This is a genomic window from Pusillimonas sp. ANT_WB101, assembly GCF_008369125.1.
In the GTDB taxonomy this organism is placed as follows: Bacteria; Pseudomonadota; Gammaproteobacteria; order Burkholderiales; family Burkholderiaceae_B; genus Allopusillimonas.
In genome coordinates, this window is sequence record NZ_VOAY01000001.1 from 1319185 (window position 1) to 1434527 (window position 115343).

General features: G+C 54.0%; 94 protein-coding genes, 1 tRNA gene and 3 pseudogenes. 46 read left to right on the forward strand and 52 right to left on the reverse strand.

Annotation, left to right across the window (positions count from 1 at the left end; genetic code table 11):
- Positions 1 to 580: 580 nt before the first annotated feature.
- From FQ179_RS06010 to uvrB, 10 genes are all read right to left on the reverse strand, one after another.
- The gene (locus tag FQ179_RS06010; protein WP_149396319.1) at positions 581 to 2437 is read right to left on the reverse strand and encodes an LTA synthase family protein; all 1857 of its coding nucleotides are present in this window, start codon (positions 2435 to 2437) and stop codon (positions 581 to 583) included.
- Complete coding sequence (locus FQ179_RS06015; RefSeq protein WP_149396320.1) at positions 2430 to 3200, reverse strand: SDR family oxidoreductase; 771 nt, start codon at positions 3198 to 3200, stop codon at positions 2430 to 2432. Before FQ179_RS06015 ends, FQ179_RS06010 begins: the two co-directional genes overlap by 8 nt.
- Complete coding sequence (locus tag FQ179_RS06020) at positions 3197 to 4423, reverse strand: capsule biosynthesis protein (protein ID WP_149396321.1); 1227 nt, start codon at positions 4421 to 4423, stop codon at positions 3197 to 3199. The genes FQ179_RS06015 and FQ179_RS06020 overlap by 4 nt, the downstream gene beginning before the upstream one ends.
- Before the next feature lie 113 nt (positions 4424 to 4536).
- Positions 4537 to 5433: a methylglyoxal synthase gene (locus FQ179_RS06025; protein WP_149396322.1), complete on the reverse strand. Its 897-nt coding sequence runs from the start codon at positions 5431 to 5433 to the stop codon at positions 4537 to 4539.
- 101 nt (positions 5434 to 5534) lie between these two features.
- Positions 5535 to 5858, reverse strand: a complete 324-nt coding sequence (iscA, locus tag FQ179_RS06030; protein WP_149396323.1) for an iron-sulfur cluster assembly protein IscA — start codon at positions 5856 to 5858, stop codon at positions 5535 to 5537.
- 2 nt (positions 5859 to 5860) lie between these two features.
- Positions 5861 to 6247 carry an iron-sulfur cluster assembly scaffold protein gene (locus tag FQ179_RS06035; protein WP_149396324.1) on the reverse strand — a complete coding sequence of 129 codons (387 nt, stop codon included), beginning with the start codon at positions 6245 to 6247 and terminating at the stop codon, positions 5861 to 5863.
- A 4-nt stretch (positions 6248 to 6251) separates the two neighbouring features.
- The gene (locus tag FQ179_RS06040) at positions 6252 to 7460 is read right to left on the reverse strand and encodes an IscS subfamily cysteine desulfurase (protein WP_149396325.1); all 1209 of its coding nucleotides are present in this window, start codon (positions 7458 to 7460) and stop codon (positions 6252 to 6254) included.
- Between the two features lie 147 nt (positions 7461 to 7607).
- A complete protein-coding gene (locus FQ179_RS06045) occupies positions 7608 to 8120 on the reverse strand; it encodes an Rrf2 family transcriptional regulator (protein ID WP_149396326.1) in 513 nt (170 codons plus the stop codon).
- A 378-nt stretch (positions 8121 to 8498) separates the two neighbouring features.
- Entirely contained in the window at positions 8499 to 8990 is a 492-nt protein-coding gene (locus tag FQ179_RS06050; RefSeq protein WP_149396929.1) for a low molecular weight protein-tyrosine-phosphatase, read from the reverse strand.
- A 710-nt stretch (positions 8991 to 9700) separates the two neighbouring features.
- Positions 9701 to 11734 (reverse strand): excinuclease ABC subunit UvrB, encoded by a 2034-nt coding sequence (gene uvrB / locus FQ179_RS06055; protein ID WP_149396327.1) that lies wholly within the window; start codon positions 11732 to 11734, stop codon positions 9701 to 9703.
- 83 nt (positions 11735 to 11817) lie between these two features.
- Between uvrB and FQ179_RS06060 the strand changes: the two genes are divergently transcribed.
- Together FQ179_RS06060 and lexA are read left to right on the forward strand one after the other, a co-directional pair.
- Positions 11818 to 13020 (forward strand): amino acid aminotransferase, encoded by a 1203-nt coding sequence (locus tag FQ179_RS06060; RefSeq protein WP_149396328.1) that lies wholly within the window; start codon positions 11818 to 11820, stop codon positions 13018 to 13020.
- 521 nt (positions 13021 to 13541) lie between these two features.
- Positions 13542 to 14207 (forward strand): transcriptional repressor LexA, encoded by a 666-nt coding sequence (lexA, locus tag FQ179_RS06065; RefSeq protein WP_149396329.1) that lies wholly within the window; start codon positions 13542 to 13544, stop codon positions 14205 to 14207.
- 179 nt (positions 14208 to 14386) lie between these two features.
- Here the strand turns inward: lexA and FQ179_RS06070 are convergent, their stop codons facing one another.
- The 5 genes from FQ179_RS06070 to tig all read right to left on the reverse strand — a co-directional run bounded on the left by FQ179_RS06070 (position 14387) and on the right by tig (position 21653).
- Positions 14387 to 15418: a hypothetical protein gene (locus tag FQ179_RS06070; protein WP_149396330.1), complete on the reverse strand. Its 1032-nt coding sequence runs from the start codon at positions 15416 to 15418 to the stop codon at positions 14387 to 14389.
- Between the two features lie 226 nt (positions 15419 to 15644).
- Entirely contained in the window at positions 15645 to 18125 is a 2481-nt protein-coding gene (gene lon / locus FQ179_RS06075; RefSeq protein ID WP_149396331.1) for an endopeptidase La, read from the reverse strand.
- A gap of 157 nt (positions 18126 to 18282) precedes the next feature.
- Positions 18283 to 19593: an ATP-dependent Clp protease ATP-binding subunit ClpX gene (gene clpX, locus FQ179_RS06080; protein ID WP_149396332.1), complete on the reverse strand. Its 1311-nt coding sequence runs from the start codon at positions 19591 to 19593 to the stop codon at positions 18283 to 18285.
- Positions 19594 to 19682: 89 nt separating this feature from the next.
- A complete protein-coding gene (gene clpP / locus FQ179_RS06085) occupies positions 19683 to 20339 on the reverse strand; it encodes an ATP-dependent Clp endopeptidase proteolytic subunit ClpP (protein WP_149396930.1) in 657 nt (218 codons plus the stop codon).
- Positions 20340 to 20345: 6 nt separating this feature from the next.
- Positions 20346 to 21653, reverse strand: a complete 1308-nt coding sequence (gene tig / locus FQ179_RS06090) for a trigger factor (protein ID WP_149396333.1) — start codon at positions 21651 to 21653, stop codon at positions 20346 to 20348.
- A 176-nt stretch (positions 21654 to 21829) separates the two neighbouring features.
- On the opposite strand from tig, the gene FQ179_RS06095 reads away from it, so the two are divergent.
- Positions 21830 to 21914, forward strand: a tRNA-Leu gene (locus FQ179_RS06095).
- Positions 21915 to 22294: 380 nt separating this feature from the next.
- On the opposite strand, the gene FQ179_RS22235 is transcribed toward FQ179_RS06095, so the two are convergent.
- A complete protein-coding gene (locus tag FQ179_RS22235) occupies positions 22295 to 22435 on the reverse strand; it encodes a hypothetical protein (RefSeq protein WP_188074513.1) in 141 nt (46 codons plus the stop codon).
- A 652-nt stretch (positions 22436 to 23087) separates the two neighbouring features.
- Here FQ179_RS22235 and FQ179_RS06100 point away from each other — a divergent pair.
- Entirely contained in the window at positions 23088 to 23912 is an 825-nt protein-coding gene (locus FQ179_RS06100) for an oxaloacetate decarboxylase (RefSeq protein ID WP_149396334.1), read from the forward strand.
- A gap of 330 nt (positions 23913 to 24242) precedes the next feature.
- Here the strand turns inward: FQ179_RS06100 and FQ179_RS06105 are convergent, their stop codons facing one another.
- The 8 genes from FQ179_RS06105 to FQ179_RS06140 form a co-directional block, all read right to left on the reverse strand.
- Positions 24243 to 25073: an IclR family transcriptional regulator gene (locus FQ179_RS06105; protein ID WP_149396335.1), complete on the reverse strand. Its 831-nt coding sequence runs from the start codon at positions 25071 to 25073 to the stop codon at positions 24243 to 24245.
- A gap of 104 nt (positions 25074 to 25177) precedes the next feature.
- Positions 25178 to 26485, reverse strand: a complete 1308-nt coding sequence (locus FQ179_RS06110) for a TRAP transporter large permease subunit (RefSeq protein WP_149396336.1) — start codon at positions 26483 to 26485, stop codon at positions 25178 to 25180.
- Positions 26486 to 26575: 90 nt separating this feature from the next.
- Positions 26576 to 27625 carry a TRAP transporter substrate-binding protein gene (locus tag FQ179_RS06115; RefSeq protein ID WP_149396337.1) on the reverse strand — a complete coding sequence of 350 codons (1050 nt, stop codon included), beginning with the start codon at positions 27623 to 27625 and terminating at the stop codon, positions 26576 to 26578.
- 76 nt (positions 27626 to 27701) lie between these two features.
- Complete coding sequence (locus FQ179_RS06120; RefSeq protein ID WP_149396338.1) at positions 27702 to 28442, reverse strand: TRAP transporter small permease subunit; 741 nt, start codon at positions 28440 to 28442, stop codon at positions 27702 to 27704.
- Positions 28443 to 28563: 121 nt separating this feature from the next.
- Complete coding sequence (locus tag FQ179_RS06125) at positions 28564 to 29409, reverse strand: proline/glycine betaine ABC transporter permease (protein WP_149396339.1); 846 nt, start codon at positions 29407 to 29409, stop codon at positions 28564 to 28566.
- Positions 29409 to 30626, reverse strand: coding sequence for a glycine betaine/L-proline ABC transporter ATP-binding protein (locus FQ179_RS06130; RefSeq protein ID WP_149396340.1), 1218 nt, complete (start codon positions 30624 to 30626; stop codon positions 29409 to 29411). The genes FQ179_RS06125 and FQ179_RS06130 overlap by 1 nt, the downstream gene beginning before the upstream one ends.
- 87 nt (positions 30627 to 30713) lie before the next feature.
- Positions 30714 to 31586, reverse strand: a complete 873-nt coding sequence (locus FQ179_RS06135; RefSeq protein ID WP_149396341.1) for a glycine betaine ABC transporter substrate-binding protein — start codon at positions 31584 to 31586, stop codon at positions 30714 to 30716.
- 204 nt (positions 31587 to 31790) lie between these two features.
- Positions 31791 to 32492, reverse strand: coding sequence for an IclR family transcriptional regulator (locus FQ179_RS06140; protein ID WP_370459854.1), 702 nt, complete (start codon positions 32490 to 32492; stop codon positions 31791 to 31793).
- Between FQ179_RS06140 and FQ179_RS22625 the strand changes: the two genes are divergently transcribed.
- From FQ179_RS22625 to FQ179_RS06160, 5 genes are all read left to right on the forward strand, one after another.
- Entirely contained in the window at positions 32401 to 32658 is a 258-nt protein-coding gene (locus FQ179_RS22625) for a hypothetical protein (RefSeq protein ID WP_255474849.1), read from the forward strand. The two genes, FQ179_RS06140 and FQ179_RS22625, sit on opposite strands and share 92 nt — an antisense overlap.
- 272 nt (positions 32659 to 32930) lie before the next feature.
- Positions 32931 to 33482: a TRAP transporter small permease gene (locus FQ179_RS06145; protein WP_188074515.1), complete on the forward strand. Its 552-nt coding sequence runs from the start codon at positions 32931 to 32933 to the stop codon at positions 33480 to 33482.
- A 2-nt stretch (positions 33483 to 33484) separates the two neighbouring features.
- On the forward strand, positions 33485 to 34777 hold the full coding sequence (locus FQ179_RS06150; protein ID WP_149396344.1) for a TRAP transporter large permease: 1293 nt from the start codon (positions 33485 to 33487) through the stop codon (positions 34775 to 34777).
- Positions 34778 to 34789: 12 nt separating this feature from the next.
- Entirely contained in the window at positions 34790 to 36046 is a 1257-nt protein-coding gene (locus FQ179_RS06155) for a CaiB/BaiF CoA-transferase family protein (protein WP_149396345.1), read from the forward strand.
- A 7-nt stretch (positions 36047 to 36053) separates the two neighbouring features.
- Entirely contained in the window at positions 36054 to 36842 is a 789-nt protein-coding gene (locus FQ179_RS06160; protein ID WP_149396346.1) for an enoyl-CoA hydratase/isomerase family protein, read from the forward strand.
- Between the two features lie 43 nt (positions 36843 to 36885).
- Here the strand turns inward: FQ179_RS06160 and FQ179_RS06165 are convergent, their stop codons facing one another.
- From FQ179_RS06165 to FQ179_RS22890, 3 genes and pseudogenes are all read right to left on the reverse strand, one after another.
- Positions 36886 to 37683 carry a crotonase/enoyl-CoA hydratase family protein gene (locus tag FQ179_RS06165; RefSeq protein WP_149396347.1) on the reverse strand — a complete coding sequence of 266 codons (798 nt, stop codon included), beginning with the start codon at positions 37681 to 37683 and terminating at the stop codon, positions 36886 to 36888.
- Positions 37684 to 37808: 125 nt separating this feature from the next.
- A complete protein-coding gene (gene dctP, locus FQ179_RS06170) occupies positions 37809 to 38885 on the reverse strand; it encodes a TRAP transporter substrate-binding protein DctP (RefSeq protein WP_149396348.1) in 1077 nt (358 codons plus the stop codon).
- 16 nt (positions 38886 to 38901) lie between these two features.
- Positions 38902 to 39012, reverse strand: a pseudogene (locus FQ179_RS22890) (DUF3304 domain-containing protein); the annotation flags it as partial.
- Positions 39013 to 39272: 260 nt separating this feature from the next.
- On the opposite strand from FQ179_RS22890, the gene dapC reads away from it, so the two are divergent.
- The 5 genes from dapC (at position 39273) to FQ179_RS06195 (ending at position 45398) form a co-directional block, all read left to right on the forward strand.
- On the forward strand, positions 39273 to 40472 hold the full coding sequence (dapC, locus tag FQ179_RS06175; protein WP_149396349.1) for a succinyldiaminopimelate transaminase: 1200 nt from the start codon (positions 39273 to 39275) through the stop codon (positions 40470 to 40472).
- A gap of 108 nt (positions 40473 to 40580) precedes the next feature.
- Entirely contained in the window at positions 40581 to 41402 is an 822-nt protein-coding gene (dapD, locus tag FQ179_RS06180; protein ID WP_149396350.1) for a 2,3,4,5-tetrahydropyridine-2,6-dicarboxylate N-succinyltransferase, read from the forward strand.
- On the forward strand, positions 41402 to 42541 hold the full coding sequence (gene dapE, locus FQ179_RS06185; protein ID WP_149396351.1) for a succinyl-diaminopimelate desuccinylase: 1140 nt from the start codon (positions 41402 to 41404) through the stop codon (positions 42539 to 42541). Before dapD ends, dapE begins: the two co-directional genes overlap by 1 nt.
- A 14-nt stretch (positions 42542 to 42555) precedes the next feature.
- Positions 42556 to 43452 (forward strand): 50S ribosomal protein L3 N(5)-glutamine methyltransferase, encoded by an 897-nt coding sequence (gene prmB, locus FQ179_RS06190; RefSeq protein WP_149396352.1) that lies wholly within the window; start codon positions 42556 to 42558, stop codon positions 43450 to 43452.
- Positions 43449 to 45398 carry an ABC-F family ATP-binding cassette domain-containing protein gene (locus tag FQ179_RS06195; RefSeq protein ID WP_149396353.1) on the forward strand — a complete coding sequence of 650 codons (1950 nt, stop codon included), beginning with the start codon at positions 43449 to 43451 and terminating at the stop codon, positions 45396 to 45398. The genes prmB and FQ179_RS06195 overlap by 4 nt, the downstream gene beginning before the upstream one ends.
- Positions 45399 to 45646: 248 nt before the next feature.
- Here FQ179_RS06195 and FQ179_RS06200 read toward each other — a convergent pair whose 3' ends face one another.
- The 5 genes from FQ179_RS06200 to maiA form a co-directional block, all read right to left on the reverse strand.
- Complete coding sequence (locus FQ179_RS06200; RefSeq protein WP_149396354.1) at positions 45647 to 46972, reverse strand: TRAP transporter large permease; 1326 nt, start codon at positions 46970 to 46972, stop codon at positions 45647 to 45649.
- Positions 46969 to 47508, reverse strand: coding sequence for a TRAP transporter small permease (locus FQ179_RS06205; RefSeq protein ID WP_149396355.1), 540 nt, complete (start codon positions 47506 to 47508; stop codon positions 46969 to 46971). Before FQ179_RS06205 ends, FQ179_RS06200 begins: the two co-directional genes overlap by 4 nt.
- Positions 47509 to 47528: 20 nt before the next feature.
- Positions 47529 to 48560 (reverse strand): TRAP transporter substrate-binding protein, encoded by a 1032-nt coding sequence (locus FQ179_RS06210; protein ID WP_149396356.1) that lies wholly within the window; start codon positions 48558 to 48560, stop codon positions 47529 to 47531.
- 19 nt (positions 48561 to 48579) lie between these two features.
- Positions 48580 to 50871, reverse strand: coding sequence for a cytochrome P450/oxidoreductase (locus tag FQ179_RS06215; RefSeq protein WP_223146200.1), 2292 nt, complete (start codon positions 50869 to 50871; stop codon positions 48580 to 48582).
- A 323-nt stretch (positions 50872 to 51194) separates the two neighbouring features.
- Positions 51195 to 51836, reverse strand: a complete 642-nt coding sequence (maiA, locus tag FQ179_RS06220) for a maleylacetoacetate isomerase (RefSeq protein WP_149396932.1) — start codon at positions 51834 to 51836, stop codon at positions 51195 to 51197.
- 1350 nt (positions 51837 to 53186) lie between these two features.
- Here maiA and FQ179_RS06225 point away from each other — a divergent pair.
- From FQ179_RS06225 to FQ179_RS06255, 8 genes are all read left to right on the forward strand, one after another.
- Positions 53187 to 54515 carry a lysine N(6)-hydroxylase/L-ornithine N(5)-oxygenase family protein gene (locus FQ179_RS06225; protein ID WP_255474850.1) on the forward strand — a complete coding sequence of 443 codons (1329 nt, stop codon included), beginning with the start codon at positions 53187 to 53189 and terminating at the stop codon, positions 54513 to 54515.
- Positions 54512 to 55759: an MFS transporter gene (locus FQ179_RS06230; RefSeq protein ID WP_149396357.1), complete on the forward strand. Its 1248-nt coding sequence runs from the start codon at positions 54512 to 54514 to the stop codon at positions 55757 to 55759. The genes FQ179_RS06225 and FQ179_RS06230 overlap by 4 nt, the downstream gene beginning before the upstream one ends.
- Positions 55749 to 56345, forward strand: a complete 597-nt coding sequence (locus FQ179_RS06235) for a GNAT family N-acetyltransferase (protein ID WP_255474851.1) — start codon at positions 55749 to 55751, stop codon at positions 56343 to 56345. Before FQ179_RS06230 ends, FQ179_RS06235 begins: the two co-directional genes overlap by 11 nt.
- Before the next feature lie 14 nt (positions 56346 to 56359).
- A complete protein-coding gene (locus FQ179_RS06240) occupies positions 56360 to 58234 on the forward strand; it encodes an IucA/IucC family siderophore biosynthesis protein (RefSeq protein ID WP_149396359.1) in 1875 nt (624 codons plus the stop codon).
- A gap of 35 nt (positions 58235 to 58269) precedes the next feature.
- Positions 58270 to 58551, forward strand: coding sequence for a hypothetical protein (locus FQ179_RS22245; RefSeq protein WP_188074517.1), 282 nt, complete (start codon positions 58270 to 58272; stop codon positions 58549 to 58551).
- Positions 58544 to 59044, forward strand: a complete 501-nt coding sequence (locus FQ179_RS06245) for a (2Fe-2S)-binding protein (RefSeq protein ID WP_188074518.1) — start codon at positions 58544 to 58546, stop codon at positions 59042 to 59044. The genes FQ179_RS22245 and FQ179_RS06245 overlap by 8 nt, the downstream gene beginning before the upstream one ends.
- 134 nt (positions 59045 to 59178) lie before the next feature.
- Positions 59179 to 61353, forward strand: coding sequence for a TonB-dependent siderophore receptor (locus FQ179_RS06250; protein ID WP_149396361.1), 2175 nt, complete (start codon positions 59179 to 59181; stop codon positions 61351 to 61353).
- A 14-nt stretch (positions 61354 to 61367) separates the two neighbouring features.
- On the forward strand, positions 61368 to 62603 hold the full coding sequence (locus tag FQ179_RS06255) for an MFS transporter (RefSeq protein ID WP_223146201.1): 1236 nt from the start codon (positions 61368 to 61370) through the stop codon (positions 62601 to 62603).
- Positions 62604 to 62942: 339 nt separating this feature from the next.
- On the opposite strand, the gene FQ179_RS06260 is transcribed toward FQ179_RS06255, so the two are convergent.
- From FQ179_RS06260 to purN, 4 genes are all read right to left on the reverse strand, one after another.
- Positions 62943 to 65489, reverse strand: coding sequence for a UvrD-helicase domain-containing protein (locus tag FQ179_RS06260; protein WP_149396362.1), 2547 nt, complete (start codon positions 65487 to 65489; stop codon positions 62943 to 62945).
- Positions 65486 to 66697 (reverse strand): fatty acid desaturase, encoded by a 1212-nt coding sequence (locus FQ179_RS06265; protein ID WP_149396363.1) that lies wholly within the window; start codon positions 66695 to 66697, stop codon positions 65486 to 65488. Before FQ179_RS06265 ends, FQ179_RS06260 begins: the two co-directional genes overlap by 4 nt.
- Positions 66698 to 66803: 106 nt before the next feature.
- A complete protein-coding gene (locus FQ179_RS06270; protein ID WP_370459855.1) occupies positions 66804 to 68138 on the reverse strand; it encodes an RsmB/NOP family class I SAM-dependent RNA methyltransferase in 1335 nt (444 codons plus the stop codon).
- A 177-nt stretch (positions 68139 to 68315) separates the two neighbouring features.
- Positions 68316 to 69047, reverse strand: coding sequence for a phosphoribosylglycinamide formyltransferase (gene purN, locus FQ179_RS06275; RefSeq protein ID WP_149396365.1), 732 nt, complete (start codon positions 69045 to 69047; stop codon positions 68316 to 68318).
- A 2-nt stretch (positions 69048 to 69049) separates the two neighbouring features.
- Here purN and FQ179_RS06280 point away from each other — a divergent pair, with 2 nt between their 5' ends.
- The 5 genes from FQ179_RS06280 to dut all read left to right on the forward strand — a co-directional run bounded on the left by FQ179_RS06280 (position 69050) and on the right by dut (position 75683).
- Positions 69050 to 70018 carry a bifunctional riboflavin kinase/FAD synthetase gene (locus FQ179_RS06280; RefSeq protein WP_149396366.1) on the forward strand — a complete coding sequence of 323 codons (969 nt, stop codon included), beginning with the start codon at positions 69050 to 69052 and terminating at the stop codon, positions 70016 to 70018.
- A complete protein-coding gene (gene ileS, locus FQ179_RS06285) occupies positions 70008 to 72866 on the forward strand; it encodes an isoleucine--tRNA ligase (RefSeq protein ID WP_149396367.1) in 2859 nt (952 codons plus the stop codon). Before FQ179_RS06280 ends, ileS begins: the two co-directional genes overlap by 11 nt.
- Before the next feature lie 256 nt (positions 72867 to 73122).
- Positions 73123 to 73659, forward strand: a complete 537-nt coding sequence (gene lspA, locus FQ179_RS06290; protein WP_255474912.1) for a signal peptidase II — start codon at positions 73123 to 73125, stop codon at positions 73657 to 73659.
- Between the two features lie 111 nt (positions 73660 to 73770).
- Complete coding sequence (gene coaBC / locus FQ179_RS06295) at positions 73771 to 74982, forward strand: bifunctional phosphopantothenoylcysteine decarboxylase/phosphopantothenate--cysteine ligase CoaBC (protein WP_149396369.1); 1212 nt, start codon at positions 73771 to 73773, stop codon at positions 74980 to 74982.
- Positions 74983 to 75233: 251 nt separating this feature from the next.
- Positions 75234 to 75683 carry a dUTP diphosphatase gene (dut, locus tag FQ179_RS06300; RefSeq protein ID WP_149396370.1) on the forward strand — a complete coding sequence of 150 codons (450 nt, stop codon included), beginning with the start codon at positions 75234 to 75236 and terminating at the stop codon, positions 75681 to 75683.
- Between the two features lie 301 nt (positions 75684 to 75984).
- On the opposite strand, the gene FQ179_RS06305 is transcribed toward dut, so the two are convergent.
- The 11 genes and pseudogenes from FQ179_RS06305 to clpS form a co-directional block, all read right to left on the reverse strand.
- Complete coding sequence (locus FQ179_RS06305) at positions 75985 to 76719, reverse strand: ABC transporter ATP-binding protein (RefSeq protein ID WP_149396371.1); 735 nt, start codon at positions 76717 to 76719, stop codon at positions 75985 to 75987.
- A gap of 311 nt (positions 76720 to 77030) precedes the next feature.
- Positions 77031 to 77804, reverse strand: a pseudogene (locus FQ179_RS06310) (ABC transporter ATP-binding protein); the annotation flags it as partial.
- Between the two features lie 173 nt (positions 77805 to 77977).
- Entirely contained in the window at positions 77978 to 79066 is a 1089-nt protein-coding gene (locus FQ179_RS06315; protein ID WP_149396372.1) for an ABC transporter ATP-binding protein, read from the reverse strand.
- On the reverse strand, positions 79063 to 79995 hold the full coding sequence (locus FQ179_RS06320) for a branched-chain amino acid ABC transporter permease (protein ID WP_149396373.1): 933 nt from the start codon (positions 79993 to 79995) through the stop codon (positions 79063 to 79065). Before FQ179_RS06320 ends, FQ179_RS06315 begins: the two co-directional genes overlap by 4 nt.
- 62 nt (positions 79996 to 80057) lie before the next feature.
- Positions 80058 to 81221 carry a branched-chain amino acid ABC transporter substrate-binding protein gene (locus FQ179_RS06325; RefSeq protein ID WP_149396374.1) on the reverse strand — a complete coding sequence of 388 codons (1164 nt, stop codon included), beginning with the start codon at positions 81219 to 81221 and terminating at the stop codon, positions 80058 to 80060.
- A gap of 162 nt (positions 81222 to 81383) precedes the next feature.
- The gene (putA, locus tag FQ179_RS06330; RefSeq protein WP_149396375.1) at positions 81384 to 85190 is read right to left on the reverse strand and encodes a trifunctional transcriptional regulator/proline dehydrogenase/L-glutamate gamma-semialdehyde dehydrogenase; all 3807 of its coding nucleotides are present in this window, start codon (positions 85188 to 85190) and stop codon (positions 81384 to 81386) included.
- 161 nt (positions 85191 to 85351) lie between these two features.
- The gene (locus FQ179_RS06335) at positions 85352 to 85975 is read right to left on the reverse strand and encodes a membrane integrity-associated transporter subunit PqiC (RefSeq protein WP_188074519.1); all 624 of its coding nucleotides are present in this window, start codon (positions 85973 to 85975) and stop codon (positions 85352 to 85354) included.
- Between the two features lie 15 nt (positions 85976 to 85990).
- On the reverse strand, positions 85991 to 87646 hold the full coding sequence (locus tag FQ179_RS06340) for an intermembrane transport protein PqiB (protein WP_149396377.1): 1656 nt from the start codon (positions 87644 to 87646) through the stop codon (positions 85991 to 85993).
- A complete protein-coding gene (locus tag FQ179_RS06345; RefSeq protein ID WP_255474853.1) occupies positions 87643 to 88905 on the reverse strand; it encodes a paraquat-inducible protein A in 1263 nt (420 codons plus the stop codon). The genes FQ179_RS06340 and FQ179_RS06345 overlap by 4 nt, the downstream gene beginning before the upstream one ends.
- Before the next feature lie 53 nt (positions 88906 to 88958).
- Positions 88959 to 91274: an ATP-dependent Clp protease ATP-binding subunit ClpA gene (clpA, locus tag FQ179_RS06350; protein ID WP_149396379.1), complete on the reverse strand. Its 2316-nt coding sequence runs from the start codon at positions 91272 to 91274 to the stop codon at positions 88959 to 88961.
- 277 nt (positions 91275 to 91551) lie between these two features.
- Complete coding sequence (clpS, locus tag FQ179_RS06355) at positions 91552 to 91875, reverse strand: ATP-dependent Clp protease adapter ClpS (RefSeq protein ID WP_149396935.1); 324 nt, start codon at positions 91873 to 91875, stop codon at positions 91552 to 91554.
- Positions 91876 to 92039: 164 nt separating this feature from the next.
- Between clpS and FQ179_RS06360 the strand changes: the two genes are divergently transcribed.
- Together FQ179_RS06360 and FQ179_RS06365 are read left to right on the forward strand one after the other, a co-directional pair.
- Complete coding sequence (locus tag FQ179_RS06360) at positions 92040 to 92285, forward strand: cold-shock protein (protein ID WP_149396380.1); 246 nt, start codon at positions 92040 to 92042, stop codon at positions 92283 to 92285.
- Positions 92286 to 92699: 414 nt separating this feature from the next.
- A complete protein-coding gene (locus FQ179_RS06365; RefSeq protein WP_149396381.1) occupies positions 92700 to 93107 on the forward strand; it encodes a DUF192 domain-containing protein in 408 nt (135 codons plus the stop codon).
- Positions 93108 to 93151: 44 nt separating this feature from the next.
- Here FQ179_RS06365 and pcaF read toward each other — a convergent pair whose 3' ends face one another.
- The 3 genes from pcaF to xseA all read right to left on the reverse strand — a co-directional run bounded on the left by pcaF (position 93152) and on the right by xseA (position 96888).
- Positions 93152 to 94357: a 3-oxoadipyl-CoA thiolase gene (gene pcaF / locus FQ179_RS06370; RefSeq protein ID WP_149396382.1), complete on the reverse strand. Its 1206-nt coding sequence runs from the start codon at positions 94355 to 94357 to the stop codon at positions 93152 to 93154.
- 360 nt (positions 94358 to 94717) lie between these two features.
- Positions 94718 to 95293 carry a superoxide dismutase [Fe] gene (sodB, locus tag FQ179_RS06375; protein ID WP_149396383.1) on the reverse strand — a complete coding sequence of 192 codons (576 nt, stop codon included), beginning with the start codon at positions 95291 to 95293 and terminating at the stop codon, positions 94718 to 94720.
- Between the two features lie 230 nt (positions 95294 to 95523).
- Positions 95524 to 96888 (reverse strand): exodeoxyribonuclease VII large subunit, encoded by a 1365-nt coding sequence (gene xseA, locus FQ179_RS06380; protein ID WP_149396936.1) that lies wholly within the window; start codon positions 96886 to 96888, stop codon positions 95524 to 95526.
- A 388-nt stretch (positions 96889 to 97276) separates the two neighbouring features.
- Here xseA and FQ179_RS06385 point away from each other — a divergent pair, with 388 nt between their 5' ends.
- The 10 genes and pseudogenes from FQ179_RS06385 to FQ179_RS06430 all read left to right on the forward strand — a co-directional run bounded on the left by FQ179_RS06385 (position 97277) and on the right by FQ179_RS06430 (position 105307).
- A complete protein-coding gene (locus FQ179_RS06385) occupies positions 97277 to 97885 on the forward strand; it encodes a MotA/TolQ/ExbB proton channel family protein (protein WP_149396384.1) in 609 nt (202 codons plus the stop codon).
- Positions 97882 to 98292 (forward strand): biopolymer transporter ExbD, encoded by a 411-nt coding sequence (locus tag FQ179_RS06390; RefSeq protein WP_149396385.1) that lies wholly within the window; start codon positions 97882 to 97884, stop codon positions 98290 to 98292. Before FQ179_RS06385 ends, FQ179_RS06390 begins: the two co-directional genes overlap by 4 nt.
- Positions 98289 to 99371 (forward strand): tetraacyldisaccharide 4'-kinase, encoded by a 1083-nt coding sequence (gene lpxK / locus FQ179_RS06395; RefSeq protein ID WP_255474854.1) that lies wholly within the window; start codon positions 98289 to 98291, stop codon positions 99369 to 99371. Before FQ179_RS06390 ends, lpxK begins: the two co-directional genes overlap by 4 nt.
- Positions 99372 to 99408: 37 nt before the next feature.
- Positions 99409 to 99561: pseudogene (locus tag FQ179_RS22630) on the forward strand (Trm112 family protein); the annotation flags it as partial.
- Between the two features lie 278 nt (positions 99562 to 99839).
- Positions 99840 to 100604: a 3-deoxy-manno-octulosonate cytidylyltransferase gene (gene kdsB, locus FQ179_RS06405; protein WP_149396387.1), complete on the forward strand. Its 765-nt coding sequence runs from the start codon at positions 99840 to 99842 to the stop codon at positions 100602 to 100604.
- A gap of 98 nt (positions 100605 to 100702) precedes the next feature.
- The gene (adk, locus tag FQ179_RS06410; RefSeq protein ID WP_149396388.1) at positions 100703 to 101359 is read left to right on the forward strand and encodes an adenylate kinase; all 657 of its coding nucleotides are present in this window, start codon (positions 100703 to 100705) and stop codon (positions 101357 to 101359) included.
- Between the two features lie 192 nt (positions 101360 to 101551).
- Positions 101552 to 102310, forward strand: a complete 759-nt coding sequence (locus FQ179_RS06415; protein WP_149396389.1) for a 3-hydroxyacyl-CoA dehydrogenase — start codon at positions 101552 to 101554, stop codon at positions 102308 to 102310.
- A 12-nt stretch (positions 102311 to 102322) separates the two neighbouring features.
- Entirely contained in the window at positions 102323 to 103879 is a 1557-nt protein-coding gene (murJ, locus tag FQ179_RS06420; protein ID WP_149396390.1) for a murein biosynthesis integral membrane protein MurJ, read from the forward strand.
- A 54-nt stretch (positions 103880 to 103933) separates the two neighbouring features.
- Positions 103934 to 104197: a 30S ribosomal protein S20 gene (gene rpsT, locus FQ179_RS06425; protein ID WP_149396391.1), complete on the forward strand. Its 264-nt coding sequence runs from the start codon at positions 103934 to 103936 to the stop codon at positions 104195 to 104197.
- A gap of 150 nt (positions 104198 to 104347) precedes the next feature.
- Positions 104348 to 105307 carry a 2-hydroxyacid dehydrogenase gene (locus tag FQ179_RS06430; RefSeq protein ID WP_149396392.1) on the forward strand — a complete coding sequence of 320 codons (960 nt, stop codon included), beginning with the start codon at positions 104348 to 104350 and terminating at the stop codon, positions 105305 to 105307.
- Between the two features lie 32 nt (positions 105308 to 105339).
- Here the strand turns inward: FQ179_RS06430 and FQ179_RS06435 are convergent, their stop codons facing one another.
- Positions 105340 to 105651: a DUF3579 domain-containing protein gene (locus FQ179_RS06435; protein WP_149396393.1), complete on the reverse strand. Its 312-nt coding sequence runs from the start codon at positions 105649 to 105651 to the stop codon at positions 105340 to 105342.
- A gap of 190 nt (positions 105652 to 105841) precedes the next feature.
- On the opposite strand from FQ179_RS06435, the gene argF reads away from it, so the two are divergent.
- Entirely contained in the window at positions 105842 to 106786 is a 945-nt protein-coding gene (gene argF / locus FQ179_RS06440) for an ornithine carbamoyltransferase (protein WP_149396394.1), read from the forward strand.
- Positions 106787 to 107173: 387 nt separating this feature from the next.
- Here argF and argG read toward each other — a convergent pair whose 3' ends face one another.
- Entirely contained in the window at positions 107174 to 108511 is a 1338-nt protein-coding gene (gene argG / locus FQ179_RS06445; RefSeq protein WP_149396395.1) for an argininosuccinate synthase, read from the reverse strand.
- 506 nt (positions 108512 to 109017) lie between these two features.
- Between argG and FQ179_RS06450 the strand changes: the two genes are divergently transcribed.
- From FQ179_RS06450 to FQ179_RS06475, 6 genes are all read left to right on the forward strand, one after another.
- A complete protein-coding gene (locus tag FQ179_RS06450; protein WP_149396396.1) occupies positions 109018 to 110070 on the forward strand; it encodes a site-specific integrase in 1053 nt (350 codons plus the stop codon).
- Positions 110067 to 110426, forward strand: coding sequence for an AlpA family transcriptional regulator (locus FQ179_RS22635; protein WP_255474855.1), 360 nt, complete (start codon positions 110067 to 110069; stop codon positions 110424 to 110426). The genes FQ179_RS06450 and FQ179_RS22635 overlap by 4 nt, the downstream gene beginning before the upstream one ends.
- A 755-nt stretch (positions 110427 to 111181) precedes the next feature.
- Entirely contained in the window at positions 111182 to 111679 is a 498-nt protein-coding gene (locus tag FQ179_RS06460) for a hypothetical protein (RefSeq protein ID WP_149396397.1), read from the forward strand.
- 186 nt (positions 111680 to 111865) lie between these two features.
- Positions 111866 to 112093 (forward strand): hypothetical protein, encoded by a 228-nt coding sequence (locus FQ179_RS06465; RefSeq protein WP_149396398.1) that lies wholly within the window; start codon positions 111866 to 111868, stop codon positions 112091 to 112093.
- Positions 112094 to 112236: 143 nt separating this feature from the next.
- Positions 112237 to 114231 carry a hypothetical protein gene (locus FQ179_RS06470; protein ID WP_149396399.1) on the forward strand — a complete coding sequence of 665 codons (1995 nt, stop codon included), beginning with the start codon at positions 112237 to 112239 and terminating at the stop codon, positions 114229 to 114231.
- Positions 114232 to 114501: 270 nt separating this feature from the next.
- On the forward strand, positions 114502 to 114993 hold the full coding sequence (locus tag FQ179_RS06475) for a hypothetical protein (protein WP_149396400.1): 492 nt from the start codon (positions 114502 to 114504) through the stop codon (positions 114991 to 114993).
- Positions 114994 to 115343 lie beyond the last annotated feature (350 nt).

Below are 115343 nucleotides of genomic sequence, written 5' to 3' on the forward strand. Positions count from 1 at the left end.
CGACGAACGTAGTCGTACACACGCAGTGGGGTTCGATTTCGTAGGCGGCGACCCACGCGGCCGCTTTGTACTTCAACGTGCACGAATACTGACACTGGGGACGTGCCATTTGTCTGTATTGCTGCGAGCGCGTCGACATAGCGACGCCCCGATTTGCCACGTCCAGACGAGGCCTGAAATTCTTTATCGAGAAAAACAGGTGGATGCGACTAATCGATTACGGCGTGTAGCGTTGGTGCAAATAAAGCAACGAAACCATCAAAATAATGCGCAAGCGCTTCCTTCCAAGGGCTGTCATAATCGCAGGGAGTGTCGGCCATTTGATCTGCTCTGGGTAGACCAAAGCGAGCACTTTAAGCCTGATCTTCCGTCTCCAACAGACGTAATTTCCGAAGGTAACATCATGGAAGCGCTGAGCCGTTCCAGGCACTTTACCGGCAGTTTCTGGCTGAAAGCTGTTGAGACTAATCCTGTAGCGGCGAGCGGTGCGTGTTCGATTGTGCGCGTCTGAGCTTTGTTTTCATGGATCTTGGAGCTGAATAATATAAGCAGCGCCGTCGAGTACGCGGCGACTATTTGCCTACAACACCCCCATGCCCTTCAGAAACGCGATCGACAATTCATGCGCTGGCAGGTCTCCTACCTGTTCTTGACCTTGACCTTGCCCCAGCCTTTGCCTCACGCTTGACCCCATTCCCAACTCCGCCCCTTGCTCTACCCCTTGCAAACGACCTGACACCGAAGGCCGCAACGATTGGTTGGCCCAGTAGAAATAATCTGTCGTGCCATCAGGCTCTCCCATACTGGCATACACCGCAGGCATGATGGGCACATGGTCGCCAAACACACACATACCACCCGGGCGACCAAGGCTATCCAGCGTGGCTGATACGGACTGCATCATGCGATCGGCATTGACGATATGCCGGGCATAAGCCACGACATCATCACACCCGGATGGTAGCGGCTGAGTGAAGTAGTGTTGCTGTTCGCCATCCGCTACGGTTTCCCAATCAAGTGGGCCGTGGTTTTCCATGGTGATGGCGTAGATGAACAAAGGCTGCCGTCCGTCGTCACCTCTCGCTTCGCCAAGCAGCGCCGCGATTTTATCGGCGACGGCTTCGTCCGAAATATAGGGCCCGAAGCGCTTGGCATCCGGAAACGCCTCTTGCCCAAGAAAAACATCAAACCCCATACCCGGAATCGTCAGAGTACGACGATAAAACTCTGCAACGTAAGGGTGCACGCAAATGGTTTTATATCCCAGGCTGCGCAGATAAGTGGCGATTGTCGGCACCGCATGCCGCGCGTACCGGCGATAAGGGTTGTAGCGGTGTACCCCCAATCGCGCAGGGTCCACGCCCGAGATCACCGCGTACTCGGTACGTACAGTATTGGCACCCCAGGCAGGAACATGTAGCCGCCCCTTGCCCTGCGCTTGCCCGCCCAAGGTGTCAAAGGCAGACAACAGCTCAGGCTTTGCCGTGGAGAATGTTCGACGAAGGTCGAAGAACGATTCGCATTGCAGCATGACGAGGTCTGGTCGGTCGGTTGAACCAAGCGGCATGCGCACGCCGCCGGAAGCGTTCGCGACATGATTTGCTGCGTCTACCACCTGAACCGTGGCCCTCTCCAGATGGCGTGTCGAGGAGCCCTCGCCCACGCCAGTCACCGCTGCCGCAGCAGGGTCACGCCCCGCGCCCTTACTTGCTTTAATCTCTTTCGTCTCTTTCGCGTTGAGAAGCTTTCTGAACGGCGCGCACTCATCAACCGGCGGCCGCACGCTTTCTTCTTGCCTGTAACGCCACAAGAAGTACAGAAAGCCCAGTTTGCGTTGATCTTGCCCGGCATTAAAGCTAACTGGCAACGGGGCCCGACCTGCCGCAGCCAAAAGCGCTGCGCCGACGGCGACAAAACCCACCATCACAACCAGTAATTGCAACACCCGCCCCAACCAGGAAACCTGCCATGCTTCAGGCAATATCCTCGTTACCCAGGCGACAGCGGAAAGGTTAAGCGCTGGCTCAAAATACAGGCCCACCGCAAGCGCCAGCCCATAACTCAGGGTCGCCAGCACGGCATTACGCACACCGAAAAACGGTAAATACAGCCGGGGGTATTTAATGGTGTCAGTAAAGTATTCAAAATCGGGGTAAATAAACGGCTCGCGCAGCATTACCCATTTGATGTTGCCGATTTCTATCAGTAAAAACAGAAAGGCCAGCAGGTTTATCGCACCAAACCAGGGGCGCTGAAACACAAGCAGCATAAGGCCAAAGAATGCCGTCCACAGCCCCACATGAACCAGCAAAGCTTGCCATCCGCGAATTATGGGGTGGACTGGCCGCGGCAAGGCCACCCACTCAAGGGCAAAGCTAAGTGCCAGGCCCAACAGCCATGGGGCCCATAACGACGACAGAAGTGATGTATTACTCACTGTACCCAAGTCGGTTCAGTATCCAGCCCGAGAAGGCGGAGGGGATCACGCCTAACAGCCAGCAGCCAAAATTGAGCGGAAACGGAAAGCTGATGCGCGCCTTGTTGCGCGCCAACCCAGCCTTGATGACGCGGGCAGCTTTTTGTGGTGGCCAAAGAAATGGCTTGGGGCCCGCCATGCCATCACACATGTCAGACTTAACATAGCCAGGCAATATGACATTGACCTTGACGCCATCAGGTTCCAGCCAGGTGCGCATGGCCTCGCCATAGGCACTGATGGCCGCCTTGCTGGCGCTATAGCTTGGGGTAATGGGTAGGCCTCGGTACGCGGCCAGCGAGCTCAGCAGAGCGATTTGCCCGGCGTTGCGGGCACGCATGGAAGGCAGCACACCTTGTACCGTTGCCAACGCTGCCTTGACGTTAACATCAAGCAGTCGCTGGATGTCTTCCCAGGTTTCGCCCCGGCGCTCTGGCCCGGTATCGATATTAACGCCCGCGTTAACAATGACCAGATCGGGTGGCGTGCTTGCCGACACATCGCCCAACCATGCGATCAACGCGTCCGTGTCACGGATATCCAACACTTTGGTAATAACCTGGCTGCCCTTGTGCGTACATATGGCGGCGAGCTCTCGAAGCCGGTCTTGCCGGCGTCCTTGCAGTATCAGAGTAACGCCTGGCGCCGCGTAAGTTTCTGCCAAAGCCCCGCCAATACCGCCGGTTGCACCGGTAATCAGTACGGTTGATGGTGCTGCTGTCATGCGGACAGCGCTTCCAAGGGCGATTTTTCGGCCATGAGCCGCTCTACGGAACGTTCGACTGCCATGCGTATGCTGTCCTCCGAATAAAAGCCGCCGTTAATCTGCGTAGTATGAATAACGACGTTGCGGAAATGATGAAACAACCTCATGTCGGGCATTTGCAGCTCTTGCCAGAACTCATCAAGCTGCCCCTGAAAGGTTAACCCGGCCATATCATAAATAGGCTGGCCCAGCGCAATAAGTGGGCGCGCATGCCACAGGGCCGACCCTCCTACCGTACTGTTAACCGTGATAACGCCTGTTGCATGGCTGAGCAGTGTGGGCAGGTTGCCGCTTTCTAAAAATACCACGCGATGCTGTATGTCTAGCTCTTTTGCGAGCGCCATCGCATTGCGCTCATGATGCACCAGGCCGGGATCCAAGGGATGATTTTTAATCACCAGCCAGGCATCTGCCGGAGCTTTGGCAGCAAAGGAACGCATAACGCGATCCATGAAGTGAGACATGTTTTCAAAGCAGGAGTGCAGGCGAATTTGCGTGTCGCTGTCGAGCTGCAACGGCAGCAGGTAAAACACGCGGTCTTTGCGCACCAGGCTTGCGATGGCATCGGCGTCTCGCCGCTTGCGGCCACCTAAACGCACTGCGCGTTTGACGTAGCCGCTGTATTCAGTCCAGACACTGTGAGGCGCGTGGCTGACATACTCAGGAAACGCCCACCGGTTGCGCAAGCTGCATACGTGGTAAAGCACATCATGCCAGGCACGGGCGCTAAACGACCCGCCAAACGTCTCGCCATTGCGATAGTTTGGCACCTTGCGACCAGCTTCAAGATAAAACTCAGGATTTTTAGGCAACAGCGAATGAGCATTGACGCCACTGCGTTCTAGCGTCAGCCAGAACGGACGAAAATACCCCTCTTCGTAGACATGCGTACGCAGCCCATTTTGCCTGGCCAGCTCAATGGCGGGCTTATGCACGGGGCGCTGATCACCAAACAATACGATGTCGGTAATGCCGTGGGTCTGGTAATAGTCTTGGTAGAAGTCAGCAAGCCCGTCTACCGAGCCCGCCCAAGGCGTGGCCTGGCCAGCGCGCCAGAAGGCTGCGTCACCACCATTGAAATTAATTTTAGAGACGTCTTGCCCTTGGGCTTTCAGCTTTTCGCCGAGCCGTGAAAAAAAAGGGGAACAGACTCCCTGAAGAAACAAAAACGAACGCGTCATTGAATACGTAGTGACTACTGCGGAAATATCCCGGCCAAGTCGGATCAGTCGCACTGACTAATTATTAATGTGCTGAACCGCAGACATAACAGGACGCAAAAGATGCCATTGTATCAAACACTAGATGCTGACCGGGAGCTTATGGCTGTTGCCCACTTATGCGCTACCACTGGAGATGCCACACAACTGGCGTCAGCAGTAACGACACGCACTGCGCGTTCCAGCAACTGGATGTCAGCTTCATGCTGCCGGGCTACATGAGGGTCTTCGAAAAAAATGACGCGCTGGCAGCGGCGATCTAGTACAAGCTCGGCGATTTGGGCATCGCCGCCCAGTGGGCCACTGAGGTAGGGTTGTACCCACGGCGTTTCTCGTGGCCAACCGCGTGACCAGGCCAGTTCATTAAGACGCCCGCTGGTCGTGCCAGTACCTACCCGGTTTGCGAACTGCGACAGCAGGTCAAAATGCTGGTCTGCAAACTCAACCATTTGCCCCTTGAGGGCATCGTGGGCAATGAGTGCGACGGTTTGATGGCCAAGCTCGAAAACGTCATTAAGCTTGGGGTCTGCCGGCAGCCCTCGGCTGATGCGTTCGATTTCTATCCATTCAATGGCACCAAGCAGGGTTGATACAAAGGGCCGCCCGTGTGTGATGCACTGCCGTTTGAGGGCGAGAGCTTCAGGAAAGATGGAAGAAGGATCCACGGGGTCAATAAGGTAGATAGCGCCGTCAAATGGCGTACCACCGTCTTCGCCTTCAGTGACGCGGGCAACCAGCTTCATGAGCCCGCCCTCGCGACCATAGGGGTAGCGAACTAGCCCCGGATACCCCTGCAGAAGATCAGAGCGCTCGATGGCGTCACAGGTACGCCCGACGGTGTACAGCTCAACCCCGAGCTCGCGCAAGCCGCCTGCGGAGCGCTGCAGCCATTTGAACAGGGTTGCGTCTGCACCCTCGTGGTGAAGACGGTTGGCGGCAAGACCGAAACGCAAAATACTGGAAGATGACACGCGTGACCCTGGAGTGCTTCAGATTGGTTGATACGTATTGCATCAGACTGGATGATGCAGAGTAACTGAGACGGATTACGTCGACGTTACTTTAGCCTGACTTATACCGTAAAAGACTCACCGCACCCGCAGGTGGCTTTTTCATTGGGGTTGCTGAAGCGAAAGCCTTCGTTAAGCCCCTCTCGACCGTAATCAAGCTGCGTGCCTTCAAGAAAGGGAAGGCTTTTTGGGCTGACGAACACCTTGACGCCATGCTGCTCGAAAACAATGTCTTCGGCATCAACGTCATCAACATAATCTAGCTTGTAAGCCATGCCCGAGCACCCGGTAAGGCGCACGCCGAGCCGTAGGCCTACGCCCTGCCCGCGTTTTTCTATGTAACGATTGATATGGTCAGCCGCCCGTTCTGTAAGCGTAATAGCCATAATTACCTCTGATGTTTGGTTTGGTAATCCTGGATTGCCGCTTGAATAGCGTCTTCAGCCAGGACGGAACAGTGGATTTTTATCGGTGGCAACGCCAGCGCTTCGGCGATTTGCGTATAGCTGATCTGCCCTGCCTGCTGAGGCGTTTTGCCGATAACCCATTCTGTTGCCAGGGAGCTGGCTGCGATGGCGCAGCCGCACCCGTAGGTTTTGAACCGTGCATCCTTAATGATACCCGACGCGTCAACCATAATCTGCAATTTGATGACATCACCCTGAGACGGCGCACCCACCAGTGCGGTGCCGACGTCTGGGTTAGCCGCATCGAACGAGCCCACGTTGCGCGGGTTTTCGTAATAATCAAGAACTTTAGCGTTATACGATTGCATAGCCCTACACTGCCCACTGTACGGCGTTAACGTCTACACCCGCCTGGGCCATTTCCCAAAGCGGTGACATGGCGCGCAGCCAGGCGACTTTCTCGCTGATAATATCGACAGCGGTGTCGACATCTTGTTCGGTGGTGAAGCGCCCCAACGAAATACGCAGCGAGCTGTGTGCCAGTTCGTCGCTGCGACCAATGGCTCGCAACACGTATGAAGGCTCTAGACTGGCAGACGTGCAGGCCGAGCCGCTTGAAACCGCAAGCCGCTTGAGCGACATCATGAGCGACTCGCCTTCAATGTAATTGAAACTAACATTAAGATTGTGTGGCACGCGCTGGTTAAGCTCGCCATTAAGATACACCTCGGGTATAGCCGACAAGCCCGCCCACAGCCTGGCCTGCAACTGACAAATGCGCTGGCTTTCTTCATGAAGTGATTGCCCTGCCAGTTGAAAGGCTTCGCCCATGCCCACAATTTGGTGGGTAGCCAGGGTACCCGAACGCATGCCGCGCTCGTGCCCGCCACCGTGCATTTGCGCCATAATGCGGGCGCGCGGTTTGCGTCGTACGTATAGAGCACCTATACCTTTAGGGCCATAGGTTTTGTGCGCTGAAAACGACATAAGGTCAACGTTGACGGCCTGCAGGTCTATGGCAACCTTGCCAGTGGCCTGGGCAGCATCAACGTGAAACATAACGCCTTTTTCACGGCAAATTTCACCCAACGCAGCAATATCTTGTATAACGCCGATCTCGTTGTTAACCAGCATGACCGACGCGATGGTGGTGTCGGAGCGCAAGGCGTTGCGGAACACCTCCGCATCGACCAGGCCGTTTTCTTGTACATCTAGAAAACTAACCTCGAAGCCCTGGCGTTCGAGCTCGTGGCAGGTATCTAACACCGCCTTGTGCTCGGTTTTGAGTGTAACAATGTGCTTGCCGCGCCCGACATGAAACTGTGCCGCGCCTTTAATTGCAAGGTTATCAGACTCTGTGGCACCTGAAGTAAAGATGATTTCGCGCGGGTCGGCGTTAACCAGTTGGGCTACCTGGCCACGAGCGCGCTCAACAGCCTCTTCGGCGTCCCAACCATAGGCATGGCTGTTGGACGCAGGGTTACCGAACCGCTCGTAAAGCCACGGCACCATGGCATCAACCACGCGCGGGTCTACCGGCGTGGTTGCTGAATAATCAAGATAGATGGGGTGTGACGTCATTAAAAGTACTCCGGGGCCGTGTCGCTATGCATTGATTATATGAGCCCTATACCGCTGCAAACAATTGGCGTCAGACGGCCCCAGCCATGAAGACGCCAGCAACGACATATTTACTGCGCTGCCCCGCACACGGCATTGGCGACAAGCTTAACTTGTAAAAGCCATCGCCATGGGAGCACCCGGCGCACGATGTACGCGAATTGGTACCTCTTGCCCGTTGTTGGCTTCTTGCAACTGACGCATCCGTTCTTGGTCGGCCAGGTCTTGCAATGAGACAGAATCAAGAAAATCGATCATTTTGCGGTTTAACGAGGCCCATAGCTCATGCGTCATGCATTTGCCGGAACTGCCGTTACGCCCGATATTGCAGTTTTCTTTGCCACCACAGTTGGTGGTATCCATAGGCTCATCGACCGCAAAGATAACGTCAGCCACGGTGATATTGCGCGCCAGCTTGGCCAACGAATACCCGCCGCCAGGGCCTCGCATGCTGTCGACCAGCTCGTGCCGACGCAACTTACCGAATAATTGCTCTAGATAGGAAAGTGAGATGTTCTGACGTTTACTGATGGCGGCCAGAGTGACCGGCCCGCTGTGCTGCCGGAGCGCCAGATCAATCATGGCGGTAACAGCGAAACGGCCTTTGGTGGTTAAACGCATGGTGCGCTCCTTTTAATACCCGACTAATTAGGTCAAGTATATCACAATACCCGACTAATTTTGTAGGGTAATCGGGAAAAAGCACTGTGCAGGACGCCTGCTTTCTCCAAGCAAGTCGCGGATCGGCTTTGCGTTAGCGCAACGGCACGCAAATGATTAAGCGGCTTGGATTCTCGACCCAGGCAATCTAGCGTGAAGCCGGGACGGTTACCGGCGTTTGCAGCTTGAACCCAAGACGCACGAATGCATAACGCAGCAGTGCGATGAAGCATACAGAATCACGCCCATAAAACAAAAGCCGCGCCCGATAATTGGCGCGGCTTTGTTTGCGAGAATGCCCCGCAAAGGGGTACAACAAAAGTTGCGGTAGAATGGTGCTTACGCGGCCTGGTACTGAAGTGCCCGCTTGCGTACAAGCTCGAGCACGCCCTGACAGGCATCTTCGAGATAGTCGAGCACTTTGGCGAAGCCATCTGGGCCACCGTAGTAAGGATCAGGCACCGTCGCTTCTTCGAACTCGTTGGCAAAGCGCATAAGTAGCATGAGCTTGTGCTGGTATATTTTGGGACACTGTTGTTGCAGTGCGGAGAGGTTTTCCCAATCCATTGCCAAAATAAGGTCGAATTCGCGGAAGTCATCGGCGGTTACCTGCCGAGCGACGCATTGCGAAAGATCGTAGCCACGCTTGCGCGCAGCAGCCTGGGCACGGGCGTCTGGCGCCTCGCCAATATGGAAGCCGTGGGTACCGGCGGAATCGACACCAATGGCGCCCGAAAGCCCCGCCTCGTCGACGATATGACGGAATACGCCTTCTGCGCTCGGTGAGCGGCAGATATTACCCATGCAAACGAAAAGTACCTTAGTCATCATAGACGAGAGTGTGAGGGAAAACCCGTTGTAAGGCAAGGCTTTTTGCAGAACCACAACGAGTTCTAAAGCCTTGTTGACAATAATTGAGAAACGGCAAAGTGCTGGGGTTTAATGCTGCTGTGTACAACCTACCCGATACTGATAACAAGCCGTGCGAAATGCTGTGTGGGCCAATATTTACGCACTGCAGCAAAAACTAATGGCTGCAAGAAAGCCCACAAGATCGTTATGGTAAACCCTAGGTAATTGGAAAGCAATAACTGTTTTGAAACGGCGCAGCGGTTACCCGTAATTATCATGAACTTATTACAGATTGTTGGTTGTTTCCAACAATTTACAAAAAATATCCGCTACCTGCGCATCGCATGACCCCGTCACAGTAGAACTCAGGCTTGAGGGCATCAAACGCCCGCTCAGGTTGATCTGGGAGTATTGCAGCCCCAGCTCGCACGAAGGCGTCAAAAAAATCACCTTAAGGACACGCGTCCGACCTGCCACACGAAAAGGTCTGAAGAACCATTCTTAAAATACCTCATTCAAGATGCGTATGCGTAGCAATCATAGGCGTGAACACAAAACTCCAGACACTTCCAGCCGATACCTGATATTGGCGGCCACAGCCCATCGTCTACCCCGTCTACGTCATCGCCTACCCAGCGCATGACTCCCGCGTGCCGTGCCCGGAAGCGCTGGGGCCGGCATGCGTCAAATCAAGACAACAGCGCCCTCTCTTTGAGCCGGTTGAGTGCATCGCGCGCTGCCGCCGCCTGCTCAAACTCCAGGTTTTTGGCATGATCGGTCATTAATGCGCTTAGTCGCCGCATCTCGCGGGCCAGTGCTTTGTCATCACGCAATATTTCGAGTGGAATATCATCATCAGGCCTGGGCTGCACAGGCGCGCCCATGACGCCATCAATCAGTTCACGTACGGCCTTGTTGACGCCGCGTGCGGTAATGCCGTGCTCTTCATTAAATGCCAACTGTTTGAGACGTCGCCTTTCGGTCTCGTCCATGGCCCGCCGCATCGAATCGGTAATACGATCGGCGTACAAAATGGCGTGCCCGTTGATATTACGCGCTGCCCTGCCTATGGTCTGGATCAGGCTGCGCTCTGACCGCAAAAAGCCTTCTTTGTCGGCGTCGAGTATGGCCACCAGTGAAACTTCAGGGATATCAAGCCCCTCACGCAGCAAGTTAATACCTACCAGCACGTCAAATATACCGAGCCTGAGGTCGCGAATAATTTCAACGCGCTCTACCGTATCAATATCAGAATGCAGGTAACGCACTTTAAGGCCGCTTTCCACCAGATAGTCGGTAAGGTCCTCCGACATGCGCTTGGTCAGCGTGGTAACCAGTACACGCTCGCCCGCGGCAATACGTAGTTTGGCTTCACCCAGCAAATCATCAACCTGCGTTACGGCAGGCCGTATTTCTACCAAGGGATCAACCAGGCCTGTGGGTCGCACCACCTGCTCTACGACATTATCGGCGTGCTCGTGTTCGTATACAGATGGAGTTGCCGATACAAACACGCACTGTCGCATGCGCTGCTCAAACTCTTCAAGTTTTAGCGGCCGGTTATCCATGGCGGAAGGTAGGCGAAAGCCGAATTGCACCAGGGTAGATTTGCGTGAACGGTCACCCCTGTACATGGCACTTAACTGCCCCATGGTGACGTGGCTTTCGTCGATAAACATGAGGGCGTCGCGAGGCAGGTAGTCAATAAGTGTTGGCGGAGGGTCACCGGGTGCTGCACCTGAAAGATGCCTGGAGTAGTTTTCAATGCCTTTGCAAAACCCCAGCTCCTGCATCATTTCCAGATCAAAACGGGTACGCTGCTCCAGCCTTTGCGCTTCGACCAGCTTGCCCTCTTGCGTTAGCAAGGCCAAACGCTCGCGCAATTCAACTTTAATGGTTTCGATGGCACGCAATATGGTTTCGCGCGGCGTCACGTAATGCGAGCTTGGAAACACCGTAAAGCGGGGGATTTTCTGGCGTATCTTGCCAGTGAGCGGGTCAAACATCTGCAGCGATTCGATTTCGTCATCGAATAGCGTAATGCGCAAGGCCAGCTCGGCGTGTTCTGCCGGGAACACATCAATGGTTTCGCCACGCGCCCGGAAATTGCCTCGGGTAAATTCGACGTCGTTGCGCTCGTACTGCATGGCGACCAGCCGACCCAGCAGTTGCTGACGCGGAATGCGATCACCACAACGCAGCGTAAGCACCATGGCGTGATAGTCGCCCGGGTTACCTATACCGTAAATACAGGAGACGGTACCCACAATGATGGTGTCGCGGCGCTCAAGCAGGCTTTTGGTGGCCGACAGCCGCATCTGCTCGATGTGCTCATTGATGGATGAGTCTTTCTCGATGAAGAGATCACGCGCCGCCACGTAGGCTTCGGGCTGATAGTAGTCGTAATACGACACAAAGTACTCAACGGCATTACGCGGAAAAAACTCGCGCATTTCAGCATATAGCTGAGCCGCCAGCGTTTTGTTGGGCGCAAGCACGATGGCCGGTCTGCCCGTGCGGGCGATGACGTTGGCCATGGTGTAGGTTTTGCCTGAGCCAGTTACCCCTAGCAGGGTCTGAAACATAAGCCCATCATCAATGCCATCAACCAGGGCATCGATGGCCGCCGGCTGGTCACCGGCCGGGGGATACGGCTGGTAAAGTTGAAACGGGCTGCCTTCAAACTCAAGAAAACCGGGGGCTGCAAGATTAACACTAACCATCGCGTACTAGACTTTTTAAGGGTAAACCCCTTATTATCACATTAATACTCTTTCTTTTCCCCACTACTTTTTGCTTCCCTAACATGACATCTCTCTTTGAAGGCGTCGAACTGGCGCCGCGCGATCCTATTCTTGGTCTTAACGAACAATATAACGCCGATGCGCGCACCAGCAAGGTCAACCTTGGTGTAGGTGTTTATTATGACGACCAAGGGCGCATTCCGCTGCTCGACGCCGTCCGCAAGGCCGAAGACGCCTTGGTACAAGCGCACTCGCCGCGCGGCTATCTGCCTATCGACGGCATCCCCGGCTACAACTCGGGCGCGCAAGCCCTGCTGCTTGGCAAAAACTCTCCTCTGCTGGCCTCGGGCCGTGTGCTAACAGCACAAACCCTGGGTGGTACGGGTGCCCTCAAAATTGGTGCTGACTTCCTCAAGCTATTGCTGCCCAACTCCAAAGTTGTCATCAGCAACCCCAGCTGGGAAAACCACCGTGCACTGTTCCAGGCCGCAGGCTTTACGGTAGACACCTACCCCTACTATGACGCTGCTACGCATGGCCTGGACTTTGCCGGCATGCTCAGCGGTCTGCAGGCGCTGCCCGAAAAAACCATTGTGGTGCTGCACGCTTGCTGTCACAACCCCACGGGTGTTGATCCTACACTTGATCAATGGAAGCAGATCGTTGAAGTGGTCAAGCAAAAAAATCTTGTACCTTTTGTCGACATTGCTTACCAAGGCTTTGGTGACGGGCTCGAAGAAGACGCTGCTGTTGCGCGTCTGTTTGCTGACAGCGACCTCACCATGCTGATCAGCTCGTCTTTCTCCAAGTCGTTCTCACTGTATGGCGAACGCGTGGGTGCGCTCACTTTAGTATGCTCGTCCAAAGAAGAAAGCACACGCGTGCTCAGTCAGCTCAAGCGCGTTATTCGCACCAACTACTCCAACCCACCTACACATGGCGGCAAAATTGTGGCGTCGGTGCTAAACACGCCTGAGCTTAATGATGTCTGGACGGCAGAGCTTGCAAGCATGCGTGATCGCATCCGCACTATGCGAACTCAGTTGGTCGAAAAGCTAAAGGCGAATGGCGTCAGCCAGGACTTTGACTTCGTCCTGAAGCAGCGCGGCATGTTCTCGTATTCCGGCCTGACATCCGAACAGGTTGATCGTCTGCGCGAAGAACACGGTGTATACGCGGTCAGCAGTGGCCGTATTTGCGTTGCTGCACTAAACAGCGGCAATATTGATGCCGTGGCCAAAGCGATTGCGGCGGTTATCGCCTAGTCGTTTAGCCCTGGGGCCAGTACACCGCGAAGTAGCGGCCTGGCCCTCTATGCTTTCCCAAATGCTCCGTCTCATGCAGTGAGCCACACCCCAAAATTGGACACAGATCCAATCCTTGGGGTGGATCAGCTCAAATCAGCTCGAGCCCTGCGAAGTTAAACGTTTTCTCTTAACTTCGTGTCCAGAAGATTAATTTCTCTCCAGGCGTCATAAGCCGTCCAGCTTCTGGGGGTCAGTTCACGCATGCCGTCGGAGCATTTTGTTGGCGTGCGCAAATTGAATCCACTTCGTTCTTAATTAGCACTTTAGCCTGATGAATTCCGGCCAGATTCAAGGCGTATTCACGATATATTTACTTGTTTTAAGTCCACTCTGGCCGCTGTAAAACCCGCTTTAATTGGCCAATGCCAAGAGATACGCGGTCAAAACGGGCCAAAACCGCTTAAAACCCTTATGTCGCTTGATCTTCCGGCAAATATGTTGCAGAATTCAGACTGTATAAAAATACAGTTCGGAAGACTATGGCCGTCAAACTCACCGCTCGTCAGCAACAAATACTCGATTTGATCCGCAGCGAGATCATACGCACGGGTTTTCCACCCACGCGTGCCGAAATCGCCAGCGTACTGGGTTTCCGCTCGCCCAACGCTGCCGAAGATCATCTTAAGGCGCTTGCCCGCAAAGGAGCTATCGAGCTAACTCCTGGCGCGTCACGCGGAATCCGGCTTACCGAAACAGGCCCGGTCGGGGGCCTCGCTGCCGATTTGGGCGGCTCTTCGCTTTCCAGAGCCTTTGCGCCGCTATTGGTGCCGCTCGTCGGGCGTGTGGCCGCGGGTAGCCCCATACTGGCGGCTGAACACGTTGAGCGTGAAGTCGGTATCGAACCTTCTTTGTTTACCCAAACCCCAGACTACCTATTACGGGTGCGCGGCCTAAGTATGCGTGATGCAGGCATACTTGATGGCGACTTGCTGGCGGTACGCAAGTCACCTGAAGCCCGAAACGGCCAGATTGTCGTTGCACGGCTGGGTGATGAGGTTACGGTTAAGCGGTTTTCGCGTCACGGCCGCCATATACAACTGCTGCCTGAAAACCCCGATTTCGAGCCTATTAACGTAAGCTCTGATGACGAATTTTCTCTGGAAGGGATTGCTGTTGGGTTAATTCGCAGCACGCCGCTGCAGTAATTACTTGGCGCTTCAGCAAACTTGCACGCCTTACTTGGCGCTGTAACGGGCAGCTTGCCCGGCCTACAGCGCCCGCTGTATGCACAGATTATTTAGCTACGGCCAATGCAACGCGCGCACGGTAATGATGCCAACATATATTTTTATTATTGTCGGGTGCACATCGTACCTAACTGGCATTAATCAAAAACCGCCTCAAGCCGCTCGGCATCCAACGCCTTAAGTGCCCACCCCTGAAGCGTTGCAGTATCTGCCTGCGCAATGCGGGTAGCTACCCACGCCGGCAACTGACCAAACCGGCGCTCAAGCATTGCTGACAGCAGCCGTGCGGCGCTGTTTCTGCCTTCTTGACGTCCTTCTTCACGACCTTTTTGCAGGCCACGGGCCTCACCCAAACGTTCGATGCTAGTTACATAAGGCATGTTAAGCTCCGTTTCTATTGCTCCTACGGCCTGTTCAAAGGCCGGTTCAAGATCTTTGGGAAGACACATTATCCAGTCGATAATGCGGAATAGCTGCTGGATGCGCCGGCGATCGTAACGATGCTGAAACAGCAAGCGAATAAGCCTGACTTTAGTCAACAAGCGCTCGCTTGCGCCATGATGCGCCTGGGCATCTAGCTGGGCCATTACCACTAAAGCAAACGGATTGAGCGCCGCAAGATCAACCAATGACACTCTGTCATCCTCCCAACGGCGCAAGTGTACGACGGGAAAACGAAAACACATTTGACATTTGCCTAGACGTTGACGGTGCACCAATACGGATGGCCCGCCTGTGCTTGAAGTAAGAATGACCAGGCTATAAAACGAAGTATTCCTGGCCTCAAGCTCGATTCGGTCTGAAGAACCCACGCCCACCATTTTCTGTCGCACGTAGCGGTCCCATATGCGATAAAAATACGTGAACATGCGTTGAGCCAGCTGGGCAAGGCTTGTGCCGCTTGGCGGGCCGCTTTCAACTTCAACATGCACCAGAACCCAGGCCTGGCCATTATCAAGACGATGCAGCTTGACGAGTTTGTCAGCATAGCGACGACCATTTGGCGAGTCGGGGGCAAGGGCTTGCAGCTCTGTATCAAGAAACACCGGTGCGACGGACCAGTCAATAAGCACATGCAATTCGGGCGCCAGTAACGCGACGAAATCTTCAAAAAAGTAATTAAGCGCCTCTTTCCAGGGGCTGTCGTAATCAGTGGCTTGCGTTGACATCGGAAGCTTTAGGCTATTGTTGCAGGAGACACTACTTTAATGTCGCGCCCTACTGCCCCACGCGCTTGAAGCTAGGCAATATCCATCCGTAAATGTCCTGATTGCCCCTGCGGTTTATGACGCAAAAAAACCCCGCCTTGCCCTGAATTTACGCCTGTTTGGACATTGTCCAAACAGGCATGTTGTTCAGTTGCAGGACGAGGTTTCAGGCTTGCAGTGTGATCGATTAGTGCTTGATCAAACCATCAGACCCAACATCGGTAACGGGGTTGGCGCGAGCCGCTGCCGCGGCCTCTGCCGCCAGACGAGCCACTTCTTCGTCAGACAACGGCGTTGGCATGGTTTCGAGTGCCACTTCAAGTACGCGATCGATCCAGCGCACAGGAATGATTTCGAGGTGGTTCTTTACGTTGTCTGGGATCTCGGCGAGATCTTTGACGTTTTCCTCAGGAATCATTACTGTTTTGATGCCACCACGGTGCGCCGCCAGCAGCTTTTCTTTCAGGCCACCGATGGGGAGCACTTCGCCGCGCAAGGTGATCTCACCCGTCATGGCCACATCTGCGCGCACTGGGATGCCAGTAAGCGCCGATACCATGGCAGTGGTGATGGCAATACCTGCAGACGGCCCGTCTTTGGGTGTTGCCCCTTCAGGAAAGTGCACGTGCAGGTCACGCTTTTCGAAGGCCGTGTTGCCGATGCCCCATTTTTGGGCACGCGACCGCACGACGGTACGCGCAGCTTCAACGGACTCTTTCATGACGTCGCCCAATGAACCGGTGCGCTGCACCAGGCCTTTACCCGGCATGTCTGCAACCTCAATAGTGAGCAGATCACCACCGACTTCAGTCCAGGCCAGACCAGTAACTTGACCGACCTTGTTCTCTTTTTCGGCCAGGCCATAGCTAAACCGTCGCACACCAAGAAAGTCTGCCAGGTTTTCGGCCGTGACATCTACATGCTCAACGGGCTGAGCTGTTTGACTTTTGGCTTTCTTTTTGGCAACGACCGGGTTTTTGCTGAGCAAGCGCTTGACCACTTTACGACAGATTTTGCTGATTTCGCGCTCGAGCGCCCGCACACCTGCTTCGCGAGTGTAATAACGCACAATGTCACGAATGGCAGACTCTTCGATGCTGAGCTCGCCTTCTTGCACGCCGTTGTTCTTCATGAGCTTGGGCAGCAGGTGATCGAAGGCGATATGCACTTTTTCGTCTTCGGTGTAACCCGACAAGCGAATGACTTCCATACGGTCGAGCAGCGCCGGCGGTATGTTGAGCGTGTTGCTCGTGGCCACAAACATGGTGTCGGACAGATCGAAGTCGACCTCAATGTAGTGGTCTTGGAACGTATGGTTTTGTTCAGGATCAAGCACCTCGAGCAATGCCGACGATGGGTCGCCCCTGAAATCTGCACCCATCTTGTCGATTTCGTCGAGCAAGAACAACGGGTTGCGCACCCCTACCTTGGACATGTTTTGCAGAATTTTGCCTGGCATGGAACCAATGTAGGTACGACGGTGACCGCGGATCTCTGCCTCATCGCGCACGCCACCCAGGGCCATCCGCGTGAACTTGCGGTTGGTGGCACGTGCAATGGACTGGCCCAGCGAGGTTTTACCCACCCCAGGAGGCCCTACCAGACAGAGAATGGGCGCCTTGAGCTTTTCAACGCGCTGCTGCACGGCCAGGTACTCAATAATGCGTTCTTTGACCTTTTCTAGGCCGTAGTGATCCGCGTCAAGCACCTGCTCGGCGTTGGTAATAGAGTTGTTGACACGGCTTTTCTTGCGCCATGGCAGACTGATGACGGTGTCGATGTAGTTGCGCACCACGGTTGCCTCGGCAGACATGGGCGACATGAGCTTAAGTTTTTTAACCTCAGCGTCTACCTTTTTGCGGGCTTCTTTCGGCAAGTGAGCAGCTTCGATTTTTTTCTCGAGCTCTTCAATGTCAGCACCATCTTCGCCCTCGCCCAGCTCTTTCTGAATGGCTTTTACTTGCTCATTGAGATAGTAGTCGCGCTGGCTTTTTTCCATCTGCTTTTTGACACGGCCACGAATGCGCTTCTCAACCTGCAGTATGTCGATCTCGGATTCGAGTTGCGACAACAGGGTTTCAAGGCGTGGGGCGGTGCCGACGACCTCAAGCATGGATTGTTTTTGCTCGAGCTTAAGCGGCAGGTGGGCAGCGATGGTGTCGGCAAGACGCCCTGCATCGTCAATACCCGCCAAGGACGTAAGAATTTCTTGGGGGATTTTTTTATTGAGTTTGACGTATTGCTCAAACTGGGCAACCACAGCACGTCGCAGCGCTTCGGATTCTGCGCCTTGGTCGGCTTCGACCTCAACAGGTACGACTACCGCCATGAAGTGCGTTTCGGCATCGCTGACGCTTTGAATGCGCGCGCGCTGCACACCTTCTACCAGCACCTTAACCGTGCCGTCAGGCAATTTGAGCATTTGAAGAATGCTTGCTGCACAGCCGATCTCGTAGAGATCTTCTGGGGTGGGGTCATCTTTGCCGGCTGACTTTTGCGCCACCAGCATGATGTTGTTACCGGATTCCATTGCCAGCTCGAGCGCTTTGATGGAGCGTGGTCGACCGACGAACAGGGGAATCACCATATGCGGAAACACCACGACGTCGCGCAATGGCAACAGCGGCAAGTCCGTAGGTTCTGAAGTGAGAATCTGGCTCGCAGACATAGTAATTTCCTTAAAATTTACCTCTAGATGAAAACGGGAGGCCGCGGCCTCCCTATTTCAGTTCTACCTGCAGGTATATATAGTGGCGATCGCCCGAGTTTCAAGCCCACTCGATTTTGAGTTTGCCACAAACAACGGTTTTGGGCGATCTTTCATGCTATGCGGCGGCATCCTTTAGCTTTTTCGCGGGGCTGTCGGCCTGATCGGCTTTTTTACCCTTGGCATCATCTTCGTAAATAAGTATGGGCGTACCTTCACCCTTTACAGATTTTTCATCAAGTACAACTCGTTTGACATCTTTTTGGGATGGGAGTTCATACATGGTGCCCAATAACGACTGTTCTACGATGGAACGCAAACCGCGTGCGCCTGTGCGGCGCTTGATGGCGCGCTGGGCGATGGCGGTGAGCGCCTCGGGGCGAATTTCAAGCTCGACGTCTTCCATTTCAAACAGTTTTTGAAATTGTTTGATGAGCGAATTTCGCGGCTCGGTGAGAATGCGCACCAAGGTAGCCTCGTCGAGCTCTTGCAGCGTAGCGACCACCGGCAACCGACCGACCAGCTCGGGGATAAGACCGAATTTGATAAGGTCTTCGGGCTCGGCTTCTGCGAAGAGCTCGCCTACACCTCGCTCGGTTTTGGCGCGCACAGATGCTGAAAAGCCAATGCCTGAGCGTTCGGTACGGTCACGGATGACTTTTTCGAGGCCATCAAAGGCACCGCCAACAATGAACAGAATGTTGGTGGTATCAACTTGCACGAAGTCTTGATTGGGGTGCTTACGCCCGCCTTGGGGTGGCACCGAGGCAACCGTGCCTTCGATAAGCTTGAGCAGAGCCTGCTGCACACCTTCACCCGACACGTCGCGAGTAATGGATGGGTTGTCAGCTTTGCGCGAAATTTTGTCGATTTCGTCGATATAGATAATGGCCTTTTGGGCTTTTTCTACATCGTAGTTGCAGTTTTGAAGTAGCTTTTGAACGATGTTTTCAACGTCTTCGCCCACATAGCCAGCTTCGGTAAGCGTGGTGGCATCAGCCATGACAAAGGGCACGTCAAGCATGCGTGCAAGGGTTTGCGCCAGCAGCGTCTTGCCTGAGCCCGTAGGCCCGATAAGCAGGATGTTGCTTTTGGACAGCTCTACGTCGTCGCCTTTGACTTCGCCATAACGAATACGTTTGTAGTGGTTGTAGACAGCGACCGCCAGATTACGCTTGGGGGTGTCTTGACCAATAACGTAGCCGTCAAGAAATGACTTGATTTCATGGGGCGTAGGAAGATCGTTACGAATGGCATCGCGAGCGGCCTCCTGGCTTTCTTCGGTGATGATGTCATTGCAGAGATCAATGCATTCATCACAAATAAACACCGACGGGCCGGCAATAAGCTTGCGCACTTCGTGCTGGCTCTTGTTGCAGAATGAACAGCGCAACACTTTTTCGTCCGCCGATCCTTTTTTTTCGGGCATAAAACTCTTCGTTCAGTTCAGTGGACAGGGCCTAAGCCATGTCGGGGAATAAGTGGCGGACAAGTAATTTGCCCGCCCCAACTGGCTCACTATACCGAATCGGTGCGAGAGACCAGAACTTTGTCTACTAAACCATACGATACCGCATCTTGGGCAGACATGAAATTATCGCGCTCGGTGTCAATTTCAATACGCTCGATGGGTTGGCCGGTATTCTCGGCCAAAATTTCATTGAGACGCTGACGCAGACTGAGAATTTCACGTGCCTGGATTTGGATATCGGAGGCCTGGCCTTGGGTTCCGCCTGATGGCTGGTGGATCATGATGCGCGAGTTGGGCAGAGAGTAACGCTTGCCCTTGGCCCCTGCAGCAAGCAGGAATGCGCCCATGCTGGCCGCCAGGCCAGTACACAGCGTGGATACGTCAGGCTTGACGAACCGCATGGTGTCGAAAATGGCCATGCCGGCGTACACCGACCCGCCAGGCGAGTTGATGTACAGCGAGATGTCTTTTTCGGGGTTCTCGGATTCGAGGAACAGCAGCTGCGCCACGACCAGATTGGCGGTATGGTCGTTGACCGGGCCCACGAAAAAAATGACGCGCTCGCGCAGCAGGCGTGAATAGATGTCGTAGGACCGCTCACCGCGGCCGGATTGCTCGATCACGATGGGCACGTAGCCCAACCCCGTTGGGGCTACCGAATGCCCTCCATGCATGGAAGCGTAAAAATCGGTAAATCGTGACATTGACATTTAGTTGGTCCCCATGATTTCGTCGAACGGCACTTCTTCGTCGGTAACCTGCGCCTTGGAAACAATGTGATCAACAACATTGTCTTCAAGAACGATGGCTTCGATTTCGGCGCGACGTTCACGGTCGGAAAGGTAGTAAGCCACGACTTGCGCCGGCTGCTCGTAGTTTTGTGCAAATTCTTCGATACGTTGGCGAACCTGTTCTGGCTTGGCTTTGAGGTCGGCCGCTTGCACCAGCTCGGAGACCAGCAACCCCAGACGTACACGACGCTCGGACTCTGCCGAGAAGGCCTCGAGGGGGATTGGCACGGACTCGGCATTAGGCACACCGCGTTGCTTGAGCTCTTCGCGTGCAGCTTCTACACGGCCTTGCGCATCGCGCTCAACCAGAGACTTGGGCACGTCAAAGGTGCTGGCTTCAGCCATGGCGTCCATGACGCTGGCTTTGGTACGGGCGTGAGTACGAGCCTTGACTTCGCGTTCGATGTTGGCGCGCACGTCGGCAAGCAGTTTTTCAACGTCGCCTTCTTGCTGGCCCAGCGATTTGGCGAACTCAGCATCAAGCTCGGGCAGAATTGGCTCGGCCACTTCAGTGACGGTAATGGCGAATTCAGCCGTTTTACCGGCGACTTCTTTGCTGCCGTACTCTTCAGGGAAGTTTAGCGGAAAGGTTTTGCTTTCGCCGGCTTTCATGCCGCGCACCGCAGTTTCGAACTCGGGCAACATACGGCCCTGGCCCAGTACGAACGGGAATTTTTCAGCGGAACCGCCTTCGAAAGCTATGCCATCGATGGTGCCGGTGAAGTCGAGCGTGATGCGGTCATCGTCTTGCGCTTCGCGGCCTTCGCGGACCTCGTAGTTGGCGCGCTGCTTGCGCAGAATGTCGATGGTGCGCTGCACTTCTTCGTCGCCCACGGCGGTATTTGCACGCTTAATGGTAAGCGTTGAAAGATCAGGTACTTGTACCTCTGGGTACACCTCAAAAGTAGCGGAGAAAGCCATGATGCCTTCTTCTACGCCTTCAGTTTTGGGTTCGAGTGACGGTGAGCCGGCAACGCGCAGATTGGCGTCTTCGACAACTTTGTCGAGCGAACGGCCTACTTCGGCGTTGATGACGTCGTAACGAATGCCCGGCCCGTGGCTGCGCTCGATAAGAGACAGGGGTGCCTTGCCAGGACGAAAGCCCTGAACCTTGGCTGTACGGGCAACGCGCTTCAGTTGCGCCTGGACTTGTTTTTCTACGTCGGCAATCGATACCGTCAGATCAACACGGCGTTCCAGGCCGGACAAAATTTCAACCTCGGGCATTGGGAACCTATTTAAAAAGTAATTGAAGAAATGAACAGAGCATTTTACCGGAAACTTGCACATGACATGCAAAGTGCCCGAAAAGCGACTTTTCGCCGAGTTCTGGGGCGACTAATGGCCTGGATGGACCAAGTTGCAGACAAGGAAAAAAAAGCTATAATGCTTGGCTACCTGCAGCGAACGTGGCGGAATTGGTAGACGCACCAGATTTAGGTTCTGGCGCCGAGAGGTGTGAGAGTTCGAGTCTCTCCGTTCGCACCATAAAATGGCTTAAACAGTGGTTTTGCAGTGATTTTCGGGGCTTTTTTGACGCCATTCAAAAAGGCCTTTGCTATAAAGATTGAAAGCAGCCATCCTTCGGGGTGGCTTTTTTTCGTCTGAACTACGGTACAAAGACTGAAGGTTAATACATTGTTTGATCACACATCCAGCCCTAGCGCGCGATGGCTTGATCGCCATACGAAATGGCAACCAACACAGCAAGAATAGCCGCACGCCGTGGCGCGATCTTGTATCCATACTCAGGCAAGAGCCAGCGCTTTAGTGGCGCTAGGTTACCCGAGCAATGGAAAATGGCCGGTACCAACTGGCGCAGACGAATGAGCCAATACGTTTATAACGGTCAGTGGGCTTTACTCAAGCTATTTGGATGTGGTGGCGACCACTGCTGGCGGAAACTCAGTGGCGCCGAACATGATCACGCCTGTGTATACGCACAACCAAAATACCACCAAAATTGCAACGATCAGGCGATGAGAAGCCATATATTTTTTATCAGTCACAAGAGCTCCGCGGTAAGTTAATTAACTAAACACGCTATTCTGACCAATACGATGCGCCAGGCGCACTACTACTATAGATCAAAGACGTAGCCGCCGTGCGGCTATTACGACCCGCCACAATTTCATTGTGCAGACAACGCGCTCACACTCTTTTCGACCGATCCGCTGGCCGGGCACACCTTTTATATAGCTTGCCCTCCCCTCTTCGATATGGCTTAGCGGGCTAATAGGCGTTACGTTAATCTAGGCATCAGATAGCCACTCGGACGGCTTTGCTGCGATGACGCAATAGCTACTGGGGGCCGTTGCGCCTGCGCTGGCGAGCGCGGGCTCTTGCAAACCACACGAATGCCCGTGCTCCTGATTAATGATGTAGAGTCAGTTTAATGAATATCGGTATCGCCCCTGAGCAAATATAGGGCCTATCATTTTCATTAATTCCTGTACTACGCAAGACCACGCTTAACAAATACCGATGCGCTCCCCCGTGCCTGCCAGTGCACTCTCTTAACTGATGCAAAGCCTGTTTCGCCTGCGGAGTGAGGTCAGCATTGCAAACGTTAAGCGCCTGGCGTAACTTGCTCATCAAGGGTGATGGGGTTCAGGTATTTTTGCGGTGTTAACAGAATTTGGCCATATTTCAGGAGGCCCCATGTCTTTGACCGTTCAACAAAAACGTGCAGCATTTAAGGCGCTTCATAACGAGGGTTGTTTTCTGCTGCCCAACCCGTGGGATATTGGCAGCGCTTTGTATTTGCAGTCTCTAGGGTTTAAAGCGCTGGCTTCGACAAGTTCGGGCTTTGCCTGGTCGCGGGGCCATCCGGATGGCGGGGTTGCGCTGGCCGATGTGCTGACCCACTTACGTGCGCTGGTAGAGGCGACAGATCTCCCCGTCAATGCTGATTTCGAGGGCGGTCACGCCGCAGATGCCGAGGGGGTCGCCCATAACGTGCGCCTGGCCGTAGACACGGGTGTTGCCGGGCTTTCAATCGAAGACTCTACAGGTAACCGTGACGCACCATTACGCGATATTGAAGACGCTGTGGCACGTATGCGCGCAGCGCGTGCGGCAATCGATGCCGCCGGTGGCGACACACTACTGGTGGGGCGGGCAGAAAACTTTATCGTGGGTCGCCCCGATCTGCCCGACACAATTGCGCGCCTGAAAGCCTATGCCGAGGCCGGCGCTGATTGCCTGTATGCACCGGGCATCCACACCCGCGAGCAGATTGCCGCGATCGTGGCAGCTGTTGCCCCCAAACCTGTCAACCTATTGGTCGGGTCGGCCTCTGTTCTAACCATGCAAGACATCGCTGCACTAGGCGTACGCCGCGTCAGTGTTGGAGGCGGCCTAGCCAGAGTCGCCTGGGGCGGGATGCAGAGAGCAGCCCGCCTTTTGATAGAAGAAGGCCGCTTCGATGGGTTTGCCGACGCAGCGCCCTACCCTGAACTGAATGCGGTGTTTAACCACAAGTAGGTGAATACGGTGAGGTTCCCCAAATAAAACGGGTATTGTCGTTGCATACTTGTAAAGAGCGGGGGATTCTACGCGCCAACGCAGATCAAATTAAAAAAAAGACTCAAGCGCGAAGCAGTAAGACTGGCACATCGCACCAGCTCTAGCACTAGCCAAGCCAGGATGGTGCGTGAGCCTGGGATTAACAGTCACCTGCTCACGCGCTGGGTATCGAAGCCACTGCACGCCCGGCGCGCGTGGCAGTGCCTAAAACCTCCAAGACACCACTACCAAAAACTGCAAACTCTCACAAATTAGCGGGCGGCCTAAAAAGGTGCTCGCCGGATTCACTCAGGACGTCTTGCGATTTCTGTCGGTCTTTTCTTGTGGGTAGTTATCTACCTCAATGTCGGCCAGGGCCTGTGCAGCCTGCCGGAGCGCAGGCAGGCAAGTCATGATGCGCTCGCCATGAAAACGTATCGAGGGTGCCTGGATAGCCACAGCGAGATTGGATTTCCCCCGAGCCACAGGGACCAGCACGGCAATGCAGGTCAAGCCTGGCAAGAATTCTTCGACGTCTAGTGCATAGCCTTCTCGGCCAACACGCTGCAGTTCGGCTTCGACAGCTTCGCGGGTGATCAGTGTTTTTTCTGTGTATTTTTCGAGTGCAGATGGCACCAGCAAGCGCTTGCGTTGTGCTGCCGTCATCTGCATGAGAAACAGCTTGCCGCTGGCTGAGCAATGCAGCGGCACGCGCGAACCTGAATGCAGGTAGAAGCGTAGTGGCGCAGGGGTCTCGACCCGGTCTAGGTACAACACCTCGTTACCGGCGCAACTGGTGATATTGCCGCTTTCACCCACCTCAGCGACCAAGGCACGCAACACATTGCGGCGCGCCCCTTGCAGCGTGTTATTAAGCAGCAGCTTTTCGGCAAAGCGTCGCAGCCGAGCGCCAGCGCTGTAGTGCCGACCATCACCGTCTCGCTGAACCATGCCGGCATCGTCGAGCTGCTGCAGCATGCGATGCAAGGTGGGTTTGGGTAGCCCGAGTTCCTGCACCAGATCTTGCAGCGAAAAGTACTGATCCTTTTCCGCAATAACTTCCAGCAACGAAAATAGACGTATTGCCGGGGTATCGCCTTCCAATTTCGGGGACTTAGAAGCCGGGTGATTTAGACTCATGACAGCTCAGGCTTTATATTTCAATAGCAGGATTTGAGTATACCCACATCAATAAATACCTCCAGATCAATCATGTACATAGTCAGTACACACACGGTGTGAGGTTATTTGACAAGGTTAGGTAGCCACAAGGCAATACTGGGGAAGAAGAAGATCAGTAAAAGCCCCAGAAGTTGCAGCGAAATAAACGGCCATACCGAACCATAAACGGCACCCATATTGACGTCGGGGGGCAATATGCCCTTTATCCAGAACAGCACAAAACCAAAGGGTGGCGATAAATAAGCGATCTGGATATTGACCACAAACAGCACGCCAAACCACACTTTGTCGACGCCCAGCTCGTTGATGATGGGCAGAAACAGTGGTGTGCACAGCATGATGATGGCCCAGTCATCCATGACTGTGCCCAACACTAAAACGATAAGCATCATCATGGCCAGGATACCGATAGTGCCGCCAGGCACGCTTAGCACCAGTTGCGTGAGCAGATCCTGCGCCCCAAGGGCATTGAAAATATTCAGATAAATATTGGCGCCGATCAGAATCCAGAACCCCATGCCGCATAACTTCAGGGTGCTGATAACGGAGTCTAAAAAGATCTTCCAGGTAAGCTGGCGGTAAATCAGGTTAATGATGAGCGCGCCAGCGGCACCGAAACTAGCCGACTCAGCCGGCGTGGCAATACCACCCCAGATCGAGCCGAGCACGATGACGATAAGGACGACGAAAGGCCATATATCTAGTACTGAGCGCGCTTTTTCAGCACGCGTAAAACGCTGGTCGGGCGGCAGCGGTGGCCCGATGTGCGGCTGAAAGTGGCAGCGAATGCCGATATACAGCACGTAAAACACGGCCAGCATAATGCCTGGCACAACGCCAGCCAGGAAAAGATCACCGATAGATGTGTTGGACAGCAGGCCGTAAAAGATAAACGGTACGCTGGGCGGGATCAACGCACCTAGCGCACCCCCGGCACCGATAGACCCGATTGCAATCTTGCGACTGTAGCCAAACTTCATCATCGATGGATAGGCGATTTGCCCCATCGTGATGGTCGCTGGAGGTGTAATGCCAGTGACAGCAGCAAAGATTGTGCAGACGACCACCGTGCCCATGGCCAGGCCTCCAGCAATATGGCCGATAAGCTTGTAGACCGCAGAATAGGCTGAGTCTGCAACGCCAGAAAAACGGATTAGATTCCCCATAAGTAAAAACAAGGGGATGGTAATGAGGATGGAGTTCCAGGGCGTGTAATAAAACGCGCTAGGAATTGCCAGCAAGGAGCGCGGCGAAAAAATCGCCGCAAAGAGAACGGCCGTGCCACCCAGACCGAAGGCTACCGGAAGCCCCATGAAAAGGACAAGAAACATGGTGCAGAAATACAGCACCGTAATGACTTCCAGGCTCATCGGATGTCCTTATTCATGATTTGGGCGGAGGCAGACTAACTGCCCCAAGGAGCAGGCCCGGCAACATACCGGGCCAGACTAGCAGGTGCTTTACTGATGGTCTTTGAAATACTGCTTCCAGAGCTCTACGCCTTTGGCATTGCGCTTTGATTGCTCAGCAACCTTGGGCCAGACATCAGTCATTGCCTTTTCGCGCATGCGCTGTACTTCTTCTTCAGGCATGACAATGACTTCGCCGCCAGCATCTTTAAGCGTTTTAATTGAGCTGTCGACGGCATCCATGTGCATTTTGCTGGTCTCAAAGTACATCTTCTTGAAGATTCCTTCGATTTGCTTGCGCTGCCAATCGGTAAGCTCGTTCCACTTCTCCAGGTTCACAAAGGTTTCCTGGTGCTGAGCTGGGTTCCAGCCAGGCATGCTGGCGTATTTGATGACCTCGGGGAAGTGCATGTCAGCAATGCCACCGGTATCCCAGTAGGTGCCGTCGATTGTGCCTAATTTGATGGCGGTGTAGATATCACCGGCATCCATCGAAACTGGCGCGCCGCCCATGGCGGCATGAAAGATGGCTTGAGGGCCGCCGGCACGCATTTTCTTGCCTTTCAGGTCTTCGAGTTTTTTAATGGGAAAGGTGGTGAACATGGAGTTGGGACCTTGGTCGGTCCAGCCTATCCAGTGCAACCCCCGCTCGTGGGCGGCTTCTTGCACCAGGTCGCCTATGCGGTATTTTGGGTCGCCCCACATGGCATCCCAGGCTTGCTCCGGCCCATTTGCCCCCATGGCCAGGCCATAAGCCAGCATGCCTTCAGGCATTTCCCCGCCATAAACGGTTGCCCAACCTGCATAGCCGTCGGTCATGCCGGCGGCGGCGGCGCCAAACGCTTCAGCACCACTGGTCAGCGCCCCAGCGGGTTCAACGCGAATGATTACGGTGCCTTGAGTAGCCTCTTCAACGGCTTTGACCCAGGGGATGAGCCCGCGCCCCCAACCGGCGTCTGAGCTATCGAAGGCGGGCTGAAAAGTCCATTTGGTGATTTTATCGGGTGGACCATCTTTGTCTGCCGCAAATACCGCGCCGGGCATGGTCGCAAAGCCTGTAAACGCTACTAGCATTGAGGCAATAAATAAACGTTTTTTCATGTCTCTCTCCTGTTTTTACTGTTTTTACTTTCTTTGCTGTCTAGGCGCAGCTTGGTTGCTTGGGGTGAAGTCGGGTTTATCTCCCGAAGAGTATTCTCAGGTCTCGGAAGAATTGACGTATAACGAGCAGCAGCATAACAATGGCGCTGAGCGGGATGATGGTCTTGATGGGGTAAATAGGAATGCGTATGGCCGTTGGCGTAACCTGTCCCAATTTGATAGAGATCATGGCGGATTGCCAGCCTTTCCAGATGAGAACGAACAGGAACATGAACGTGAAGACGGCCGTGATGACGTCACAAAAGGCTTTGGTGCGGGTGGAGAAGTTGGCGTAGAACAGGTCTAGTTTGATGAAGTCGCCGTGCACATAGGCGTAGGCTCCGGCCATACACGCCAACAACACCAGAGCGGCTTGCAGGGTTGTGCCTATCCACAGTGAAGGCGAGTTCATGACATATCGCAAAAATACATCGGTAAGCGAGAACGTCATGCAATAGAGAATGAGGATCACCCCAATCCCGCCCATCCAGTTGGTCACGCGATCGAGCAGTCTGCTGGAAACTTCGCTGATTTTCATGGTGCACGCATCCCGGTTGGTGTTTGCGATCTCCTTCCCAATATAGAAAGTGAAACGCCATGTTCCTATTAGTGAAATCCCTATCGACTTTTCATTATTGCGTTCTTTACCACGTGTCGCCTGGTGTAACGCGGCGTGTCTAAACGGCCCGCGCTGCAGGGCGGCGATGATCTGGCGGCGGGATATCAGCGGCAGATTTTCGGCCTGTGTTTTTTTTCGAATATCGGGCAAAAAGTGCAAAAAAATACGCCAGCTCTGCGCGGGCTGGCGTATTTATGTGCTGTGCAGTCGTTGCTTAGAAGCAGTGTCAGCTTGGCGCCGCTGGTAGGTGGGCGCAGGCGGACAGGCGGCTGCGGCCTGGCTATTCTTTCTTGGCGCTAGGTTTACGCAAGGATTGCGTGATGCGATCCAGCAGCATGGCCAGGATTACAACGGCAATACCTGCTTCAAAACCGTCACCTGGTCGCAGGCGTTGAATGGCGCGCCACACTTCGCTACCCAAACCTTCGGCACCGATCATGGCGGCGATAACCACCATGGACAAGGCCAGCATAATAGTCTGGTTGATGCCGGCCATAATCGTGGGCAACGACAAAGGAAACTGAACCTTGAGCAGCTTCTGAGTGCGCGTTGCCCCATAGGCATCTGCCGCCTCGACCAGCTCGGCTGGAACCTGACGAATTCCAAGAATGGTCAGACGTATAGCTGGCGGCATGGAAAATATGACCGTGGCGAAAATGGCCGATACAGAACCAATACCAAAAAATGGAATCGCTGGAATCAGGTAAACAAAGGCTGGCATGGTCTGCATGAAATCAAGCACTGGCATGACCACGCGATATAAGCGCGACGACAAGGCTGCCATGATGCCAATAGGCAAAGCGATCAGCACCGCAACGGCGGTAGCTATTACCACCAGCGTCAATGTTTGCACCATGGGCTGCCACAAGCCCATATTAAGAATGAGCTCCAGGCCTAACACAGCGCCCAAAGCCAGCCGCCAGCCCGATAGGCGCCAGCAGATCAGCGCGATGATTGCGATCAAGGCCCAGTCTGGCACGGCCAGCAGTGCGCCATCCAAAACATCAATGCCGCTTTGTGTCACGCGGGCGATGGCGCGTGTGACCCCGGAGTATTCCGTTGTCAGCCAATCTAGCCCAGCCTCAATCCAGTCGCCTAGCGGTATGCGGGGAATAATTGTTTCCATTATTGCTCTCCTCCGGCTTTGGCCAGTTCATCAAGCACGGCACCCTTAACGACCACACCCAAAAGGCGGCCAGCTTCATCGACAACCGCTACAGGCACACTGCGTGCGTCAAACATGCCGAAAATCGTGTTAAGAGGCTCTTCAGGCCCAACCTTTGGCACATTGGGGTCGATCAGGTCGCGGATACTGTCTTGCTTTGCCTGCATGGCCTGGCTGGCCGTTGCAGCGTCAACCAGGCCCAACAGGCGACGATCTCGTGTGGTGATATAGATTGAATCTATGCTGTTTTCGCTCATTTTTCGCAATACGGTTCGCGGCCCATCGCTCTCATGAGCGGTAGCACGCACCGGGCGCATGGCACTACTGGCCGTCAACACCCGCGCCTTATCGACCCCTTCGATGAAACGGGCGACGTAGTCGTTGGCTGGGTGAGTAAGTATTTGTTCGGGCGTGCCTTCCTGAACGATTTCACCATCTTTCAACAGAATGATCCGATCGCCAATATTGATGGCCTCGTCCAGATCATGGGTGATAAAGACCGTGGTCTTTTTGGTGTGATACTGCAGCTCTTGCAGTTCGCTCTGCATGTCTCTGCGGATCAAGGGATCCAAGGCGGAAAAGGCCTCGTCCATGAGCAGCACCGAAGAATCATTAGCCAGTGCACGAGCAAGCCCCACTCGCTGCTGCATGCCACCTGACAATTGATGAGGGTAAGAATCTTCCCAACCCTTGAGTCCCACCTGTTCAAGCGCTTCTTTGGCTATCTTTATGCGCTCAGCTTTGTTGGTGCCACGAATTTCCAGCCCGAATTCGGCATTTTGCTGAACTGTACGGTGGGGAAATAGCGCGAAATTTTGAAACACCATAGAGAAATGACGACGCCGGGCTTCCAGCAGTCGTTTGTCGCTGATGCCGGTAATGGGCTCATCATCGACCCGTATGGTGCCTTCTGTGGGGTCAATAAGGCGGTTCAGGCAGCGTATTAATGTGGATTTACCCGACCCAGACAGCCCCATAATGACCAGAAGCTCGCCTTCATACACATCAAAAGAGATATTGGACAAAGCCAGTGTTTGCCCTGTTTTTTCGAAGATTTCGGGGCGCTTCATGCCCGAGTCGCGCAATTTGAGTGCGTGCTTTGGATTGGAACCGAAGACCTTGCTTAGATCGCGTACTTGTATCTTTACGGTCTTGTTTTCATTGTTATTTTCATTCATGTGTAATGCCTTGCTCGTCAAAAAACATCAGGCCAACGCTGCCTGTTAATGTGCTGCGTTGGCCTGCCTTGGATATGGCTAAAAATCTTAGCTATTACCCATCCATTTTTTGACCAGCTCTGGGTTTTCTTCAACCCATTTTTTGGCGTTTTCGTATGGGTCACCGCCCTGCTCATTGGCGAGCATGACCTTACCCATGTCTTCTGCCGTCCACGAAAAATTATTGAGGATGGCATAGGCTTGAGGCATATCTTCTTTCAGGCCCTTGCGTGCGATTGTGTGGATTTGCTCAGCACCACCATAAACGCCTTTAGGGTCATCAAGATATTTTAGATCCCAACGAGAAAACATCCAGTGCGGCGTCCAGGCCGTAACCACGATATCTTCTTTGTTTTTAATGGCGTTGCCCAATGCGGCGGTCATGGTGGCGTCACTGCCATCACGCAGACGCAGTTTTAAATCGTAATCTTTTACGACTTGGCCACTGAGGCGCTGCAGACCCGCACCAGGGTCAATACCGATGATTTCGTTATTGAGGTCTTTGGCATGATCATTTAACTGATCGATGGAATCGATTTTTGTATAAGCGGGTACTGCCAGACCAAGTTTGGTGCCATCGAGGTTGACACCGAGGTCGTCGACTTTGCTACCGAGCTTTTTGAAATAATCTTCGTGGGTGGTGGGCAACCACCCTGCCAGCAAGGCGTCGGCGTCTCCGGTAGCTACGGATTGCCACATTGCCGCCCCGGCCAATGATATGTTTTTGACGTCGTAACCGGCTTTTTCTAATACGACCTTGACTACGTTGGTGGATGCTACTGTCGAGGACCACTCGACATAGGCGAGTTTTACAGTGCCTTTGCTCTCAGCATGTACGGGCGCCGCGATGAAACTGGCCCCGACAACTAACGCCGACACTGCCAAGCGGGCACGTGGGCCGAATATTTTTGATATTGGCATGGATGCTCCTTTATTCATTGTCAAGCTTTTTATAATGCCAGACCATGAGCAAAAGCGCAAATGACAAATATTCAAAAACATATTACGGAGACCTGAATCGTATATCGTTTGAGCAAACGTTTTGTGCACTACGCAAGCGTTTCGGCAACTACATCTTATTGTAGAAGAGCGCGAAGATAAATCTGGAAAAGACCCTTAAATTAATCATTGCGGGCATTCTTTCTGATAGTTCTGCCATGCTTCATTTATCGCCTCTGCAAGCTTAATAAGAACGGATCCATAATGGACAATCCGATCCTTGGCCCACAGTTCATCAGAAGATGAAAAACTGATATTCAACGCATAAATGGCTTCCCCCGGTGTTTTGAGTGTTGTGGCAATGGCAATCATCCCCGCGTGCCAATCTGCTACGCAATATCCGAGCATATTCAGGTCTTGGCGCGCGCGCTCTATTCTGAACAGAACCGCATCCTTAGTGCCTGGATATTTCGGCAATATGTACTGCAGCAACCGAGCAAGCGACGATTCGTCCAAGGCATTTAGGTAGCACAAGCCCAGCGACAATGTTTCCATAGGCCTGCGCGACCCGGGGACAATATGCCTCAAAACCCCACCGCGGCCGTATCTCACTGAAGCGAGGTAAACCATGTCACACAGGTCCGGTGCGGCCAGCCCGACATTGATCTCTTCACGTTTTGCAACGGCCTGCATATATGGAAGTGCAATCTGATATTCGATCAAGCCTTCTTGGTATGCGAGAGCGAGATTCAAGAGCACTGGCGCCAGACGGTAGGCACGCAGCTCTGGATCAAACATGAGAAACCCACTGTCTACCAAAGAATGGGTCAAACGACTGATTGTTGGCCTTGGCAAGCCTACCCGTTCCGCCAGGTCGGCATTTGTCAGCGCTGACCCACCGTGCCTGAAAGCACGCAAAATGGCCAGCCCGCGTTCGAGTGATCGACTTCCTGGGGTAACCCTAGTAAACGGACACCCGGTCACTGCAAAGGGGGTTTTGCCACAGATCATGGGGTTGCTGGTCAATTTGTCCATGTGTCTTCCGTCTGCTTGACTTCAGCTGCGATTTCCACTGATCGGCTACCGACTCCGGCCGAAATATAGGCCGACTCCAGAGGGTCGGCGCATATATCAACCAACCGGGGCAACTCAGCGGCAATGTTCGTTGCTAATTTCGTATAACGAAATTCAAGGATGGTGCCATTACGACTTGTTGTCAATAATGAATCAGCGTTATTACGCGGACTGACCGAGGTGGTTTCTCCGGCACATGGATGCCATAGAGAGTTGCCCGGCAGACGGCAGCCTGTGAAAAGGAGGCAATCAATGCAGATACTCAACAGAGTGCTTGCGGCAGTAGAAGGCCTGCTGGTCTTCGTCTCCGGTGTCTGCCTGATCCTGATGATGGTGTTAACCACTTTCGATATGCTGGCGCGAAAATTTTTACATTTTTCAATCCCCAGTCTGTTCGAATTCACCGAAGACTACCTCATGGTCGGCCTGGTTTTCCTTACGCTGAGCTACGTCTATGTACGGGGCGGGCACATAAGAGTGAATCTGTTCGAACGATACATTCCACCTCGAGTTGAAGCAGTCTGGCGGCGAGTGCATCAGGTAATGTCTTTCGTGCTGTTTGCAATCATCACCGTGGAAGGCTGGGATGCCGCCATCGAAGCATATCGCTTCAATATTCTGTCCAGTAGTCTGCTGGCCTACCCCATGGCGCCGGCACTAATGCTCGTGCCCATCGGTAGTGCCATGCTGTGCTTGCGAATTCTCCAATCCATGTTTGTAGCATCTGAGGACGAAGGAATTGATGAAGCATCAAACCTGACCGATGATTCGCGACCACCAGCGCAGCATCTGGACGGAGAATGACCATGCTAGGCATCTCTCTCATAGCGCTCATGCTCCTGTTCCTGTTTTTAGGAATGCCTGTGGCATTTTCGCTTGGTGCAGCTGGGGCAATTGGTTTGTTTTTCTATGGCGGAATGGATACGGTGCTTGGCATTCTTGGGACTGTACCTTACCGATCAGCAGCAAGTTATGCGTTAGCCACAATACCGATGTTCATCCTGATGGCTCAGTTTATTTCTGCCTCGGGAATTGTTGATGACGTTTTCACTGCAGCACAGCGCTGGCTCGAACGCCTGCCAGGTGGGCTCGCAATAACAACTATTTTCGCCTCCGCAGCCATGGCAGCCATGTCCGGATCGAGTACAGCCTCAGCCGCAACATTATCTATGATGGCGGTACCACAGATGGTTAAACGGGGTTATTCCCGCAGTCTGGCTACAGGAGTCGTCGCTGTGGCTGGCACGCTGGCCATCATGATTCCGCCCAGCATCGCATTCGTGCTATATGGAATCATTACAGAAACGTCAATCGGTAAGTTGCTAATCGCAGGGATTATTCCCGGGATAATCACGGCCGCCATGTACTGCATTGGCATTATTGCCTGGAGCAGAGTGTCGCCCCACAGCATGCCGTCATCGACGAATATGTATTCCTGGAAAGAGCGATTTAGCACTCTGCGCAACCTCTGGCCGTTCCTTATCTTGGCGGTGATTGTCGTAGGCTCAATGTACGCAGGCCTGGCCACTCCGACCGAAGCGGCCGCTTTCGGTGCCTTCGGTGCCTTTGTAATTCCGCTGCTCATGGGCCGCATGAGCAAAGACGCCTTCCAGACTTCAATCCTTAAGACGATCGAATCAACGACCATGATTTTCGCCATCATCATCGGTGCAATGATCTTTGGCTATTTTTTGACAATTACCGAATCGACCCAAAACCTTATCCGATATATCGGAGACTTAAACGTAAATCGGTGGGTAATCATGGGGCTGATCGTTGTGCTCTATCTGCTGCTGGGCTGCATTATGGATCAGGTCGCCATCATTCTGGTGACATTGCCGCTGGTATTTCCTCTCGTGACGAGCCTGGGGTTTGATCCGATCTGGTTTGGCGTCATCTGCACAAAGACGGCTGAAATTGGCATGGCAACGCCACCCGTCGGTATGAATGCCTACGTGGTGAGTGCAACCACAAAGGTTCCACTAGAAGAAGTATTTCGCGGTGCCGCTCCCCTTATTGGGATCGACCTACTGACTCTGCTGATATTGCTGGCGTTCCCGGCGTTGTCTACCTGGCTACCCTCCACCATGATCCAATAGGAGAAATCAACTGTGTCTCAACTGCCTGATGACCGCCACGTTCTACAAACGGAGGACGGCTTTTCGAATCCACTTGAAGGTATCCATGTTCTCGATTTGAGTCACGTCCAGGCTGGCCCGATATGCGGCATGATGTTGGCGGATATGGGTGCTGAAGTGATCAAGGTTGAAGCTTTGTCGGGCGATATGTATCGTCACCCCATAGAAGGTGCTTATTTTCAGAACTTTAACCGCAACAAACGTGACATTGCGCTTGACCTCAAGTCTGCGGAAGGCCGGCAGATCGCGCTCAAGCTGGCTGAGAGAGCCGACATCCTGCTCGAAAACTATCTGCCCGGGGCATTGCAGCGACTTGGTCTGGGATATGAATCCGTGCGCGAAGCAAACCCGTCTATTATTTATGGGTCTATTTCAGGCTTCGGGCAGACGGGGCCCTGGCGCACACGTCCTGCTTTTGACCCGATAGTACAAGCCATTTCGGGCTGCATGGACGCCACAGGCGAACCTGGCCGGCCGCCTGTGCGTACCCGTGCGGCCATGATTGACTATTGCTCGGGTACCACAATGGCTTTTGCCATTGCTGCAGCGCTCGTCCGACGTGCAAGAACGGGAGCTGGAGAACACATTGACATTGCGCTAATGGATATCGCCTTGTATGCGATGAGCCCATACGTGACGCATTTCCGCAAACGTGGAAAGGTCTTTCCCCGCACTGGTTCCGCACATCCTGCAGTCGTGCCGAATCAGAACTTCAAGGTTTGTGATGGCTACATCTATATAGCTGCCACCTCTGATCAGATGTGGGAGAACCTCTGCCGTGTTCTCCATCTCGAGCAGATCGGGGCGGATTCTCGGTTCAAATCCCGAGCCCTCCGTACACAGAATTCCGCAGTGCTCATCAAGGCCATCAGCCCGGCGATTGAAGCGTTGGAGGGGCGAGAACTTGAAGCTCAGTTGCTCGAAGCGGGCGTGCCCTGTGGCAGGGTGCGCTCAGTGGCCGAGCTTTTTGATGATGCGTATATCGAAACGCGCGGCATGCTTGAGCAATCCATACACCCCGATTTGGGAGTGCTGGAAACCTTCAAAACCCCTATACGCTTATCGGGCAAGTCTTCCCCATTGCGCAATCGCGCTCCATTGCTTGGCGAGCACACGGATGAAATCCTGCTCGAGTTGGGCTACAGCACCGAAAAGATCGAAGAAATGCTCACAAAGGGCGTGATCATGGGCCCTATGGGAACCAAAAAATCTGGAAAACCTGCACTATGAGGACGTCATGAACGAAAAAAGCGTAATTCTAAGCAAAGACGGGTATGTTGGATTGTTGACTCTTAATCGACCAGAAAAATTAAATGCCATTGATCAAAGCATGCGGGTTGAGTTCTCTCGAGCTTTACAGGCTGCACAAGACGATAATGGTACACGCGTTCTGATTATTACCGGTGCAGGCAAAGGTTTTTGCTCCGGCGCCGATCTGTCACAACGAAAGGCTGCTCACGCTGGACAAGAACCTGGGAGGCAGGAAAAATTACGCCTGGTTGGCGAATTCATTCTGGCATTTGAAAATATCAATAAGCCAGTAATCGCCGCTGTCAACGGCGTCGCAGCTGGGGTTGGGCTATCGTTAGCCCTTGCCTGTGATCTGCGCATCGCTAGCACACTGGCGCGCTTTAGCGCCATCTGGACCAAACGTGGTTTGATCCCCGATGGCGGTGCAACCTTGCTGCTGCCATCAATCGTGGGGCTAGAGAAGGCGCTGGAGCTCACACTGACAGCTGATGTGCTGGACGCGGCCGAAGCTGAGCGGATCAAACTTGTTTCTCGTGTCGTATCTGCCGAGAACTTATTGGAAGAAACGATGCGGCTCGCCCGACACATTGCTTCACTTCCACCAATAGCAATCGAACTGACCAAGCGCGTCATGCTGCAAAAGGCCAGGGAACAGACGAAAGCTCAGCTATTGTTCGAAACCTACGCCCAAAATCTGTGCAGGGAGACAAACGACCACCGGGAGGCTGTCAAAGCCTTTCTTGAAAAGCGCGACGCTATCTTCACAGGTACGTGATGGGTTTCAGATGCCGTGCCCGACGGAATGCAATGGCCTACGTTCACCGATGTTCAAAGCGTGGTGGGCGCTTTTCAGTAAAAGCCAGAACTGCTTCGTGCTGATCATGCGTACTTTGCACCAATGCCTGGGCGCTGGCAGCGAAATCCAAGGCGACAGGTAGCGTCATCTGCTGCGAATCTCGAAATAGACGTTTGGTTAGCCTTAGCGAATGCGTGGGATGACTTGCGATCCTTCTGGCCATTGCCAGTGCCTCGTCCATGAGTGCGTCATCATCAACAAGCTTTGACACCAGCCCAATTCGCGCTGCTTCCTGTGCATCGATGAAATCTGCAGTAAATGCCATTTCATACGCTTTGGATGTTCCAACTGCTCGCGGCAAGAACCAGGCTCCTCCATCGCCAGGTATAAGACCAACACGCAAAAAATTTTCTGCAAACTTCGCACTCCGCGCAGCAATACGAATATCGCACATTAATGAAAGATCACAACCAGCCCCAGTAGCGGCACCGTTCACTGCAGCAATCGTCGGCACTTCCAGGTTATACATAGCCAAAGGAATTCGCTGTATTCCAGACTCGTAATGGCGCCTAGTTTCCGCCGGAGTCCGATCGCGTTCAACTCCTCGCTTCTTCATCTCCTTGACGTTTCCTCCCGAACAAAAACCCTTGCCGGAGCCCGTAACGATGACACAGCGAATCGAAAGATCCTCATTGATGCGATGCGCATGGTCTACGATTTCATCAACCATACGTGCCGAAATGGCATTTCGCGTTTCTGGCTCATTAAGCGTCAGGATGACGACACCTGCATTGCACTGATAAAGGACTGAATCGGGCATGTTGAAAAGCCTCATAAGCGGTTGTTATGGCAATAACGACTCACGGGTTCTTATGCCATCTACGTTTCGACGAGAGATATCAATTTCGAAACCAACGATCAACGACCCGAATACCGAATACAAATTTATTTGACGACGCGTGCAACCTCAGACTTGTACTGTGTAACAACGTTGCGTATTTTTGTGAATCCGCGTTTTTCCATTTCGGCGATATATTCGTCGGTCAGGCCGTCGAGTTTTTGCGCCCATGTTTTCTGCTGCTCTGGCGTCAAGTCGTAGATCTGGATGCCCTGCTCTTTGAACTCTTTGCGTACAGTGTCCTGTTGCTGATCCCAACTGACCCCAGCAATATTCGCAATATCATGAGACGCTTTTTCAATTGCCGCCTGATATTCTTTTGGCAGTTTTTCCCAGGTTTTCTGGTTAATAATCATTGCGTCGGGGTAGCCACCTGCTCGCATACCAAAGGTAATGTACTTAAGCAGATCATTTAGATGGTAGGCTTTGATGCTGGGGTAGTTGAAGACTACGCCATTTACGACACCACGCTGTACCGCCTCGTAGGTTTCCGACGCAGGGATGCTTACGGGAATAATGCCGTAGCGCTTTGCAATGTTGTCGAACAGGCCGCCGGCGGTTTTGAGCTTTAGACCGGACATATCCTCCAATTTACGAACTGGCTTATCTGTCGTTGCAACGTTGTAACTCCCAGTTGTGTTGCCCTCAAGCGCATGGACACCATATTGCTTGAACTCTTCCTGAAGCTCAGGGACATTTTCCAGCATCCATTGATAAATGGTGGAGCCCTCTGTTCCGGTTGTCCAAAGCGGCAGGACGATAGTATTGTTATAAGGCAACTGACCAGCAAAGTAAGTAATATGAATCTGGCAAATATCGGCGATTCCTCTGCCGCATACAGATAGCATGTCTTTGGCCTTGCCCAATTGTTCAGCGGGAAAGTAAGAAACCTCAACCTTTTTGCCCAAAGACTTTTCAATTTCAGCTATAAACTTCTCGGCCAGAACCTCCGAAGGATGGCCCATTGGAAACGGGCTGGCAAATTTCAGTTTTATGGTTTCGGCTGCATGAGTTTGCCCAACAGCCGCGAACAACAAGCCTGTGGTCGCCAGGGCAGTAAGCAAAGTCGAGAGCTTTAAAAACGTACGCATAGCACTGTCTCCAATTTTTCCCGTGCCGACCATACGGCGATTTGGCACGGATTTTCTGAAAGCTCAGTTTTGGGCGAGTTATCGTCGTTTCCAAACCCCGCTGCCAACGAGCTGGTAGGGATACACAACAATTATTCTCTGTCCGTCTTTTGACCGCCATACGATTGTTTCGGTATTCGAAATTGTGTTCGCCCCGCCGATATCGTCACCACGTTTGCCAGCGTTGCAAATGCTTCAACATATGATTCTTCTCGTTCGGCGGCTTACTATCCTCTATAATTTCGGTTTTACGCGTGTTGGCCCATAGCACGGCCTCCCGTCTGGTTGAGTACACCTTGCTGTCACGGACATCTTTGGGCTTGAACCAGACGCGATACCCGGGCTGGTCACACCAACCCACAGCAGCACCCGACGGCCACCATGAACCCTCGTCTACGCGCCTTGCACCCCTACCCGTTTGCCAAACTTCGGGAGCTGCTTGCGCAAGCAGGCTCGCCACCCGCTGGCCTGGATGCCATCAATCTTTCGATTGGCGAACCACGGCACGCTACGCCTTCTCTTATTACAGACGCGCTTAAAAACGCCACCGCCGGGCTGGCGGCATACCCGCCCACCAAAGGCGATGCTGCCTTACGTCTTACCATCGCCAGCTGGCTGGCAAAACGCTACGGCATACCGCAACCAGACTCTGACACGCAGGTGCTGCCGGTGCTGGGTTCTCGCGAGGCGCTGTTTGCCTTTGCCCAAACTGTCATCGACCCTGGCGCGGGCGCTCTGGTGGTATGCCCCAACCCGTTTTACCAAATATACGAGGGCGCAGCGCTACTGGCTGGCGCTACGCCCTATTACGTCAATGCCGATGCCGCTCACGGTTTTGGGTGTGACTGGGCCAGTGTTCCCGCCGAGGTCTGGCGCAATACGGCTCTGCTGTATGTATGTTCACCCGGTAATCCCGCAGGCAATGTCATGTCGCTCGATGACTGGCGTACGCTGTTCGCGCTCTCCGATGAGTTTGGCTTCGTCATTGCGTCTGACGAATGCTATTCTGAAATTTATCTCGACGAAGGTTGTGCGCCACTTGGTGGCCTTGAAGCGGCCACCAAGCTGGGGCGCTCTAACTATCGCAACCTGGTGTGCTTTTCCAGCCTGTCCAAGCGCTCTAATGTGCCCGGTCTACGTTCTGGCTTTGTGGCGGGCGACGCGCAACTGATCGAAGCATTTTTGCTTTATCGCACCTACCATGGCAGCGCTATGAGCGCCGTGGTGTCTGCCGCCAGTGTGGCAGCTTGGGGCGATGAAAACCACGTTGTTGAAAACCGCCGACTTTATCGCGCAAAATTCGATGCCGTACTGCCGCTGTTAAGCCCGGTACTCGATGTTACCCGACCTGACGCTTCATTTTATTTATGGGCGGCGACACCCGGCAGCGACGCCGAGTTTGTACGCCAGTTGTACGCCGCCACCGGCGTTACGGCCCTGCCCGGCAGCTTTCTCGGGCGTGAGGCGCTGGGCGTCAACCCCGGCGTAGGCCGCGTCCGCATTGCGCTCGTTGCCCCATTGGAACAGTGTGTCGAAGCGGCCGAACGTATTGCTTTCTTTGTGCACCAAAATCGTGCGTAGTAAGGGCCATAAAGCCCCTGCACCAATCCGCTGGCAGCCCGCCCGCAGACAAAATCTGTCGTCGCAGGCGACCAGCCCTTTTTCTTAACATTTATGCAGTATCTGCCTATGAAATCTGACTTGCAAAGCATCATCGAAACCGCGTGGGATATTCGCAACGAACTCACCCCCGTATCCGGCCACGCCGACATCTATCACGCCGTCCAGGAAACACTGGTCGCGCTGGATCGTGGAAAGCTTCGCGTAGCTGAAAAGCGCGAAGGTGACTGGATTGTGCATCAGTGGGTTAAAAAGGCCGTCTTGCTGTCGTTCAGGCTGCAAGAAAACGGCGTAACAGGCTCCGGCCCCCTGCAGTTCTACGATAAAGTGCCGACCAAGTTTGAGGCCTATACTGCGCAACAGTTTGCCGACGAAGGCTTTCGTGTTGTACCGCCGGCAGTCGCCCGGCGCGGCGCATATATTGGCAAAAATGTGGTGCTCATGCCGTCGTACATCAATATTGGCGCCTACGTCGATGACGGTTCCATGATTGACACCTGGGCCACCGTGGGCTCCTGCGCACAGATCGGTAAAAACGTTCATCTGTCGGGTGGCGTTGGCATAGGCGGTGTACTCGAGCCGTTGCAGGCCAACCCCACCATTATCGAAGACAACTGCTTTATCGGTGCGCGCTCTGAAGTCGTAGAAGGCGTCATCGTTGAAGAAAACTCCGTGCTCGCCATGGGGGTGTTTTTATCCCAAAGTACCAAAATCTACGATCGTGAAACTGGTGTCTTTACATACGGGCGCGTGCCTTCGGGGTCGGTCGTGGTACCAGGCTCACTACCCGCTGCAGACGGCACGCATAGTCTGGCCTGCGCCGTTATCGTAAAACGCGTCGATGCTAAAACCCGCGCCAAAACCAGTATTAATGATTTATTGAGGGCTTAATGTCTGATTCTGCTGTACTTGACCTGGCCCGCGACCTGATCGCCCGGCAGTCCGTCACCCCCGACGACCAAGGTTGCCAAGCGCTACTGATCCAACGTCTGGAAGCCATAGGCTTCGAGTGTGAAACACTGATTTTTGACGATGTCACCAATTTGTGGGCGCGGCGCGGCAGCACCAGCCCACTGCTGGTGTTTGCAGGCCATACTGACGTAGTCCCCCCGGGGCCACTCGATCGTTGGCTTAGCGATCCTTTCGTGCCTACTGAGCGCGATGGTGTGCTTTATGGGCGCGGTGCTGCTGATATGAAAAGCTCAATTGCCGCGTTTATCGTCGCGGTTGAAGAGTTCGTAGCCAGCCACGCCGAACACACCGGTTCGATCGCCTTGCTGATCACGTCTGATGAAGAAGGCCCGTCAATCAACGGCACAATCAAGGTCTGTGAAGCGCTGTCGCGCCGCGGCGCAAGGTTTGACTACTGCATTGTTGGTGAACCCACCTCATCTGAAACACTGGGCGATACCGTCAAAAACGGCAGGCGTGGCTCATTGTCGGGCCAACTGGTGGTCAAGGGAAAGCAGGGGCATGTGGCTTACCCGCATCTGGCACGTAACCCCATCCATATGCTGGCCCCTGCCCTGGCTGAGCTCGCTGCGCAAACCTGGGATGAAGGCAATGCGTACTTTCCGGCCACTACGTTTCAAGTGTCCAACTTGCACTCGGGTACAGGAGCAACCAATGTGGTGCCCGGTACGGCGACCATAGACTTCAACTTCCGCTTTTCAACGGCCAGCAAGCCTGAAACGCTAAAACAAAGCACTGAAGCAATTTTAAGCAAACATAATCTGGACTATGATCTGGTCTGGACGCTGGGCGGCGAGCCATTTTTAACGCCTCCGGGTGAACTCAGTGCGGCACTGACGCAGGCAATTCTCGAAGAAACCGGCGTGCAAACGCAGCTGTCTACAACTGGCGGTACATCTGACGGGCGTTTTATAGCACGCATGTGCCCGCAGGTTGTCGAGTTTGGTCCTATCAATGCCAGCATTCACCAGATAAACGAACACGTTCGGGTCGATACCCTCGAACCACTCAAAAACATTTACCGGCGCACGCTGCAACACCTCTTGGGCGTGCGCTAATTATTGGAACCACCATGCACGATTCCGCTTACCAGGCACTTTTCACGCTGCGCGATCTTTTGCGGTACGCCGTCAGCCAGTTCAACGTCGCCCGGCTGTCTTTTGGCCACGGCAGTGATAACGCCTGGGACGAGGCGGCTTACTTGCTGCTGCACACGCTCAACCTGCCGCTCGATACGCTAGAACCATTTCTTGATGCACGGGTACTGCCCGAAGAGCGCGAGCGCTTTCTCAAGCTGCTCGAACGTCGTATCGATGAGCGCATTCCGGCGGCCTATCTTACGGGCGAGGCCTGGCTGCAGGGGCACCGTTTTGTGGTCAACTCCAGCGTTATCATTCCACGCTCCCCCATTTCAGAGCTGCTTGCAGAGGGTTTGAGCCCGTGGGTGCCTGACGCCGACAGCGTTGATTATGTGCTTGATCTGTGCACGGGTTCGGGTTGCCTGGCCGTTTTGTCGGCGCTGGCCTTCCCCAATGCCCAGGTCGATGCCGTCGATCTGTCGGAACGCGCGCTTGAGGTGGCCGACCAGAATATTGAACTGTCAGGGCTGGACGGGCGCATTACCACGCATTGCAGCGATCTCTTCGATCAGTTGCCTCAATGCGAGTACAACCTTATCGTATGCAACCCGCCGTACGTCAACACGCAGTCCATGGAAAACCTGCCGGCTGAGTATAGGCATGAACCTACCGAGGCATTGGCTGGGGGTGAGGACGGCATGGAGCTGATCCGACGCCTTCTTGTACAGGTGGCCGATTACCTGGCCCCAGACGGTGTGTTGGTACTGGAGATCGGCAACGAGTATGAAAACTTCGTGGCTGCTTTCCCGCACCTGGAGCCTATTTGGCTTAGCACCGCCAACGCAGAAGACCAAATTCTGCTGCTGACGCGGGATCAATTAGAGTCGTGATCCGTGCAACAAACCTGACACTGCGCCGCGGCTCCAAAGTATTGCTTGAAGACGCTGAATTCGTAGTTAACCCTGGCGAGCGGGTAGGAATCGTCGGCAAAAACGGCGCTGGTAAGTCTACGCTGTTTGCCTTGCTGCAAGGCCGCCTGGACGCGGACGCTGGCACAGTAACCATGCCTCCGGGCTGGCGTATCGCTGCGGTCGATCAAGAAATCAGTGACAACAGCATGCCTGCGCGTGAGTTTGTTATTGACGGCGATACGCAACTGCGGGCGCTGCAGGCCGAGCGCGCACAAACACCAGACAGCGAAGGCCAGCGTATTGCTGAGCTGGAGTCAGCGCTGATAGAGGCCGACGCATGGAGCGCGCCCTCACGTGCGGAGCAGTTGCTCGCGGGCCTGGGCTTTGCGCCAGACCAGTGGATGAACCCGGTACGCAGTTTCTCGGGAGGGTGGCAAATGCGTCTGGCCCTGGCGCGTGCGCTGATGGCACCCTCTGACCTGCTGCTGCTCGACGAGCCCACCAACCACCTTGATCTCGACGCCATGCTGTGGCTGGAGCGCTGGCTCGCCGCTTACCAGGGCACTGTCATTCTGATTTCGCACGATACCGAGTTTCTCGATACCGTAGCAAAAAGCATTTTGCACTTTGATCAGCAGAAGCTGGTGCGCTATCGCGGGGGTTATGAAGACTTTCTGACGCAACGCGCCGAGCGCCTGCGACAAACGCATATTGCCTGGGACAGGCAAACCCGCGAGGCCGCACGGCTGCAAGGCTTTATTGATAGGTTCAAGGCCAAGGCCACCAAGGCCAAACAGGCACAAAGCCGCGTCAAGGCTCTGGCCCGCATGGAGGCGCTGGCGCCTATACAGGCCGAGTCAGGCATTGATATTCGCATCCCTGAGCCCCTGAGCATGCCAGACCCGCTGATCGTGCTCGACAAGGTGGCTACGGGTTACGCCGATGACATCCACAACGGCACGGTCCGGCGCATTCTTGAAAACGTAACGCTTATGGTACGCGGCGGCGCTCGTATCGGCGTGTTGGGTGTCAATGGCGCCGGTAAAAGTACGCTGATCAAGACGCTGGCGGGTTCACTGCCCGCGCTAGAAGGCGAGCGGCGTGCCTCCAAAGGCCTGGAGATCGGGTACTTTACCCAGCATCAGCTGGATATGCTGGATCTTGACGCTACCCCGCTGCAACACCTTGCCCGGCTCGCGCCACAAGCACGTGAACAAGAGCTGCGCAATTACCTGGGTGGTTTCGGTTTTAGCGGTGATACGGTAAACAGCAAGGTTGCACCCATGTCGGGCGGCGAGAAGGCGCGACTGGCTCTTTCGCTTATCGTGTGGCAAAAACCTAATTTGCTGCTGCTTGATGAGCCCAGCAACCATCTGGACGTAGACACACGCGAAGCACTGGCAACAGCACTGGCGGAGTTCTCAGGCAGTGTGCTGCTGGTTTCACATGATCGGCATTTGCTGCGCACCACGGTTGACTCATTCTGGATCGTCGCCGACGGTAAGGTACACGAATTTGACGGCGACCTTGAAGACTACCGGGAGTGGCTCAATGAACGCAATGCTGCAGTTCGCGCCGAAGCGCGGGCTGAGGCACAAAGCGATGCGTCAGGCGAAGCCCCCCTTGACCGCAAGGCGCAGCGACGCGCCGAGGCAGAAACCCGCCAGCGCCTGGCCAAGCTGCGCAAGCCGCTTGAGTCAAAACTGGGCAAGGTGGAAACCGAGATGGACCGCGTGCGCACCCGTCAGGCCGAGCTTGACGTTCTGATTGCCGACCCCGACCTGTATTCTGACGAACGCCGCACTGAACGGCAAAAAGTCATGGCCGAGCATGGTGAACTGAGCAAGCGCCTGGGCGAACTCGAAGAACAATGGCTGGAGCTCCAGGAAGCGCTGGAAGAGATTGAAGCAGGTGTGATGCAGTAGGGGTTGCTGGCGCCGTCGCGCCCGCGATCACCTCGGCTTAGACCATTTTTTTCCTTAACCCTCATACGCCATCCTAAAGTAAGAATATTATTTGTGTGCCTAAGCCTGCTCCACATTATGAGCAAGTACATAACGCATCTGTAATTAAAAATCCTTTTGAAGCTAATTTCTTCCTAATGGATGGCATGGAGATAGTTCACCTAAAATACAAACCTGCAGTCTTTGCTGGTGAACCCATCCAGACACAATTAATAAAGCAGATTAGGTAACCACAGAGATATCTGAGCAAAAGCTACGATCAGGGCGAGACGCACCATATCAGCTGCCCAAAAAGGCAAGATGCCTTTAAAGATCGTGCCTGTGCGGATATCCTTTAATACACTACTCAAGACAAACACATTCATGCCCACCGGCGGGGTTATCAAGCTTATTTCTGTGACCACTACCGCAACGATTCCGAACCAAACAAGGCTATATCCAAGCTCTGCCACAATAGGGAAAAATACGGGTATTGTTAATAACAACATAGACAGGCTTTCTAGAACCATACCCAAAACAATATAGATTCCCAAAATCATAATGATTACAACCATTGGCGAGACATCTAAGGATTGCACAAAGGCAACCATCATACTGGGCAAGCCGGCACGGTTTATAAAATCAGAAAAAATTAGCGCGCCAATGATGATAGCGAATAAGGTTGCAGAGGTACGTGCGCTTTCTGCCAAGGTTTGAAAAAGAGTTGTCCAGGTGAGACTGCGACGCAACAGAGCAATAATAAAAGAACCGCCTGCACCTATACCAGCAGCTTCTGTAGGGGTAAAGATGCCAAGGTATATTCCGCCCATAACAACTATAAACAGACCCAAAATATCGCGCACTTGAATCAGTGCGCGGATACGTTCACGCCAGTTCATGGCTGAACCAGCAGGACCAGTTTTAGGGTTACGCCATACGGTATATTTAACAGCCCCTAAATATAGAAATATGCCTAAAATGCCTGGAATCAAGCCAGCCGCAAATAGTTCGCGAATACTGGTTTCTGTAAGTAAGCCATAAATAATAAGGATCACGCTTGGCGGAATCAATATGCCTAGTGTCCCGCCAGCAGCTATAGAAGCCGTAGCCAATGAATCAGCATACCCATATTTCCGCATAGGGGGCATAGCTACTTTGGACATAGTTGCCGCTGTCGCAAGGCTAGAGCCACACACTGCAGAAAACCCGCCACAAGCCACGACGGTAGCCATTGCAAGGCCACCTTTCTTATGACCTAAAAAGGCATACGAAGCGTTGTACAGCTCTTGGGAAAGCCCAGAACGTGTAACTAAATTACCCATGAGAATAAACAGAGGGATAATCGATAAAGCGTAATCTTGTACTGTATCGACAATTCGATTGGCTGACATGGACAGCGGTATCACCCACCTAAAATTGCCAAAATTGTCCCAGGTCAGCCCATTCAGAACTGCAAAACCAAAAAACCCGACTACACCCATAGCAAACGCAATTGGTACTCTAAACACCAAGATCATGAGCAGTAAAACAGCAAACCCTACAAGCACAATTGTCACTCTTTTGCTCCTAGCACTGATTCTTGGGGATTTGCCCTAAAGGTTGTCAATAGTAAATAAACAAGGGCACTTATAGCAGTAAGCCAGCTGAAAATGGCAATACACTGAAGGACATGGCCGCTCTGGATATGTAAGAAATCGGTTGTAATATTGCGACGCAACATACGTGCACCAAGTTCCCATATACGTATTGAGACAAAGTACAGGGATGTAGTGATAATCAACATCGAGACAAAGGCAAAAATACGTAGTACGGTCTTAGGTAAAAAATTATCAATCAGATCGACTGCAATATGGCCACCACGCCAAGTCACAACAGGCATAACTGCAAAGATAACAATAGCTAAGCCTATCTTCGTTAGCTCAGAAGCGCCTATTACGGGGTGATTTAAAAAATACCGTCCTATGACGTCAATGCAGGTAAGTACCATGAGGGCGAATAGAGCGATTGCCGCTACCAGCTCGAAAAAGAAGGCCAACGCTTTCATTGGCCCTCTATCCTCATAGTGTGTATTTAACCATGAGATAAAAGTCATTACCTGACTCCAAAATGCTATTAGTGATTTGCAGCGTAGGCTCTAGCCTCAGTTCTTAGCATTTCCAAAGCTGCTTTGGCATCAACACCTTTATCCTTAACGGATTCCAGCCACGCTTTATCAAGACCTTCGGTTTTTTCAACATAAGCAATTGCCATAGGATCATCAACAGCCAGCTCAACCACTGTACCGCCATTTTCCTTAGCGAATTTTTTGGCTTCGATATCGGCCTTATCCCATGTTGCGCCAGCCATGATAGACAAACGCTCACCGGATACGCTACGAATTGCTTCGGCATCAGCAGGACTTAGTGAAGCCATAAAGTCAGGGTTTATAAACATCACAAAACTACCCATATACATACCAGTAGGAATGATCGTTACATAAGGGGCAACCTCTACCAAACGTTGGGCCTTTTGCTCAGTCATAGGCATAAATACACCATCAACCACACCTGTCTGCATCAGTTCGTAAACTTTATTACCTGGAGCAGCTACGGGGGTGATCTCTAAGCGCTTGCCAATTTCTGCTTGAATGCCACCACCTATGCGAATTTTTTTCCCCTTTAAATCAGCAAGGCTTTTAACCGGAAAATTGGTTTGTATAACGCCTTGGCCATGAGCAAACAAAGCCAACAACTCAAGACCATCGTGTTCGTTAGCCTTGGCTAGATATTTTTGATAAGTACGCCAATGAGCAGCTGAAGCAGCTTCGGCATTTACGCCCAAACCAGGCAGCTCAACAATCTCTTCCAGAGGGAAGCGCCCGGGTACAAAGCCATGAAAACTGAAAGCTGCATCAGTTACACCGTCTTCAACCATTTGAAAGAGCTGAGTTGGGTTACTGGAAGTGTATTCAATGTTTACTTTGACACGACCCTCGGTGGCATCTTCTACCCACTTAGCCCATGTTGGCCAAACCGCGCTATTTTGTACATGAGTGGGTGGCAGCCATGTACTTACGTTAAGTGTCGTCTCCTTCGCTATAGCACTGGCATTCACACTAAACAGCGCAGCAGTTGCTAAGATAGCGGCAAATTTTATTTTAATCATCACTATATCCTTGACAAAGTTAAAGTTTAATTTTGACTTTTCCGACAGCTCTGGAACAGCAGCTCATCATTTTCGTGTTGCTTCGTCTTTCATTTGCTGTTAACACACGATCCCGGTGATCGATTTGCCCTTCGACCACAACAACTTCACAACTACCACAAAGACCTTCCTCACAGTCATTTGTGACTTCTATATCGTGCGCTAATAAAACTTCTAGTAGAGTTTTATCTCTAGGTACAAGATAAGTTTTCCCAGTATCTATTAGCTCGACCTCAAAGGCGGTTTCTTTTTCTGGATCAAGTATGCTGCTGGCTGAGCTAAATAGCTCGAAAGTCAGGCCAAGTTGATACTCTTCAGCTAGCGCATCTAGCTCATCCAGCATCTTATCAGGGCCGCAGGCATAAATATGAGTGCCTGGTTTTTGAGCGCTAACAAGTGCGCGCAGATCAGCTCGCCTACCCTCACCAGAAATATATAACTGCGGTGCTCTTATAAACTGTTCAGGGATATCGCAATAGGCAAGATTATCACGTGTGCGGCCGCAATAAATAAGCTCAAACCGCTTTTTTTGTTGATGTAGCTCTGTGGCCATAGATAATAATGGTGTAATACCAATACCTCCTGCAACTAATAGGTAATGATCTGCTGCAGTATCAAGCTTGAAGAAGTTCTTTGGGCCTTGTATTGGAAGCTGATCACCAACTTGCAACTCTTCATGAATCCACCTAGACCCCCCTTGACTTTCAGGCTCATGCTTGACTAATACAGTATATTGATTAGGTTGCTCACTAGGACATAAAGAGTACTTTCTCTTTAAGCCATTTGGCAAAAATAGCTCAATATGTGCGCCAGGTGTCCAGCGCGGCAAGGGCAAAATATCATCGGCAGATTCAAGCACTATTCGCTTGATGGATGGAGTCAGATTATTGATCGCTGCAACCTTTGCGCTACGAACAATACTGCGTTTATCAGGGTTGCCAATAGGGAAAGTAGATTGTTCTTTAGCGTGCTGTACCACAGCATTTGGATCCCAACGCACCCAAAGTTCCTCGGGGCCATGAAAGGATGTATTGGGCAAAGAAGTAAAATTCTGCTCCATCATCTCCATATCAGGAATTCGGCGGGTCAACTCTTCGATAAACGCACACATCTCCAAACGCCCAATATTGCGCCCCAGGCACTGGTGCGCACCGTACCCAAAAGATAAATGCTCATTGGCATTATCACGCAAGATATCGAGTTCTTCGGGATTTTCAAACTGCTGTGGGTCACGATTTGCGGCAGCCATTACCAAAAATAGCTTATCGCCTTCTTTAATATCAACGCCAGCGACTTGAACATCCTTAGTGGCTTGACGGCGCCAAGAAACAATTGGGCCCGCATAACGTAGGCATTCTTCAACAGCAGCCGGAATCAGCTCAGGTTGATCATGCAGCTTCTTCCATAAATTAGGACGCAACAGCAAATGCCTGATCGCATTAGCGGTGGCAGTAGCTGTGGTTTCATGTGCGGCCACCAAAATGGCCATCATCATTGAGTGCAAATAGTTGTCGGTGACAACACGAGGGTTGCTTTTATTCTTGTGAATCATGTCGTACATCCAGCCCGACTTACCCTCGCTGTTTTGCTTCATGCGGGCAAGCACCTCACCAGAATAATGCCAGAACTTACCCACGTTGGTGGCCACATGCTTTTGTTCTTCTCCTGATGGCCGCCCCCAAGTGTTTACCTTGTGAGCCACGCCATAATTTTGTAGCACGGCAATATCATCGTCCGGCACACCCAAAAACTTTAGTGCGACTATGACAGGCACATCCCAGAGCAAAGTAGCAACTAAATCAACCTGCCCCTTGCCAATAAAGCTATCAACTTCCTCAGTAATCAGTTTTTTGGTGAGCTCACGCAACTGTTCTAAGTTTGGTGCGGCAAAGGCATCGAGAAGTTCACGTCTACGCTCCATGTGAATCGGCTCGTCTTCATTGACGAGCGTACGATTCATACCGTAGTTATAAGATTTAAGAATTTCGTCTGCTTCGGCGCTATTAGGAGCTATCTTCTCCAATGCATTGCGCGCTGAAAATGTAATTGGATCGCGAAATATCTCACGAATATCCTCATATCTGGTGACTATCCAGTAGTTCATTTTCTCGGAGAAAAATATCGGCTTTTCCTCGCGAAAATTCTGCATAGAGGTAGCAGGGCAACTTTGGTATTCAGGCCCAAACATATCAAAATCTTTAGACTTCTGCTCTAAGTCAGCTGAGGCATGAAATGGACATTCTGATGATTTCGCTGTAGTAATAATGCTCACAACGGCCTCCTCGCGTTTATATGTTTATTACAGAAAACTACTGATTCAACTCTGAAACATGTAAAAACGGTGTATGGCTAAGAGCACGTTTAGTTTTAGCCCATTCTACGAGAATTTCATGTTTTGTTTGTTCAGTAATCTTTGCCGTCTTTTCATCAGTCTTAGAATCGTTATAGAGCAATTCAAAGTGATGACCATTAGGATCAAAAGAGTGCATTTAGTCGAACAGACTATGGTCAGTTACACCAAGCACCTCAACACCGTTAGCCCATAGACGATATCAAGTCGTAATAAGCACGTCCCGATGCTTTAAATGATAGATACTAGTCTGCGTCTGGTTGTTTTTCTGGTTCTGCGTTTACAAAACCAGGCAGATTTTGACAATGCGAATAAATCGCTAAAATATTGGGATAAGCGCTTAAATCCAGGTTATAACGTTTTGCATTGTATATTTGCGGAATCAGGCAACAATCAGCCATACTTGGGCTGTCACCTACACAAAACTTACCTTGGTGTTCGCTTGCTAACTGCTCGTAGGCATCAAATCCAACGCGTATCCAGTGAGCGTACCAGCGGCTGCGATCACTATCACTAATTTCTAGCTGCTGATCCAGGTAACGTAACACACGCAAGTTATTCAGAGGATGGACATCACAAGCAATTATCTGACTAAGGGCACGAATCTGTGCACGCTGCTGGACGGCATCAGGCAAAAGCGGCACTGTCTCGGGGTAGGCTTCCTCAAGGTATTCAATAATAGCTAGTGATTGAGAAAGCACAACCGAACCATCCACCAAGGTCGGCAGCAACTTAAGTGGATTAAGCGCCTGGTAACTACTACTGTTTTGTTCACCACCATTTTTAACCAAATGAACAGGTATATATTCATAAGGTATTTTTTTTAGGTTTAAAGCAATGCGCACTCTATAAGCAGCTGAGCTTCGAAAATAACTATACAGCTTGATCATCAGTTTGCCCTAAAATTAAAATTGTGCTCAGGTAGTATTTTGCCACGTACCTCACCAAACCCTACTCGTACTTCTCTCTTCTGGGCATAGCCACGCACGAGGGTTTGTATCAGCAATGCTGAAAACTCCATAAGGTAGATTATGAATAGAAAAATCGCTATCCGAAGCAATGCTAATAAACGATTGATTTGTATCCATAACCTCTCCTGAAACTGTGTACTTAAGCTGCGTATGCAAATATTTTTTTACAAATGCATTTAATAGTAAGAAGTATGCACCCATACGGCAAACAGTTTTTACTACTGCATTTATAAGGTCAGATCATGAATGAGCATCACATACTGTGTAGCGCTAGGCAATTCTATGTCTATACGTTCACGTACAACGCTCTCTATGGGACGGTGCACCCGCGCCGAACGCCATCTTTCTGGCAATCGGCGCACTTTACCTAGCCCAAAGTGTCATCGAAGGTCTGACGATGCTAGGGCTGCCTGCGGTCTTGCGCAAGGACGGCTTGCCTCGCGATCAGATCGGTCTGCTCCATCTAATTGTTATAAAGTGGTTTGTGAAATTTCTGTGATCGTCTTATGTGGAGCGGTTCAGGCATCTTGGCGTGAGGCACAACGGAACACGTTCCCTTACGCTTGTGGGCAATATCTTATGCGCTGTGGGGCTTATCACGCTTGCCGACCATGCCCCAGCACCTGGGCTACACCGCATTTTATGGCGCCATCTTATTAATTGCGATTGTGGCTATAGGGGCGATTTCTGCTGTGAGAGTTTTCCCAAACGGTCATGGGATTCAAAACTAGCGCCTTCCAACAAGCGTTGTAGCGCACAAGCCAGCTGGGCGAGCTCGAAGAATAGTGGCTTGAGCTTCAGGAAACGCTGGAAGAGATTGAAGCGGCTGTGATGCAGTAGTCTGAATAAAGATGGGAGAGCTGTTATAGGCTTTAAACAGACTGTCCAGAACCTACCCTCGGCCCGAGAGCGGGACCGACTCAGCGGCCGCTATAAGCGAGATGAGCAAAAGCACGTCGCCGCATGCTCAGTCTGAAGCAATCAAGCGAGTTGGCGCAGCAATCATAAAATAAACGATCAAAAACACGCTGGCAGTGTAGTTCACGAGCAACCAAATTCGATTCAATTCGCAAAGATCTAGTACAACTCTTCAAGTTCCTTCGACGCTAAATGTCGCCGGCAATGGTGCGACTGCGATCACTGCAACTTCGTTCAGTATTTTTCCTTGACCAAAATAATAGTTTTTTTTATTATTGCGAACAAGTCTCATTATCGATCATAGAGACACTGGGATGCCTGAAAACACGGAACGTTTGGAGAATCAAAGTGAAGAATCCGGATGTTTACGACTTCATTGCTATAGGCTTAGGGCCATTCAATCTCAGCCTTGCCTGCCTGGTTGAACCGATAGATGGCTTGGAAGGCATATTCCTGGAGCGCAACACATCATTCGAGTGGCATCCCGGTATGCTGATCGACAATACAACCTTACAGAACCCTTTTCTGGCAGACCTGGTTAGCCTAGCTGACCCGAGGAGTCCGTACAGCTTTCTGAACTACTGCAAGCAGGAAGGAAAGATCTATTCGTACTATATACGTGAGAACCTCTATCTGACACGCGCCGAGTACGACAGGTACTGCAAATGGGCTATTACACGGCTAAGCAGCATTCGGTTTAGCCATGAAGTGCACAATATCAGCTACGACGAACAGAGCCGACACTATGTCGTCACAGGCACGTGTGGCCCTAGGAGTGATGCATTTGTGGTCCAGTCCCGCAAATTAGTGTTGGGCGTGGGATCTGTGCCGACGTTTCCGCCCTGCTGCTGCGACCCCCACCATCGGTACTTACACTCAGCCGATTACATTACTCACAGGCCTCGTCTACTGCGGCACGAGTCGATCACCATTATTGGGAGCGGGCAAAGCGCAGCAGAAATCTTCTACGACCTGTTGAAGTCACGCGGTGATTACAACTATGCATTGACGTGGATCACCCGCTCACCTCGATTCTTCCAGTTGGAGAATACCAAGCTCACACTGGAAATGGCCTCGCCGGACTATATCGACTATTTCTTCAATTTGCCTGATGCCACGAAAAATGAACTCATTAGTACGCAACACAGTCTGTACAAAGGGATAAATGCGCGACTAGTCAATCAGATCTACGATCTTCTTGACGATTGCCAGCGCCTGGAAAACCTACGCACGCACCTAATCGCAAACTGCGAAGTACAGGCTTGCCGATACAGCGCCGAGCTCGACGAGTATGAGCTGGAGTTCGAGCAAATGGATTACCACATTCGTTATACACACCGGACAGGTGTGGTGCTTTTTGCGACGGGCTACAGCCAGCGTATCCCGCCCTTCATCTCCGGTATACGAGAACGGATCCTATGGGACCAGCACGGTCGATATCAACTGTCACGTAATTACTCAGTAGACATAAATGGTGACGAGATCTTCGTTCAGAACGCAGGCTTGCACACCCATGGAATAGCCGATCCAGACTTGGGAATGAACTGCTACCGCAACTCGTGCATTATCCGCGCGTTGACGGGTGTAGAGCATTACAAGATTGAGGAGCGTATCGCTCTGCAGGACTTCGCCGTGCCTAATTGCGAGCAATTCATGCGTCTACCGGAGCATGCATGAATCTCAAAATTTTTATCATTATCATGACGACATCTGGAGTCATGAGCGATGCGATCCTAATTCCTTTCTATCCGCAGTTCTTCGAATTGCGATTCGGAACGGATAGCGCCATGCATGTAGGTGCGTACGTGGCCGCAATCTCAATTGCAGTCATGAGCGCGTTGCCCTTTTGGGCACGCATCGCGCGACGCATCGAGCTCTTGCACTTACTTATATGGACGCAACTGAGTGCTGGTACATTCGGCCTACTCAGTAACTGGGCGCCCAACGTGACTTGGTACTGGATGCTGTCTATGCTGATGTTCATTTGCAAGAGCAGCTATCTTCTGATGTACCCATATCTGATGCGGCTCACCCTCAAAAAAAATCATGCCCAAGTCATAGGCACTCTTTCGGTAGTGGTGCATTTTGGGGCAGTTTGCGGTGCAGTAGTGGGCGGCTCCGTGCTGCAAATATGGGGCCCAACCGCTAGCATCATGGCCATGGTGGCCGGTGACTTCTTTCAGATGACCGTTTGCGCACACCTGATACACAGTAGCAAGATCGTACGATTTAAATCGCAGCAAGATTCCGACGGTACTGAAACCATTTCCCCGCTATTCAAACTCGACGCGTGGCGCGTACACCTGCCAATTTTACGGTTAGCGCTGGTCATGCTCATATTTGACTTCGGTTGCTTCGTAATACGCCCATTTTTCTCCACACATTGGCAAGCGCTTACTGGCTATGAATCAGAGTTAACATCAGGCGTCGTGTTTGCCATACCCGGTGCCATGGCCATCACCGCATTATGCGTCCACACATGGGCGCACAAACGTTTTGGCAGACTACCTGACCACAGATTGGGAAACCTGCTGCTTGGTATCGCCGGTTTTTTACTGCAAGCTGCACCAAACCCAACCCTAGTCGTCGTCGGCCGATGCGTTTACGGTTGGGCCATTTTTCATATCATCGTAAAACTGGAAGTTAATTTATTTCGTCTCAGCACGCCGGAGCGTTATGCGCGGGACTACGCTGTGACAAATTTCTTCCAGAATCTAGGCACTCTTCTGGCGTCCTTCGCCGCCGGTGCAATTGTTGACAGCTTTGGCCTGTACATGCCTTTTCTGGTGGGCGCGTTGGCTTTTGTTCTGACAGCCGTGTTAGACCGATTAATTCTCAAGGTTCCCAGCGCTGGGCATATAGATGGAGCTGATCACCCAGCACCAACTACCGAATTGGAGGCTTGTGTTCGTGTCCGCTGAATCATCTTTGTCAACTGTGCATTGCCGCAGCGAGAGCAAATATTTATATCTAGACAATTCGGGTTTCGCCTTTCGTCTGCTACAAGTCCCACAGGATATTGCCTTGCTGCATGATTGGCTCACCCGCGATTATGCAGCGTTCTGGCAGATGCAGAACAAAACGCGAGAGGAAATTGCAACGATCTATCAAACAATGACGGATTCAGGGCACGCCAAAGCTTATTTGGAACTGCGTCATGGCCAACCCGCCTTTATGGCCGAATGCTATGACCCATTTCTCGATCGCATCGGTCAACACTACGAACCACAACCTGGTGACCTTGGTATGCATTTTTTAATAGGACCAACTACCAAACCTGTGCGTGGATATACCCACTTAGCGTTCCAGGCGTTGATGCGCTTCATGTTTCAGCATCTGGGAGCACAACGCATCGTAGTCGAACCTGATGTCAACAATCACAAGATTCATATTCTGAATCGGCGCATGGGATTCTCCTATGAACGTAACGTAATCTTTGAAGAGAAGATCGCCAGCCTGGCATTCTGTACGCGCGAGCAGTTCGAGCAAGCGATACAAGCCACATAGGAGGGAGGTCATTCATGGATCCCGCTACTTTGGTCCGTTTATCTCAACAGCCTAAACTGGCGGTCACTCACTTGACACCCGAAATCTGGGCCGCCAGCAATCGTCAACTGGTGCGCAAGGCGTTATCAGAGTATTCGCACGAGCTGATCTTGACACCAGTCCTCCAAGAATCGAAAGGTGAAGGGCTCAACCTCTATCAAGTTAAGAGTGATGACGAACGCACTACGTACACTTTCTCTGCTCAAATATTGGAACTGCGCCACTGGCATATCAAACTGGACTCGATTATCCGAGAACGCGACGGACAGATGCTGCCGTTAGACGCTCTGCAATTTGTCATTGATGTGCGCGCGCGGCTGGCCATTAAGGATGAATTTTTACCTATTTATCTGGACGAAATCAGCAGTACGCTGTATAGCGCGGCGTACAAGTTGACGAAAGCCGATTCACCTACCGCAGCCGAACTGGCTCAGAATGAGGATTTCCAGCGCATCGAAACGGCGATGATCGAGGGCCATCCCAGCTTCGTGGCTAATAATGGTCGACTAGGTTTCAGCGCAATAGATTACCGCGTTTATGCGCCCGAAGTCGGTATGCCAGTGCGACTGATCTGGTTAGCTGTGCACAGGGATAATGCGACTTTCGCCAGTTTGGCAGATCTGACCTATGATCGTTTGATGCGAGAGGAGTTGGGTACCGACACTGTAGTGCGTTTCTCCAAGATCGTGCGTGATCTTCAATGCGATCCAGCAAACTATTACTTCATGCCTGCCCACCCATGGCAGTGGCACAACAAACTTTCCATCGCATTCGCGCCATACGTATCCACAAGAAAAATCATCTGCTTGGACTACGGCCAGGACGAATACCTCGCCCAACAATCCATTCGCACTTTCTTCAACGTCAGCGACCACAGCAAACGGTACGTAAAAACTTCGCTGTCCATCCTAAACATGGGCTTTATGCGTGGGTTGTCCCCCTACTACATGTCCGGCACGCCAGCCATTAACCATTACATCAACGGTGTGATCAAAGATGACGAATATCTGCGCAATAACGGCTTTAGCATACTGCAAGAAGTTGCATCGCTGGGGTTTCGCAATTACTACTATGAGGACGCAATCGCAGCCGACTCGCCGTATAAAAAAATGTACTCAGCGCTTTGGCGCGAGAATCCACTAACCCGTCTGCGCTCTGGTGAAAAACTTATGACTATGGCGGCTCTGCTCCATGTGGATCAGCAACGCGTAGCACTATTACCAGAGCTTATCCGGCGCTCCGGGCTCGACGTGCAAACTTGGCTGCGCTTCTACTTACGTGCTTATTTAATGCCGCTACTCCATTGTTTCTATCGTCACAATTTGGTTTTCATGCCACATGGCGAGAACCTCATTCTCGTCATGAAGAACTGCGTGCCGGTACGCGTCATCATGAAGGATATCGCCGAGGAATCTGCAGTGCTGAACATTGAGGCCCGTGCACACATGCCGGACCTAGTTAAACGCTTGGCCGTGGACGTGCCGAACGAACTAAAGTTACTAGCTATCTTTATCGATGTGTTCGATGGCGTGCTGAGATATGTCAATCAAATTCTCGTGGACAACCTGTGCTGCGACGAAGATACATTCTGGAAGTCCGTGGCGGACTGTGTGACTGAATACCAAGCGTCACACCCCGAGGACACCAATAAATTCGCTGAATATGACATGTTTGCACCAGAATTCTTGCACTCTTGCCTGAACCGCTTACAGTTAAGCAACAATCTGCAAATGGTCAACCTAGCAGACCCGGCCGCCAATCTAAAAATAGCAGGCAATTTGCGTAACCCTATCGCCCGCTTCCGCACCAAATCAGTCATGCAGCACAGCGATGTGCCTATCGCAGAGTAGCCAACCTGATGGCACAAGTCCCTGAGTGCGCAAAAATGCCTTTACTTTCGCCACCCATCGAATCGTGGCGGATCCGCACTGAACTGGACCGCTTGTTGGTGCGCGTGGATCAGGTCTTGCCCGGCCTTCGATTTCCGCTACCGACTCCAAGCGGCTTAGGGCTAACGACCGAACTGGGTGATCCGGGTCTATGCGCGATGTGTGACTTCTGGGCGTGCATACCCCGAGGCTGGCCCGCACTACCTGGCGATGCGCTGCTGGGGCTTAGCCATATGGCAACCTGTGTATCTATGCGTGTTAACAGCGCACTTGGATAATCAAGTTCCAAAACTAAACGGCGCATGGCAAAGCTGGTCAGACAAAGACGGCTTTACTCATGGCCTGTGGCTGCCTTCTCACAACCCACTACCCGGGCTGCTGACCGACCGTATTACATTTGGTGCCACTGAGATTGCGCATTTTTGTAGCCAGATGCGTGACGCCATGCAATCTATGCTGAACCTGAAGAACAAAACCGTTGACGCCACCTTGGCCGAATGCGTACTGGCTGCCTTGCTACTGGCGGGTCGCTATACGCACGCGGACACCAACTTGATCCGGGCGTGGGCAGATCGGTGGTTGGACGGCATAGGTATAACCAATGGTTGTGGTTTATTGATTTACGAGGATGCGTGGGGAAATTCGGCGCTTATGCTGAATAGAACCATTTGCTGCCATCATTTTCGTCGCCGTGATGGTGACAAATGTGCGAGCTGTCCCAAGTTGACCCATAAGGAACGTATCACTCGCACACTCGCAGAAACACGCTAACTACTCTGTTGCATCTGTGGCACGCATCGAAATAAATGAGCTAAGGAGAACTTATCGACATAGATGCAATTACACCTCATTTTAATTCTTATTAGATATTTAAATTGATCGCGAAAATCTAAAAAGGGAACGAAATGGCTCTGACAGCAAAGAAATTAAAACCGGGAAGGAAAGCACCACCAAGAATCCTAACGCCGCTGGCTACAATTATTCTCACGGGCTTCGGCGCAGAACATTCAGCACATGCGCAAGCAGTCACCCCTACGACCAAAGCTCCATTCCAGTTGCCGCAAGTTTCGATAACCGGCGACCGCGTAAATGACCCATTGCGCAATGCCCTATCTCCAGTTCAAAGTGGCGCACTGGGCATACGCAGCAAGCTTGAAACACCGTTCTCGTCGTTCGTAGCCACCAATGCCGACATCAAAGAGCGTCACGTCAACACGTTGGGGGATGTGTTCATGGCAGATGCCTCGGTGTCCGACAACAGCGCTGCCTATGGCGCTTGGGCTAGCTACCTCAGTGTGCGCGGGCTGCCGCTAGACTGGCAAAACTCCTTCCGTATCGATGGAAAACCGTTCATGAGCTATGCCACCACGTTACCGTATGAGCACTTTGAACAAATTGATCTTCTCAAAGGCGCAACGGGCTTCATGTATGGTTTCGGCTCGCCCGGCGGCTTGGTTAACTATGTGTCGAAAAAACCTACCGAAGAACCTATTCGGGACTTAAGCATTGGGTACGATTCAAAAACTCTCTGGCGTGAACATGCAGATCTGAGTGGTCGCGTGGGCGATAACAACCGCTTCGGATATCGACTCAATGCCATGCACCAGCAGGGGGATCTATACACCGACGGTGACATCAACCGAAACGCTGTTTCGCTGGCGCTGGATGCGCGCTTGACCGACCGTCTGATTTGGGATTTCCAAGGTATTTATCAGGACTTCAAAGCATCAGACATTGAACCGACAATCTACACCGGATTGTTGACTGGACTTAATTTACCGTCGGCAGTGCATAACAAAAATGGACGATTCGTAGGTGATGGCACGCATCTCAACAACGCATTCCGTTTTTATTCCACGGGACTGAAACATCAGATATCACCTAACTGGACCCTTGGCGCCAGTTACAGCCAATCATCTACCAAAACGCGACGCAATGAGGAGGTAATACAGATTACGGATGCGCGCGGCAATTACAACGACATCCGCTCCGATTATGGCGAGGCTTATCAGTTCAACTATTGGCAAGCCATGTTGCAAGGACGCTCCCAGACTGGGGCACTCAGGCACGATATTGTAGTAGGCGCGTCTTGGCAAAAACAGAGAAATGATTACGCAGGCAACGGTTTCTATCAGCAGGTAGGCAACGGGTCTCTGTGGACGCAAAATACCAATACATATCGAAGCGTCGGAACTATGAATAGCCTGGGCATGTTCCGCGGTGCTGAAATTACCCAACAGGCAGTTTTTGCCAGCGACACGGTACAGCTGTCTAACCAGTGGTCACTATTGGGCGGGCTGCGCTATACCAACTACGACCAGATAGCCTTCAGTCCTGGCGGCGCCAGGACATCGTCTTACGACAAAAGAGGCGTGCTGACGCCAACGGTGGCATTGATGTACAAGACCACACCGCAGGCTATGGTGTATGCAAGTTATATGGAATCACTAGAACAAGGCACCTCAGTTGGATCCAGTTATGTCAATTACGGTGCGCAGCTAGCCCCACTCAAAAGCCAGCAATACGAAATTGGCATTAAGTATCTGCAAGAACGTTGGGCGGCGACGGCGGCGTTATTTCGTCTTGAAAAAAAGGCGGAGTATCCAAACGCCACCAACGAATTCGTACAGGATGGTCTATCGGTATACCAAGGCGCAGAACTAGGAGCCTCAGTGCGATTTGGCCCTAATTGGGATGTAGGCGGCAATGTAATGTGGCTGGATGCGACCTATAAGAAAGGGGCTACTAATATTGGAAACCGTGTTGTAGGTGCACCAAAACTCGTTGCCACGACTCAGGTTTCATATCGGGTACCAGCGGTTCCAGGTCTTAAGCTTTGGGCCAATGCGAAGTACACCAGCAGCACCATGTTGCGGCCAAGCAATGACGTGGAGTTAGGTGGCTATTCCGCTCTCAATGTTGGTGTCAGCTATGATACCGCTGTCAATGGCTACGACACGACATTTCGTTTGGCAGTGAAAAACATCACGAACAAACGATACTGGGCCTACCAACACGCGGACTATGTCAAAGCAAGTGATCCTCGCAGCGTAAGCCTGACCGCCACCATGCAATTCTAGGCTTATACGCTCTCGTGCAACGCTCTTTGTACGACGGCGCATCTGCACCGAGCGCCATCCTTCTGGCAGTCTGCGCGCTATACATAGCGCAAAGCGTCATTGGCGGGCTGACGATGCTCGGCCTGCCTGCTGTCTTGCGCAACCAGGGTTTGCCTCTCGATCAGATCGGTCTGCTCCATCTCACCCTTATACCGTGGTTCCTGAAATTTCTCTGGTCGCCTTATGTTGAGCGGTTCAGACATCTTGGCGTCGGGAACAATGGAACGAAGTCCATCACGCTTATGGGCAGTACTCTTTGCTCTTTAGGACTCGTAGCGCTTGCCGTCCATGGTCCTGCCATAACAGGCACGACGGTCTCCATACTGCTTTTCATCGCCCTCATAGCGTCAACCGTCGACATTGCTTGCGACGGGTACATGGTGGAAAACCTTAGACCCGAACATCACGGCTGGGGCAATGCCGCTCAGGTCGGCGGGGCCTACATCGGTTCAGCAATAGGTGCTGGTGCATTTCTGTTGATAGCGGCTGAGTGCGGCTGGACGTTCTCGGTGCTGATAATGGCCGCAATTGTCGTTGGTCTTGGATTACCGTTCAACTTCATACACACCTCTAAGGCTGCGCCAGCGACACCTTCGATACAGCCATCCTTGATGAATGCCCTGAAGAGACGCGAAGTTCAACTCGGATTATTAATTACCGGTATTTTCACTGCTGCCCTGAAGTGGGGCGTCGCTATGATCGGGCCGTTCATGGTCGATTATGGTCTTGATTTAAAAACTATCGGCACTCTCACGGGAGCCGGGAGCATGTTCATTGGCTCGTTCGCTGCGCTGCTCGGTGGGGCGATGGTGCGTTTAACTGGCGTTAAATTTGTGCTCGTCCTCGCAATCGTATTGCAAGCTTCTCTATTTACGGGCTTGCTGATACTGTCTGTCTTGGATAAGCCTTTTAGCAGCATCGTTTTGCTACTTGGCATCCTAAGCTCTTCCGGTGTTATGGCATTCGGCTATGTCGCTCTTTATTCAAGCTTCATGCGATGGTCCAATAACGCGCAAGCAGGTGTCGATTTCACACTCTTTCAGTGCGCCGACGGGCTCTTCAGCATGATAGGCGGAATAGTGGCTGGGTTTATAGCCCACCATCTGGGCTACACCACATTTTATGGCGCCATCTTATTAATTTCGTTTGTGGCCATAGGGACGATTTCTGCTGTGAGAGTTTTCCCAAACGCTCATGGGATTCAAAACTAGCGCCTTCCAACAGCAGCTGTAGACCACAAGGCGCCTGGGCGAACTCGAAGAACAATGGCTGGAGCTCCAGGAAGCACTGGAAGAGATTGAAGCGGATGTGATGCAGTAGTTGACTGTGAACACAACTACTGCCGTCTTATTGCAGCGGCCGACCTGACACCGGCATGCTCAATTCATAGACTCGCCGCTAACAGGATAATCCACGCACTGAACTGGGTATGCCAAAGTACCGGTAACAGAGCTTAGCGGGGCGAACGGCTTGCTTGCCGTCCGTCCATCTTGCTTCGCCCATGCCAGGCTATTTAAGCAAGGCCTTTGCACAGATAGGCGTCGCAGCTATTAATGCATCAAGATCTCAAGCTTGGCCACGCCCAAGGCCAAGGTTTTCATGCCGGCATCGCGAAATTGAATCTGTGCCTGTGCGTCCTGACCCGAGCCGCTCAGGCTGATTACCGTACCCTCGCCGAATTTGGGGTGTTTTACGCCCGTGCCTATGCGGTAGACGCGATCACCCACGGTGACACCGTTTGACTGGGTGCGCGGCGCGCGTGGTGCGGCACTGCCTGTACCCGGACGATTGTAGGCATCGCCGCCACGGCGAAATGCGCCACTCCAGCTATGCTGTTGCGGTACCACACGCCCTTCTTTGGGGGTGAGCCACTTTAGGTGCTCTTCGGGGATTTCGTCGAGAAAACGGGAACGCATGGCGTAACGGGTTTGGCCATGCAGCATGCGGCTTTGCGCCAGCGTAAGGTAAAGACGTTCGCGTGCGCGTGTAATGGCCACGTACATGAGGCGACGTTCTTCTTCAAGGCCGGCAGATTCCAGCAGGCTGTTTTCATGGGGAAAGAGGCCGTCTTCGACCCCGGTGATAAACACCGAGTCAAACTCCAGCCCCTTGGCTGCATGCACTGTCATTAATTGAACTGCGTCTTGGCCTGCCTGGGCCTGGTTGTCGCCCGCCTCAAGCGAGGCATGAGTAAGAAACGCCGCCAGTGGCGACATGGGGCCGCCTTCTATCTCGCCGGTTTCTATATCAATGGAGCGCATCGAGCCGGACTCGCCGGCTGCGGTGTCGGCGGATGAAATCGGCCCTGATTCGTTGCTTTCGCTCTGAGCCTGCCGCATTGATGCCGACACAGCGTTTTCGTTATCAATCGACGCAGTTGCTGCTGGAAGATCACTTTCGCCCTGGACGGAGACACTAGAACGAAGTTCTTCGCCCGACGCGGCTTCATGGCTGGCATTTTCCGCAGCAGGTTGATTATCAGCCTGTGGCTGACCCGCATTGGCCGCGCCAGTTTGCGCCGTAGGAACGGGCATTTCTGGAATACGCCCTGCGGGCAGCCCTTCGAAATTTTCTTCGGCAGCAAACGCCGCAGCGGCATTGACCAGCTCTTGCATGTTTTCAAGACGCTCGGCGCCTTCGCGCTCGCCCTGGTAATGTGCAAGCAGCCCGCTATGATGAACAACATGCTCGACCAACTCGGGCAGTGACAGAATTTGTGCTTCATGCGCCATTTGCTGGATAAGCTCTGCAAAGCGCATGAGGTTGGTGCCGCCCTTGCCCGACATGGCTGGAACTGCCCTGAACAGGCTGGAGTTTTGCTGACGTGCAATATCACCAAGCTGCTCAAGCGTGCGCGCGCCAATGCCGCGGGTGGGAAAATTGACGACACGCAACCACGCCGTATCGTCGTAGGGGTTATTCATAAGCCGCAAATAAGCCAGCACGTGCTTGACTTCTTGCCGCTCAAAAAAGCGCAGGCCACCGTACACCTTGTAAGGAATGCCTGAGGAAAACAGGTGATGCTCGATGATGCGCGACTGGGCGTTACTGCGATACAGCACGGCAACTTCGCGTCGTAAGCGCCCGTCGTTGATCAGTGCCTTGATTTCATCGACCACCCACTGCGCTTCGATCTGGTCTGATGGCTGCTCGATAACGCGCACGGGCTCGCCTGCACCGTGTTCGGTCCACAGATTTTTACCCAGCCGCGACGTATTGTGTGCAATAAGCGCGTTGGCCGAATCAAGAATATGGCCGTACGAACGGTAGTTTTGCTCTAGCCGTATGACATTACCATGAGCAAAATCACGCTCAAAATCTGCCATATTGCCAACGTTGGCACCCCGGAAGGCATAGATGGATTGGTCATCATCACCCACGGCAAAAATGGCCGCGCCACCGCCGGCCAGCAGCGTTAGCCAGCGATACTGCAATGAGTTGGTGTCTTGAAACTCGTCTACCAGTATGTGCCGGAAGCGGCGCTGGTAATGCTCACGCACGGGCGCGTTGCGTTGCAGCAGTTCGTAAGCGCGCAATAACAACTCTGCGAAATCAACCACGCCCTCTCGTTCACACTGCTCTTGGTATAGCGTGTAGATCTCGACCATGCGGCGCCGATAGGCGTCCCAGGCCTCAACGGATGCAGGCCTTAAGCCTTCTTCTTTGGCGCTATTGATGAACCGCTGCACGTCGCGTGGCGGAAACTTGTCATCATCAATACCCGCCCCTTTGATAAGGCGTTTGATGGAGGCCAGTTGGTCGGCACTGTCGAGAATCTGAAACGTTTGCACCAGGCCGGCATCGCGGTAATGGGCGCGAAGCAAGCGATTGCAAAGACCGTGAAAGGTACCTACCCACATGCCACGTGTGTTGATGGGCAACAACGCAGAAAGGCGCGTGAGCATTTCACGCGCCGACTTATTGGTAAAGGTAACCGCCATAAGCCCGAAGGGGCTGGCCTGCCCGGTTTGCATTAGCCAGGCCATACGGGTGGTTAGCACCCGTGTTTTCCCGCTGCCAGCGCCGGCGAGTACCAGCGCGTGCTGCGGGGGGAGTGTTACAGCGGCTTTTTGTTCGGGGTTAAGGCTTTCGATCATGCCGCGTAGCGGCGCAACCGGTAAGCAAACTGCTCAAGGCTTTCTATACCGCTTTGCTGGGCACGCTGGCACCAGGCTTGAAGATCAGCAAGAAGCTGCTCGCTGCTGGCGCTGGAGCTTTCCCATACACGGGCCAGATCACGGCGCATTTGCACCAGTGTGGACAGTGACTGGTTTTGTGCCAGTACGGAATCAACCTCGGCAAGCTGTTCAGGCTCGAGCACTTCTTCGCTGCGTGACAACCAGGTGCGGCAACGCTTGAGCGAGAGCCAATTGGAGTTGGACTCGGCTTCAGGGGTGTGCTTTAGCTTGGCCAGCTCTTCGGTGACGGCATGGCGAACGATGTCGCCGTAGCGTGCCAGAATTTCATAGCGATGGGTGATAACACCCTGCAACGTGCTTGCATTGACATCAGCAGCCTGGTTGGCGGGTTCAAGCTTGAGCTTGGGTGCCCGCTTTTTGACCGTGGCCAGACCCAAAGCACTTAGCACCGTAATGTAAGCCCAACCCAGATCGAACTCGTACCATTTGGTCGAGAACTTGGCCGAGGTGCCATAGGCGTGATGGTTGTTGTGCAGCTCTTCACCACCAATAATGATGCCCCAGGGCGATACGTTGGTGCTGGTGTCGGGGCTTGCGAAGTTGCGGTAGCCAAAGGCATGACCCACGCCGTTGACAACGCCCGCTGCCCAAAACGGGATCCAAGCCATTTGAACGGCCCAGACCGTAAGGCCCAGTACGCCGAACAATGCAAGGTCAATACCCAGCATGATCAGCACGCCGAGCAGGCTGTGCTTGGTGTAGACGTTGCGCTCCATCCAGTCATCGGGGGTGCCGTGACCAAAGCGCTTGAGCGTTTCGGGGTTGTTTGCCTCGAGGCGGTACAGCTCTGCGCCACGGAAGAAAACCTTACCCAGCCCGAATACGACGGGTGAGTGAGGATCGCCCTCGCGCTCTACCTTGGCGTGGTGCTTGCGGTGTATGGCAACCCACTCTTTGGTGACCATACCGGTGGTCATCCAAAGCCAGAAGCGGAAGAAATGCATGACTGCAGGATGCAGGTCTAGCCCCCTATGCGCCTGGCTGCGGTGCAAAAACACCGTTACGCCAATGATAGTGATGTGGGTGAGCACAAGCGTCACCAGAGCGACCTGCCACCATGTCAGATGAAGAAAGCCGCCCGACAGGAAATTTAAGATTTGTTCCATAACCCTTTCTATAAGGCCTAGTAATGTGTTAAGCAAGTTTAGCTGAGTTAGACGTGCAAATACAGATAAGTTTCAACCCAGACTTAATACATATCAAAATACGGGCTTAATTTATGTCAATTTCTGGCTCTGTGGGCGACTCTGCAACCACCTCTTCGAGCGGCTCTGCAGTCGCCGGTTTTGCGGGTTTGGCCCTCTCGAAGACGGCAGCAAAGAAGCCATCGGTGCCATGCACGTCAGGACGCATTTTCAGGTTAAGTCCTTGATCTGTCAGATTTTTGCAACGTTCGGCTACAATTTTGCCTGCATCGATCTGTGTGAACTCGGGGTTTTCGGCCAGAAACAGCGCAACCTGGTCTTCGTTTTCTTCGGGCAGGATACTGCAGGTGCCATAAACCAGGCGCCCGCCAGGTGCTACCAAGCGTGCAGCCTGGCGCAAAATATTGGCTTGTGTTTGCTTGAGTGCATCAAGTGAGCCAGGGTGCTGGCGCCATTTGAGGTCGGGGTTGCGCCGCAATGTACCCAAGCCGCTGCATGGGGCGTCCACCAGAACACGGTGGGCCTTGCCACGCAAGCGTTTAACGCGCTGGTCGTTTTCTGCGTTGATGACAACCGGCACGATATTAGACAGCCCGCTGCGTGCAAAACGTGGCTTGGCACGCGCCAGACGGGCGGCCGACACATCGAAGGCATACAGACGGCCGGTTGAGCGCATCAGTGCGCCCAACAACAGTGTTTTGCCGCCTGCACCTGCGCAAAAATCAATAACCATCTCACCGCGCTTGGGCGCCATGAGCGCTGTCAAAATTTGGCTGCCTTCGTCCTGCACCTCAATAAGGCCTTTCTCAAACATAGGCCAGCGATTCAGTGGTGGCCTGCCCTGCAAGCGAATACCCCAGGGTGAGTACGGCGTGGGCTCAGGGTCATTGCGCGCGGCCGGGCCGTCACGCAATTCTTTGAGCACTGTGTCACGGTCGGTACGCATGGGGTTAATGCGGATGTCGAGCGGCGCAGATTGATTCAAGGCCTGGATGAGGCTGTCAGGCGCGTCAAGCGCTGCAAGGCGCTCTTCGAGCCAGTCAGGGATGCTGTCGCGCACGACGCGTGGCAAGCTGGCAACGTCAATATTGTGTACGTGCGAGAGCCAGTGCTGCTCTTGCTCGCTCAGCCCGGTGTCGAGCACGGTGCGGTGAAACACCGATGCCAAACCTAATATGGCAAGACGACGGGCGGCAGGCCCGGTACCGCTTTCAGCAAAGTTGCGATAGCGGCGCAGGTGACGCAGTACATCAAAAACACCGTTGGCCACTTCGGCACGATCACGCATGCCGAGCTTGGGATGGCCGCGAAACCAGTGCGAAAGCACGGCATCAGCGGGGTATTCCCATTGCAGCACTTCGCCCAGTACGCTTTGTACCTGGTCGATACGCACTGCAGCCATGACGTATGGCCCTTTTACTTCTTCGGCACTATCACCACGGCGTTCGGGGCGTCGTGCCGTTTTTTGAGGGCGACTTGCCCGACGCTCTTCGTCGGTTGTGCGGCCTGCTTGCCGTCTGGCTTGCGCCGGACGGGTGCCCGCAGCACTACGCCCGGGAGTATTTGATTTATTCATGATTTAAAGCTGTTCCGACGAGACAACGCCGACAGGCGTGAGGACAAAGGAGCGGCTGGCGATGCCGCGCACTTGTACGCGCTGCATGGCATCGAGCGAAACACGCTCCTCAGCCAGCCAGCGTACCACGTCTGCGTAAAGTCGGTGTTCAACCAGCAGAAGTCGGGCTGAAAGATCGTCAGGCGTGTCGTTTGCCTGCACCGGCACAATGCCTTGCGCAATAATGGGGCCGTGGTCGAGCACAGGGGTGACAAAGTGCATAGTGCAACCGTGCCACTGCACGCCTAGCGCCAGAGCCTGCTGATGAGTATGCAGGCCCGGAAATGACGGCAACAGCGAAGGGTGAATATTGATAAGCCGGCCATTGAATCGCTCAACAAAGCCAGGCGTGAGTACGCGCATAAACCCGGCGAGCAACACATAATGAGGCTGGTAAGCCTCTATGGACTGGGCCAGCGCGGCATCGAAGGCTTCGCGGCTGGCGTATTCGCGGTGCGGAACGACGTCGGTTGCGATGCCCTGCTCGCGGGCCCAGGCCAGCCCCGCCGCGTCAGCCTTGTTGGCAATAACGGCACACACCTGAGCCGCCAGGCCTTGCTGGCGTACGGTTTCAACTATGGTCTGCATGTTTGAGCCGCGCCCCGAAATGAGGATGACAAGGCGGCAGCCCGGGGTGTTTTGTGGGTGCAAGAGGATAATTCCTGAGTAGATGATCGCAAAATTGTAAACTCTCATCTGTGAAAAATAATCTGACCATTTACCGCAACCTTCCTCGCTTCGATACACAGCGCCCTAGCGCCGTGACAATCGGCAACTTTGACGGCGTCCATCGCGGACACCAGTCTATCTTGCAGCGCGTGCACGACGAGGCCGTCAGGCGCGAACTCGCGCCTACGGTCATGACCTTTGAGCCGCACCCGCGGGCCTATTTTGCACACCGCGGCCAGCGTCCCGAACTTATCCCTACACAGATCAGCAGCTTGCGCGGCAAAATTGAAGCGCTGGCGCAACACCGCATTAGCCAGGTGGTACTCGAACGCTTTGATCAAGCCCTGGCTGACATGTCGCCGGAGGCGTTTATTGAAGAGCTGCTGGTAAAAGGCCTGGCAACGCGCTGGCTGCTGGTAGGTGAGGATTTTCGCTATGGCCACAAACGCAGCGGCGACATCGACATGCTGCGGCAGTTTGGTCAACGCTTTGGATTCGAGGTAGAGACCATTGCCGACGTCGCCGACGATATGGGTCGGCGCATTTCAAGCTCTGAACTGCGGGTGGCGCTTGCCGTGGGCAATCTTGAACTCGCCCAACACCTGCTTGGTCACCGCTACTGTATTAGCGGGCATGTTATTCACGGGCAAAAGCTTGGACGTACGCTGGGCTTTCCTACGCTCAACCTGCGCGTTCCGCCGCGATGTGCGCTGCGGTCGGGCATATACGTGGTGCGTGCCCACGGGCTGGGCCCCGAGCCACTTCCCGGCGTCGCCAGCCTGGGGGTGCGACCCACTGTACAAGATGGCGGGCGACTTATGCTTGAAACGCACTTGCTCGACTGCCAGGTAGATGCTTACGGTAAACTCACACGTATTGAGTTCCTCGATTTTCTGCGGGACGAAGAAAAATTTCCCGACCTTCCCACAATGACGGCTGCCATCAACACCGATGCGCAGCGCGCTCGCGATTACTTTGCCGGCTCCCATGGACTATAGAAACACCCTGAATTTGCCTGACACCCCGTTCCCCATGCGTGGGAATCTCGCCAAACGTGAACCCGGCTGGGTCGCAGAGTGGGAAGAAAAAAAGGTCTACGCGGCCATTCGACAGGCCAGCGAGGGGCGCCCCAAGTTCATACTGCATGACGGCCCTCCTTATGCCAATGGCGATATCCATATCGGCCATGCCGTCAACAAGGTGCTGAAAGACATTATCGTCAAAAGTCGCAATATGGCAGGCTATAACGCCGTGTATGTGCCCGGCTGGGACTGCCACGGCATGCCCATCGAGATCCAGATCGAGAAAAAATACGGCAAGCACCTGCCTGTGGCTGAAGTACAGGCCAAGGCGCGTGCCTATGCGCTTGAGCAAATCGACCGCCAGCGCGAAGACTTTAAACGGCTGGGCGTACTGGCCGACTGGGACAACCCTTACTTAACCATGAACTTCAGCAACGAAGCCAACGAGCTTCGTGCGCTTGCCCGCATCATGGAAAAAGGGTATGTGTTTCGAGGGCTAAAGCCGGTTAACTGGTGTTTTGACTGCGGCTCGGCATTGGCCGAGGCCGAGGTTGAGTACGCCGACCGCAAAGACCCATCTATTCATACTGCCTTTGGCTTTGGCGACAAAGACAAAATCGCGCAGGCCTTTGGCCTTGATGCGGTTGATGATGGCGCCGTCGTTATCTGGACCACCACGCCCTGGACCATACCGGCCAACCAGGCGCTCAACATGCACCCAGAGTTCGATTACGCTCTGGTCAGGCTAGATACGCCCCGCTCCACCGGGCCCATGCTTATTCTTGCGGCTGACCTGGTGGAAAGCTGCCTGCAGCAATGGGGTTTGTCAGGCCAAATCGTTGCCACAGCCAAAGGTGAGGCGCTGGCAGGGCTCGAATTTAAACACCCACTATGGCAAGCGGACGAAGGCTATCGCCGCATGTCGCCGGTGTATCTGGGTGATTACGTTACGCTCGATACGGGTACTGGCGTGGTGCACTCGGCCCCTGCCTACGGTGTTGAAGACTTTGTGTCATGTAAAGCACACGGTCTGGCCGACACGGACATCATCAACCCGGTAACGGGCAATGGTCGCTATGCCGAAAGCCTGCCGCTGTTCGGTGGCCTTAACATCTGGAAGGCCAACCCCCTCATCATCGAGGCGCTCAAACTGGCCGGCAGCCTGCTGCTTACCGAAGATGTTTCGCACAGCTACATGCATTGCTGGCGCCATAAAACACCCATTATCTATCGCGCCACCAGCCAGTGGTTTGCAGGTATGGACGTGATCCCAGCGTCTGGCCGTTCACTGCGCGAAACCGCACTTGAAGGCATTGAAAACACCACGTTTTACCCGGCCTGGGGCCGCGCCCGTCTGCATTCCATGATTGCCAACCGCCCAGACTGGACGCTCTCCCGCCAGCGCCAATGGGGCGTGCCCATGGCATTTTTCGTTCATAAGGAAACGGGCGAACTGCACCCGCGCACGGTTGAGCTGCTTGAACAAGTGGCATTACGCGTCGAAAAACAAGGCATTGAAGCGTGGCAATCACTTGATCCGGCGGAACTGCTGGGTGAAGAAGCCGCCATGTATGAAAAAAACCGCGACACACTTGATGTGTGGTTTGACTCAGGCACCACGCACGCGCATGTGCTGGGCGGCAAAGACGGCGAGCTCAATGGCTCGCACGTCCACGACTTGGCGTGGCCAGCTGATTTGTACCTGGAAGGGTCAGACCAGCATCGAGGCTGGTTCCATTCTTCGCTGCTGACCAGTTGCATGATGTACGGTCGCCCGCCTTACAAGGCCTTGCTGACGCATGGGTTTGTGGTTGATGGCAAGGGCCGCAAGATGAGCAAGTCGGTAGGCAACGTTGTGGCGCCACAAAAAGTGTCGGATACGCTGGGTGCTGAAATTCTACGGCTCTGGGCCGCCGCCACAGATTACTCTGGCGAGTTGTCGATTTCAGACGAAATCCTGAAGCGAGTGGTTGAAGGCTACCGTCGTATTCGCAATACGCTTAAGTTTCTGCTGGGTAATCTGGCCGACTTCGACGTAGAAAAAGACGCCGTCGCTGTGGAACACATGTTTGAGATAGACCGTTATGCGCTGGCCATGACGGCCACCATGCAAGAAGAGCTGCTTGAGCATTACAAACGCTATGAGTTTCACCCAGCTGTCGCTCGCCTGCAGATTTTCTGCTCTGAAGACCTGGGTGCGTTTTACCTTGATGTGCTCAAAGATCGCTTGTACACAGCAGGCGCTTCCAGTGTTGCCCGTCGCTCTGCCCAAACAGCCATCTACCATGTCACACATGCACTGCTCAAGCTGATGGCACCCATTCTGTCCTTCACCGCAGAAGAAGCCTGGAAGGATCTGCACCCAAATCATGATGGCCTGCTCACCATTTTTACCGAGCTGTATCATCAAATTCCGGAACAGGCCGACGCCGCACAACTCAGTGAGAAATGGGCCAGATTGCGCGACATTCGTGCAGAAGCCATGCGCAATATTGAGGCCGTGCGAAGTACGGGTACCATTGGTTCGTCGCTGGATGCCGAAGTCGACATCTATGCCAGCGGCCAAGACTACGCACTGCTGCAAAGCCTTGAAGATGATTTGCGCTTTGTATTGATTGTTTCGCGTGCCACCTTGCATGCGTCCGACGCGTCTGACGCAGCAGAAGAGCAACCACGCATTGAAGTAGCCGCCACTGAAGCGCCCAAATGTGAGCGTTGCTGGCATCACCGCCACGATGTGGGCCGTGACCCTGAGCACCCCGCATTGTGCGGACGCTGCGTAGATAACCTGTTCGGCCAGGGCGAGATCCGCGCTTATGCCTGACATCGGTAAACAGCGCCCACTGCGCGACAGCACAGGCAAGGCGGTCGGTACGCCGCCTTCGCGGCCTGCATCAACTGCACACGGGACGGGCGCACCCGTGAGGTCTGGTCAGCACGAGGGTACGGGTTCTGGCGCATCTATAAATGCTGCTCAGCACACGGGTACGAGTGCCGGTGCATCCGTGAAGAGCGGGCCGCGCGCGGGCACAGTTGCTGGTGCATCTGTAAGTGCTGCTCAGCACGAGGGTAAGGCGGGCATCTCGCCCGCTGCTCCTGAGGCAACCGGGGTTGTACCGCTTGGCACGAACCGCCTTTGGCGCTGGCTGGTGCTGGCCGCGCTGATTGTGCTGCTCGATCAGGTCACCAAAATATGGTTTGATGGCAACCTGCAGTTTGGCGAACGCTGGCATATATTGCCTTTCTTTGACTTTACGTTGTTGTACAACACCGGTGCGGCGTTCAGCTTTCTGGCCGATGGTCATGGCTGGCAACGCTGGTTTTTTACGGCAATTGCTATTGGTGCTGTCGGCCTCATCCTGCATTTATTGCGACGCAGCGTCGGCGAGCCTCTGTTTTGCACGGCCCTGGCCTGCATACTGGGCGGTGCGGTAGGCAATGTTATTGATCGTATTCAGCACGGCCATGTTATTGATTTCTTGCTATTTTATTGGAACACCTGGTTTTTTCCGGCGTTTAATATTGCGGACGTTTCCATCACCATAGGCGCTATTCTTCTGGTATTGGATGAGTTGCTCAGAATGCGCCGCCAGCGACGCAATCCCAGCAAAGGCTGAGCGCAAGACATCGACGAAAAAATGGCGTGACAGCCAGTGTTTCGCCAGCCAACCACATGCTCCCCGCATGTTTATACATGCGTATGACTAACGACCGAGGTGACTGAACCCATGCTTGAATTAGCCAATAAACGCATCGTGCTGGGCATGACCGGCGGCATAGCCTGCTACAAACTGGCCGAATTTGTACGCCGCGCCCGCGACGAAGGCGCAACCATTGATGTGGTCATGACGGATGCGGCCACGCAGTTTATTACGCCGGTTACCATGCAGGCGCTTTCGGGTCGCCCTGTGTTCGTCAATGCCTGGGACAACCGCGTGCCAGACAATATGGCGCACATTCATTTGACGCGCGGCGCCGATGCCATTCTTATTGCACCCGCCAGCACTGACTTTATGGCCAAGCTGGCCCACGGCAATGCTGACGACCTGCTGTCTACGCTTTGCGTCGCCAAAGGCAATTGCCCATTGCTGGTCGCCCCCGCCATGAATCGTGAAATGTGGCTGCACCCGGCCACGCAGCGCAATGTACGCCAGCTGGCCGAGGACGGTGTTGTGGTTCTTGGGCCAGCCGAAGGCAGTCAGGCATGCGGCGAAGTCGGCAGTGGTCGCATGATTGAATCGCACGAGCTACTGACCGAGCTGATTGCATTCTTCCAGCCCAAGCAGCTAGCGGGGCAACGCGTGCTGATCACGGCAGGCCCCACCTCTGAAAAAATCGACCCGGTGCGCATGATTACCAATCGCTCTTCCGGAAAAATGGGTTATGCCATTGCCCGCGCGGCGCGCGAGGCCGGTGCTGACGTGGTGCTTATCTCTGGTCCTACCGCCCTGCCCCCTCCCTATGGCACCACGCGCATCAATGTTGAAAGTGCGGCACAAATGCATGCTGCCGTCATGAATGAAGCCGCGAGCGCCGATGTGTTCATTTCTGTGGCTGCTGTTGCCGACTGGCGTGTTATTAACCCCAGCGATCAAAAACTGAAGAAAGACGCCAACAAGCAGGCGCCCGAACTGCAATTTGCTGCCAACCCCGACATTCTTGCCGATGTGGCCGCACTACGCCCGGGCCCGTGGTGTGTAGGGTTTGCTGCCGAAACCGAAAACTTGCATGAAAATGCCGACGCCAAGCGAAAACGTAAAGGCGTGCCATTGCTGGTCGGAAACCTGGCGCAAGACGCCATGAATGCTGACGACACCGAGCTTGTACTGTTTGATGACAGCGGCGCGCATGCGCTTGCCCGGCAGCCCAAGCTTCAGGCTGCCCGCGCACTGGTGCAAGCAATTGCCAGGCGTCTGCCTCAGCCCCAGGCCCACACATAAAGGACGCAGGCGCAGTCCAGTGCTTACGCTGCCTGCGCGCCTGCCCTTCACGTAAACACACAAACCGTGCCGGTTGTCATGTTTCGGCTTCGGAATACACCTAAAAGCAGTGCCGGTCGTCATGATCCGACTTCGGCATACACCTAAAATCAGCGCCGGCTGTCATGGTCTGACTTCGGCATGCACATGAAAACAACGCCGATCGACAGCTTTTGACGTCGGTCTACACCTTCTTAATGACTGGAAAACACATGAGAAAGATTGCCCTGAAGATTCTTGACCCGCGCATGAACGACTACCTGCCGGCCTATGCCACAGCAGGCTCGGCAGGCCTGGATCTGAGGGCATGCGTTGAGGCACCGCTTACGCTGGCGCCGGGCGCAACCGAACTGATACCAACCGGGCTTTCTATATATATCGGTGACCCAGCCTACGCAGCCATGATTTTGCCGCGCTCGGGTCTGGGCCACAAGCACGGCATTGTGCTGGGCAATCTGGTGGGCCTGATCGACTCTGATTACCAGGGGCCACTTATGGTGTCGGCCTGGAATCGCAGCGACACCGAGTTTGTGCTGCAGCCCATGGAGCGCCTGGCCCAGCTGGTGGTCGTGCCCGTTCAACAAGTAGCGTTCGATATTGTCGATGAGTTTGATGACAGCGAACGCGGCGCTGGTGGCTTCGGTAGCACCGGACGCAGCTAGACAGTTGCTGCTGCACAACGAGGCGTGGCGTATAGCCAGGTGGCATCTTCCTTGCCGGGGTAAGTTACGCACATCAAGAAAGCATCTTTTTTGCCCGAGTAAGCTATGCACATCAAGACTGCATCTTTTTTGCATGAGTACGCTACGCACACCCAGCCAGTACCTTTGCCTGAGTAAGCCACGCACACCCAGACAGCTTCCTAGTTGCCTAGGTAGGCCACACCCAGCCTGACAGCCGCTTCTGTGCCAAGATGCGCTGTCAGACAGCTAACGTTTATTAGCTGTGGCACGTCGTACAAAACTATGCGGTTTCTTCTTCTCCAAGGTAGGCGGCGCGCACTTTGGGGTCATGCAGTAATTGGTTGGACTGGCCCTCCAGAATTATCTGCCCCGACTCCATGACATAGCCTCGTTGGCTTAGTTCTAGCGCCAGCCTGGCATTTTGTTCAATGAGAAGAATGGTCACCCCTTCGGCCGCGACGGCTTTTACGACTTCGAAGACTTTTTCCACCATCAGCGGCGCCAGCCCCATGGACGGCTCATCCAGCAGCAACAGACGGGGCCGGGAAATCATGGCGCGACCCATGGCCAGCATTTGTTGCTCGCCACCTGACAGCGTACCTGCAGACTGGGTGCGACGCTCTGCCAGGCGCGGGAAGAGCTCAAACACATGGTCGATGTCACGATGAATTTGTGCCGTATCATTGCGCGTGTATCCGCCCATGGCGAGGTTTTCGGCGATGGTCAGTTGGCCAAAAATACCCCGTCCTTCGGGCACCATGACCAGGCCCTGGCGCACCAGCATGTACGATGGCACGCCAACCACTGACTTGCCATCATAAAAAATGTCGCCGCTGGCCACAGGCACCAGGCCACAAATGGCCCGCAGCGTGGTGCTTTTGCCAGCCCCATTGGCACCAATCAGGCTGACCAGCTCGCCGTTGGCAACTTTAAGGTCTAGGCCCCGCACGGCACGTATGCCGCCATACGACACATCGATGCCGCGTACATCAAGCAAATAGCTAGCATCATCCATTAGGTGTCCTTGTGCTTTCGTGCCGTGTCAGTGGAGGTCGGTGAAAGTGAGTGCGAGTCGTCTCCCACCATGTTCGAAGAAGTTGAACGTGCACCATCTCCCGCTTCGCTCGACGGAGCTAAGCTCGTTTTGTCTTTCTCGATGCTCGACAGGGTTGAGCTTGTATCATCGCTTACCGCACTCGACGGTGCTGAATCTATGCCATCTTCTGCCAAGCTCGACGGTGTTGAGTTTATGCCTTCCGCTGCCATGGGTGTCAAAGTTGAGTTTGCACCAGTTCCTGCCGTGCTTGACGGGGTGGCGTTGCTCCCTTCTTGGGCTGCCCCAACACCCAGGTACGCTTCAATCACACGCGGGTCATGCTGCACGTCGGCCGGTTTACCTTCTGCCAGCACTTTGCCGTATTCGAGCACCAGCACGCGATTGCACAGGCCCATGACCAGCTTCATGTCATGCTCAATCAGCAATACCGTCACGCCGTCGTCACGTATTTTTTCAACAAGTCGGCGCAGCACCAGTGTTTCAGAGGCATTCATGCCGGCGGCCGGTTCGTCCAGCGCCAGCAGTGATGGCTCGGTGGCCAGCGCACGTGCGATTTCAAGCCTGCGCTGATCACCATAAGGCAATGAATTTGCCAGATTGTTCGCCCTGTGTTCTATGCCTACATAAGCGAGTAACTCATGGGCGTGTTGCTCAATGGCAGCTTCTTCATCGCGGGTACTTCGGTTGCGCGTGATGGCACCCCACACGCCAGCACGCGTGCGAATATGACGCCCTATCATCACGTTTTCGATAGCGCTAAGGTTGCCAAAAAGCCTAATGTTCTGAAACGTACGAGCTATACCGGCAATGGCAATTTCGTGGGGCTTTAGGCGGGTTAGATGATGCCCTTTGAAAATGCAGGTGCCAGACTCGGGCACATACAGGCTGGTCAAAACGTTAAACAACGTAGTCTTGCCCGCACCATTTGGGCCGATCAGCCCGTAAATATCCCCTTTGCAGATGGAGAAGCTCACTTCTGATAAAGCCTGCAGGCCGCCAAAGCGCTTACTGAGCTTGTTGGCGACCAGCAACAGCTCGGGCATGGAGCGTGCATCGGGGTTGGCCCCGGTTACCTTCATCGTGGGCTCAGTTGTCGTGGCCCCCATCGAGGATTCAATTGCGGTTGCCGTTGTCATTGAGGTCGCGGTTGTTGTTGCGTTTGCGTTTGCGTTTGCGGTTGCTGTAGTTGCTGTAGTTGCTGTAGTTGCTGTAGCCATCATGCCGAGCCCTCCCGATTACTCGTGAGCTCACGACGCCGCACGGCAGATGGCCATAGCCCTGCCGGACGGAAAATCATGACCAGAACCATGGCGAGCCCGAACATCAACATGCGTATGCCCTCGGGGTCAAAAATAACGTCGCCGAACACAGACTGCTGTATGGGCACGACCACCGCCCGCAATATCTCGGGGAAGATGGACAACAGCAAAGCCCCCAGTATCACCCCCGGTATATGCCCCATGCCGCCCAGCACCACCATGCTGAGTACAGAAATGGATTCAGTCAGGCTAAAGCTTTCTGGGCTGACAAAACCCTGCATGGACGCAAACATGGCCCCGGCCACACCCCCAAAGCTGGCGCCCATGGAAAACGCCAGCAATTTGATGTTGCGAGTGTTGATGCCCATGGCCTTGGCAGCGACTTCATCTTCGCGCACGGCCTCCCAGGCACGGCCTATGCGCGAGTTTTGCAGGCGCACGCACATAATAATAATGATGATGGTGAACAGCAGCAGCAGGTAGTAGTATTTTTCGGGGCCGGTAATGCGAAAGCCGAACATTTCCTGAGAACGCCCAAAGGCAAAGCTGCCGATCTTGAAGGTGTCGATGCGGTTAATGCCCTGCGGGCCATTGGTGATGTTAATGGGCGCATCAAGGTTATTCATGAAAATGCGCACGATCTCACCAAAGCCCAGGGTTACGATAGCGAGATAGTCGCCCCGCAATTTAAGGGTTGGCGCACCGAGTAAAGCCCCTGCAAGCGCCGCCATCAACACGCCAATGGGCAACACCACCCAGAACGGCAGATGCAGCCCAAAGTGTGGCGAGGCCAGCGTGGCCCATATATAAGCGCCTACGGCATAGAACGCGATGTAGCCAAGGTCAAGCAGGCCAGCAAAGCCCACCACAATATTTAGCCCCAGCGCCAGCATCACATATACGAGGGCAAAGTTAAGCAGACGCACCCAGCTTTGCCCTGCCACGCCCAGCAAGAACGGCAGCACAGCCAGCACGACGCCAAACAAGGCCACACCAAGCCAGACAGAGGTGGGTACCGGCGTACGCCGGGAATTGACGGTACTCATGCCCGATCTCCCACACGCTCGCCCATTAACCCTGATGGCCTGAACACCAGCACCAAAATGAGTACGATGAACGAAAAGACGTCCTGGTAATTACTGCCAAACACGCCGTTGGTAAGGTCGCCAATATACCCGGCGCCCAGCGATTCAATAATGCCCAGCAGCAGACCGCCCAGCATGGCGCCGCCCAAGTTGCCAATGCCACCGAGCACTGCCGCCGTAAAGGCCTTGAGGCCCAGCATAAAACCCATGGTGTACTGCGCTACGCCATAATAGGTCGTGACCATGACACCCGCGACAGCGGCCAGCGCCGAGCCAATCAAAAATGCCGCAGAAATAACGGTATTGATGTTGACACCCATTAAGCCCGCCACTTCACGGTTTTGCGCGGTTGCCCGCATGGCCGTACCCAGGCGTGTACGATGCACAACCAGCAGCAGGCCGGCCATAATGGCCGTGGCGGAAAGTACGATGATAATTTGCAGCATACTGATGCGCGCGCCGCCCACTTCAAAAATATTGGGCTCAATAATGTGCGGAAAGCTCAGGTAGTTGCGGCCCCACACCATCATGGCCAGGTTCTGGATAATGATGGAAACACCAATTGCCGTGATTAGGGCCGCCAAGCGTGGGGCCCGCCGCAAAGGCCTGTAGGCGTAACGCTCGGCAATCCAACCCAGCGCCATACAAACAGGGATGGCTGCCAGCAGCGAGGTCACCACGGCCAGCCACGGCGTCATTCCGCCCAAATCACCGCCAATTAGCGTAACGACCAGCGTGGTCGCCACCATAGCGCCCACCATGACCACATCACCATGCGCAAAATTGATCAGGCCAATAATGCCGTACACCATGGTGTAGCCCAGCGCGACCAGCGCATATACGCTGCCCACAGTCACACCGTTTATAAGTTGTTGTAGGAGTATGTCCATGCGTTATGACTCGCTGGTTGGGCCGACCTGAAGGCCGGCCCGGCAAAAAAAGACTGCAGGGGTTATTCGGCGGCCTTGCTGACCATGGTCTTGACCATTTCCCACTTGCCATCTTTAACCTGGTAAATGGTCACGGAAATTTCCTTCAGATCGCCGTTTTTGTCGTATTCAATGCTGTTACTGGTGGCACCACTGCGCTTGAGGGCAGCCAGTTTTGGCAAATAGGCGTCGGGCTTGGACGAACCCGCCTCTTTCATGGCAGTAATCATATTCCAGGCCCCATCGTATGCGTAGGGTGCATATACGCCGGGGTTGACGTTAAAGCGGGACTTGTAGTCAGCTTCGAATTTTTCGCCCGCCGCCATTTGCTTCAAAGGCACACCCGCCAGCGAGGCATAGGTGCCGTTGGCGGCATCACCTGCCAGCTTCAAAAAGGTGTCGCTGCGTGTCATTTCGCCCGAGACCAAAGGTGCCTTGATGCCAAGTGTGGCCATCTGGCGGCGCATGGGGCCTGACTGGGCGTCCAGACCACCAAAGAAGATGGCGTCAGGCTGCTTGTCTTTGATGTTGGTAAGAATTGCCGTGAAATCGTTAGCTTTATCGTTGGTGTATTCACGCGAAATAATTTCGCCACCATTGGCTTTTACGGCACCGGCTACCTGATCAGCCAGGCCCTGACCATAAGCCGTACGGTCATCAATAATGGCAACCTTTTTGGCACCCAGGTCTTTGACAATAAATTCGCCATCGGCAGCACCCTGCTGAGTGTCGCTGGTCATCATGCGAAACGTGGTGTCATAGCCCTGCTGGGTGTACTCGGGCGAGGTTGCCATGGCAATCTGTGGCAGACCGGCGTCGTTATACACACTGGATGCCGGAATCGTTGTACCCGAATTAAAGTGACCGAGTATGCCTTGCACGTTTTCGTCCACAATCTGTTGGGCTACCTGAACGGCGGTACGCGGGTCAGCCTGGTCATCACGTGAGACCAGCTCAAACTTGGCGACCTTGCCATCAAGTTCGATATTTTGCTTGTTGGCTTCTTCGATGGCCAGTGTCAGGCCATTTTTCATGTCTTCGCCATAATGCGACTGCGGGCCTGTCAGCGGCGCGGCAAAGCCGAACTTGACGACTTCTGTGTCCGCCGCATGTGCCGGTGCCGCTGATACGGCAGCCATAATGGCTGCGGTGGCAGCGACAAGTTTGAATCCGTGAGTGGGTTTCATTTATTGGTCTCCGATATTGTTTGAGAGAACTGCGATCAAGGCGCATGTTACGCACCACGATTGAAACAAAAGCACAACAGGCGGTTAATGGGTCATTACCCTATAACACCTGAACGGTCATGCTGCCCGGCTGTGCCAGGCCGAGAAAACGTCAAGAACACCTTATCCAATCATCATCAGGCTGGCATTGCCGCCTGCTGCTGCAGTATTGGTACTGACAGACACCTCGCGCAACAGACGCTCAAGCCGATAAGTCTGCCCGGAAACAATCTCTTCAGTGCTCAGGCCTTGCATCGACAAAATAGGGCCAGGCCTGGCCGCCACCAGACGATTCAAGTCGCGCAAGGCGTCACTATCACCTTCAAACAACACCGCCTGATAGGCAGCGTGCGCGATATCATCCGGCCCAATCAGACACGGCTTCTCGTTCCCAGGCGGGGCCGTAACAAGCTCACGAGCCGCTTGCGTGTCTAGAAACAGGGCTGTGTTTCCGCTGGTATCGCAGGCAAACTGCTGAGCCTGTGCGCCTTGTGCGCTGGCAGCAATGCACAGTACTGTGCCGCGCGGCGTCAGTTGGTAGATATTGCTTTCACCGGTGGGGCCACACAGCGTTACCGCAGACACCGGTTTGCCATCTTGCTGCAGCCCCATCGGTAGCCCGGGTGGAAGCTCACGCAGCATGCGCCGCAGGTAAAGCGGGCCTCCAGCCTTGGGGCCGGTACCAGACAGCCCTTCACCGCCAAAAGGTTGAACACCGACTACAGCACCCACAATGTTTCGGTTTACGTAAACATTGCCCGCCCGTATGCGGTCGGTCACATACGCGACTGTTTCATCAAGCCGTGTATGTACGCCAAAGGTCAGACCGTAGCCGGTGGCATTGATGGCTTCGATGAGTTCATCCAGGTTTTCACGGCGATAACGCAGTACGTGCAGCACAGGGCCAAAAACTTCCTTTTTCAGCTCTGACACCTCGTTAAGTTCGATCATGGTGGGGGGTACGAAAAAGCCGTGCTTGCACTCGGGCCCCACAGTGATTTCATCCACTTTATGCCCCGCCTTGCGCATGGTATGAATATGCTGTTGTATGGCCTGACGGGCATCCTCGTCAATAACCGGCCCCACATCGGTACCCAGCCTGTCAGGGTTACCCATGCGCAGCTCCTGCATGGCGCCACGCAGCATGGTCAGCACGTGATCGGCACAGTCTTGCTGCACACACAGCAAGCGCAGCGCAGAGCAACGCTGCCCTGCCGAGTCAAAGGCAGAGTTCAGCACATCAAACACCACTTGCTCGGATAAGGCTGATGAATCAACCACCATGGCGTTTTGCCCGCCCGTTTCCGCCACTAGGGGTATAGGGTGGCCGGTGTCATCAAGCCGTTCAGCCAACTGGCGGGAAATCATATGGGCGACGTCTGTCGAGCCTGTGAACATAACACCCTGCACCACTGGGCTGGCAACCAGCGCAGCGCCCACTGTTTCGCCCTGACCGGGCAACAGTTGCACGGCGTGGGCGGGCACACCAGCCCTGTGCAGCACTGACACGGCTGCCGCCGCAATCAGGCTGGTTTGCTCTGCAGGTTTGGCCAGCACCACGTTACCCGCTGCCAGCGCGGCAGCCACCTGCCCTGTAAAAATAGCCAGGGGAAAGTTCCAGGGACTGATGCATAGCACTGGCCCCAAGGGGCGATGGGTGTCATTGGAAAATTCCTGTTCAATTTGCGCCGCGTAATAACGCAGGAAATCAACGGCCTCGCGCACTTCTGCAATGGCATTAGGCAACGATTTACCCGCTTCGCGCACGATCAGCCCCAACAGCGGCTGCATCTCGGCTTCGAGCAGTTGCGCAGCCTTATTCAGGCACTGCGCACGTTCGGGTACTGACGTGGCTGCCCAGATGGGGGCTCCATGACTGGCCGCTGCCAGCGCCTGCTTAACATCGTTATCATCAGCTTCAATAACGTGACCGACGATATCACGGTGATCGGCCGGGTTGCGCACGGGCCGGGCACGAATACCGTCCCAGGCTCCGTTTTGGGAAGCCACCATGGGCATAGCCCGCCAAGCATGTTCAACGCTACCCAGCAGTGCAGCGGCCAGCGAGCCCAGCCTGTGTTCATTGCTAAGGTCTATGCCTGCAGAGTTGGCACGACCGTCGGCCTGCCGAAAGAGATCGCGAGGCAGCGGAATCTTCTGGTGCGGCGCACCCAGGGGAGCTATATGTTCTGCCTGCTGTACAGGGTCGGCAATAAGCGTATCAATGGCAACGTTTTCATCGCCTATCTGGTTAACAAACGATGTATTTGCGCCGTTTTCAAGCAGACGGCGCACCAGGTAAGCCAGCAATGTTTCATGCGTGCCCACGGGCGCATAAATGCGGCAGGGGCGATTGAGTTTGCTCTGTGCAACAGGGCCAGTGACCAGCTCATACAATGATTCGCCCATGCCATGCAGACACTGAAATTCGTACTGACCGGGGTAATAGTTTTGCCCGGCCATATGATAAATGGCTGACAGGGTATGGGCATTGTGCGTGGCAAACTGCGGGTAAACCGCCTGGGGCGCTGCAAGCAGCCTACGTGCGCAAGCCAGGTATGAAACATCGGTGTGTACCTTGCGTGTGAATACCGGGTAGCCTTCCAGGCCATCAACCTGGGCGCGCTTTATTTCAGTATCCCAGTAAGCCCCCTTGACCAGCCGCACCATAAGTCTGTGGCCACTGCGGCCCGCAAGATCGATGAGATAGTCAATAACAAAGGGGGCACGCTTCTGGTAGGCCTGTATGACAAAGCCTATGCCATCCCAGCCGGTAAGCTCGGGGTCAAAACACAAGGCCTCCAGCAAATCGAGCGACAGTTCCAGGCGGTCAGCCTCTTCCGCATCAATGTTCAGGCCGATGTCGTACTGATGCGCCAGACGCGCCAGCGCCGTCACGCGAGGCAGCAGTTCGTCCATAACCCGATCGCGCTGAGCCCGTGAATAGCGGGGATGCAGCGCCGAAAGCTTAATGGAAATACCCGGCCCTTCATATATGCCCCGCCCCTGAGCCGCTTTGCCGATGGCATGTATGGATTGCTCATAGGCCTGGTAGTAGCGCTGCGCGTCATCGGCGGTTGTGGCTGCTTCGCCCAACATATCGTATGAATAGCGAAACCCCAGTCTTTCCCATTTTTGGCTGTTGGCGAGTGCGGCGGAAATGGTCTGGCCGCATACGAACTGCTCGCCCATCATGCGCATGGCCATGTTGACGCCCTTGCGCACCAGCGGCTCACCGCCTTTGCCTATCATGCGGGTGAGCGCATGAGACAACGATTGCTCGCTGTTAACGCTAACCAATCGCCCGGTAAGCATGAGGCCCCAGGTGGCCGCGTTGACAAACAGTGATGACGATTCGCCCATGTGCGAGCGCCAGTCACCGCGGCTGATTTTGTCGCGTATAAGAGCATCACGGGTTGCGCGATCGGGGATACGCAGCAATGCCTCTGCCAGACACATTAGGGCCACACCTTCCTGGCTGGACAGTGAAAACTCGTGGATCAGGCTTTCGACAGCGCCGGCCTTGCGCTTGCCACGTATAGCCTGAACTAGCCGAGACGCCAGTTGGTGCACCTCTTGCGGGCGCGCGCTGCGTGCTTTGTCGATAAGCATTGGCAGGCATTCGGTTTCAGGCCGACGGTAGGCCGATGTAATGGCTGCGCGCAGCACCGACTGCGGTTGAACGTCTTGCGCGAAATCATAAAAGGGAAGCGGCCCGTCTGGCACAGCCACGTCATGATCGCCGGAGTCAACTTGTTCAGCCAGTTGGGCGATTTCTGCGGGCACTTGACCCCGCTCCAGAGCATCGATATACGCAAGCAATGCCTGCTTGTGCAGCCAGTGAGGCGTGCAGCCTAACTGCGCAGCGACAGTCTTGAGACGTTCACGCAGCGTTTCATCAACCTTGACACCCAATGTCGTCGTTGCCATGCAGTACCCTGTGCCATAAAACAAGAATGCGATAACACCCCGAACGGGTGTTATCCATTTAAGGACAAAATACTAACCGGGTTGTACCTTATTACGCATCGCGGTTAACCCGCACCAAGCCAGGTTAACTGCGTGGCGACAAGCGCCGTACAACACAAGCGCTAGGTACAGTTATTGACACGGCTGTCTGCCGTGGGTTTTCCACCGCGCAACTGGCTGGCAATGATGGAAGACAGGTCTAGCAGGTTTTTTTGTTGACCTGACACAAGCGCCGACATCCCTTCACCTACCGTGGTACTTAGTACAGCCCTGCATGCCAGTTGCTGGCGTTTAGCCACATTAACCGGGCTCAGGCGCCAAGTGGCTTCAAGCACTGCACGCTTGCCGTATATTGACTCAAAACGCTGCACCAGCACATTAACCTTCCAGAACGGCTGTTTTTCAGATGCACCCGTAATTGGCATGTCGATGGTACCAAGCTGGTCTGCCAGGTCGCGTGCCAGCGTACTGCGGATTTCATCGGCCAGCGGCCCCGACCATAGCGAACTGTTCAAAAGCATAACCTGGGTAGAGTCTGGATCAGTGAGCACGATCTGAGGCCGATCTACCTGCACCGGGATAACAACAGGTTGAACATTAATTGCAAACTTGACGGGTGCACGTGTAATGGAGCCCTGCTCCGCCGTTAACGGCACCAGCGAATAATAGTTACTGGCGGGCTTGGATGCGCAGGCCGTCAGCGCACCGCACAGGAAGGTAAGAATCAGGGCTTTCTTGGCGGTCATTAAACAAAGGTCCATTTAAGGTGTTACCGGCATGGGGTCGGCTGTGCGTCCGCGGATCAGCGACGAAGGGTGCGTCTGCAGGTAATCAGCCAAGGCCCGCAATGAACGTGCAGCACTACTCAGTTCACGCATGGTGCCTTCAAGGTTGTCATTGAGCGGCGAGTTTTGATCCAGCATACGACCAATGCGCGCTACTGACTTTTCTGCTGTACGCAACAGGGATGTTGCCTGCGGGGCAACTTTGCCATCAAGATTGCGTATGAGTAGATCCAAGGACTTCAGGCTTTCATGCAACTCTTTGCCAAGATCATCAAACGGTATGGCCTCTATCTTGTCGACGATGCTGCTGATCTGCTGCTGAAGCCGATCAAAACTGCCCGCCACCGTTGGTATGGGGAACGGGGACGCAGTGGTATCCATGGCAAGCGGAGGCGCATCGGGGAAAAAGTCGAGCGCAATGTACTGCTGGCCAGTTAGTAAATTGGCAGCCCGCATTTGACCGCGCAACCCGTGCAGTACGAAGGTGGACAACAGGCTAGCACCTGGTTTGCCATTTTTACCTGCCCGCGCGACCATTCCGTCGTAAATGTCACCCAAACGCAAGGGGTAAAGATTAGCCTGTACCCGCGCATAAAACTTTTTCTTCTCGGCATCATAGGCCAGATCGATATCGGTGACGCTGCCTAGCTCAAGCCCGCGAAAGTCGATGGGAGCACCCACTTTCAGACCCCGAACTGACTGCGCAAAGTTCATGACAATAGGGAAGGCGACCCCATCGGGATCCGCCAGCGCTTTTTCGCGAGTGCTTGCCAGCGCAAAATGCGTATTGGGTGCTGCTTGCCTTGCATCGCTGCCCTCGGGCGACGCAAATGCCACCCCACCCGCTATTACCGACACCAACGAACCGGTTTCAACCTTGAAACCGTCGGCGTCCAGTGAAACATTAACCCCTCCCGCATTCCAGAAGCGTGTGTCGCGGGTTACGAACTTGTCATGCGGCGCATCAACAAATACCTGTATGCTGACGGCGTCTCCCTTGGCGTCAAGCGAATACCCCACCACCTGCCCAACCTGGATTTTACGAAAATAAACGGGTGCGCCAATATCAAGCGATCCCAGGTCGTTGGCGACCAGCACAAAGCGTGTGCCAGGCCGGCCACTGCGGATCTCGGGCGGCTGCTCCAGCCCTTCAAACTGGTACACGGGGCTGGCTTTTTCGTCGAGCTGTTGGGGAGCGTCAACACTAATGTAGGCGCCTGACAAAAGGGTTCCTAAACCCGTAACGCCGCTTATGCCCAGACGCGGCCTCACGACCCAGAACCGGCTGTCTTTCTGTGTAATGTATTCAGACCCATCGGGATCAAGCTCGGCGCTGACTAACACTGTTTTCCGACCGGGTGCTACCTTGATGCCGGTTACCATGCCGATTACCACATCTTTATAACGCACACGTGTCTGCCCTACTTCGAGCCCGTCCGCCGAATCAAAGCTGATGGTGACTGTAGGCCCTGTATGAAGCCAGTCGCGAAACAGCAAAGACGCGCCTACCAGCACGGCAACCAAGGGCACCAGCCATATCCATGAGAAACGGGTTTCTCGGCGTGTTTTTACTCTGGGCTTTTCAACCCGTGCAGGTGGCGCAGAATCTGTATTATTTTCGTCTTCGTTCATGATGTGGCCCTGTCAGGGGCATCAAATAGGCCTGACTGCTGTGGTTGGTGGGGAAGGCTAGCGGCAGGTACAACGGCTGTGCTACGGCCTGGTGCGGTATCCCAGCCCCGGCGCGGATCATAGCTTGCTGCGGCCAACATCGTCAAAACGACCACCATGCCGAAACTGGCAGCCCCCGGCCCGGCGACCACCTGCGATACCCCCGGGAAGTCGGCCATGGTCGTCATCAGTATTACAACAAACACATCAAGCATGGACCAGTGCCCAATAAAATTGATGAACTCATACTGACGTGTGCGCTGTCGCTGTATGGAAGCGCCGTTCCATCGGCGACGCAGCATGAGCAGTATAAGTACAAGCAATTTGGTGCCGGGCACGACGACGCTGGCCACGAATACGATAAGGGCGAGATCCCATGAACCCAAGCGCCAGAACTCAATGACGCCGCCAAGTATGGTGTGCTCACTAACCCCTGTCGGGGTACGGATACCCATGACCGGCAGTACGTTGGCCGGTATGTAGACCACGCAGGCTGCAATAATAAGGGCCCATACCCTGGCAAACATATGTGGCTTGCGCAAATGAACCTGTGCACCGCAACGCTGGCACCCGGCGTCAGTACTGGCCTCGCCCGCGGGTTGCAGATATCCGCAGGTTTCGCATTGTGCGACACCTTGCCGCACCCCGCCTTCACCCGATACCACCACCAGGCCCGCATCTTCGGCGTAATGCCAGAGATGATGGGCCGACATACGGCTGAGCGCCGTCATGATAAAAGCCAGTACTGCGAAGGCCCAGGTAGCAGGCCCTACCGTGAGCGAGGCGATGCCAGAGAACTTGACCATGGCAACCAGAACACCGAGCATGAGCACGGGAATCATGCTCCAAGGTTCGCACCATTTAAGCAACCGCATGCCTGCACTGAAATCCATGGGCAGACGCCCTGAACGCACGGCTGACAAAGCCCAAAAAACCAAAACCAGCTGGGTAAGCGGCATCCAGAAGCCAGCCAGCCCGGTCATGATGGAGAGAGTGCGATGCCCTTGCTGCCATGTAAGGTACAAAGCCTGCGGCAATGACGCTTCGACTACCAGACCCTGGAGCCGTAGCGTGGCAATGGGGTACAGATTGGCAATGGCGAATACCACCAGGCCCGTGACAACCAGCGCGAGCCAGCTAGTGAGCGTTAAGATGCTTTGCCTATACAGCTCGGCGCCGCAGCGCCTGCAGGCAGCTACGGCGCCGTTTTCAAGACGCACACGCTCGTGTATCGTGCCACATTGCGAGCAACCTATAAGTGGCACTTCTCCCATTAATTGACGAGCTCGGGTTCCGGACGCGATGATGAAGGCTGGCTGTCTGGATCAGGCTTACCCGGAAATATCAGCTCGACCTTGCCGTTGGCATCAAGGCCGACTTCGACATGCCCGCCATCGACAAGACGGCCAAACAACAACTCGTCGGCCAGCGCACGCCGGATGGTGTCCTGGATAAGCCGCTGCATGGGACGCGCGCCCATGGCAGGATCAAAACCCTCCTTGGCCAAATGATCGCGCAGCGCCTGCGAAAACACCACTTCAACCCGTTTTTCGTGCAGCTGGTCTTCGAGCTGCATGAGGAACTTGTCTACCACGCGCATAATAATGTCGCGCGACAGCGACTTGAAGCTGATGATGGCGTCGAGCCGGTTGCGGAACTCGGGTGTGAAAAGCCGCTTGATATCGGCCATTTCATCGCCCGTCTTTTCTGAGGTGGCGAAACCAATGCTGGTATGGTTAAGCGCCTCAGCCCCCGCGTTAGTCGTCATAACAATGATGACGTTGCGGAAGTCAGCCTTGCGTCCGTTGTTATCGGTAAGCGTACCGTGGTCCATAACCTGCAGCAAAATGTTGTAGACGTCAGGATGCGCTTTTTCGATTTCGTCGAGCAGCAGCACGCAATGTGGCTGCTTGCTGACCGCTTCGGTAAGCAACCCACCCTGATCAAAGCCCACATACCCCGGAGGCGCGCCTATAAGACGCGACACGGTGTGGCGCTCCATATACTCTGACATGTCGAAACGCAGCAGTTCAATGCCCAGGGTAAATGCAAGTTGACGGGCAACCTCGGTTTTGCCCACACCCGTTGGCCCCGAAAACAGGAAGGAACCAATGGGTTTGTCTGGGCGGCCCAGGCCTGAACGCGCCATCTTAATGGCAGCAGCCAGCGCTTCGATGGCATTTTCCTGGCCGAAAACCACGGTTTTCAGATCGCGTTCAAGCGTTGCCAGTTTGTTGCGATCATCATTGGAAACCGATTGCGGCGGAATGCGGGCGATTTTGGCGACTGTCGCCTGGATTTCGCTTTTGCCAATGGTTTTTTTCTGCCGTGACTTGGGCAGCAAACGCTGTGCGGCGCCCGCCTCGTCAATGACATCAATGGCTTTGTCGGGCAGGAAACGATCGTTGATATAACGGGCTGCTAATTCAGCAGCCGTAGTGATGGCAGCGCTGGTGTACTTGACCCCATGATGCGCCTCAAAGTGCCCCTTGAGGCCGCGCAGAATTTGAATGGTTTGCTCTACGGTAGGCTCGGGCACGTCGATTTTTTGAAAGCGACGCGACAAGGCGTGGTCTTTTTCAAAAATACCTCGGTACTCGTTGTATGTAGTAGCGCCCAGACATTTAAGCTGACCCGATGACAGGGCCGGCTTGAGCAGGTTGGACGCGTCAAGCGTGCCGCCCGACGCCGACCCGGCACCGATGAGGGTGTGGATTTCGTCAATAAACAGCACTGCATTGCGGTTTTCTTTTAATGACTTGAGCACGCCCTTGAGACGCTGCTCGAAGTCGCCACGATACTTGGTGCCGGCCAGCAACGCACCCATGTCAAGCGAATAGACCTCAGCGTCTTTGAGTACATCGGGCACTTCGCCTTTGGTGATGCGCCAGGCAAGGCCTTCGGCAATCGCAGTTTTACCCACGCCTGCCTCACCGACCAGCAAGGGGTTGTTTTTACGCCGGCGACACAGCACCTGGATGACGCGCTCTACCTCTTGCTCGCGCCCAATGAGCGGGTCAATGCGGCCACGCCGCGCCTCGCCATTAAGATCGGTGGCATAAAGCTCAAGCGGTGACTTTTGCTGATCTGACTTGGGTTCAACGTCAGAGACCTGCTGAGCCTTGGGCTGTTCGACCGGCGGCTCTTCAGCCGCCTTGGTAATGCCGTGCGACAGATAGTTGACGACATCAAGCCGACTGACGCCCTGTTGCTGCAGAAAATAAACAGCGTGAGAGTCTTTTTCGCCATACATGGCCACCAGTACATTAGCGCCGGTAACGGTATTTTTATTGGAGTTACCTGACGAGACATGCATGATGGCGCGCTGGATGACGCGCTGAAACCCGAGCGTGGGCTGGGTATCGACGTCATCGGGACCAGGAAAGATAGGCGTATTTTCATTGATGAACTTACGCAGATCTTGACGGAGTACGTCGATATTGGCCGAGCACGCGCGCAGAACTTCAGCGGCCGCTGCATTATCGAGCAAAGAAAGCAGAAGATGCTCGACGGTAATAAATTCGTGTCGCGCACTGCGGGCTTCAACAAACGCCATGTGCAGGCTGACTTCAAGTTCTTCGGAGATCACGCTTCCTCCATGACTTATCGGAGCGGACAAACAATTCGATAAATTCTATTCTATGACTAAATCGACGTTGCGTATCAAGATTAACAAACCGGGATCCCCAATGTAATGCCAAAAACACACACTGGGGGCCATGTCTTTACTATACCCGCTCTTTTTAGGCTTTGTGGCGTTTGCTTACCAGAATAGCAGAGCCGGTTTGCGCCCGCACAAACCCGGGCAGGCTAAGTAGCGCCAACAGCCCGGGTCACAGGCATGGCAAGGTAAAGGGCACACGCACTTACGCATCGGGCGCGGGTTCCATTATGCATTGAAGGGGGTGCTGGTTGGCGCGCGCCATCTGGCGCACCATTTCAACCCGTGTAGACGCAATGTCTCGTGTGTAAACCCCGCATACACCGCGCCCTTCGTGATGCACTTTCAACATGATGCGCGCGGCCTCGTCTTCCGTCTTGCCGAATATACGTTGAAGCACTGCGACCACGAACTCCATGGGTGTGTAATCGTCATTCAACAGCACGACCTGATACATGGGAGGCGGCGCTAGCTTGGCTAGGCTGCGCTCAACAACTGTGTCGCGCTGATTATCAATCTGTGTGGCCATAACAAATACACTAGTGGTTTCCATAGTTGACGGCACATGGGCAATTGCCCATTATCAAAGTATTCTGAGTGCCAGGAAGCAGTATGCGTGCCAGAATCCGTAAGGCTAAAGGTAACCCTTGTAGTCAAGTTTCAATTTAACACTATAGTCGAGAGGCAGTCCGCATGTCCGATTCCACCACAACCTCCGCCACCGGGGAAACCCAAGCGCTGACTGGCACAGTCAAATGGTTTAATGACGCCAAAGGGTTTGGGTTTATTACCCCAGACAACGGAGGTGAAGATCTTTTCGCACATTTCTCATCCATACAGATGAATGGCTTCAAAACCCTAAAAGAAGGCCAGAAAGTCGCTTTTGAAATCGCACAGGGGCCCAAAGGCAAGCAAGCGCTTAACATTACGGCGGCCTGAATCCAATAACTGGAAGCCTCGGGCTCCTTTTACCGCCATCAGCATTTAATAACAATGTATAAAATAATAAAAACTCCAGGGCCTATTGGCCCTGTTTTTTTTCGTAGACACACTCTCATGACAAGCAACATGCCGCTCTGCCACAGCCGCCTCCGCGAAAACCTGACCGCCCGCAAAGGGCTGGTGCGGGCGTCACAGACGGTTTACAACTTACTCGTACGCACAACCCCGGCGGTTTGCAACTCGTTTGAAAGCACAACGCAATCAGCTTGCAACGTGCTTGCGGGCACAACACAGCCAGCTTGCAACTCACTTTTACGCTCTGCACAGTGGGCTTGCAATTTGCTTGTAGGCGCCGCACGGCCGGTTTGCAACCCGCTTGTACGCACGATACAGTGGGCTTGCGTGGCGATCATGGCTGCACTACTCATGCCATTGGCCGCGTCAGCCCAGCAGGCCTTCTTGCTGCCCAGGGCGCAGCTTGAGATCAACAACGTGGCCATACAGGCCGAGGTTGCTGCAACCGATGCGTCACGATCGTATGGGCTAATGAACCGCATGTCGCTACCCGAAAACCAAGGCATGCTATTTGTGTTCGATCAAGTAGCCGCGCCCTGCTTCTGGATGAAAAACACACCGCTGCCGCTGTCCATTGCCTTTATCGACCCAAAGGGCACCATAAGCAATATTGCCGACATGCAGCCGCTTAGCCTTGATGCTCACTGCCCTACCGCGCCAGTGCTGTATGCACTTGAAATGGAACAAGGCTGGTTCGCCCGCCATGATATCAAAGCGGGCGATAAGGTAAAAAACCTTCCGTAGCTAATCGGCAGGCACAAACCCACGGCCAAGGGCGATTGTCAGACTCAGACGCGTTCGAGAATGACGGCGATGCCCTGACCAACCCCAATACACATGGTGCACAGTGCATAACGCCCACCGGTGCGATGCAGTTGGTTGACAGCGGTAAGCGCCAGACGCGCACCGCTCGCGCCCAGGGGGTGACCCAATGCAATGGCACCACCATAAGGGTTGACGCGCGGATCGTTGTCTGCAACGCCCAGCATACGCAGCACGGCCAGGCCTTGGGCGGCGAAGGCTTCGTTCAGTTCGATAACGTCCATTTGGTCGATGCTCAAACCTGCCAGCGCCAGCACCTTTTCAGATGCGGGAGCTGGGCCAATACCCATAATGCGCGGCTCAACGCCAGCGGTGGCCATGGCTACAACCCGTGCACGGGGTGTCAGGCCGTGCTCTTTGGCCGCTTTCTCAGAAGCGATAAGCAGCGCTGCAGCACCGTCGTTTACACCTGAGGCATTGCCTGCGGTGATGGTGCCGTCGGCACGGACAATAGGCTTGAGGCGGGCCAGTGTTTCGAGCGTGGTTTCACGGGGATGCTCGTCTTTATCGACGATAAGCGCATCGCCTTTGCGCTGAGCAATGGATACCGCCGTGATTTCATCTTTGAAATGGCCGGCCTTCTGGGCAGCTGCCGTCTTGGTCTGGCTGGCCAGAGCGAAGGCGTCCTGGTCTTCACGATTGACCTTGAACTGATCCGCCACGTTTTCAGCGGTTTCTGGCATGGAATCAACACCGTACTGCTGCTTCATGAGTTTGTTGACGAAGCGCCAGCCTATGGTCGTGTCGAAAATGGCGGCATTACGCGAAAATGCAGTGTCTGCCTTGCCCATGACAAAAGGCGCGCGGCTCATGCTTTCTACCCCGCCAGCGAGGATGAAGCTGGCATCGCCGGCCTTGATGGCGCGCGCAGCGGTGCCCACGGCGTCAAGCCCTGAACCGCACAAGCGGTTAATCGTGCCGCCCGGTGCAGAAACCGGAAGCCCTGCAAGCAGTGCAGCCATACGGGCCACGTTGCGGTTGTCTTCGCCTGCCTGATTTGCGCAGCCCATGAGTACGTCATCAAGACGCGACCAGTCTACATCTGGATTGCGTTCCATTAGCGCCTTGAACGGTATTGCCGCCAAGTCATCGGTACGTATCTGGGCCAGTGATCCGCCGTAGCGTCCGAATGGTGTACGTATGGCGTCACAGATAAATGCGTCAATTGTCATGGAGGATGCCTGCAGAGAAGTTGTGGGTCAGTGTGTTTTGCACTGCGAAACACATGCATTGAGCGGGCGCGCAAAGCGCTGCCGGAAAAACGCAATGATAGCGCACCACATCATTATTGAGGCTAGGTGAAGGCCTGTTGTCCACACCATGGCCGTTTCGCGAACTTGATACAGAAAGCCCCGATTGTATGTGACCGTATTCTTGAAACAAAAAACCCCCGGTTTGTATGCGACCGTCTTTACGAGGGTATGCAACAAACCGAGGGCAGTGGAAGCTTGGCGGCTGAACCAACCGCGTCAGACTTAGCCTGAACAGATCAGTACATGACCGGCAGCGTCTGACGTATAGCGGTTAGCGGATTAGCCCAGATTGGAGGCGGCAAAATCCCAATTAGCAAGTTTCCAGAAGCTTTCGAGGTACTTGGGGCGTGCATTACGGTAATCAATGTAGTACGCGTGTTCCCATACGTCACAGGTTAGCAGTGCAACGTCGTCAGTCGTGAGCGGTGTTGCTGCATTGCTGGTGTTGACGATATCAAGCGAACCGTCTGTTTTCTTTACCAGCCATGTCCAGCCCGAGCCAAAGTTGCCAGCTGCCGACTTATTGAATGCTTCTTTGAAAGCATCGACACTGCCCCACTTGGCGTTGATGGCCTCGAGCAGTTTGCCGGATGGTTCGCCAGCTTTAGGCGACATGGAATTCCAGTAAAACGTGTGATTCCATACTTGGGCTGCGTTGTTGAAAACACCACCTGAAGATTTCTTGACGATTTCTTCAAGCGAAGCGGACTCGAATTCAGTGCCGGCGACCAGATTGTTCAGGTTGGTGACGTAGGACTGATGGTGCTTGCCATAGTGATACTCGAGGGTTTCCTTGGAAATAGTAGGAGCCAGCGCATCAAGAGCGTAGGGGAGCGGAGGAAGCGTAAAAGCCATGTTCAATTCCTTTATAAAAGCCAGTCGAAGTGATGAGTACACATTCAAGCGTGTTATGTAAGGCGCAGCCTGGCGCGTAAAGCACGAGACGCGAAGCACGGGCTTGCAAACATAAAGCCTGCAAGCCGCGACCTGACGTCTGGAGCTTTAAGCATACGGCCTTAAACCAGCGGAGCCCAGATGACAAACCTGAATTGACCGCGAGTGTGCCGCAAGCACAGACAAGGAACTTAGAGCAAACCGTGTGCCTGTAAAACACTGACATGCACACTGCCTTGATCCAGTTCAACGCCGAGCTGTTCGCCAACACTTAAGTCTAACGCATTTTTTACAATGGTCCCGTCGTCTTTACGGACGATGGCGTACCCTCGATTCAGAATGGTGCGGGGGTTGAGCGCCTGCAAAGTTTGCCGTGCGGCTACCAGGCGCTGCGCTCTGCGCTCAATCAATCGCCGGGAAGTGGCGAGCAGATCACGTCGGGAACGCGCCAGACTCTGCTGCCGAGCGGCCAGATCAGGCCCGGCATACAGCAAACGTGAACGCAGGGCCGCCAAGCTGGTTGCTCGCCTTTCCTGAGGATGCGCGGCAGCGCGTGTCAGGCGCTGTTTAAGCTGATTCAACTTTTCGCCCTGCTGACGCAAGCGATCTTGGGGCGACACCAGCAAGGCCGCTGCGCGGTCCAGCCTGAGTGCGGCCCGCTCGAGCAAACGGGCATGGCGCGATGCCAACCCTGTACTTAACACTCTGACGGCATCCAGACAGCCTTCCCGACTGCGGCAACATAGCTCTGCCGCCGCTGTCGGTGTGGGCGCACGAAGATCGGCGACAAAATCGGCAATCGTAAAGTCGGTTTCATGCCCCACCCCGCTTATGACGGGAATGGGGCTGGAAGCGACAAGACGTGCCAAGGCCTCATCATTAAAGCTCCACAAGTCTTCGAGGCTGCCGCCGCCGCGCACCAGTAGCAGAGTATCGACCTCATTGCGGTCTATCGCCTTTTGCAGCGCCTGGCACAACTGCCCCGCCGCGTCCATGCCCTGCACGGGCGCGGGGTAGATAATGACGGGCACATGCGGGGCGCGGCGTGCAAGCGCTGACAACACGTCACGCAAGGCAGCCGCTGCCAGTGACGTTACGACCCCCACTGCCCGAGGCATGGTTGTGATCGCCCGTTTAAGGCTTTCATCAAACAGCCCTTCAGCTGCGAGTTTTTCTTTGAGCGCCAGAAAAGCCTCGTGCAAATCCCCACGCCCAGCACGTCGCATCGCTTCGACCTGCAATTGATAATCACCGCGAGGCTCGTACAGGGTGACCGTGGCGCGAAATTCAAACTTTTCACCGGCCTTGGGCACAAACCCAACTGTCTGGGCACGACCCCGGAACATCACTGCACGGACCGCAGCACGCTCATCTTTGATCGAAAAATACCAATGGCCGGACGCTGCCGACGTAAAGTTGGACACTTCGCCGCGCACCCAGATTCTTGAAAACTGCCCCTGCAGCATATCGCCCACGCGGCGGTTCAGTTGCCCGACCGTCCAGACCTCATCTGCCCTCTGTTCTGAGCCGTTTTCTTGAGAAAAGCCACTTGTCATCATTATTCTGTCCACAGAAGAATTGGATTTGTCAAATCAATGTAATATCAATCCAATTGCGGCAACTCATTAATTATTGCTTTAATATAACCGTATAACTAGTTGATAAATAATGATTTTATAAAAATATGAAAATTGATCGTAAATTACCCACTGAACCTCTAGAGCCGGTGGATAGCGCCTGTACGGTAAGTTATGCACAGAATTATCCACAGATTTTGTGGATACCCTCTGGAAAGCTAGGAACCACGCCAATCTAGGTGTTTATTCAGCTGAAATTCAGGATTTTCGACGACCGCCTGTCGGTCGATTATAGTGTCGGCACGGCAACGTAAAAGGCTAAAATGCCCGCCATCCTTTGACACATTTCACGAGAGCGGAGAAAACCTTGCTCGAGATCATTCACGCGGCCGGCTGGCCAGTCTGGCTGTTGATAACCACTTCAGTGCTATGCCTGGCCGTTATCATCGAACGCTTTTTATCACTGCGCGCCAGCGTGGTCTTCCCAGCCCGCTTGCCTGCGCAGGCCCTAGACATGCTACGCCAGGGCAAGCTGGGCGCTGAAGGCCTGGTCCGGCTTTCAGACCAGGCCCCGCTAGGGCACGTGCTGGCCGAAGTGCTGATGAACCGCGACGAAAGCAATGACTATCGCGTGGCCGCCGCCGAAGACGCCGGTAAAGACGTTGCCTATCGGCTTAACCGCTACCTGCCAGCCCTGTCTACCATTGCCGTGGTAGCGCCGCTGCTGGGGCTATTTGGCACGGTTATTGGCATGATAGAGATTTTTGGTGCATATACCCCTGCCGGCGGAGACCCGTCACAACTGGCGAGCGGTATTTCGATTGCACTTTACAACACGGCGTTTGGCATTATTATTGCCATCCCTGCCCTTGTTTTCCATCGCTATTTTCGATCGCGCGTGGAGCAATACCTGCATCGCATGGAGCGCGAGGCCAGCGCACTCAACCGCATTATTAACCGCGGGGCGCGGGCATGAACTTTCAGCGCCGGCGTTATGACGACGAGCCCGAGATCAATCTGATCCCGCTCATTGATGTGCTGCTGGTTATTTTAATTTTTCTGGCGGCCACCACATCGTTCACGCGCTTTAACCAGCTGCAGCTTGATCTGCCCCAGGCCAGTGCCGACGCGCCAGATCCTCAGGCCATGCAGCTGGCAATCAGCCAGGAAGGCCTTTATGCGCTCAACGGCCAACTACTCTCGGCCACTTCGGCCGAGGAAGTCGCTCGCGCCTTGCGAGCCGCCGCCGGCAGCAACGAAAAGGCCGTGCTCGTCATTAATGCCGACACCCTGACTAGCCACGGCTCAGTGGTGCGCGTAATGGAGGCGGCACGCCTGGCCGGCATTGCGCGCGTAAACTTTGCCACGCAGAACTCGCCGTGAGCATACAGGCCCGCTTACATGCCGCCATCCAGCACGCCTGGCAGCACAAAGGCCTGGTCAGTACACTGATGTTGCCGCTCTCCTGGGTAGCAACAGCCATCATCGCCCGCAAACAGCAGCGTTACCAGCATCAGCCACAACACGTGCAGCAAAGCCGATTGCCGGTTATTGTCGTTGGCAACCTGTATGTGGGCGGTACCGGCAAAACACCCGTCGTGATCGCATTGGCGCAAGCCTTGCAACAACGCGGCTGGAAACCGGGCATTGTCAGCCGCGGCTATGGCGTACGCCTTGGTGCCCAGGCCCGCACCGGCCAGGGCGCCCTCAAGGCCGATGAATATGGCGATGAGCCGGCGCTTATTGCACAGCAAACACAGGCGCCCATAGCCGTTCACCCGCGTCGGGCGCTTGCGCTGAAGGCGCTGGAACATAACTACCCGGACATCGACGTTGTCATTTCCGATGACGGCCTGCAGCACCTGGCATTGGGCCGGGACCTGGAAATCGTTGTGCAGGACGCACGAGGCGTAGGTAACGGCCGCGTTCTGCCAGCCGGGCCCCTACGCGAGCCCGCCAGTCGCCTTAGCGATGTTGACGTCATTATTACCAACCTGTCGCCAGGCCAGGAAGCGCCGCCAGCCGCAGCGGGCCCGGCATTGCAGATTACTATGCGTCTGGCACCCACACAGGTCACGCAATTGACAAGTGGGCGGCAAATACTTTGGGCCGACTGGCTCACCCAGTTTGGGCAAAACGCCGTGAGCGCGGTGGCGGCCATTGGTCAGCCTGAGCGTTTCTTCGCTATGCTGCGCCACCATGGCCTTACCCTGGAGCAGACACTGGCGCTGCCCGACCATGACGCGTATGAGCATTCGCCATTTTCCGCCATGCCCGCTTCCTGCATTCTTATTACCGCCAAAGACGCCGTAAAGTGCGCACGCTTTGCCGATGAGCGACTTTGGGTCGTACACGCCGAGCCTGAATTTTCAGACACCAACTGGCTTTACTGGCTGCATCAACGCCTGAACCTACTGGCACCAAAAAAGGCCAACATGGCCGCCACGCCCTCAAGCGATTAAACTTTGGCATTTATCTGCCTGATTACTGGAGCCACGCATGGAATCCCGCTTGCTCGAAATTCTGGTCTGCCCAACGTGCAAAGGCCCTCTGCGCTACGAGCGCGCCCAACAAGAACTGATCTGTCAGGCTGAACGTCTGGCGTATCCGATCCGAGACGGCGTGCCAATTATGCTGCCTGACGAAGCACGATCTTTTACTGGCACAAGTTCGTCTGGCAACGCGAAGTCTGCAGCACCCGCGCCGGCGCACCACACGACCGATGCAGCGGCACCCTCACATGCAGGTCAACCTCCCGCCCCTGCCGACAAAGATGGTACACAAACCGGATCGGGCACAGCAACGCAATCCAACAGCGATGAGAACACGCATGCCGGCAAATCGCCGTCATCGCCTGCCGACACCGCGCCTGAAACTCCGGCTTCAGATCAATCCACGAGCAACCAGCCAGCAGGCAAAAACGAGCAGCCATGACGTTTATTGCCGTCATCCCTGCCCGCGCAAAATCCACGCGTCTGCCGGACAAACCGCTCAAAGACATTGGCGGTAAACCCATGGTGGTGAGAACAGCCGAACAGGCTGCACGTTCTGGTGCGAGCCGCGTTATTGTGGCCACCGACGACCATCGCGTCATGATTGCCGCACAACTTCACGGCATTGAAACTATTCTGACGCGTGGCGACCATGCCACGGGCACAGATCGCCTGGCAGAAGTTGCGAGCCTGTTGACGCTGGCTCCCGACGACATTGTTGTGAACGTTCAGGGCGACGAGCCGCTGATTGACCCTGCGCTGATCGACATGGTGGCTAAGCTGCTGCAAAGTGTGCCCGATGCCGCCATCGCCACCTGTGCCTCGCCCATTACTGACGCAGACACCCTGTTCAACCCCAATGCCGTAAAAGTGGTCTGCACCCGTGACCGTCGCGCTCTTTATTTTTCGCGAGCACCGATTCCATGGGCGCGCGACGCCCTGGCTGCCAAAGAGCACACGCTTGCCGCTGGCCTGCCTGCGCTGCACCACATTGGCCTTTATGCCTACCGCGCCTCGTTTCTGGCTAAGTTTCCGGTGCTTCCGGTAGGGCCGCTTGAAACCTTTGAAGCACTCGAACAGCTGCGCGCTCTGGAAAATGGCTACATCATTGCCGTAGAGGTTACTGACGCACCACCTGCGCCGGGTGTCGACACGCCCGAAGACCTTGAACGGGTGCGGGCTGCGTTCTTAAATCGGTTATAAAGCCATGTCCCACATGGTTTAGCGCGGTGGCCAGATCTGCATTGCTGCGTCGCGGCATATAATCCGTTTTTATAAAATCAATCAATAGGAGAAACTTCATGCGACTGATATTGCTCGGTCCTCCCGGTGCGGGAAAAGGCACCCAGGCAGCCTTTATTACACAAAAATTTGGTATCCCGCAGATCTCCACGGGCGACATGCTGCGCGCAGCCGTCAAGGCTCAGACGCCGCTGGGCATTGAAGCCAAAAAAATCATGGACGCTGGCGGCCTGGTTTCCGACGAAATCATCATTGGGCTGGTCAAAGACCGCCTTACACAACCCGATTGCGAGCAGGGCTACCTGTTTGACGGCTTCCCGCGCACAATTCCGCAGGCTGATGCCCTTAAAGAAGCCGGGATCAAGCTCGATTACGTAATCGAAATTGTGGTGCCCGAAGAAAACATTATCGAACGAATGAGTGGCCGACGCGTGCACCCGGCAAGCGGGCGCAGTTACCACGTCAAGTTCAACCCACCAAAGACGCCCGATGTTGACGACATAACCGGCGAACCGCTGGTGCAGCGCGACGACGACCTTGAAGAAACGGTTCGCAAACGCCTGACCGTTTATCGCGAGCAGACACGTCCGCTGGTTGACTACTACTCCGGCTGGGCCAACTCTGGCGACGCCGCCGCACCCGCCTACCGACAGCTTTCCGGTCTGGGTGCCGTCGATGAAATCCGCGAGCGCATACTCGAGGCGTTCAAAGCCTAAGCACCTGACTTGTCTGCGGCAGGGCCTGGCCGGCAAGGTGTGCCGGGCCCTGTCGCAGACGATTCAATTCAGTACGTGCTGCAGGCAGCCGCCCACAGCCAGTTCAGTCACCCAGTGCCAGGCACTCGGTGTTGCTGAACTGGTCGGCGGCATGATTTGTTTTCCACCCATAAGAGGCTTTTAGAGACAGACATGGATATCAAAGATAAAGTATTTGTTATTACCGGCGGCGCATCGGGTTTAGGGGCAGGCACTGCCCGCATGCTAGTCGAAAACGGCGCTCGCGTTGTGCTTGCCGATGTTCAGGATGAAGCGGGCGAAAAGCTTGCCGCCGAACTGGGTCAAACCTTTGTGCATTGCGACGTAACCGAAGAAGCCGACGGCCTGGCCGTTATTGCCGCAGCTCAAAAGGTTGGGCCGCTGTTTGGACTGATCAACTGCGCAGGCGTTGCACCTGCTACCCGTACCGTCGGCAAAAACGGCCCCCACCCGCTAGACCTGTTCAAGAAAGTGGTCATGATCAACCTGGTCGGCACGTTCAACATGACACGTCTGGCAGCCCAGGCCATGAGCGAGAACACGCCAGAATCTACCGGCGAACGCGGCGTCATCATCAACACAGCCTCTGTTGCCGCCTTTGATGGCCAGATCGGTCAGGCCGCCTATGCATCGTCCAAGGCAGGTGTTGCCGGCATGACGCTGCCTGTGGCGCGTGATCTGTCAAAGCTGGGCATTCGCTGCGTCACCATTGCTCCCGGCATTTTTGGCACACCCATGCTGTTTGGCATGCCCCAAGAAGTTCAGGACAGCCTGGCTGCCAGCGTGCCCTTCCCCTCACGCCTTGGTCGCCCCGACGACTACGCCAAGCTGGTGCACAGCATCATCATCAATGAAATGCTCAATGGTGAAACGATTCGTCTGGATGGTGCCATCCGCATGGCGCCGAGATAAGCTGACCATTTTATGAGCTTGCTTCGTTCAGCGGCTACAGTCAGCAGTTTTACGCTGATTTCACGTATAACCGGCCTGGTTCGCGATGTGCTCATTGCGAGCACGTTTGGCGCAGGGCCGCTGACCGACGCATTTTGGGTGGCTTTCCGCATACCCAACCTGCTGCGTCGCCTGTTTGCCGAAGGCGCATTTGCGCAGGCGTTTGTGCCCATATTGGGCGAGGCGCGCAATACCCGCAGCGCCAGCGATGTACAAATTTTGCTCGATCGGGTGGCGCTACTGCTTACCGTTGCGCTAATGATTGTCACCGCGCTGGGCATGCTGGCTTCTCCATGGGTGGTAAGCGCCATGGCCAGCGGCATGCGAACTGCCGCACGCCAAACAGAGTTTGAAGCCGCCGTGTGGATGACTAGGTTGATGTTTCCGTACATCATCTGCATGTCGCTTGTGGCGTTTGCCTCGGGCGTGCTCAATACCTGGAGTCGTTTTGCCGTACCGGCGCTTACGCCCGTGCTGCTCAACCTGTCCATGATCGCGGCCGCCCTCTTTCTGGTCAACTACTTTGACACCCCCATTTACGCGCTGGCAGTGGGCGTGATGATAGGCGGAACCCTGCAACTAGTGGTGCAGTGGTCGGCGCTGGCCAAACTAAAACTGCTTCCGCGCTATTCGCTGCGCGTGGGGCAGGCATGGCAAGACCCCTTCGTGCAACGCATACTGCGCCAAATGATGCCCGCCATTCTGGGTGTCTCGGTTGCTCAGATTTCACTATTGATCAACACCAATATTGCAACCTGGCTGACACCAGGCAGCGTAACCTGGCTGTCGTTTGCCGACAGGCTGATGGAGTTTCCTACTGCATTGCTGGGGGTGGCGTTGGGCACTGTTTTACTGCCCACGCTTTCCGCTGCACATGCCAGGCAAGATCATGCCGGCTATAACGCGTTGCTAGACTGGGGCCTGCGCATGGTGTTTCTGCTGGGGCTGCCGGCAGCGCTGGGCCTGGCCATGCTTTCTGACGGGCTGGTGGCCACGCTGTTCAATTACGGGGCCTTTAGCGCGCATGATGTCATGCAAACCCGTATAGCCGTTATGGCATATTCAACCGGCCTTATTGGGCTGCTGGCCATCAAAATACTGGGCCCGGGCTTTTACGCCAAGCAAGATATACGCACTCCCGTCAAAATCGCCATATTCGTGCTCATACTGACGCAAGCGTTTAACCTCATTTTTGTACCCATTTTTGCGCATGCGGGTTTGGCGCTTTCCATCGGGCTGGGCGCCATCACCAACGCCCTATTCCTCGTCGTAATGCTGCGTCGACGTGGCATGTATACGCCCAGGCCAGGCTGGCTACGCTTTGGGCTGCGCATTGTGCCTGCACTGGCAGGCTTGGCTGGTTTGCTGTGGTATGTGGGGCAAACGCTAAACTGGGTAGCGCTTGGCGCTCACCCCGGACAAAGAGCGTTATGGCTGGCAGCAGTGATGCTTGCCTGCCTCGTTACCTACTTCAGCCTGCTGTTTATATGTGGGTTTAGGCCGATTGACTTTACACGACGGGCCAAATAATTTAGAATAGCGGTCTTTGCCGAACAAACCTTACTAATACGGATTACCTAATAAATGGCCAATACCGCCCAAGCCCGTAAGCGCGCGCGCCAATCGGTGCAGCTTAACAAGCACAATTCCAGCCTGCGCTCCATGCTGCGCACTTCGATCAAGCGCGTTCGCCAGGCTATTGAAGCCGGTGACAAAGAAGCTGCTACTGACGTGTTGCGTAAAACCACCAGCGTCATTGATCGCATTGCCGACAAAAACATCATTCACAAAAACAAGGCGGCTCGCCATAAAAGCCGTCTTGCTGCTGCAGTCAAAGCAATAGCCTAAGATTGCTGTAACGGTTTGATCGGCAAGGTTGCACGCTGGCCTCTTGCCGGCGAATAAAAACAGGACGCTCTAGCGTCCTGTTTTTTTTTGGTAATGCGTTAAGCTAAGGTATAGTCTTTAAGAAGACAACCCCATCCATTACCAAGAACCATGACCAATAAAAAACCAACACTTATCCAACTTGCGGCGATTGTCCACGCCGATACTGAAGCAAAACTCGCAAAACATTACAACGTCGTTCAGCTCAAAAATGGGTCTGACAATGACGCCGCTATCGCTGCCGTGCGCGACGAGGCTGTGGTAATGGTTACCAGTGCCACTCAATCTACACCGGCCGACCTTATTGACCAGTTCCCAAACCTGCGGGCTATCTGCAGCTTTGGTGTAGGGTATGACTCCATAGACGTAAAACACGCCCAGCAAAAAGGCATACAGGTCAGCAATACCCCTGACGTGCTAGACGACTGTGTGGCCGACCACGCCTTTGGCTTGTTGCTGGCTACGGCCCGGAACCTTGGCTATGCAGATCGCTACGTACGCGACAACCTGTGGGGTTCTGGCACACGCTTTCCGCTGGGGGTAAAGGTTAGCCACAAGAAACTGGGTATTGTTGGCCTGGGCCGCATAGGCCTGGCCATTGCCCAGCGCGCGGCGGGCTTTGACATGGAGATCCGCTACCATAACCGCAAGCCACGCAACGACACCAAGCTGGGCTACGAGCCCTCGCTTCATGAACTCGCGCAGTGGGCTGACTTTCTTGTTATTGCCACGGTAGGCGGCCCGACCACCCGCGGGCTAATTGACGCCAAAGTGCTCAAAGCACTAGGCCCTAAAGGCATTCTCATCAATATTTCGCGCGGTTCCGTCATTGACGAAGCCGCATTGGTGCAGGCATTGCAAGATGGCGTAGTGGGCGGCGCAGGCCTTGACGTTTATGAAGAAGAGCCCAAAGTACCCGACGCGCTTAAAACCATGGATAACGTGCTGCTGGCACCCCACATTGCCAGCGCGACGGTCGAAACGCGCATCGCCATGGCAGAACTGGTGTTCGATAACGTCGATGCCTATGCCACAACAGGCAAAGTAAAAACGCCGATACCGACGCTATAAGCCTGAAAACGGGCTATAAGCGTAAAACCGCCTCAGGCCGAAGACGACTGTAGTTGCAACTGCTGCTCTGAGGTCTGCAGGTGGTTGTCTGTGGCAAAGTCACAGACAAACTTCCACGCCAGAGGCTCAAGCTCGCGCAAGCGGGCATCGACGACAACGCAGCGTATGCCATCGACAAGCATCGGCACAACATACGGGGAATACGTCAGGTGGTCAGCGATCGAACCTGCGGGCCTGAACTGGGACATTACGCCAGCAAGACGCTCAGCCCAATCGCTTGGGCGAAAACGCTGGCCCTCTTTTGTGAGGCCGTGAATCACCAACTGCTGTACACACTGTGTCATAAACTTCCAGGAACAAATAACCGCCCTTTTGAGGCGCCCGGGGTTTTTGCAGCAACAGGCACGCACTGGAGAAGGCTACCGGCTGCTGTATCAGACACCCCGCGCCGTGGATTGTAATCTATCGCCACGCCGGATGCTGGCCGAACTCTACCGCGACAGGGTAAGATTAGCCTTTTACTCAGGGTAACTTATGTCGGACGCCTCATCGCACACTGGCCCCTTGCGGCATTTTCTGCAATTTCGCGATTTTTCCACCACAGAGATACAGTATGTACTGGATCGCGCCCGTCTAATCAAAGACAAATTCAAGCGCTATCAGCCGCACCACACTCTGCATGACCGCAACCTGGCCATGGTGTTCGAGAAAGCCAGCACACGCACACGGGTTTCGTTCGAAGCAGGCATGTACCAATTGGGTGGGTCTGTCATCCATCTGACGACCAACGATTCGCAGCTGGGCCGCTCTGAGCCCATTGAAGACACCGCACGTGTCATCTCGCGCATGGTTGATCTGGTCATGATCCGTACGTTTGAGCAAAGCCGTATCGAACGCTTCGCCGCACACTCGCGCGTACCGGTTATCAATGGCCTGACCAACGAGTACCACCCCTGCCAGATCCTGGCCGACATCTTTACCTTTATCGAGCACGCCGGCCCCATACAGGGCAAAACCATTGCCTGGATCGGTGACGCCAACAATATGGCGTACACCTGGCTACAGGCGGCTGAGCTACTGGGCTTTTGCCTGCATGTGTCGGCCCCCAACGGCTACAAACTTGACCCACAACGCGTAGGCCCGGTAACGTCCAGCGTACTGCAAGAGTATGCCGACCCTATGGAAGCCTGCCGCGGCGCGCATCTGGTCACCACTGACGTGTGGACCAGCATGGGTTACGAAGACGAAAACGAAGAACGCCGCAAAGCGTTTGCCGACTGGTGTGTTGACGCCGAAATGATGGCCGCCGCCGACCCCAAGGCCATTTTCATGCATTGCCTGCCTGCCCACCGTGGTGAAGAGGTTACCGGTGATGTTATCGACGGACCGCAAAGCGTGGTGTGGGATGAGGCTGAAAACCGTCTGCATGTGCAAAAAGCGTTGATGGAGTTTTTGCTGCTGGGCAAAATTGAAGATTAAGGCGGAACATTGAGCGCGCGTTGTTGCTGACGCCACAGGCAAGTGTTCAGTGGCAAACGCTGTGCACCGTGTATTAGCTTATCAACTTTTCTACCTGTAGCGGCGCGCTGTCTATTGCAATATCGTGCCCGTCGGTTCATCCGGCGGCAGCAATACAAATCAAGACAAATCAGCACCACACGTCGCTCGCAAGTAAACAACCGCGTAATCTACAGAACATGCGGTCTTTTGCTAAGCTGCCAAACACACACAGGCAGTGCCTTCCACACAAAAACGCCCCAAAGACTGTCAAACAGGTCTTTGGGGCGTTTTGTTTGCGGCAGCCCCATATGGAGCAGGCCGCGCTTTAGCTTTGTAGCAGGGCGGCTGCTAAGCGCCGCAAACCACTTACTCGTTTTCTTTGCCTTTGAGCTGCGGCAGTGCCGAGCTGTCAGAGGGTGCCAGCAAGCCAGCCTTGGTGTATGTGATGAGTTTTTCACGCGTATCGACAATGTCGAGGTTGCGCATGGTGAGCTGGCCGATGCGGTCGCGTGGCGAGAAGGTTGACTCGCCCTTCTCCATCGTAAGGCGTTCGGCCTTGTACGTAAGATTGTCAGACTCGGTATTGAGTATGGAGTAATCATTGCCGCGCCGCAGTTCGATGGTGACTTCACCCGTGATGGCACGCGCCACCCAGCGCTGGGCCGTTTCGCGCAACATGATGGATTGTGGGTCAAACCAGCGGCCCTGGTACAGCAGACGACCCAGACGCAGGCCATTGATGCGGTACTGTTCAATGGTGTCTTCGTTATGGATGCCTGACAACAGACGCTCGTACGCAATATAAAGCAGTGCCATGCCCGGAGCTTCGTAGATGCCGCGGCTTTTGGCTTCGATAATACGGTTTTCGATCTGGTCGCTCATGCCCAGGCCATGCCGGCCACCGATGCGGTTGGCTTCGAGCATAAGGCTGACGCTGTCAGTAAAGGTTTTGCCGTTTAACGCAACAGGCTGGCCTTCTTCAAAGCGTACCCGCACTTCTTCGGCCTTGACTTCAACGTCATCACGCCAGAACGCCACACCCATAATGGGCTGCACAATCTTGATGCCCGTGTTGAGGTATTCAAGGTCTTTGGCTTCGTGCGTGGCACCCAGCATGTTGGAATCGGTGGAATATGCCTTCTCGGATGACATTTTGTAGTCAAACCCTGCCGCCCGCATGTACTCAGACATTTCGGAGCGACCGCCCAGCTCGTCAATAAAGGTTTGATCAAGCCATGGCTTGTAGATTTTGAGATCAGGGTTAGTCAGCAGGCCATAACGGTAAAACCGCTCGATGTCATTGCCCTTAAAGGTGCTGCCATCACCCCAGATGTTGACGTCGTCTTCTTTCATGGCTGCAACCAGCATGGTGCCGGTAACTGCCCGCCCGATGGGGGTGGTATTGAAGTACGTAACACCTGCGGTAGAAATATGGAACGCACCACACTGCAAGGCAGCAATGCCTTCAGCCGCCAATTGGGGCCGGCAATCTACAAGGCGTGCATCTTCAGCACCGTACTCTTTGGCACGACGCGGAATGCTGTCATAGTCGGTTTCATCAGGCTGACCCAGGTTGGCCGTGTAGGCGTAGGGTATGGAGCCTTTATTGCGCATCCAAAGCAGCGCGGCACTGGTGTCCAGCCCGCCAGAAAATGCGATGCCGACCTTCTGGCCGACGGGAACGTCTTCGAGTATGGTTGTCATGAGTTATGCAGGCCTTGTACAGAGAGTTTTTTCTAACCCGACATTATAAGGCCCTGCGCCAGACACTGCCCGTTGGGGCTGGTTGGGCGGTAAACTCTACCCTTCCTTGCAGCCATGTTGGGCCACACGAAATCGCAGTCTTCAACTTATAAGCGGCAAATGCAGGGCGCCCTTAAGCCGCATAAATACGCATGTGGTGCCACCCTATTGCTTGTCCGGAATCTTTCCGATATCTTGTTAAATTATCTGGCCTGTGCTGGCAGCAACTATGCGCCCTAACCTGTTGATCTATATAGTTCCCAGTGACGCCCACCGAAGCTAAAAGCTTGTAGAATATCGGTTCAGGGGACGTAGCTCAGCTGGGAGAGCGTCGCGTTCGCAATGCGAAGGTCTTAGCCTAATCGAACTCTTGAAAGCCTTTATTTAAGCGGCTCACAACGATTTAGGCTCAACCCGATCCCCAGCCTGCTCCACCACAGCGCCAAATTACCGTCAAGGTGATTTGCATGGCAACCATCTCAAAGCGTAACGGCAAGTACAGCGTTCGTGTTCGCGTCCTAGGCTTCCCCTGCTTACATCGTACCTTCAATGATCGCCGCGCTGCTCAAGTGTGGGCGGTGCAGGTGGAGGATGAAATCAACCGGGGTGTCTATGACTTCGGCAAAAGAGAACTCCCCACACTGGCGCAAGCCTTGGCCGATTATGCCAAGAAGGTAACCGCTGCAAAACGGGGGGCGGTCAAAGAAGCCTACTTGATCAATGCCTTGGCCCGCCTGCCACTTGCACGTAAGCCATTAGACCAAATACGGCCTGACGAATTAGCCCGCCTGCGGGATCAGTGGGCGCAAAGTTTAAGCCCAGCTACCGTGCAGCGCCGCTTATCCGTGCTATCCCATCTATACAACACAGCGATTAAGGAATGGGGCCATCAAGAACTGGATAACCCCCTACTGCGCATATCAAAGCTCAAGATAACGAACCACCGTAGCCGCACCGTCTGCGCAAGGGAGCTAGACGCTGTGCTTGCTGCTACCGCAAGCGAAACCGTAAAGCATATTGCCCGCCTTGCATGGCATACCGCCGCCCGCTTGAGCGAACTAGCCACCCTGCGCTGGGAATACGTCGATCTGCAGGATGGTACCGCCCACTTCCCCATAACAAAGAACGGCCTTGCACGTACGGTACCGCTTGCGCCGGGGGCTATCAGCATCCTTGAGCGATTGAAACCGAAAACGAAAACGCCCCCTACAGGAGCAATCTTCGACATTCGGCCTGACAGCATCAGTAAGCGATGGACACTTGCCGTAAAGAAGGCGCGTAAAAACTATGAGGCGCACTGCATCGAACAAGGGCTGCAGGCAGATGCCGACTGGCTTACTAATGTGCGGTTTCATGACTTGCGTCATAGCGCTGTGACGCGGCTGGCCGAACACGGACTATCCTCCCTTGAACTGGCGGCTATCAGCGGACACAAAAGTTTATCGATGCTAAGCCGCTACACGCATATTCGCGCTGAAACGCTGGCCGTGAAGCTGGCTTCGTTGGAGGCCCGCGCATGAAAGGGGATATCGATGGGCTTGTGGCCGCGCTCTCTGCATTGATCGCACAGCAGCAGGATATTGCAAATCTGGCTGTACGCCTGCAACAGCATGCATTGGCGCCGGATCAAAACGCAGATCAAAAGGATGGAGTGCGAATACAGAGACCGATGTTTGTATCTACTACAGCTCCACCCTTGTTCGTTCGCATGAAAGACCTGCCAGCAATGGTGGGCATATCGAGGGCTGAGATTTACCGCAAGATAGCGGCGGGCACGTTCCCAAGGCCAGTAACGCTGGGTACTCGTGCAGTGGCGTGGCGCATCGCTGATTTACAGGCGTGGGCCAACACCCTGCAGGTGCAGAATGCGGCGTAACTTTACCAGCGCAGCAGGCGGCTAAAAAACGTCGACGGCTGCGATGTTCTTTAACAAGATGAAGTAGTCTTCTTTGAAGGCTGGCCCAGAGTAATGCTCGGCCAGCCAGCTTTGAAAACATGCTTGCATAAGCGGAATATTTTGCGTTACAATCACATTTATAAGCGCCTGACTAATAACAAATAATTCACAAGGGCTTTTGCATGACTTATCCCGACTCCAATTTAATTTATGGCTATGCCCGCTTGGCACACATGCTAGGCATGACCCCTAACGCGCTGCACCAGCGCAAGCACCGCGGCCGTTTCACACTAAAGCCTGTATTCCATATCGGCAGGACAGCTGTCTTTGACCGGCGGCAGGCAAATGTGTATATGCAGCAGTTCGAGGCTGACGCTAAGAGGAAGTCCAGGATCTAATAGCCGTACACGCCACCACAACGAAGAATAAGAAGGAGCAAATCCTCATGGGCAAAGAAAAGCTCACAACAGCTCGAGTACCGCTTTACATACGCATAAAGGGTTGGTTCAACCGCCGCCAGTGGTTGGATTTACACGTCAGCTATCAATACCCTTTAATTGGGGCGGCGGAGTGCTGCGCATCAGCGCTTCTACTGTTCTAATCAGCATCTTTTAAGGAACAATTCATGACTGCTCATTGATAATTGCTTGACAGGCCCTTACTTGTGGCCGCTTTAGTAGTACTTTTGATACCCGTCACAACACAGTCACGACAACAATAATAAGGAGTGACATATGCAAGACTCAGCACAGCAAGACCAGATCATCTATTACCAGCAGTGTCGTGAGCGAGCCTCACAACGGCTTGAAGATATGATTGAAGAGTTAACCATGAAGCATGGCTATGAGTCTTACTGCACTCAGCTGCGCGGACCCTTAATTGACCTCATTACCGCGCACCTACTGACGCTAAATGCAACAATTCGTTTGGGTGGGCCTGAAACCATCGCGTATGGCATACAAGAAAGCGACGCTGCATTGATCAAGAAGATAGGACGGTTGATACTGGACGACGGTCAACAGCTATTTGAGCCTGCCGAAATGGCGCTCGCACGGTGCAAACTGCCCAAGCGTGCGCAACGCGAAATTCATAATGAATGGGTTCTATCACGAGGCATGTTCCACGCCAAACCGCGTTTGCATTGCCTCACGACAAAGCTGGCAAAGCGGGGACGGAAAATAAGTCACGCTGCGCTTGACCGCTTTGTCGACCAGCCAGAACGATTCTGGTAAGAATTCGTAAAACGGTCTATGTCGCTATGCCCTGCCTTATATGGCTTAAGCCTTCAACAGTGCAGGGATGAGGAACAGGCTGGTATTACGTGAGTGAAGCATCGTCGCGATGGCTTCACAGAAACCCCGAGCCGGGGCGGGTCAACCCCCGGCACACCTTATAAAAAATACTAAAAAGGGTGATCGATGCAATACAAACACTCTCTGATGATGGGCGATGGCCTGAAAGAAGCCTCTGATTTGTCAGAGGTGCTGGCCGCATACAGGCTGTTAGACGATGCCGTGACTGTGCGCTGCTCTTTGTTCAAGGTTGTGCACCTTGCCGCGCTGGTAGAAAACCTGCGCCGCCTGCATACGGAGGCTGAGCGCCTAAAAGACCAGCTGCAGCGGCGTATTGCAGTGATGACCCCGTAAAGAATAAAGACCCCGGAGCATGGTGCTTCGGAGCCTTTAGAATCGTAAGTTATTTAGCAGCAGTCCTAGCTTCTATTATAACTTGCGAGACACCCTAAGGCTAGCTTTTAGCCTGCTAACCCGCTTGTTATAAGGATGTCCTAATGACAAATCATAACCAGAAGATCGGTATTCAAGCCGACAGCAGTACAGAAGTAACTTCCAGCGCAGGTGATACTGGTACGAACCCAGTGTTTCGCTTCAGCCGGTACACGGCGACAGTGCCTGATTACCTTACTAAGCGGTACAGCTTGGTTGACGGCAAACTGCATAAAGAGAACGGTGGGCAACTGGCTAAAGGCAAAGTTGAGGTTATGGAGGTCACCAGCCTGCAAGAATTTGCAGAGGTGCGAAAAGGCCTATCAACGAACCAGTGCTTAGGGTATGGCGTCCCCATCAATGGAAATGCCGATATCGTCACCAAAAAGACGCTAGAGCGAGAGGCTGAACTAGGCAAACCAAGTGGCGCTATTGGTAGGCTGGCCGAGTATTTCCAATGGGCTGATGGCCCCGGCATTGCGGCTATCGACCATGACGGCCTAGAAGATGGGACGTACTTAAGTCGAGTCGCCTTCATCGAGCTGCTTTACCAGGTTATGCCCGAGTTGAGGCAGGCTGCGATTTTGTGGGCACCGAGTTCTTCATCGTTCATATACAACAGCGAGACAGCCGAGGAGTTGCAAGGATTGCGAGGGCAACGGGCCTACATCGCAGTTGATGATGCATCGCAGATCCCGCGAGTTGTAGAGCTGATCAGCGAGCGATTATGGCTGGCTGGGTATGGCTGGCACAAAATCTCCATCAACGGACGGCGACTGGAAAACACCGCCGTGGACTTAGCGATGACTCAACCAGAGCGACTAGACTTCGCCGCTGGTGCAGAAGTAAAAGCACCGTTGAGACAAGACAAAAGCTCGTACGAGATATTCGGTGCCGGTTTATTGAATACCGCGACCGTGCCCGACTTAACCCCGGACGAAGCTGCGAAGATCGAAGCTGCAAAAGCAATTAGCTATGCCGCAAAGTATGAAGAAGCGATGGTAAAAAAGGCGGCTTATGAAGATGCCGAGTCTGACGCCATTGTGGAAAGGACGGGGGTGTCTAAATCTGAAGCGAGGCGTATAGTGCAGCGGGCTACTGAACGCGGCGAACTATCAGGCGATTTTTTATTGACCTTGGCCGATGGCGAACAGATAACGGTGGCCGAGATTTTGCGGGATACCAAAAAATGGCATGGCACATACTTATGTGATCCGCTAGAGCCGGAGGAAGGCGATAAGGCATGGCTAGGACTGCTTAATGGGCCTGCCATCCTGCACAGTCACAAGCACGGTGGCAAAACCTATGCGTTAGTTGCACAACGTTACAGCATGGAGTTCCGACAGGGTCGCCTTGTGCAGTGTGTTCGGGAGGTCAGGGAAATACTCCGGGATTCAGGCGAATGGTTTGCGCTTGGTTCCGGGGGGCAAGGGTTGGTTGTTGTGCGTAGCTTGGCGGATGGAAAACTCCAAGAGCATGATCGCGACGGCTTTGAACAGTGCCTTGATGAGTTGATACGTTTTCGCAACTACAACGATAAGGCGAAGGATTTTGTAGATGCCCCCGTTAGCGCTCGCTTAGCAGCGCGAGTGGCTGGAAAGTTACCCAGCTATCTACCTACACTTAAAGCGGTTGTAGATCACCCCTTACTATTGACGAACGGGCGGATACTGCAAAAAGATGGCTATGACGAAGAAACGGGACTTTTGTTTTTGCTTGACGGCCTTTGGCCCAACATACCGGAGCAACCAACTGACGATGACGCTCTGAAAGCACTCAGGATTTTATGGGAGGCTTTTGACGAGTTCAGGTTTAAGGCGGCGGGCGACCGTGGGGCGCATCTCGCTGCTTTACTTTCGGTCGCTGTTCGTCCAGGTTTGCCCACCTGCCCGATGTTTTTATATGCTGCACACGCAATTGGTAGCGGCAAGAGTCTACTAGCTCAATGTGTTGGCGCGTTAACGGGCGGGGTAACTCCCGCTTTGGAGCTGGACCGGGCGCAACGTGAAAGGCAGCAGCAGATAAGAACGATGCTAAAAGACAATCGTAATTTCCTTTGATTTGACAATGTTCAGGCGGATAACCGAATTGGTGGACAAACTCTCGAACTGACCCTCACAAGCGAGTTTATCGACGGTAGGCTGTTGGGGGGTAATGTGGCCTTAGGCTACTTGCCTAATAAGGCGTTATTTGTGGCGACCGGAAATAACCCATCACTCACTACCGATATGGGGCGACGAACAATATGGATTTGGCTAGAGCCCCCGTCTGCTAGGGGGCGCGAGTATGTAGTAAATCCGCTGGATCACGTACGGGAAAACCGCAAAGCCATGATTGCTGCCGCCATCACTTTGATGCGGTGGGCGTTGAACCTACCTGCAAAAGCACGCCTGCTAGATTCCTTTGAACATTGGAGCCGGTTGGTTGCGTTTGCCGTTGAACAGGTGGGGCTGTTGGAAGCGAAATCGAGATCGCTATCCGAGCCTCGCTTCATAAACCCCATTGCCGACACAAACGCCTACATGGAGCATGGGGAAACCACAGCTGACTTAAAAGCGTTATTAACTACGTGGGGGATGGAGACGACCGGCGAGGGGTTAACGGCGCGTGACCTGTTTTTAAAGTATCAATCTGCGGAAGCGGGCGGGAGTGACCCGCTGGGTGTAGCGCTCGTTGAGTACTTGCCGGAGCCACCGCGTTCCGCGAAGCAATTAGGTTACGCCCTTCGAGGTGTATTAGGGTGTCCGGTCGATGGCTTTAGGCTGGTGACGGAGCGCGATAGCAAGACAAACGCCAGTGTTTGGCGCGTAGTATGCGACTAGCGCTTTTTCCGGAGATGTCGTAGAAGAAACCGGAGATGCTTGGCGCTATCTCCGGCGCGTAAACGCCCTATCCATGCGGGTTACGGAGATGCCGGAGATAACGGACATAAAACGGTGTTTGTGGTGGTGACGGAATGAACAGGTGTTTGGGCGGTCTGTCGCCCCTTGGTTATATATTATTTATTTAAAATTCTATATGTATCTCCGGCATCTCCGTAACCCGCATGGATAAAGGCCGGAGATGGTTTTTAGCATGTCCGGTGATCTCCGGGCTATCTCCGGCACCTGTACCCCGATTATGAGCAAAACCAAAAAATTGTGCCGATCACGGCCCACTCCTTGAGCAATGA

Coding starts and splice junctions, on each gene's coding strand:
- purN (WP_149396365.1), bottom strand. CDS start 69,047: ATGAGAGTTTACAATTTTGCGATCATCTACTCAGGAATTATCCTCTTG.
- FQ179_RS06460 (WP_149396397.1), top strand. CDS start 111,182: ATGCAAGACTCAGCACAGCAAGACCAGATCATCTATTACCAGCAGTGT.
- iscA (WP_149396323.1), bottom strand. CDS start 5,858: ATGGCTATTACGCTTACAGAACGGGCGGCTGACCATATCAATCGTTAC.
- FQ179_RS06210 (WP_149396356.1), bottom strand. CDS start 48,560: ATGATTAAAATAAAATTTGCCGCTATCTTAGCAACTGCTGCGCTGTTT.
- argG (WP_149396395.1), bottom strand. CDS start 108,511: ATGACAACCATACTCGAAGACGTTCCCGTCGGCCAGAAGGTCGGCATC.
- dut (WP_149396370.1), top strand. CDS start 75,234: ATGAGAAAGATTGCCCTGAAGATTCTTGACCCGCGCATGAACGACTAC.
- FQ179_RS06015 (WP_149396320.1), bottom strand. CDS start 3,200: ATGACAGCAGCACCATCAACCGTACTGATTACCGGTGCAACCGGCGGT.
- FQ179_RS06205 (WP_149396355.1), bottom strand. CDS start 47,508: ATGACTTTTATCTCATGGTTAAATACACACTATGAGGATAGAGGGCCA.
- sodB (WP_149396383.1), bottom strand. CDS start 95,293: ATGGCTTTTACGCTTCCTCCGCTCCCCTACGCTCTTGATGCGCTGGCT.
- FQ179_RS06045 (WP_149396326.1), bottom strand. CDS start 8,120: ATGCGTTTAACCACCAAAGGCCGTTTCGCTGTTACCGCCATGATTGAT.
- FQ179_RS06100 (WP_149396334.1), top strand. CDS start 23,088: ATGTCTTTGACCGTTCAACAAAAACGTGCAGCATTTAAGGCGCTTCAT.
- ileS (WP_149396367.1), top strand. CDS start 70,008: ATGGACTATAGAAACACCCTGAATTTGCCTGACACCCCGTTCCCCATG.
- FQ179_RS06150 (WP_149396344.1), top strand. CDS start 33,485: ATGCTAGGCATCTCTCTCATAGCGCTCATGCTCCTGTTCCTGTTTTTA.
- FQ179_RS06415 (WP_149396389.1), top strand. CDS start 101,552: ATGGATATCAAAGATAAAGTATTTGTTATTACCGGCGGCGCATCGGGT.
- lexA (WP_149396329.1), top strand. CDS start 13,542: ATGGCCGTCAAACTCACCGCTCGTCAGCAACAAATACTCGATTTGATC.
- FQ179_RS06060 (WP_149396328.1), top strand. CDS start 11,818: ATGACATCTCTCTTTGAAGGCGTCGAACTGGCGCCGCGCGATCCTATT.
- FQ179_RS06390 (WP_149396385.1), top strand. CDS start 97,882: ATGAACTTTCAGCGCCGGCGTTATGACGACGAGCCCGAGATCAATCTG.
- adk (WP_149396388.1), top strand. CDS start 100,703: ATGCGACTGATATTGCTCGGTCCTCCCGGTGCGGGAAAAGGCACCCAG.
- FQ179_RS06240 (WP_149396359.1), top strand. CDS start 56,360: ATGGATCCCGCTACTTTGGTCCGTTTATCTCAACAGCCTAAACTGGCG.
- FQ179_RS06360 (WP_149396380.1), top strand. CDS start 92,040: ATGTCCGATTCCACCACAACCTCCGCCACCGGGGAAACCCAAGCGCTG.
- FQ179_RS06250 (WP_149396361.1), top strand. CDS start 59,179: ATGGCTCTGACAGCAAAGAAATTAAAACCGGGAAGGAAAGCACCACCA.
- tig (WP_149396333.1), bottom strand. CDS start 21,653: ATGCCCGAGGTTGAAATTTTGTCCGGCCTGGAACGCCGTGTTGATCTG.
- FQ179_RS06135 (WP_149396341.1), bottom strand. CDS start 31,586: ATGCCAATATCAAAAATATTCGGCCCACGTGCCCGCTTGGCAGTGTCG.
- uvrB (WP_149396327.1), bottom strand. CDS start 11,734: ATGGTTAGTGTTAATCTTGCAGCCCCCGGTTTTCTTGAGTTTGAAGGC.
- dapD (WP_149396350.1), top strand. CDS start 40,581: ATGAAATCTGACTTGCAAAGCATCATCGAAACCGCGTGGGATATTCGC.
- FQ179_RS06315 (WP_149396372.1), bottom strand. CDS start 79,066: ATGAGTACCGTCAATTCCCGGCGTACGCCGGTACCCACCTCTGTCTGG.
- FQ179_RS06130 (WP_149396340.1), bottom strand. CDS start 30,626: ATGAATGAAAATAACAATGAAAACAAGACCGTAAAGATACAAGTACGC.
- murJ (WP_149396390.1), top strand. CDS start 102,323: ATGAGCTTGCTTCGTTCAGCGGCTACAGTCAGCAGTTTTACGCTGATT.
- FQ179_RS22625 (WP_255474849.1), top strand. CDS start 32,401: ATGAGAAACCCACTGTCTACCAAAGAATGGGTCAAACGACTGATTGTT.
- FQ179_RS22635 (WP_255474855.1), top strand. CDS start 110,067: ATGAAAGGGGATATCGATGGGCTTGTGGCCGCGCTCTCTGCATTGATC.
- FQ179_RS06035 (WP_149396324.1), bottom strand. CDS start 6,247: ATGCAATCGTATAACGCTAAAGTTCTTGATTATTACGAAAACCCGCGC.
- FQ179_RS06020 (WP_149396321.1), bottom strand. CDS start 4,423: ATGACGCGTTCGTTTTTGTTTCTTCAGGGAGTCTGTTCCCCTTTTTTT.
- xseA (WP_149396936.1), bottom strand. CDS start 96,888: ATGACAAGTGGCTTTTCTCAAGAAAACGGCTCAGAACAGAGGGCAGAT.
- clpX (WP_149396332.1), bottom strand. CDS start 19,593: ATGCCCGAAAAAAAAGGATCGGCGGACGAAAAAGTGTTGCGCTGTTCA.
- FQ179_RS06265 (WP_149396363.1), bottom strand. CDS start 66,697: ATGGAACAAATCTTAAATTTCCTGTCGGGCGGCTTTCTTCATCTGACA.
- argF (WP_149396394.1), top strand. CDS start 105,842: ATGTCGGACGCCTCATCGCACACTGGCCCCTTGCGGCATTTTCTGCAA.
- putA (WP_149396375.1), bottom strand. CDS start 85,190: ATGGCAACGACGACATTGGGTGTCAAGGTTGATGAAACGCTGCGTGAA.
- FQ179_RS06230 (WP_149396357.1), top strand. CDS start 54,512: ATGAATCTCAAAATTTTTATCATTATCATGACGACATCTGGAGTCATG.
- FQ179_RS06125 (WP_149396339.1), bottom strand. CDS start 29,409: ATGGAAACAATTATTCCCCGCATACCGCTAGGCGACTGGATTGAGGCT.
- dctP (WP_149396348.1), bottom strand. CDS start 38,885: ATGGTCGGCACGGGAAAAATTGGAGACAGTGCTATGCGTACGTTTTTA.
- FQ179_RS06340 (WP_149396377.1), bottom strand. CDS start 87,646: ATGAACGAAGACGAAAATAATACAGATTCTGCGCCACCTGCACGGGTT.
- FQ179_RS06160 (WP_149396346.1), top strand. CDS start 36,054: ATGAACGAAAAAAGCGTAATTCTAAGCAAAGACGGGTATGTTGGATTG.
- FQ179_RS06475 (WP_149396400.1), top strand. CDS start 114,502: ATGATTGCTGCCGCCATCACTTTGATGCGGTGGGCGTTGAACCTACCT.
- FQ179_RS06435 (WP_149396393.1), bottom strand. CDS start 105,651: ATGACACAGTGTGTACAGCAGTTGGTGATTCACGGCCTCACAAAAGAG.
- kdsB (WP_149396387.1), top strand. CDS start 99,840: ATGACGTTTATTGCCGTCATCCCTGCCCGCGCAAAATCCACGCGTCTG.
- lon (WP_149396331.1), bottom strand. CDS start 18,125: ATGTCTGCGAGCCAGATTCTCACTTCAGAACCTACGGACTTGCCGCTG.
- rpsT (WP_149396391.1), top strand. CDS start 103,934: ATGGCCAATACCGCCCAAGCCCGTAAGCGCGCGCGCCAATCGGTGCAG.
- FQ179_RS06470 (WP_149396399.1), top strand. CDS start 112,237: ATGACAAATCATAACCAGAAGATCGGTATTCAAGCCGACAGCAGTACA.
- FQ179_RS06050 (WP_149396929.1), bottom strand. CDS start 8,990: ATGATGACTAAGGTACTTTTCGTTTGCATGGGTAATATCTGCCGCTCA.
- FQ179_RS06325 (WP_149396374.1), bottom strand. CDS start 81,221: ATGAAACCCACTCACGGATTCAAACTTGTCGCTGCCACCGCAGCCATT.
- coaBC (WP_149396369.1), top strand. CDS start 73,771: ATGCTTGAATTAGCCAATAAACGCATCGTGCTGGGCATGACCGGCGGC.
- clpS (WP_149396935.1), bottom strand. CDS start 91,875: ATGGCCACACAGATTGATAATCAGCGCGACACAGTTGTTGAGCGCAGC.
- FQ179_RS06335 (WP_188074519.1), bottom strand. CDS start 85,975: ATGACCGCCAAGAAAGCCCTGATTCTTACCTTCCTGTGCGGTGCGCTG.
- FQ179_RS06270 (WP_370459855.1), bottom strand. CDS start 68,138: ATGGCTGCAGTGCGTATCGACCAGGTACAAAGCGTACTGGGCGAAGTG.
- FQ179_RS06365 (WP_149396381.1), top strand. CDS start 92,700: ATGGCTGCACTACTCATGCCATTGGCCGCGTCAGCCCAGCAGGCCTTC.
- FQ179_RS06450 (WP_149396396.1), top strand. CDS start 109,018: ATGGCAACCATCTCAAAGCGTAACGGCAAGTACAGCGTTCGTGTTCGC.
- pcaF (WP_149396382.1), bottom strand. CDS start 94,357: ATGACAATTGACGCATTTATCTGTGACGCCATACGTACACCATTCGGA.
- FQ179_RS06305 (WP_149396371.1), bottom strand. CDS start 76,719: ATGGATGATGCTAGCTATTTGCTTGATGTACGCGGCATCGATGTGTCG.
- FQ179_RS06430 (WP_149396392.1), top strand. CDS start 104,348: ATGACCAATAAAAAACCAACACTTATCCAACTTGCGGCGATTGTCCAC.
- dapC (WP_149396349.1), top strand. CDS start 39,273: ATGAACCCTCGTCTACGCGCCTTGCACCCCTACCCGTTTGCCAAACTT.
- FQ179_RS06040 (WP_149396325.1), bottom strand. CDS start 7,460: ATGACGTCACACCCCATCTATCTTGATTATTCAGCAACCACGCCGGTA.
- FQ179_RS06115 (WP_149396337.1), bottom strand. CDS start 27,625: ATGAAAAAACGTTTATTTATTGCCTCAATGCTAGTAGCGTTTACAGGC.
- FQ179_RS06165 (WP_149396347.1), bottom strand. CDS start 37,683: ATGCCCGATTCAGTCCTTTATCAGTGCAATGCAGGTGTCGTCATCCTG.
- FQ179_RS06110 (WP_149396336.1), bottom strand. CDS start 26,485: ATGAGCCTGGAAGTCATTACGGTGCTGTATTTCTGCACCATGTTTCTT.
- FQ179_RS06260 (WP_149396362.1), bottom strand. CDS start 65,489: ATGATCGAAAGCCTTAACCCCGAACAAAAAGCCGCTGTAACACTCCCC.
- FQ179_RS06145 (WP_188074515.1), top strand. CDS start 32,931: ATGCAGATACTCAACAGAGTGCTTGCGGCAGTAGAAGGCCTGCTGGTC.
- dapE (WP_149396351.1), top strand. CDS start 41,402: ATGTCTGATTCTGCTGTACTTGACCTGGCCCGCGACCTGATCGCCCGG.
- FQ179_RS06105 (WP_149396335.1), bottom strand. CDS start 25,073: ATGAGTCTAAATCACCCGGCTTCTAAGTCCCCGAAATTGGAAGGCGAT.
- FQ179_RS06070 (WP_149396330.1), bottom strand. CDS start 15,418: ATGTCAACGCAAGCCACTGATTACGACAGCCCCTGGAAAGAGGCGCTT.
- prmB (WP_149396352.1), top strand. CDS start 42,556: ATGCACGATTCCGCTTACCAGGCACTTTTCACGCTGCGCGATCTTTTG.
- FQ179_RS06320 (WP_149396373.1), bottom strand. CDS start 79,995: ATGGACATACTCCTACAACAACTTATAAACGGTGTGACTGTGGGCAGC.
- FQ179_RS22245 (WP_188074517.1), top strand. CDS start 58,270: ATGCCTTTACTTTCGCCACCCATCGAATCGTGGCGGATCCGCACTGAA.
- clpP (WP_149396930.1), bottom strand. CDS start 20,339: ATGTCACGATTTACCGATTTTTACGCTTCCATGCATGGAGGGCATTCG.
- FQ179_RS06465 (WP_149396398.1), top strand. CDS start 111,866: ATGCAATACAAACACTCTCTGATGATGGGCGATGGCCTGAAAGAAGCC.